Source organism: Janthinobacterium sp. GW456P, from assembly GCF_002127655.1.
In the GTDB taxonomy this organism is placed as follows: domain Bacteria; phylum Pseudomonadota; class Gammaproteobacteria; order Burkholderiales; family Burkholderiaceae_D; genus Janthinobacterium.
In genome coordinates this window covers 57672-170774 of sequence record NZ_NEHB01000008.1, presented here as the reverse complement: position 1 = coordinate 170774, position 113103 = coordinate 57672, and the positions used below count along the sequence as shown (strand labels likewise).

Here is a 113103-nt window from a genome sequence, read left to right as displayed (position 1 = left end):
AGCACGCCGGCCGCCACCAGCCGCGACAGCGGGTCATTGATGGCCGCCACGGCGCTGGCGGCGGCCGTGTCGGATGCGGCGCCGGCGGCCGCCCGCTGCGCTTCCGGCAGCAGGGCGACGTCGGCCCCTTGCGCCTTGCCGGCCAGGTAAGCCGCATACGCGCGGTCGGCGTCGTTCGCGTCCGCTTGCAGCGCATCGAAGCCCGCGCAATCTTCGAAGGCCAGGCTGGCCACGCGCGCGGCGCAGCGCAGCAGTTCGATGCGCGCCACCAGTTCGAGCTTGCCCGTGCCCGCCACCTGGCTGCGGGCGCGGCGGAATTCCGTCTGCTCGACCAGGGCGTTGCCGCTCAGGTAGGCGGCCTGGAAGCGCTCGACGGCGCTTTGCGCATTCATCTTCCAGTCGGGCACGGGCGGGCCGCTGGAGCAGGCGGCGAGCAAGGTCGACAGCAGAAGGGACGACAGGGTAGCGATGGCGGGGCGGGATATGGTCATGGCAGTTTGATCTCCGGATTGCGCTTGAACGGCCATTTGCGGTTGATTTCATTGACCAGCTGTTCGACCTTGCGCAGATTGCTTTCCACGTCCGCGCGCAACGGACCCAGGTCGGCCGTGGCCGCCCTGGCGTTGGCGCCCACGGCTTGCGCCTCGACCAGCACGGCGTCGACTTTTTTCAGGCTGGCGCGGGTGTCGGCCAGCAGCGCGTTCAGCTGCGCGATGGTCGCTTGCGCATCCGTCATGACGCCCTTGTCGCCAAAGACGCGCGTGTCGGCATTGGCCACCAGGCCATCCGTGCGGCGCGCCAGCTGGTCGGCCGTGACGAGCAGGGCGTTGGCCCGCTCGACGAGCAAACGCGACTGCTTGTCGTCGCCCGTCAGCAAGCCCATGGCGCCGCCAGGGCCGCTCAGCTTGCCCGTCACGGCCTGCACATTGCGCAAGGTGCCGTCGAGCGCGGAATCGCTGCCCGTCAGGGTCGCCACATTGTTCAGCAAATCCTTGGCGGCGGCCAGCAGGCGGGGGATTTCCGCCGCCATGTCGCCCACCAGCAAGTCGCGCGTGGCCTCGTCGGGCAGCGGCGGGTCCGTCAGGATGCCGCTGTAGGCGCGCAGCTTGGCGCCGCCCACGATGCCGCGTTCCAGGGTGAAGATGGAGCTGCTGCGCAGCCAGTGCGCGTCCTTGCGCGGCACGTCGACGATGACGCGCGCGCGGCCGTCCGGCGCCAGCTCGATGCGCTGCACGCGGCCGATGGGAAAGCCGGAAAAGGTCAGGTCGGCGCCCACGCCCACGCCGTCGGAATCGTCGGCCGTCAGCACCAGCGTCTGCGTGGCTTCGAAGGCGCCGCGCGCATACATCAGGTAGACGACGGAGCCGACCACCAGCGCGAACATGAAGATGAGCAGGATGGCCGCCTTCAGTTCGGCGTGGCGCACGGGCGGCGGCGCGGGCAGCACGGGATCTTGCGTGAGACCGGCGGGCGCCGTGACGTCGACCTGGTCGGGATTGGGGGGCTGGCTCATGGCTTCTGGCTCTCGTATGGATGGTTCGGGGATCGCTGGCGGTGGCGGGCGGGGCATCAGTAGTAATTGCCCATCAGCGAAGCCACTTCGACCAGCAGGATGACGGAAAACAGGCGCAGCATTTCGGACAGGCCGTGCGCGGCCCACAGACGGTTGCGCCGGCCGTGCGGCTCTTCCGGGTAGTACGAGGAGGCCAGCGGAATCAGGGCCACGGCAAAGCTGAAGAAGATCACCTTGAGCATCAGGATCAGGGCCACGGCCGGATTGAAGATTTGCCCCACCACGCGCGTGTAGCCTTGCAGCGCCCATGGCGTGAAACCATAGATGGTGAGGTAGGCGAGGATCAGCGAAGTGACGCAGCTGACGATGGCCAGCATCCACACGGCGAAGATGCCGGACATGACGCGTGGAAAGTATTCGCGGCGCAGCAGGTCGACGCCCTGGCGCTGCATGGTGTCGAGCATGCCGGACGAGCGCATTTGCGCAAATGCAATGCCGTCGGGCAAGGTCAGGCGCAGCGCGACGAACAGGGCGGCCGTCAGCGGTATCAGTTCCAGCACCAGCACGCGCACCACCATTTCCAGCGCATAGCGCGACAGGCCGTAGCTTTGCGCGCTGACGACGACGATGCGGATCAGCACCAGGCTGACCAGCGCGCAGGCCACGCTGAACCAGACGAGATTGGGCGCCGTGTTCGTCACCAGCCGGTGCGCGAGGATGGGGCGGTTGTCGCGGTTATAGCTCGACGGCGACAGGGCCAGCGAAAACACGAGGATGGCGAAATGCAGCATGCGCCACCAGCTGACCAGCCAGGCCATGGTGGCCCGGTGCAGGCGGCGCAGGCTGATGATGAGGGAGACGGAGGGGGTCATCATGGCATCTTAACATCTGCCCGCCCGCCGGGCACGTCAGGCGTGCGCGCCTATTCGAACAGGGCGAAGCCGGCCATCACGACCATCAGCACGGCGATGTATTGCATCGGAATCCAGAACAGGGTGTGGCGCTTGCGCAGGATCACGCGTTCCTGCGTGGCCGGGTCGATCAGTTCGCGTCCGGGCGCGCTGTTCAGGCGTACACCCGCATACCAGCTGGCGGCCGCTGCCAGCAGAAAGGCCAGCGCCAGGGGCCAGGCGTGGCTCTTCGTGTAGGCCTCGCCCAGGGTGGCGCCAAACAGCGCTTGTGCGGCCACGACGACGATCAGACAGATAAGGGGGGCGAGTATGCCCAAGCCTTGCCAGATAAGCATAAAAATTCTCCATGGGGTTGAGGGATCCCGCGGCGGGTGGCGGCGGGGGGCGAATTTTATCAGATTCGCAAGAAATATAGTTTCTTTTGGGAATGATTCTTTTGGGAATGATACTTGCGGCTAGACTGCCGGGCTGGCCACGCTGTCGATAATTGCGTCGGCCGCCGCGCGCACGCGGGCAGAACGGTTCAGGTCGGCATGCATGACCAGCCACACGTCGTAGCTTTCCGCCCGCTCGGGCCAGATGCGCACGAGCTGCGGATCGATGTCGCCCAGGTGGGTGGCCAGTTCGGCCACGCCCAGGCCCGCGCGCGTGGCTTCCTGCAGCATCGCCGCCGAATTGACTTCCATGGCGACCCGGGCGTTGGCGACGGGCTCGCCGGCGATTTTCTCCCCGTGGCGCGGCGTCACGGATTGGTGGTAGATGACGATGTCGTGGCCGGCCAGCGCCGTGCCGCGCACGGGCTCGCCACGTTCTGCCAGGTAGTTTTTTGAGGCATACAGGCCGAGGCTGCGCTTGACCAGGTGGCGCGAAATCAAGTCCGGGTCGGTGGGGCGCACGCCGCGCACGGCCAGGTCCGCTTCCCGCCGGGTCAGGCTGGCCAGCGCGGGCGCCACGTTGAGCACGATGCGGATGTCCGGGTGGGCCGCGTGCAGCCGCTGCATGGCGCGGATGACGAAATGGCTGGCCATGGTGTCCGTGGTGGCCACGCGCACCAGGCCGCTTAAACGGGTGTCGACGCCCTGCATGTCGCGCTGCAGCTTGTCGGCCGCCCGTTCCATCGCTTCGGCGGCCGTGAGCGCCAGCTCGCCCGCGGGTGTGGGCACGTAGCCCGATGGCGTGCGCAGGAACAGGGTCGCGCCCAGCGAGCTTTCCAGCGCCGCCAGGCGGCGCCCGCAAGTGGCCTGGTCGATGCACAGCAGGGCGGCCGCGCCGCGCAGGGTGCCGGCCCGGCCGATGGCCAGAAAGATGCGTGCGTTATCCCAATCCAAGCTGCTTCTCCTGTTTCATATGGTGATGCATTTTTGCATCAAGGTGCCGAGTTTATGCCTGTTTACTGCATCGTGCAACGCTCGCATAATGGCGGCCCCGCTGTCTCTGCAAGGAAATATCATGCCTGTCCCCACACCGCGCCGCGCCAGCGGCCTGATCCTCCTGACCCTGGCCTTCGGCTTCGTCATGGCCATGCTCGACGTCACGGCCGTCAACGTGGCGCTGTCCGATATCGCGCTGGACTTGCGTATCCCGCTGACGGGCCTGGTCTGGGTGGTCGATGGCTACACCTTGACGTTCGCCGCGCTGCTGCTGGCCGGCGGCGCGCTGGCCGACCGCTACGGGCCGAAAGCCGTGTACCAGGGCGGCCTCGGCGTCTTCATCCTCGGCTCGGTGTTGTGCGGCGCCGCGCCCGATGGGCATTTCCTGACGGCCGCGCGCCTGCTGCAGGGCGCGGGCGCGGCCCTGTTCATGCCCAGTTCGCTCAGCCTGCTGACGCACAGCTTTGACGACGAGCGCGAACGCACGCGCATGCTGGGCGCCTGGTCGGCACTGGTGGGCGTGGCCGGTGCGTCCGGCCCATTGATCGGCGGCATCCTCGTGCACCAGTTCGGCTGGCGCAGCGTGTTCTGGGTGAATGTGCCGCTGGGCCTGCTGGCCATCGTCATGGCGCAGCTGCTCTTGGTGGCGCCGGCGCGCCAGCCGCGCGATTTGTCGCTGTTCAGCCATGCGCTGGGCGTGGCGGCGCTGGCGGGCCTGAGTTTCGTGCTGATCGAAGGGCCAGTGCTGGGCTGGCTGTCGCCCGGCGTGCTGGCGGCGGGTGCATTGACCTTGCTGTCGTCCTGGCAATTGCTGCGGCGCGAGCGCAGCGGCAGCCATCCGCTGTTGCCGCGCGCACTGTTTCACAGCAGTAGTTTCGGCGCGGCCAATGGCGTGGGTTTTTTGATCAATTTCTGCGTGTTCGGCCAGCTGTTTTTATTGAGCCTGTTCCTGCAGCAGTCGGGCGGCGCCGATGCCCTGCAGTCAGGCTTGCGCCTGCTGCCCATGATGGCAGCCTATACCGTGGGGAACTTCTTGGCGGGAAGTATTGCGGCGCGCCATGGCACGCGCCGGCCTATGCTGGCGGGCTTGCTGGTGGGCGCCGTCATGGCCTTGCTGCTGATGGGTTTGCGCCCGGGCACCCCGTTCGCGCTGCTGGCGCTGGGCACGGCCGTGATGAACGTGGCCATCGGCATCGCCATTCCCGCCATGACGGCCACCGTGATGCGGGTGGCGGGCAAGCAGCATGCGAACAGCGCGGCGGCCGCCCTGAATGCGAACCGCCAGATCGGCGCGCTGGTGGGCGTGGCGCTGATCGGCAGCATCCTGCACATGCTGCCCGACTGGTCGCTGCGCTTGCCGCTGGCCTACGCGACGATTGCCGCCGCGTACGGCCTGGCGGCGGGCCTCGTCTACCGGCACGTGCATGTGCCGAAGGCCGTGGCCGCTGCCTGACGCTTTATTGCCCGCGCGTGCTGCGCCACTCCACCAGTTCTTCGATGGTGAGGATCGGCATGCCGTGCAGCTCGGCGAAGCGCTCGATATCGTCGCCGCGCATCATGGTGCCGTCCGGGTTCATCAGCTCGCACAGCACGGCGGCCGGGTTCAGGCCCGCCATGCGCGACAGGTCGACGGAGCCTTCCGTGTGGCCACGGCGCTCGAGCACGCCGCCGGGCGCGGCGCGCAGGGGGAAGACGTGGCCGGGGCGCACCAGGTCGGCGGGCTTGGCGTTCGGCGCGATGGCGGCGCGGATGGTGGTGACACGGTCGGCGGCCGACACGCCCGTCGTGACGCCGTCGCGCGCTTCGATGGAGACGGTAAACGGCGTGCCGTAGCGGCTGCCGTTGTCGGACGACATGGGCGGCAATTCCAGCTTGCTGACGACATCGGTCGGCAGGCACAGGCAGACGATGCCGCTGCATTCGCGGATCAGCAGGGCCATGGTTTCGTTGGTGAGTTTCTCGGCAGACAGGATCAGGTCGGCTTCGTTTTCACGGTCGAAATCGTCGAGCAGGATGACGGGAATGCCGGCGCGCATGGCGGCCAGGGCGGATTGAATGCGACCTTCCAGGTCATTGGAAAGCAGGGTATAGCTGTTGACTAACATGGTGGAACGCTCCTCGCATAGGCGAAAAACGCTGCAGGGCAAGCGAATAGACGCAACTGGCCGCATCGCCGTGGCGATGGGACATCACACTACTGCACATCTTCTTTCATCCGGACTATACCGTCGGCCCCGGATTCACACCGGATCTGCTGACCTCATCAGACAAAACCTGACAAGCGCTCGCGGGCTTGACCGTTGCCGGTCTTACCGCCGGTGGGGAATCGCACCCCGCCCCGAAGACGTCGTTATGCCGGTCCACATGACCGGCGGCAATACTTTAGCACAGATGCAAAAAGGCGGCAGAGCATTGCTGAGCTCGGTATTCGGTAAAGTTGCCTGGGAAAAGCGGTTTTTCCTAAGCTGTTTTTAATGGCGGAAACGCGATTTCAGTGTAAGGTATGCTTACTGAATCTTACCGTTGAGAATACATGAAGCTGAGTAAATTACGCCTGATCTCGGGCGCCGTCTTGCTGGCGTGCGCCTGCATGGCCCAGGCGGAAATCCGTTTGAGCGATCCCCTGCCGCTGGCACCAGAAGTTACCGTCGGAAAATTGCCGAACGGCTTGACCTATTACATCAAGAAAAATGCCCGTCCCGCGCAAAAAGTGGAATTGCGCCTGGTGGTGAAAGCCGGTTCCATCCTCGAAGACGACGACCAGCAAGGCCTGGCGCATTTCACGGAACACATGGCCTTCAATGGCTCCACGCATTTCAAGCGCAATGAGCTCATTTCCTATTTGCAATCGATCGGCGTGAAGTTCGGCGCCGACCTGAACGCCTACACGAGTTTCGATGAAACCGTCTACGTGCTGCCGATTCCGACGAACAAGAAGGAAAACCTGGATAAGGGTTTTCTCGTGCTGGAAGACTGGGCGCATGGCTTGAAATTCAATCCGGCCGACATCAACAGCGAGCGCGGCATCGTGCTGGAAGAGGCGCGCCTGGGCAAGGGCGCCAGCGACCGCATGAACAAGGTGCTGTATCCGAAGCTGCTGAACGGTTCGCGCTATGCGCAGCGCATGCCGATCGGCAAGGAATCCGTGCTGAAAACCTTCAAGCCGGAAGCCATCAAGCGCTTCTACAAGGATTGGTACCGGCCCGACCTGATGGCCGTGATGGTGGTCGGCGACGTGGAGCCGAAACAGGCTGAAAAGCTGATCCAGCAGCATTTCGGCAAGCTGAAAAACCCCGCGAAACCGCGTCCGCGCCTGTATGCGGAAGTGCCGCAGCGCTCGCAGACGGAAGCGCTGGTGATCACCGACAAGGAAGCGCCCGATGACAGCGTTTTCATCCGCTACCCGATCCGCGCCGCGCAGGAACCCGTCACGATTGCCGACTACCGCCGTCAGATGATCGAAAACCTGTACGGGCAAATGCTCAGCGCGCGCATGCAGGAATTGACGCAGCAGGCCAATCCTCCGTTCATCCAGGGCGGCAGCAGCGTGGGCAAACTGGTGCGCGGTTATGAATCGTTCAGTGCCTATGCCTTGCTGGGCAAGGGCGGCGTGCAGCCGGCCATCGACGCGCTGGTGCAGGAAGACGAGCGGGCGCGCCGCTTCGGTTTCAGCCAGGATGAGCTGGACCGCGCGCGCAAGGACATGCTGCGCAATTACGAGCGCGCGTACAGCGAACGCGACAAATCCGATTCGGCCGGCTTCGTGGCCGAGTATTCGCGCAACTTCCTGGAGCAGGAAGCCATTCCCGGCATCGCCAATGAATTGCTGTACGCGCAGGAACTCTTGCCGCAGGTAACCTTGCAGGAAATTAACGAGACGGTGGCCAAGGTGATTCCCGACCAGCAAAAGAAGCTGGTGGTTTTCATGGGCGCCGAACCGAAAGCGGGCGATGCGACGTCCAGCGTGCCGACGCAGCAGCAATTGCTCGACGCCGTGGCGAAGGCCGAGCAGCAGAAGGTCGAGCCGCGCACGGAAAAAGCGCTTGCCAGCAAGCTGATGGACGGTCCGCCGGCCGGCGGCAGCATCGTCTCGGAAAAGTTGAACAGCGCCGTCGGCGTGACGGAACTGATTCTGGGCAATGGCGTGCGCGTGCTGCTCAAACCGACAGACTTCAAGAATGACCAGGTATTGATGGGCTCGACCCGCTTCGGCGGCCAGTCGCTGTTTGGCGACGCCGACATCTACAACGCCCGCTACGCCAGCGCCGTGGTCGGCAGCATGGGTCTGAAGGATTTGGCGCCGCTGGACTTGCAAAAAGTATTGGCCGGCAAAACGGTCAATGTGGGCGCTTCGCTGGGCGAACTGAGCGAAGGCTTTGGCGGCTCGGCCAGCAGCGCCGACGTGGAAGCCATGCTGCAACTGGTATATCTGTATTTCCATGACGTGCGTAAGGATGCGGGCCTGTACCAGTCCTTCATCGGCAAGCAGCAAGACTTGGCGAAAAACAGCATGGCGCAGCCGGAAGCCGTGTTTTACGATGCCATCCAGCACGCCATGTATGGCGACAACCCGCGTGTCGATGGCGTGCCGCGCGCGGCCGATTTCGACAAGGTGGCCCTGGACCGTTCGCTGGACATCTTCCGCCAGCGCTTTTCCAGCGCGCGCGACATGACCTTCATCTTTGCGGGCAGCTTCGAACTCGACAAGATCAAGCCGCTGATCGCCAGTTACCTGGGCACCTTGCCCGTGGGCGAGGTGGCGCACGCCTACCGCGACGTGGGTATGCGCCCGGTGACCGGCGTCGTCAAGAAGGATGTCTACATGGGCAGCGAGCCCAAGAGTACGATTTCCATCACCTTCAATGGCGACGTCGCGTATTCGGACGAGCAAAAGCTGACCCTGCAGGCGCTGGGCGAGGTGCTGAACCTGAAAGTCATCGAAGTGCTGCGCGAAAAGATGAGCATGATCTATGGCGGCGGCTTCGAAACCTCGATGGGCCAGCATCCGTACGGCCATTATTCCGTGGCCTTGAACTTGCCGACGGGACCGGAAAACGTGGACAAGGTGATCGCCGCCGCCTTTGCCGAAATCAACAAGATGAAGGCGGACGGGCCGTCCGTGGCCGATCTGGAAAAGGTCAAGCTGAACTGGATCACGCGCCAGCAGAAATCCCTGCGCGAAAACAACTACTGGATGAACCAGCTGATGGGTTCGGTAACGCAGGGACGCGACCCCGCGCACATCCTGCGCTACGAGCAGCGCGTGCGGGCCATCACGCCGCAAGCGGTCAAACTGGCGGCGCAACGCTACCTGGACCTGCACAATTATGTGCAGGTAGTGCTGTATCCGGAACGTAAAAATGTTGCAGCCAAGTAATCCTCGTGTTTGATCTGCATGGGCGGCAGCGTGGCGAAGCTGTTAAACTGCCGCTTATTGATGTGATATCGCAATTTAACAAGCAAGGAAATACGATGGCTAAGAAAGAAGAGCTCGATCCGGAAACCCTGGAGTTGATCAACTGGTGTATCGAGGTCGAAGGCTTCCTCGTGGCCGGCGGCGCCACGGTGGCGCAGGCGCAGGATCACATCGAAGAGCAGGTCGAATGGTTTACCGACCAGTTCTACGACGGCTTGACGCCGGAAGAGGCGGCCAAGGAAGCCTTGGCCTGACCTTTCAGCAAGACTTCAGCAAGACATATGCGGGCGGTGCCTGCCGGGCATCAGCCTGGTAGCGCCGCCCGCTTTGCTTTTCTGAAAATATTTCCATGCAGAAATTGTTTATAATTCCACATTTCATTCTTTACCCAGGCTCCCATGACTCTCCGTTCGCGCATTCTCCTTTTGTGTTTCAGCACCTTGCTGGGCATCGTCCTCATCGCTTCATTCTCCCTGTATTCGTTGCGCCAGACCATGATGGCGGAAAGGGTCGAGCAATTGACGGTGCTGGTCGAATTGGCCAACGCATCCGTGGAAAAGGCGTACGCGCTGGAACAGTTGGGCAAGCTCACGCGGGAGCAGGCCCAGCAGCAGGCCAAGCTGGCCATCGGCAGCTTCGTCAAGGACGAAATGTATTACTTTGTGCGCGATTTCAGCACGGACTTGCTGTACGTACACCCGAATGCGTCGCGCATCGGCACGCCGCAAAAGAACATGAAGCAGTCGGGCGACCGCTACCGCGCCGCGCTGGCCAACAGCCGCATTGGCTTGGTGCAGGCGGACGGCACGCGTCCCGGCGTGCCCGACCCGGTGGCGAAGATGTATGCCGTGGTGAAGTTTGCGCCGTGGGACTGGCTGATCGGCACGGGCACGTATATCGATGACATCAACCACAAGTTCTGGGCCCAGGCGGGCGTGCTGCTGGCCATCGGCGGCGCGCTGATGCTGGTGGTGGGCGCCTTGGCGGCCCTGATGCTGCGCCGCATCCTGGGCCAGCTCGGCGGCGAACCCGACTATGCCGCGGCCATCGTGGCGCAAATCGCGCAGGGCGACCTGACCACGCAGATCGACACGCGTCCCGGCGATACGTCCAGTCTGTTGATGGCCATCAAGGCCATGCGCGACAACCTGGCGCACCTGGTGAGTCAGGTGCGCAGCGATGCGGAATCGATTTCCACGGCATCGGGCGAGATCGCTTCCGGCAACCACGACCTGTCGGCGCGCACGGAGCAGCAGGCGGGTTCCTTGGAAGAAACGGCATCGACCATGGAAGAAATGACCTCGACCGTGCGCCAGAATGCGGACAATGCGCGCCAGGCCAACCAGCTCGCCATTTCCGCCTCGCAAGTGGCGAGCCAGGCGGGCGGCGTGGTGGGCCAGGTGGTCGACACCATGGGCGCCATCAATGCCTCGTCGAAGAAGATCGGCGACATCATCGCCGTCATCGACGGCATCGCCTTCCAGACGAATATCCTGGCCCTGAACGCGGCCGTGGAAGCGGCGCGCGCGGGCGAGCAGGGCCGTGGTTTCGCCGTCGTCGCCAGCGAGGTGCGCAACCTGGCCCAGCGTTCGGCCGCGGCCGCCAAGGAGATCAAGCAATTGATCGACAGTTCCGCCGAACAAGTGGGCGCCGGTGAAAAACTGGTGGCGCTGGCCGGCGAGACGATGGAAAAAGTCGTCTCCAGCGTGCAGCACGTGACCGATATCGTGGCCGAGATTTCCTCCGCCAGCGCCGAGCAGAGCGCCGGCATCGAGCAGATCAACCAGGCCATCGTCGAGATGGATAACATGACGCAGCAAAACTCGGCCCTCGTCGAGCAGGCGTCGGCGGCGGCGCAAGCGATGAACGAGCAGGCGGCCGGGCTGGCGCAGATCGTCAGCGTGTTCAAGGTGGGCGCCGTGGCGCCGGCCGCGGCGCAGCGGCGCCTGGCGCGCTAGCCGCTTTTTTTCTGTCATGGGGGAACTTATCCCCGGCTCACCTGTCCAAACTTTTTCGTCCGCAATGGATGCACAGAAGAGGTGAGCATGACAGAGGGTTTTTCCTATCACGCGGCATTTGCCCGCAACCTGGGCTGGGTCACGCAGGCGGAGCAAAACAGCTTGCGCGGCAAGCGCGTGGCCATCGCGGGCATGGGGGGCGTGGGCGGCGTACACTTGCTGACCCTGGCGCGGCTGGGCATCGGCGCTTTTCACATCGCCGATTTCGATACCTTCGATATCGCCAACTTCAACCGCCAGGCCGGCGCCATGATGTCAACCCTGGGCCAGCCCAAGGTGGCCGTGCTGGCGCAGATGGCGATGGACATCAATCCCGAACTTGAGATTAAACAATTTCCCGACGGCATACACGACAGCAACCTGGCCGAGTTCTTTGCCGGTGTCGACCTGTACGTGGATGGCCTCGATTTCTTCGCCTTTCCCGCGCGCCAGGCCACCTTCGCCACTTGCGCCCGCCTGGGCATTCCCGCCATCACGGCCGCGCCGCTGGGCATGGGCACGGCCGTGCTCAGCTTCATGCCGGGCGGCATGACGTTCGAAGAGTATTTTGGCTGGGGCGACTTGCCCGAAGAAGAGAAGGCCCTGCGCTTCCTCGTCGGGCTGGCGCCGTCCGGCTTGCACGGGCCTTACCTTGTCGATCCGTCCGCCATCAACCTGAAGGAGCGGCGCGGGCCGTCGACCATCATGGGTTGCCAGTTGTGCGCGGGTGCGGCCGCCACGGAAGCCTTGAAAATTTTATTAAAACGCGGCAAGGTGATGGCGGCGCCGCACGGCGTGCATTTCGACGCCTACCGCAACAAGCTCGTGCATACCTGGCGTCCCGGCGGCAACCGTCATCCGCTGCAACGGCTGGCGATGGCCATCATCAAGCGGCGCCGCGCCGCGCAGGGGGCATAAATGGCGCAAGTACCGCAGATCGCGCACATCGATTCTGTGCTGGAAAACATCCTCGAGCAGGCGCGCTGGGCGCCCAGCGGCGACAACACGCAGCCGTGGCGCTTTGAAGTCGTGGACCAGCGGCACGTGGTCGTGCATGGCTTCGATACGCGCAGCCACTGCGTGTACGACCTCGACGGCCATCCCAGCCAGCTGTCGCTGGGCGCCTTGCTTGAAAGCATGGCACTGGCGGCCAGCGGTCACGGCTTGCGCATGGAAGCGCGCCGGCGCACGACCATGCCCGAGACCTTGCCCACCTTCGACGTACGGCTGGTCGACAGTCCCGGCATGCTGCCAGATCCGCTGGCGGCCTTTCTGCCGCAGCGCAGCGTGCAGCGGCGCCGGCTCAGCACGCGCAGCCTGCGCGCCAGCGAAAAGGCGGCGCTGGCGGCCAGCCTGCCGCCCGGCTACGGCGTGCAGTGGTTCGAAGGCGGGCGCGCGCGCCTGGCCTGCGCGCGCCTGATGTTCGACAATGCGAAGCTGCGCCTGACCATGCCCGAAGCGCACAAGGTGCACCGCGACGTGATCGAATGGGGCGCGCGCTTCAGTGCCGACCGCATCCCGGAGCAGGCGCTCGGCGTCGATGCCATGACGGCGCGGCTGATGCGCTGGGTCATGCAGAGCTGGCGCCGCGTGGATTTTTTCAATACCTGGCTGGGCGGCACCATTGCCCCGCGGCTGCAGATGGACTTGCTGCCCGGCCTGTATTGCGCCGCGCATTTCGTGCTGCTGGCCGACGCGCCGCCGCGCCATATCGACGATTACGTGGCGGCCGGCCGCGCCATGCAGCGCTTCTGGCTGACGGCCACGCAGCTGGGACTGCAATTGCAGCCGGAACTGACGCCGCTGATCTTTGCCCGCTACGTGCGCGAGCGGCGCACCTTTTCACGCACCGATGGCATGCAGGAAATGGCGCAGCAACTGGCCGTGCAATGCCAGGCCGTGCTGGGGGCGGCGGCGGTCGAGCGGGCCGTGTTCCTCGGGCGCATCGGCGCAGGGCCGGCGGCCAGTGCGCGCTCGCTGCGCCGTCCGCTGCAAGACTTGCTGGTGGCGCCCACGGCTGGGCCGTGAGACGTGGCTCCCTGCGCGTCAGCGGCGCCGCCGTGGTGCCAGAGCCAGCGCTGCCAGGCCCGCTGCCAGCAGCGGCAAGGTGCCCGGTAGCGGTATCGGCGTGTCCGTCGGCACATACGCCAGTTCGGAACTGTTCAGCATGTTCAATACCAGGGTATAGCTGCCCGCCACCAGGTTGTCCGTGACGGCGCCATACTGCCCGCCGCACGTCGTGCCGGTACCCGTGCCCGCGGGCGCGCCGCAGCCGCCGGGATCGTAGGTGAACACGCTGCCGCTGGTCAGCGGCGTTTGTGCGTATCCTGTGTTGAGGCTGGCGGCGTCGGCCAGTTCGGTGCCGCCCAGGATGCCGGAGCCCAGGTTGCCGTCGGGTGCCCAGTTGAAGACGATCTGGCCATGTTCATCGATGATGGTAAACGTCATCGCCATATTCGTGGTGGCCGCCGAGCCCGTGCCGGCCAGGGCATCGAGGTACAACTGCATGAAAGGCAGGGCCTGGAAGTCGAAGGCCAGGGTCGCGCCCGGTTGGCCGACGACGAAATTGACGGTCATGGCCGTGGTGGAACCGTTGCGTCCCGAGGCGTCGGCGCTGCCGCCGCCCGTCAGAAAGGTTTCCGACGCATTCACGGTATGCGTGCTGGTCGAGCCCGGCGGGAAAGGCGGGATTTGCGAGGAGATGATTTGCGCCTCGCCGCGCGCATATGTGGCATTGCCCATGCCTTGCTGGCTGAAATCATTTTCCCCCTTGGTGACGGCGCCGCGTGTCGCTTGCGGTGCGTCGATCTGGTTGCTGCCGCCGTGGATGACGCTGCTGCCGTTGAGCGTGGCGGTGGTGCGCGACAGGTCGATATTGCTGATCAAGGTAGTGGAGCCGGTGGGATTGCTGATGACCAGGCCAAAAACGCTGGTGTACGAATAGCCGTAGGCGGCGGCGCTGGCAGTGCCGCTGCCGGCGAGCAACAGCAAGGCCAGCACGGTCATCGGCAACCGGGTGCAAGAAAATGTAGTCATGAAAATCCTCGTCTCCTGATCGGTCCCGTTGTAAGGAAAACCGACAGGCTTGCCACATAATAAAAAAGGCGAGGAAACTCCCTCGCCTGTGAATCCCCCCTGTCGCCTGGTTCAGGCGGCAACTTTGCGGCGGCGGGCATAGCCCAGGCCAGCCAGACCCAGGCCCAGCAAGGCCAGGGTGCCCGGTTCGGGTGTCGCCGCCTGTTTCACCAGGTCCACGCTTTCCACCGCATTCAGGGTCAAGGTGTAGTTGCCGGCCGTCAAAGCATTGCTGACGGAGCTGAAGTTGCTGCCGCAGCCAGTACCCACGCCGGTGCCCGAGGGCGTGCCGCAGCCGGAGGGGTCGTAGGTGAACAGGTTGCCGCGCGTCAGGAAATTGGTCGCCAGGCTGGTGTTCAGGTTGGCGCCGTCGGTATTTTCCGTGCCGCCGAAGATGCCCGAGCCGACCACGCCATCGGGCGTCCAGTTGAACACCGTCAGGCCGGCCGCGTCCGTGATGGTGAAGGTGACGACCAGGTTGGCCGTGGCCGTGGACAGCTGGCCGACCGTGCTTTGCAGGAAGACCTGCATGAAGGGCGACGCCAGGAAGTCAAAGCTCAGCGTCGCCGTGGGCGAGCCGACGACGAAATCGACGGAAAAGCCGGTGGTCGAGCCGTTGCGCCCGGAAGCGTCGGCCGTGCCGGCGGGACCATCCAGGTGCGCTTCGGCCACGTTGACGGCCTGGGTGGAGGTGGAGCCGGGCGGGAACGAGGGGAACTGCGTGCTGACGATCTGCGCATCGCCGCGCGAAAAGTTGCCCGAGGGACCTTGCTGCGTGAAGTCGTTCTCGCCCTTGGTCACGGCACCGACGTTGGCGCGCGGCGCGTCGAGCGAGCCGGCGCCGCCATTGATGACGCTTACGCCGTTCAGGGTGGCCGTGCTGCGCGAGATGGTGGTGCTGTTGGCCACCGTGATCTGGCCCGTCGGCACGGCGATCACCAGGCCGAAGATATTGTTGTAGGAATAGCCGTAGGCGCCCGCTTGTGCGCCACCGGCCGCGCACAACATGGCCAGTGTCGCTACCGCCGGGAGCAGTTTCAGTTTAGAAAGTTTCATGTCAATCACCTCGTGGTTGAGTAAGTCTGGAAGTCTTGCCTGAGTCCTGTCGGCAGGTGCTCATGGCCAGTACCTAGCGACTTCCATGCCAACGCCTGAGGTTCTTTTGAAATCAATGGCTTGGCGTGCTTTTGTTGACGTGGTGCAGGTGTTGCCGGACGCGTTGTAAGAAAAACCGACGCCGCCCGTCACGGCTGGCTACCACGGGGCGACGAGCCCAGCAGGGCGTGCAGATGGGACAGCAAGCGTTGCCCTGGCACATACTCGTGCATCGCCGTGGCCAGTTGACGCGCCGCCAGCCTGGCCCGGCCATCGTCGAGCATGCGCGTGGCGGCATGGCGCAGTGTGGTTTCCTGAAAGCGGTCGGCGCGCAGCAGCAATCCTGCGCCGGCGCCCGCGATGCCGTGCATATTGAGGAATTGATCGAGGTTGCCGGCGATGCCGATGACGGGCACGCCTGCCGTCAGCGCCTGCTGGCTGGTGGGACTGCCGCCGTTGCAGATCACCAGGCTGGCGCGGCGGGCGGCCGCGTCGCCCGGTAAAAAGGGCGCGACATAGGCATTCGGCGGCACGGCATCGACGCGGATGGTGCCGGCTGTGGCCGCCAGCACGGTGACGGGCAGGGGCGCCAGCGCGCGCAGCACGCGCGGCAGCAATTGCCCTTGGCCCGAGCTGCCCAGGGTGACATAGATGATCGGTCGTCCGCTGCTCAATTCCGGGCGCTGCCACCAGTCCGGCAAGTCGAGCGGCGGCGCCCAGATGACGGGCCCCAGGTAGTCGTGCGTGGACGGCATGCCGTGCGGCGGGAACAGCTGGGCAATATCGGCGTACAAGGTGCGGTCGGCATCCGTATAGATGCGCCGCAGGTCGCTGCCCAGCGATGGCAGGCCATGGCGGCGGCGCACGCGGTTCAGGGGGACGGCATGCGAGGCGAAGGCCAGCGGGCGGATCAGGCGGAACAGGGGATCGGCCAGCCAGATGGGCAGCACGCCCGTCAGGGGCAGGCTGGGCACCGTGTAATGCTGGCGCACGTAGGGACTCCAGTAGGCGTTGCTGACGGTAATGTAGGGAATGTGCTGCAGGCGCGCGCTGACGGACAGCGACAGGCGGAAGTCGCCGACCACGAGATCGGGCTGGACGGCATTAAGCAGGCGCAAGTCGTCTTCCACGTACGCGTGCAGGGTGCTTTCCGTGTAGACGGGCTTGCCGTGGGCCAGCGCCTGCAGGAATTGCATCGACGAAATGCTGTCAATGCGCCAGCGCCGGAAGGAGGCTTGCTTGAAACAAAAATCATAGCCATCGGCGCAGGCAAAGTGCACTTCGTACTCTTCCTCGTCCAGACCCTGGGCCAGGCTCAGTGGGCGGCCAACATGGGCCAGGGTCACTGCCTCGGCCATAAAGAGGATTTTCTTGCGCGCCATAGGGTCGCTTGCACTCGTGCTGTAGGGGATGCCTGCAAGGTTGGAGTGGCGCCACGCCGTTTAGTTCCCCTGCAGCGCGCCACTGGCGGGCGCCAGGATTTGGCCGCATCGGCTAGAGTGGAGCAAAGGAGGCCACCATGCAGCCACAATTCCGTTTTGCCCCGCTGCGTGCACACAGCACGCCCGAACCCGATATGCCGCCACCGCCCGAAGGCGATCCCCTCACGCCGCCGCCGGAACCGCCGCCCCACATCGACCCCGTGCCGGTCGAGGAGCCAACGCCGCCGCCGCCGCCCGTGAAAATGCATTGAGCGGTTTTCGTGCCATGGCGCCACGCCAAGGCATGCGGAGAGCAGGCGCGCGCCGTGTTTATTTCCAGTCAGAAATGCAAGGCGCGGGCCTCGCCGGTGGTACGCCATTTAAACAACAAAAATGTCCACAAATGTTGCCGGGTGGATACAAATCAAGCTCCAGCTGTCGAGTGTCATGCGGCCGTCACGATTCTGTTCTTATAATGAGACATCATAAAAATTCTTGTACAGGAGACCATCGTGGGCAATTCCTTGCATAACAAAATTTACCTGGGCCGGCGGCCCGTGATTAGCAGCAAACACCTCGTGGCGCTGGCTCTGGCGGGTGCCGTTGCTGGTTGCGGCCTCGCATGGCTGCTGCTGCGCAGCTACAAATAACGGACATCACACGCGTGTTTCCGCCGCATGGCCGTATGGCGGGCGGCGGTAGATGCACGTTGCCTGTTGCCGATGCGCAGCGGGGCGCGTACCATGGGGGCCGAACACCTGGCCTTTTATGGAAAAGTAATGAAGAACGAGAAATTAACAACCGATGAATATGACGCGCTGGAGCAAGTTGCACGCGGCATCAAGACCGAGCGCCCCAGTGCTTGCGTGGCCCGCAATGCCAAGCGGCTGTCCGGCCTGAAGCTGCTCAGCTATGCACGCGACGGCCGTCTGTCCATCACCGAGAAAGCACAACAACTGCTGTTCCTGCGCCGCTGCATCATGGGTTTGCGCGCCGTCGCCGCCGATCCGCTGACCAAACTCGATACGGACGTTGCCTATTTCCTGGGCAAGAAAGCCCATATCGTGGCGCGCGCCGAAGGCGAGGGCCACGACATTTCCGACAAGGGCCGCGAGTCGCTGGCCGATATCGACACCCTGGGCCTGTAAGGTCTGCACCGGCCCCTGGGGCCGGTTTTTACATCCCCCTCACTTTTATTATTCCCCCTTTGGAGAACACTTTGGACAGCGCGATGAACTGGTCGGCCCACGAACTGACGATGACGGTCTTGATGACGCCTGATATGGCCAACTTTTCCGGCAACGTGCATGGCGGCACCATCCTGAAATACCTCGACAGCGTCGCCTACGCCTGCGCCAGCCGCTATTCGGGCAGCTATGTGGTGACCCTGTCGGTGGACCAGGTGATGTTCCTGCAGCCTATCCACGTAGGCGAGCTGGTGACCTTCCTCGCCTCGATCAATTACACGGGTACGACCTCGATGGAAGTCGGTATCCGCGTGGTGACGGAAAACATCCAGCAGCGCCTGGTGCGCCACGCCAACAGCTGCTATTTCACGATGGTGGCCGTGGACGCCAACCGCAAGCCCGTGGCCGTGCCGCCGCTGGTGCTCGAGACGCCGGAGCAGCATGCGCGCTTCGAGCAAGCCAAGCTGCGCAAGCTGTCGCGCCAAAAGGTGTCGAAGAAGTAGTTGTGTAGCGACATCGATGGCCACAGTTGGTTATTGGCCATGTGCGTAGCACATTTGCATTTCTGCGCAACGTGCGGGGCCTGGTAAATGCGTCCAGTCGCCCGGGTTGGGGAATGTGAAGGCGCATATTTGATGAATGGCTTGCAGCGGAAAAAATCCCTGATCTCTTCCCAGCTGTATTGCCCAACAATCGGCGGCCCTTTCGTTACTGCCTACGTATTGATGTGCACATTCATGTGTATAGACAAACCATTGTATAAAAGGCGGAAGGTAGAAAAAATCGGGGCGAAATAGTAATACGCCTGGCCGTGCCATTGCAATATCCGGGATGGCGGCGACATAGGAAACCGCGCCGCCGCATGTCAGGGTTTGTCCGGCAATGATGGGAGCGATCCCCATGGGTTGAAGGATGACTTGTGCAGCGGCTGGCGGGCCGAGGATGGCGACCAAAACAAGGAGCAACCGGGATACTGTTAAAGTTTTCATTTTCAGTAGCGATGCTTGAATTGTATGGCACGGATAGTTTTGGCGCAGTGTTTTGAAATCAGCTGCTAACTTGCCTCTTCCAGTTCTTTGGGGAAGGAGCATCTCTTTTTTCTTGACTGGATCTGCTCAAGCTGGCTTTTTAGGGTCGAAATCAATCCGGAACGGGAGAGCGGGAGAATTTCAGGATCCTGCAAGAGCTGAATGAATTGTCCGATCCGTTCGTTCCCGGAATTGCAGTCTCCCATGGCGAATTCGGAAATCGCCCAATCTGCGATAATATAGGCTCTGGCGCCATTGATGCCGAATGCAGATTCGCTGCGTAGTACATTCAGGGAATCCTGAAAAGCGGCCCGTCCTTCCTGTATTTTTCCGGTCGAAAACATCAGTCGCGCCTTGTATCGTCTCGCTTCCGATTGCATCGAGGGAACTGCATCCTTGATGGCAACGGCCCGTTCAACCAGGGTGGTGGCACTTTTCCAGTCATAAATATTCAGCGCTTCCGAGATCAATACCAATAGTTGGGGAATTCCCGCATGGTCCCCGAGGCGCGGCAGCAATGCTGTTGCGTATTGTATGTTTGCCAGCACCTGCGGAGAAACCATCGAGTTCATCGCCATCAGCATTTGGGGATTGTTTGACTGGTATTGAATCTGGATCATGTTCTGGCGCAGGTTTGCCACGGCATTCACAGATTTGTTGAATTCTTCCATATCCCTGAAAAGTTCATTGCGTGGCTGGCTCCAGAAAATATCAAACAGAGAAATTGCACTTAAAAGTATGCCAATGAGTAAAGCCAAGAAGCTTGTTCTTTTTTGAATTATTTCAAATCTTCGATGTTCAGGATTCTCGAGGTGATTCATCCGAAGATCCATTGCATGTATTCTCGACTCGATCGAGGATTTATCCTTCGGATCGGTGGTGTTGTTTTCCGGTACAGGATTGGAATTCATGGTGGAAATTTCCAGTCTCGGCTGCATTATTGAATCTAGCGTTATCTGCATTCGCTGATGTGACTATATTCTGAAAATTTCCGTGAAGTTTGATCTTGAGTAACGTATGTGATTATTCGATGCGTTTCATGTTTTTTATCTGAAAGTATCTTTATTTTTTATGATAGGAAATTTCTCCCGAGGCGGCAGTCAGCCGGTGTGGTGCTGCCAAATCGACGGGCAAAAAAAAGCCACCAGATCACTCCGGTGGCTTTTTCTCGCGCTGCAATTTGCAGCGGCTCATCGTGATTAACGGTCGCCGTAGCTGCGGCGTGCGCCGTCGGTGCTGCGCGGGTTGGAACCCTTGTAGCCGCCGCCGGTGCTCGGTGCGCCGTCCTTGCGGGGTGCGCCCGGCTTGCTGAACGTGCGTTGGCCCGGCTTTGCGCCGCCACGGTTGTCGCCTGGTTTCCAGCCGCCTGGACGGGCGCTCGAACGTGGTGCCGATGCCGTTTTCTTCGGCTCGAAACCTTCGATGACATTGACCGGGATCAATTGCTTGGTGAAGCGTTCGATGCGCTTGACGTTCATGCCTTCAGCGTGGTTCACCAGCGAGATGGCCAGGCCATTGCGGCCAGCACGGCCGGTACGACCGATGCGGTGGACGTAGTCTTCCGGGAACTTCGGCAGATCGTAGTTGAACACGTGGGTGATCGTCGGCACGTCGATGCCGCGGGCGGCAACGTCGGTGGCGACCAGCACCTTGACCTGGCCGCGGCGCATGCCGTCCAGGGTGCGGTTGCGCGCGCCCTGATGCATGTCGCCGTGCAAGGCGGCAGCCGAGAAGCCGGCGATGTTCAGGCGGTCGGCGATGGTGTCGGCGTCACGCTTGGTGGCGGTGAACACAACAGCCTGGTCCAGCGATTCGTCGCGCAGCAGGTGGTCCAGCAGGCGATTCTTGTGCGACAGATCGTCGACGAAGTGCACGCGCTGGGTGATGTTTTCATGCTTGTTGCTCGAGCTTGCCACCTGGATGACCAGCGGGTTTTTCGTGATGCGGCGGGCCATGTTGCCGACGACGCCGTCCAGGGTTGCCGAGAACAGCATGGTTTGACGGCCTTCCGGCGTCGCTTCCACGATTTTTTCGATGTCGTCGATGAAACCCATGTCCAGCATGCGGTCGGCTTCGTCCAGCACCAGGATTTCCAGTTGCGAGAAGTCGATCTTGCCCGAATCCATGTGGTCGATCAGACGGCCAGGCGTGGCGACCAGAATCTCGGGATTCTTGGCCAGCAATTGCATCTGTTTAGGGTAAGGCATGCCGCCCAGAATCGACACAGCCTTGATGCGGCGGATGCCGGTGCTGTATTTGTCGGTGTTGGTGGTCACTTGCAGGGCCAGTTCGCGCGTTGGCGTCAGTACCAGCATTTTTGGCTGGGCAGCCTTGAAACGTGGACGCTCGCCGCGGGCGCGCGATGCTTGCATTTCCTGGTTCGGCGTCTTGCCGGCGGCGCTTTGTTCGGCGCTGGCCAGTTTGTGCAGCGACGGCAGCATGAAAGCTGCGGTCTTGCCCGAACCGGTCTGCGACGAGACCAGCAGGTCACGGCCTTCGATCGCGGCTGGAATCGCTTGCGACTGTACCGCGGTTGGCGCGGTGTAGCCCGATTCGGTCAGAGCGGCGAGGATGGACGGATGCAGGCCTAAGGATTCAAATGTCATTCTTTTCTTTCGTAAAAATCAGCGTTCTTGCAAAAAGCAGAACGCAAAATAGCAACGCCAACCAAAACGAAATGACTCAACTAAAAAGAAATTTCGGCACAAAAGCTTTGCGCCGGGACGGTGTCAGGTGCGACACACAAGGCGGGAGGGCTTTATAAGCGGCATCCTGTGGATGCGCTAAGGCTTGCGAAGCTGCTAAGTTTGTAGTGCATGACTGCGGTGTTGCCATCGCTTCAAGGGAACATATTGCAGCGCACAACGACACTATACCGTATTTGCCGCCGTTTTGCACGGGCTAAATGGGAAGAAACAAAAAGTCCTAGCACGTTTTGAACATGTTTCCTACATGAAATCAGTAGGAATACGTAGTTTATGCCGTCGTTTATGCGTGGGTGTTGGCGGCAAGCGCTGGGCATGCTGGCAATGCTGGCGCACCAAGGTCGTGCTCGTGGCGGGGCTGGCGCCACTTGCGAGCAAGGATGTGATCCACGACGGCTATCGCCTGCGCCATGCGATGCCGCCTATGCCTGTCTTTATTTTTGGCGGCCCAGTGGCAGGCGTCCAGTATCGGCCGCCATCGCATTACTCTCCTTCCGGATTGACCGCCATCACTTGCGAAAAACCGCCGTCGACGTAGGTAATCTCGCCCGTGATGCCAGACGCCAGGTCGGACAGCAAAAAGGCGGCCGTGTTGCCTACCTCTTCGATGGTGACGTTGCGGCGCAGCGGGGCATGCTCGGCCACGAAGCCCAGGAGTTTACTGAAATCCTTGATGCCGGAGGCGGCCAGGGTCTTGATGGGGCCGGCGGAGATGCCGTTGGCGCGGATGCCGCGCGGGCCCAGCGACTCGGCCAGGTAGCGCACGGATGCTTCCAGCGACGCCTTGGCCAGGCCCATGGTGTTGTAGTAGGGCACGGCGCGCACGGCGCCCAGGTAAGTCAGGGTCAGGACCGACGCGCCCGGATGCAGCAGGGGCAGGGCGGCCTTGGTCATGGCGGGAAAACTGTAGGCGGAAATGTCGTGCGCGATGCGGAAGCTGTCGCGCGACAGGCCGTCGAGGAAGTCGCCCGCGATCGCCTCGCGCGGCGCGAAACCGATGGCGTGCACCAGGCCGTCCAATTGTTCCCAGTGCCGGGCCAGGCCGCTGAAGACGGCGGCGATCTGTTCATCGCTGGACACGTCGCAGTCGAACACCAGTTCGCTGCCGAATTCCGCGGCAAACTCCGTGATGCGCTCCTTGAAGCGCTCGCCCACATACGTGAAGGCGAGGGTCGCGCCTTCGCGGTGGCAAGCCTTGGCGATGCCGTAGGCGATGGAGCGGTTCGACAGCAAGCCCGTGATGAGGATTTTTTTGCCTTGCAAGAAAGCCATGACGACTCCTGTCTGGATAGGTGGGGCGGATGTGCAACCGGCCGCGACAGCAATGCTGTGGCGGCCGGTGGCGTGTATCGATACGGATCAGGCGGTCAGTGACGGGCCTTGGCGCGGTTGTTGCCGCCGCCGCGCTGGATGCGTGGTTTCACCAGGGAAATTGGCGCTGCCTGTACCTTGCCACCCTTGGCGGCGCGGCGCAATGCTTTGGCAGCCCGTTCAGGACGGTCCGCTTCCAGCAGCATGGTGGCGCTGTCGGCGATTTCCTGGGTGATGTCGTTGTTCATCGTGGCCGAGGTTTTCGGCACGAGGATGGTGGAGCCGGCGCGCAGGCTGGTGCGCTGGGGAATGTTGTTGGCCTGGCGCAGCACGTCGGCCGTGGTGCCGAATTTCGACGCCAGCGTTTCGATGCGTTCGCGCGCATTGGTGATCTTGTGCGTGGTCCAGCTCGACAAGGCATGGCCCCATTGCGCCAGGTTGGTGGTGAACTTGGCGGCGTTTTCCTGCGGCAACAGAATCTTGGTCTTTTCGCCGCCGATGATGACGGGGCGGTTAAACTGCGGATTCAAGGCCTTGAATTCATCCATCGACAGTTCGGCCAGCTGGGCGGCGACGGTGATGTCGATGTCGCTGGTCTTGTCGATGGCCGTGAAATACGGCTGGTTGTCGACCACGGGCAGGGTCAGGCCGAACTGGGCCGGATTGGCGATAATGTTTTTTACCGCTTGCAGTTTCGGCACGTAGTTGCGCGTTTCGGCCGGCATCAGGTCGGCCAGGCTTTCGAAGTCGGTCGGCTTGCCCAGCGCCTGGTTTTTCTTGATGGCGCGCTGTACCGAACCTTCGCCCCAGTTGTAGGCAGCCAGGGCCAGTTGCCAGTCGCCAAACATGTCATACAGGCGCTGCAGGTATGTCAGGGCCGCATCGGTCGAGGCCAGCACGCCGCGGCGCTCGTCCTTGAACATGTTCTGCTTGAGGTTGAAATCGCGCCCCGTGGCGGGCACGAATTGCCACATGCCGGCCGCATTGGCGCTGGAAAATGCCTGCGGGTTGAAGGCGGACTCGATGAACGGCAGCAAGGCCAGTTCCGTCGGCATGCCGCGTTTTTCCAGTTCCTGCACCACGTGGAAGATGTAGCGCGAGGCGCGCGCCGTGGTGCGGGCGATGTAGTCGGGGCGGGTGGCGTACCAGTTGACGTGGTTGGCCACCAGCTGGTTGTTGATGTCGGGAATCGCATAGCCGCTGCGGATACGGCCCCAGACGTCGGCTTCGCGCAGCGGATCGGAATTGTCGCTGAGGTTTTTCAGCAGACGGTCGGTCTTTTGCAGGCGGTTGTCGAGGGTGGGGAGTTTCGCCGTGACCTGGGCGGTCATCGGGATCAGGGCTGGTGCGGCGGCGGCGACTGGCGCGTTATCGCTCTCAACACCGGCTTCGTACGCCTGGCTGAGGGCGGGCGCAAGCGCCAGGGCCAACGCCGCCAAGACGGTAGATTTAAAGGAGTTTTCGTGCATAGTGTTCCATTGTTGTCGTCGGAGAAATATCGGACAGACCCATGATCAAGCTGCGAGTGTACGTATATCCACATGCCGGAGTCAAGAATTATGTCAGCATGATGACAGCACATAGGCGTCAATAGCGATGTTTCTAGTCGATAATAATGCAATTATTGCAAATTTAATTTGCCAGATGTGCGATTTGGCCGCTGTTATAGCATACATGGCGAGGAGGCTGGCGCAAGCTTGGCCGCCCTCCGGTATGAGACTGCGCAAAGAGTGCGTACAATTTGGCTTTGGCCGGCCATTCGGCTGCCGGCCGCCTTATTGATAGAGAGTTAAGTATATGAACACCCCGCCGCGCCACGACGACGACAACGCCGTCATCATCGCCAATACCGTTGCCTGGCTGGAAAAGGCCGTGATCGGCCTGAATCTGTGCCCGTTCGCCAAGGCCGTGCACGTCAAGAAGCAGATCCGTTATGTGGTGTGCGAATCGAGCAATCCCGAAGATCTGCTGGCGATGCTGATGGACGAACTGCAAACCCTGGCCGACACGGACCCGGAGCAGATCGACACGACCTTGCTGATCCACCCGTACACCCTCAACGATTTCCTCGACTATAACGAGTTTCTCGACGTGGCCGACGCGGCCGTGGAAGACATGCACCTGGCGGGCGAACTGCAAGTGGCCAGTTTCCACCCGAATTACCAGTTTGCCGAGACGTTCGAGGACGACATCAGCAACTACACCAACCGTTCGCCGTATCCGACCCTGCACCTGCTGCGCGAAGACAGCATCGAGCGCGCCGTCGAGGCCTTCCCGGAAGCGTCCGAAATTTTCGACAAGAATATTGCCACCTTGGAAGCGCTGGGTGTCGAAGGCTGGGAAAAGCTCGGCGTGCCGAAGGTTTCCTGATGGCTGACAAGGAATTGCCGCCGCGTCCAGACACGCCCTGCGTGGCCGTATGTTCGACGACGTTCGACGAAATCTGCCGCGGCTGCGGCCGCAGCGTGGTGGAAGTGGCCCACTGGGTATCGATGACGGATGAAGAGAAGGAAGTGGTGTGGGTGCGGATTCTTTCTCAAGGGTATCCGCGCCGGAATACGTAAATAGCTATGCACTAGAGCAATATCAGGCGATATCACTCCAGTGTGTCGACGCTTCAGCAAATCGTAGCGAGCGGCGATGATTTGTGGCTAAGAAGCGCAGCCGTACTCAAGTACGGCGAGCATCGCAGGCCGCAAAGCGCGCCGCGCAGCAGATTTGCTTATGCGTCTCAGAAACTGCCGATAAAGTCTTTTTTGCCGACTTCGATGCCATTGTGGCGCAGGATGTCGTACGCCGTCGTCGCGTGGAAGAAGAAGTGCGGCAGCGCGTAGTGGAACAGATAGGTCTGGCCCGTGAAGTGCTTGGTCTTTTCGCCGCTGCCGGTGGTGATGGCGCGCGTTTCGCTGCCGTCGATGTCCGCTTGCGGCAGGCTTTCCAGGAAGGCGATGGTTTTCACGATGCGCGCTTTCAGTTCCGCAAAGCTCTGTTCGCTGTCTTCATACGGCGGCACGGCCACGCCGGCCAGGCGCGCGCCGCAGCCCTTGGCGAAGTCGGTGGCGATCTGGATCTGGCGCACGAACGGCAGCATGTCCGGGAACAAGCGGAATTGCAGCAGGGCGTTCGGGTCGATTTTCTTGTCTTGCGCGTGCGTTTCCGCCTTGTCCAGGATGGCGGCCAGGCTGCCCAGGATCTGTTTGAAGACGGGGATCGAAGCGGAGTAGATGGAGAAGGTCATGGTGGTTCCTCTAGGTAAAGTGGCGCGATGATAGCAAGCCGCGCGCTTTTTTGCTGGCGCAGGCCAGACGGGGCATCGCGCGTGTGGTTTTTCAGCCCTGTCTATATGGCATGACGTCGCCGCTGGCGCGTGTTTATTGGTGACTTTTTCTACTTTTTCCATGCATAATTGCTCCTGAAAAAGTTTCTTCCCGCCCCGTCCACCCAGTTTCCCCCATAAAGCTCGATGATCGGCCGCCTGATCCCTGTTGCCCTGTTGCCGCATGTTTAATTCACCTTACCAGCGCCTGCGCGCCAGCCTGCGCGTGCTGTACGGCTCGTCGATCTATGGCGCCCTGCTGCTGGTGGTGTTCGGCGGCCTGGTCGTGCCCGCCATCTTCGGCAGCTATGTGCTGGTCGGCGTGCACGAACGCCAGTCGGCGCGCACCAGCCTGAACGAGGCCTTGCAGCGCAATGCCGACATCCTGGCGCTGGGCATGCAGGAGTCGCTGTGGAACATGAATGCGGAATCGGCCCATTCGCTGGTCGAGTCGGTGATGCGCGACCGCGCCGTGCTGCTGGTGCAGGTGCTGGGGCAGGGCGACACGGAATTCATCCGTCTGCAGGCGCCGCAGCGGCCCGTGGGCAATCTGTACCGCGCCGAACGCGATATCCTCGTGCGCGGCGAACGCATCGGCCATATCGTCGTCGAGATGGACGACGCGCGCAGCCAGCAGGAGTTGCGCGAAAAGCAGATCTCCTATATTTTCGTGCTGGGCGCGCAGCTGGCCGTGTCGATGGCGCTGATCGTGCTGTTCCTGAACCGCCGCCTGCTCAAACCCCTGCGCCGCCTGACGCGCTTTTCCGACCGCCTGTCGCACGGCGATTTCGACACGCCGCTGACGTCGCACAGCAATGATGAACTGGGTCGCCTGACGGCCCAGCTCGAGCAAATGCGCGCGGCCATCGGCCAGCTGTTCGAGGATGTGGGCCAGCGCGAAGAGCGTTTCCGCACCATCGTCACGCAGGTGCCGGGCGCCGTTTTTCGCTACCGGCCCGATGGGCCCATCGATTTCGTCAGCGACGCCATCGAAGAGATCGCCGGCTATTCCGCGCACCAGTTCATGCGCGGCACCACGCATGCCTGGGCCGACCTGATCTGTCCGGAAGACCGGCGCGAGCACCGCCGCGCCGTACGCCAGGCGGTGGCCGACAAACGGCCGTATGCGCTCGAATACCGCATCATCGACGCTTTCGGCATCGAGCGCTGGGTGGCCGAGAATGGCCAGCCGCAGGCGGGCGAGCAGGGCGTCATCTGGATCGACGGCATCATTGCCGACATCAGCCAGCGCAAGCACCACGAGATGCGCATCGAGGCGCTGCTCACGGAGCAGAGCGCGATCCTCGACAACGTGATGTTCGGCGTGATGTTCGTGCGCCACCGCCGCATCATTTCCGTCAACCGCCGCTGCGAGGAACTGTTTGGCTACGGCCATGCCGAGATGACGGGCAATTCCACCGCCATCGTGTTCATGACCTCATATGACTTCGAGGAGGCGGGCGAACGCCAGTATCCGGCAATGGCCGCGGGCGGCGATTTCAGCGAGGAGCGCCAGTACAAGCGCCGCGACGGCAGCCTGTTCTGGGCGCTGGTCAGCGGTTGCGCGCTCGATCCCCTGCGCCCCAACGAGGGCAGCATCTGGGTGTATGCCGATATCACGGCGCGCAAGGAAGCCGAGGAAAAGCTGCGTTTGTCGGCCACCGTGCTTGAACATATCGCCGACGGCGTGATGGTGGTCGATGCGGACGGCATCATCGTCACCGTCAATCCCGCCTTCACGCAGATCACCGGCTATACCGAAGCCGAGGCGGTGGGCCAGCATTCCTCGCTGACACGCTCGGCGCGCCACGACTCTGCGTTCTACCAGGCCATGTGGGACGAATTGAAGGCCAGCGGTTTCTGGCGCGGCGAGATATGGCACCAGCGCAAGAACGGCGAGCTGTATCTGGAGTGGCTGACCATCAGCGCCGTGCGCGACGCGCGCGCCGGCACCACGCATTACGTGGGCGTGTTCAGCGATATCACGCTGGTCAAGGAGTCGCAGGAAAAGCTCGACCACATGGCCCACCACGATCCGCTGACGGCGCTGCCGAACCGGCTGCTGTTCCACGACCGCCTGCAGCACGCGCTGCTGCGCGCCGCGCGCGACCAGGAGCAGCTGGCCGTGCTGTTCATCGACCTGGACCGCTTCAAGAACGTCAACGACACCCTGGGCCACCACGTGGGCGACGAATTGCTGCAGAAGGTGGCCGGCCAGCTGGCGGCCCGTCTGCGCGAAGGCGATACCCTGGCGCGCCTGGGCGGCGACGAGTTCATCGTGCTGCTCGAAGGTATCGACGGCGAGTATGGCGCGACGCAGGTGGCGGAAAAGCTGATGACCATGTTCGACCAGCCGTTCACGGTGGCCGGCCACGAGCTGTTCGTCACCTGCAGCGTGGGCATCAGCCTGTATCCGGACGATGCGCTGGACTTGAACATGCTGATCCGCAACGCCGACGTGGCCATGTACCAGGCCAAGGCGCGCGGGCGCAACGGCTACCGCTTCTATGCGCCGTCGATGACGGGCGAGGGCGTCGAGCGCCTGCGCCTGGAAACCTTCTTGCGCCGTTCAATCGAAAAGAACGAGATGTTCCTCAATTACCAGCCGCAGGTGGAAATCGACACGGGCCGCCTGGTCGGCGTCGAGGCGCTGGTGCGCTGGAACCACCCGGAACTGGGCCTGGTGCCGCCCGCGCGGTTCATCCCGCTGGCTGAAGACAGCGGTTTCATCAACCAGTTGGGAAAATGGGTGCTTGACGAAGCGTGCCGCCAGATGATGCGCTGGCAGGCGCAAGGCTTGCACGTGCCGAAGATGGCCGTCAACCTGTCCGTCAAGCAGTTCGAACGCGGCAGCATCGCCGGCATGGTGGCCGCCATCTTGCAGGAAACGGGTCTCGAGCCGCAGCGGCTGCAGCTGGAAGTGACGGAGTCCGTCATCATGAACACGGGCGACGCCCTCGGCTTCATCAATGACTTGCACGCCATCGGCGTGGGTCTGGCCATCGACGATTTCGGCACCGGCTATTCCTCGCTCGCGTATCTGAAACAGCTGCCCGTGCAGACCTTGAAGATCGACCGCTCCTTCATCAAGGATATCTCGACGGACGTCAATGACGAAGCGATTGCGATTGCCATCATCCAGCTGGGCAAGAGCATGCAATTGTCGGTGATCGCCGAAGGCGTGGAGACGGAAGAGCAGGCCGCCTTCCTGCTGCGTCATGGCTGCAAGTTGGCGCAAGGTTATTTTTATAGCCGTCCGGTGCTGGCACAGGATATGCTGGAGCGCTGGATCGATCACTCATTACTATAAAGGACAGTCCATGGCCGCACAATCCTCCCCGTCGCGCCGTCGTTTCCTGCTCGGCGGCCTTGGCCTCGGCGTGGCCGGCGTGGGCGCCCTGGTACTGGGATGGGGCGTGCTGCCGCCGCGCCAGCGCCTGCATGGCAGTTCGCCGCTGCCGCTCCACGATGGCGCCGTGGCCTTGAACGGCTGGCTGGCCATAGGCACGGATGGCATGGTGACCCTGGCCATGCCGCGCAGCGAGATGGGGCAGGGCGTACACACGGCCTTGCCGATGCTGGTGGCCGAGGAACTCGACGTGCCGCTGGCCAGCGTCAAGCTGATCCAGGCGCCGAACGATAAAATCTTCGGCAATGTCGCCATGCTCAAAGATAGCCTGCCTTTCCATCCCGATGACCAGGGCCGCGTCAAAGCGCTGGCCCAGTGGACGGTGGCCAAGGCGGCGCGCGAACTGGGCGTGATCGTCACGGGCGGCTCGTCGAGCGTGAAGGATGGCTGGGGCCCGATGCGCGAGGCGGGGGCATCCGCGCGCGCCATGCTGCTGCAAGCCGCCGCCGCGCAGTGGCAGGTGCCGGCCGCGCAATGTCGCACGGAAAATGGCGCCGTGATCCACCCGGACGGCCGCCGTGCCAGCTACGCCAGCCTGGCGCAGCGCGCCGCCGCCATCGATCCGGGCACGCCCGTGCTGAAACTGCCCAAGGATTTCAAACTGATCGGCCAGCCAGCGCCGCGCCGCGACACACCGTCCAAAGTCAACGGCAGCGCGCGTTTCGGCATCGATGCGCGTCCGCCCGGCATGCTGTACGCGGCCCTGCATCTGCCGCCGCGCCTGGGCGATACCCTGTCCGCGTTCGATGCGGCGCCCATCCTGGCCATGCCCGGCGTAAAGAAAGTGCTGGACCTGACGCCGCAGCTGGCCCAGCGCAGCGTGTCTTGCGCGGCCGTGGTGGCCGACACCTGGTGGCGCGCCAAACAGGCTGCGGCCGCCTTGCCGACGCAGTGGAAGGCTGGTCCGCAGGCGAACTTGTCCAGCGCCGGCGTGTATGCGCAGTTTGCCCGCCTGTTGGATAGCGAAGCCGGTTATGCCTACCACGCCAGCGGCGAGGTGGAGGGCAAGGCCGTGCAGGACATGCGGCGGGTCAGCGCCGAGTACCGCGCGCCGTTCCTCGCGCACGCCGCCATGGAACCCGTCAACTGCACTGCACAGGTGAAAAATGGCAAGGTGATGCTGTGGGTGTCGACGCAGGCGCCCGGCATCGCCGTCGACGTGGCGGCGAAAGTGGCCGGGGTCGACGCGCAGGATGTCAGCATCGAAGTGCTGCTGCTCGGTGGCGGTTTCGGCCGCCGTCTGGAAGTGGACATGGTGGCGCAGGCCGTGGCCATCGCGCTGCAGTGCGATGGCGCGCCCGTGCAGCTGGTGTGGACGCGCGAACAGGACACCAGGCACGATATGTACCGTCCCGCCGCGCTGGCCCGCTTTGTGGCCCGTCTCGACGAGCGGGGCCGTATCGCTTCCTGGGACAATCGCTCCGTCAGCGGCCCCATCACGCACCAGTACCTGCAGCGCAATTTCGGCTTGCCCGGTGCGGGGCCGGACAAGACCACGGCGGAAGGCGAATTCGACATGCCGTATGAAATCGCCAACCAGCGCATCGCTCACGTGATCGCCGACAGTGCCGTGCCGGTCGGCTACTGGCGCTCCGTCGGGCATTCGCATAATGCATTCTTCAAGGAAAGCTTCATCGACGAACTGGCGCATGCGGCGGGGGAGGACGGCATCGCCTTCCGCCGCGCCATGTTGACGAAGCATCCGCGCCACCTGGCCGTGCTCGATGCGGCCGTCGCCAGGGCGGGCAGTGCTCCGCCCGGCCATGCGCACGGCGTGGCCCTGCACCAGTCGTTCGGCAGCATCGTCGCGCAAGTGGCGCAGGTGTCCGTGGAAAACGGCGAGATCCGCGTGCGGCGCGTCGTGTGCGCCATCGATTGCGGTATCGCCGTCAATCCGAACATCATCGCCCAGCAGATGGAGTCGGCCGTGCTGTTCGGCCTGTCGGCGGCGCTGGGCGGCGAGATCACGTTCCAGGAAGGGAAGGTCGAGCAAGGCAACTTTCACGACTATCCCGTGCTGCGCATGGGGCAAACGCCGGAGGTGGAAACCATCATCATCGCCAGCGCCGAACATCCGGAAGGCGTGGGCGAACCGGGCACGCCGCCAATCGCGCCGGCCGTGGCCAACGCCATCTTCATCTTGACGGGGAAACGGCTGCGCAGCCTGCCGCTGCGCCTGGGGTAAAGTTTATTAAGAACACCTAACAAAACCGTAGCGAGCGGCAGTGAGTTGTGGCTGAGAAGCGGAGCTGTGCGGATGCACGGGGACGCCGAGTCAGTGAGCATCGCAGGCCGCAAATGGCGACGCGCGGCAGGTTTTGTCGGGTGTTCTAGGCCAGGGTGGCGGCCAGCAGGTGGCGCAGATTGCAGTCGCGCTGCCAGTCGCGCCGTTCCTGCGTGCTGCCGGCCAGCGCCGCCAGTTCGGCCGCGCTGAGCGCCTGCTGCGCCTGCACCATGCGGTGCGCCAGGCCGCCGTCGGGCAGCACGGTGCCGAAGAAGGCCACGTTGTCCTCGCGCTGGATCAGCAGGGTGGGAAAGTTGTCGATGTCGAGGTCGCCCACCACGTCGGCCTGGTCTTCGATGTCGATCCAGACGAAGACGGTATCCGGGTGGCGCGCGGCCAGTTCCTCGAACGTGGCGCGGTAGCTGCCGCAAGTGCCGCACCACAGCGCGCACAGGCAGGCCACCGTCCAGCGCGGGCCGGCCAGGGCTGCCGCGACGTCGGCGCGGTTATCGGTCGTGAGGGTCAGGCTGTGCATGGTCGTATCTGATCAGTAGGCGGATGGGCGCCGGGCGCCCGATGCGCGTATTCTACCGCGCCCGGCCCCCGCGGTCCCGAGAATGCATGAGCTTGTTTATGGGTGTTTTTTGATGCAATACACCTTTCTGGTGGATAATGCTGATAATTGCGCGCTGATTACGCTGGTCCATGCTGTTTCCTGGCCCCGCAGCCTGACCCCCTCCAGTCTGTTTTCATGCCCTGCCCGGTGTCAGCGCTCCCGCCTTTGTTTATTTTTATTATGGAATTAGCCAGCTTATGTTGAGTTACCGCCACGCCTTTCACGCGGGTAATCACGCCGATGTGTTGAAACATTATGTGCAGATTCAGTTATTGCAATATCTGAATCAAAAAGATACCGCCTATAGTTATATCGATACCCACTCCGGCGCGGGCGTGTATGCGCTCGACGGCGGTTATGCCTCGAAAAATGCCGAGTACGAAACGGGCATCGCGCCCCTGTGGGACCGTACGGACTGGCCGGCCTCGCTGGCCGAGTACATGAAGCTGATCAAGGAAATGAATCCGAGCGGCAAGATGCGCTACTACCCGGGTTCGCCGTACTGCGCCGACAAGGTCAGCCGCGAGCAAGACCGTCTGCGCCTTTTTGAGCTGCATCCTGCCGATGCCAAGATTCTGGCTGATAACTTCCGCAAGGTCGAGGCGCATGCGCTGGCCCAGGGCGAGCGTCCTACCGTGCGCGGCAAACGCGTGCTCATCACCAAGGCCGACGGCTTCCAGAGCCTGAAAGCCCTGCTGCCGCCGCCATCGCGCCGCGCGCTGGTGCTGATCGACCCTCCATACGAAGACAAGATGGATTACCGCAAGGTCAAGGACACCCTGGCCGACGCGCTCGTGCGCTTCCCGTCCGGCATGTACGCCGTCTGGTACCCGGTGCTGCAGCGCATGGAATCGCGCCAGTTCGCCGACAAGCTCAAGCAATTGCCCAGCGCGGACTGGCTGCACGTGACCCTGACCGTCAACACGCCGTCGCCGGACGGCTTCGGCTTGCACAGCAGCGGCATGTTCATTTTGAACCCGCCATACACGCTGGAGCCGATGCTGCGCGAAGTCATGCCGTATCTGGTCAAGGTACTGGGCCGCGACGACGGCGCGAAGTTTGTATTGGAAACGGGCAAGGGCGGGCAGAAAAATACGGGCACCAGAAGGGTGTAGTCATACTCGGCTTGGTAGCGTCGCAATAAAAAACGCCACGATCATTTGATCGTGGCGTTTTTTATGCGCGGGAGATTACTGTCCCAATAGCAAGAACACGGTCGGTTTCTTGTGGAGGTCCGGCGCCTTGCCGGCGGCCAGTTGTTTCTTCCACTGTCCGCCATTCCACGTCTGCACGTTTTCCGAGTCCAGGCTCAGGTCGGTGGCGACGCAGATCAGGGTCGATGGCGCGCATTGCGCCACGAGGGCTTCGAGCATGGCGGCGTTGCGGTATGGCGTTTCGATGAAGAGCTGAGTTTGCTTTTCATTGCGCGAACGGCTTTCCAGTTCCTTGATGCGCTTGGCGCGCAGGGCCGCATCGGTCGGCAGGTAGCCGTTGAAGGCGAAGCTCTGGCCGTTCAAGCCGCTGGCCATCACGGCCAGCAGGATCGATGACGGGCCCACGAGCGGGCGCACTTTAATGCCGTGCTGATGCGCCAGGCGCACCAGGTCGGCGCCGGGGTCGGCCACGGCGGGAACGCCCGCCTCCGACACGAGGCCCGCATCCCGTCCCGCCAGCAGCGGTGCCAGCAAGCCGGCCAGCGCTTGCGCCGGGGTATTGACGTTAAGTTCGGAAATCGTGATTTCCTGTAGCGGCTTGGCCAGCGGATGCTGGTTGCCGATCAATTTCAGGAAGGCGCGCGCCGTCTTGGCGTTTTCCGCGACGAAATAATCGAGTTGCGAGGTGATCTGCCGCACCTGCTCGGGAATGATGCGGGCCAGCGGGTCGATGCTGCCGTCGGACAGGCCGAGGTGGTTGGGGATCAGGTACAGGGTGCCGGTCATATTCTTCTTGTCGGTAATTTAAATGGTGAAAAACGTCACGCCCGCCTTGCGCAGCATGCCGGTGAGGGCGATCAGCGGTAGGCCGGTGAGGGCGGTCGGGTCGGTGCTGTCGATACGTTCGAGCAGGGCGATGCCCAGGCCTTCGTTCTTGGCGCTGCCGGCGCAGTCGTACGGCTGCTCGATGCGCAGGTAGGCGTCCAGTTCCGCGTCGGGCAAGTCGCGCACGGTGACGAGGGTCTGAATATCTTCCACCTGCGCCACGGCCGGAGTGTGGCGCCCATCGAGCAGGCAGAGTGCCGTGTGGAACACGGTCTGGCGCCCGCGCATGGTTTGCAGTTGCAGCAATGCATTGGCGTGGCTGCCGGGCTTGCCGATCTGCGCGCCGTCCAGGGTGGCGACCTGGTCGGAGCCGATGACGAGGCTGCCAGGATAGCGGTCGAGCACGGCCTGTGCCTTGGCCTGGGCCAGGCGCAGGGCCGTGGCGCTGGGGCTTTCGCCATGCAGGGGGCTTTCGTCGAGATCGGGCACGGCCACCTCGAAAGGCAGGCGCAGGCGTTGCAGCAATTCCTTGCGGTAGGTCGAACTCGATGCAAGAATCAAGCGCAATGGGACGGAAGTTGGTATCATTCGGTAATGGATGGCGGCCGGCATGGCCGCGCAGGTCGATGTCAGCGGGATTTCACGCAAATCCCAGGGCGCAGAGCCCATAACTGAGGCTCCATGCGGCATGACGGTGTTGATGAATATGTCATGTTGATGGCAGTGATTGCGTCAAAAAAGATGCTTAGCCTTTGACTCCGTGCTAAAAACCCTGTTATTATCGCAGGTTTTCCGGGGAAATTTTCTACCAATGAATGCTTTTGTGATCGACGCCTTTGATTTTTGTCGTATCAGCGGGAGCCGCGAGGGTGTAACTCCTGTCGCTGAAATGACCCGGTTGACCAAGGATTGTGCAGATAGTTCCGGCGAGATCGCCTGGAAGATCGTCGGCGGCACCAGCAAGCTGGGCTACCCGCAACTGACCTTGTCGGTCAACGGCACCGTTCAGCTGGTTTGCCAGCGCTGCCTGACTCCGTATGCTTACGTAATCGATTCTTCGACTGTTCTGATGCTGGGCAAGGATGACGAGCACGCGGACGAGATCGAAGAAATCATCAACGATGAAACGATCGACGTGATCGTCGGCAGCCGCAGCATGGATGCCGCGGCCCTGATCGAAGATGAAGCCTTGCTGGCCCTGCCGCAGGTACCCAAACACGACGTCTGCCCCGATACGGCGCAGCTCGATGCTCTCAAGTCTGAAAAGAAGTCGCCGTTCGCGGCACTGAAAGACTTGAAGCCAGAATAAAGTAGGGCAAGAAAGGAAGCTTTAAAAAACCGTAGCGAGCGGCCCGATATCGTCTTGAGTAGCGCAAGCGTACGAATGTACGCTGAGCAACGCCGAGGCGATAGCGGGACGCGCAGTAGGTTTTTTATGCTTCATGTAAAGAACGTGTCAAACGCGTGTAGTAATCGAGTATGGCAAGTGTAGTGAAATGTAGTTGTAATAAACGATGTCGGTCCGGGCTATTTTCGGGTAGTCTTTGCCGCTGGGATACTCGATTCGCATGTATTTGCCAATCGATTGTGCTAAAATTTTAGAACTTATGTATTAGGAGTCATCATGGCAGTTCAACAGAACAAGAAAACCCCTTCCAAGCGCGGCATGCACCGTTCGCACGACTTCCTGGTCGCGCCGCAATTGAGCGTCGAGCCAGTTACCGGCGAAACACACATGCGTCACCATATCAGCCCTAACGGCTTCTATCGTGGCCGTAAAGTGTTGAAGACCAAAAACGACGAGTAATCGACGTTTTTGTTGGGTAAGATGAAAGCGGTGTTGCGTGGTTATTCGGCGTGGCGCCGCTTCTTCTTTTTTATCGGCTGCAATTCATCTTGCGCACCCGTCATTTTGAATCAAGCTTGCTCAGGCGGTGCATGACATGCTGCGCCCTGCATATGCTCCAGTCCGATTCACATCTTGCCGCACGCCCGCAGCGGTATTGAATCAACACAAATGACAATCAAAATTTCTATCGACTGCATGGGCGGAGATCACGGTCCCTCAGTCACTATCCCTGCAGCAATTTCCTTCGTAAAACATGAGCCTGAAGCCGAACTGATCCTTGTTGGATTGGAAGACGTGATTCGTGCCGAACTGAAAAAACATAAAGCCGACACGCATCCGCGCCTGTCGGTATTGCATGCCTCCGAACAAGTTACCATGGACGATCCCCTGGAAGTGGCCTTGCGCCGCAAGAAGGATTCCTCCATGCGCGTGGCCATCGAACAGGTCAAGAACGGCGTGGCGCAAGCCTCCGTCTCCGCCGGTAATACGGCAGCCCTGATGGCCGTGTCGCGCTATGTCTTGAAAACCATGTCCGGCGTCGACCGCCCGGCCATCTGCAGCATCTTGCCGAATCAAAAGAACGGCCCGACCTACATGCTGGACCTGGGCGCCAACGTCGATTGCGAACCGCATCACTTGCACCAGTTCGCCATCATGGGTTCCGTGCTCGTGTCCGCCATGGAAGGCATCGCCCGCCCCACGATCGGCTTGCTGAACGTGGGCACGGAAGATATCAAGGGCAATGAAGTGGTGAAACTCACCTCGAAGCTGCTGCAGGCCGACCACGAGCGTGGCGCGCTGAACTTCCACGGCAACGTGGAAGGCAACGATATCTTCAAGGGCACGACCGATATCGTCGTCTGCGACGGTTTTGTCGGCAACGTGACCCTGAAGGCCATCGAAGGCCTGGCGCGCTTCATGAAAGACGTGCTCACTTCCGAATTCAAGCGCAATCCGATTACCATGCTGGGCGCGCTGATCGCCCGCGGGGCCCTGAAAGCCATCGGCAACCGTTTGAATCCATCGCGTTACAACGGCGCCAGCCTGCTGGGCTTGCGTGGCCTCGTCTTCAAGAGCCATGGCAGCGCCGATGCCTATTCCTTCGAATGGGCCTTGCGCCGCGCCTTTGATGCGGCAAAAAATGACGTGCAAGCACACTTGGCCAGCCTGATCGCCGAGCTGATGCCGCGCACGCCAGTTCCGGATGAACCTACATCAACAAGCTCTACCATTTAGTGGACGGGTATTTGCATGACTGTTTTTAGCAAAACTTACAGCAAAATTATCGGTACCGGCAGCTACCTGCCGGAGAAGCGCGTCACCAACCAGGATTTGACCGAACAGCTCGCCGCCAAGGGCATCGAGACGTCGGATGAATGGATCGTCTCGCGCAGCGGCATCTCGGCGCGTCACTACGCGGCGCCAACGCAAAATTCCTCTGATCTGGGCGTGGAAGCGGCCAAAAAGGCCCTGGACATGGCGGGCCTGAACGGCAACGACCTGGACCTGATCATCGTCGCCAGCTCGACCCCCGATTTCTTCGGCAGCTTCCCCAGCACCGCCTGCATCGTGCAAAACAAGCTGGGCATCACGAATAACTGCGCCGCCGTCGACGTGCAAGCCGTGTGCAGCGGCTTCGTGTATGCGGTGGCCACGGCCGACAGCTTCATCCAGTCGGGCATGCATAAAAACGTGCTGGTGATCGGCGCCGAAGTGTTTTCGCGCATCCTCAATTTCGACGACCGCGGCACTTGCGTGCTGTTCGGCGACGGCGCCGGCGCCATCGTCATGACGGCCTCGAAAGACCCCGGCATCCTGGCCACCAAGCTGCATGCGGACGGCCGCCACTCGGACATCCTCAGCGTGCCGGGCAGCCTGGCCGGTGGCGCGCTGGACGGCAGCGCCTTCCTGTACATGGATGGTCCGGCCGTATTCAAGCTGGCCGTGTCCGTGCTGGAAAAGGTCGCGCACGAAGCCCTCGAGCACGCCAATATGACGTCGGACCAGATCGACTGGCTGATCCCGCATCAGGCGAACATCCGCATCATGAACAGCACGGCCAAGAAACTGGGCTTGCCGCTGGACAAGATGGTCGTCACCGTCGACCAGCATGGCAACACCTCGGCCGCTTCGATCCCGCTGGCGCTCGACATCGCCGTGCGCGACGGCCGCGTCAAGAAGGGCGACAACGTCATGATGGAAGGCGTGGGCGGCGGCTTTACCTGGGGCGCCGTGCTGGCGCGCATGTAATCCCGCAACACTATTAAAAAAACGGAGTCAACATGACACAATTTGCATTTGTTTTTCCCGGCCAAGGCTCGCAAGCGATTGCGATGCTCGACGGTTTCGCCGGCAATCCCGTGGTGGCGCAGACCGTCGCCGAAGCGTCGGACGCCCTGCAATGCGACCTGGGCAAGCTGATCGCCGAAGGTCCGAAGGAAGAGCTGGACCTGACCACCAATACGCAGCCGGTGATGCTGACGGCGGCCGTGGCCTTCTACCGCGCCTGGCTGGCGGCCGGCGGCCCCGTGCCGACGGTTGTGGCCGGTCACAGTCTCGGTGAATATTCGGCGCTGGTCGCCGCCGGCGTCATTGCGTTCAAGGATGCCGTGCCGCTCGTGCGTTTCCGCGCGCAAGCCATGCAGGAAGCCGTACCGGTAGGGCAGGGCACGATGGCTGTCGTGCTGGGCCTGTCGGATGACGACGTGCGCGCCGCCTGTGTGGAAGCGGCGGCGGAAAACCCGGCCCTGGTGGTCGAGCCCGTCAATTTCAATGCGCCTGCGCAAGTGGTCATCGCCGGTCACACGGCGGCCGTTGAGCGTGCCTGCGAACTGGCCAAGGCCAAGGGCGCCAAGCGCGCCATGAAGCTGCCCGTCTCCGCGCCATTCCACTCGTCGCTGCTCAAACCCGCATCGGACCGCTTGCGCGAGTACATGGCCGGCCTGACGTTCGCCGCGCCGCAGATCGCCCTGATCAACAACGTCGACGTGGCCGTCGTCAACGATGTCGCCGGCATCAAGGATGCGCTGGTGCGCCAGGCAGCCAGCCCCGTGCGCTGGGTGGAAACGATGCAAAAGGTAGCGGCCGACGGCATCACACAAGTGATCGAGTGCGGTCCGGGCAAGGTCCTGATGGGCCTGGCAAAGCGCATCGATCCCGTGCTGGTGGGCGACGCCATCGTCGACCAGACCTCGCTGGAACGCATTTTGACGCAGCTCAAATAAACATCAGATCGCGGCAGCCTGCCTGCCGCGCTTGCTTTTAAGGATACTCATGAATTTAGCAAATCAAGTCGTGCTGGTCACGGGCGCCTCGCGCGGCATTGGCCGCGCCATCGCCACCGAACTGGGCAAACAGGGCGCCATCGTGGTTGGCACCGCCACCTCGGAAAGCGGTGCGCAAGCGATCACCGATTACCTGGCCGCCGAAGGCGTGACGGGCAAGGGCCTGGTCCTGAACGTGACCGATGCGGCGCGCTGTGCGGCCGTGGTCGATGAAGTACAGAAAACCTACGGCAGCCTGTCGATCCTCGTCAACAACGCGGGCATCACGCAAGATCAGCTGGCCATGCGCATGAAGGATGAGGAGTGGGACAGCGTGATTTCGACGAACCTGTCGGCCGTCGGCCGCCTGTCGCGCGCCGTACTGCGTGGCATGATGAAAGCCAAAACTGGGCGTATCATCAACATCACGTCGGTGGTGGCTTCGTCGGGCAATCCGGGGCAAATGAATTACGCGGCGGCCAAGGCCGGCGTGGAAGGCATGAGCCGCGCCCTGGCGCGTGAAATCGGCAGCCGCAACATTACCGTGAACTGCATCGCCCCTGGCTTCATCGATACCGACATGACCAAGGCCCTGAGCGAAGAGCAGCACGCGGCCCTGTTGACGCAAATTCCCCTGTCCCGCCTGGGCAAGCCGGAAGACGTGGCGGCGGCGGTGGCCTTTTTGGCCTCGCCGCAAGCGGCGTATATCACGGGCACGACCCTGCACGTGAACGGCGGAATGTACATGAATTGATGTGAACGGTAGACGGGGCGGGCGTTTGTGGCAAGATTCAACGGCCGTTTTTGTCTATAATCGCATCTTTTAGCAGCAGCTTCGGTTGAATTAGCAGCAGACACCGAAATTAGTATTCGGACGCGCAAACCTGATAAAATGCGCGCACTTTCCGTAACACACACTTTGGAGCCATAACATGTCGGATATCGAACAACGCGTTAAGAAAATCGTCGCTGAGCAACTGGGCGTTGCAGAAGCAGACATCAAAATCGAATCCTCCTTCGTCGACGATCTCGGCGCCGATTCCCTGGACACCGTGGAACTGGTCATGGCCCTGGAAGACGAATTCGAAATGGAAATCCCTGACGAACAAGCTGAAAAAATCACCACCGTGCAACAGGCGATCGACTACGCCACCGCACACGTCAAGGCCTAAGCCTGTCTGACCGACTTCAGGAGAATCGCTTGAGCCGTTCTAAAAACCGTCGTGTTGTTGTCACCGGCCTGGGCTGCGTTTCACCTGTCGGCAATACTATTGCCGAGGCGTGGGGCGCAATCGTCGAAGGTAAATCCGGCATTGCCACGATTACCAAGTTCGATGCACAGCCATTCACCACGCATTTTGCCGGTGAAGTCAAAGGCTTCAATATCGAAGATTACATCTCCGGTAAGGAAGCCCGCCACATGGATACCTTTATCCATTACGGCATGGCTGCCGGCATCCAGGCGATGCAGGACTCCGGCCTGGAAGTGACCGAAGAAAACGCCGAGCGCATCGGCGTGATCATCGGTTCCGGTATCGGCGGCTTGCCGCTGATCGAGGAAACCAAGTCCGAGTACGAAAAGCGCGGTCCGCGCCGTATCTCGCCATTTTTCGTGCCTGCCTCGATCATTAACATGATCTCTGGCAACCTTTCGATCAAATATGGTCTGAAAGGCCCGAACCTGGCGATCGTCACGGCGTGTACCACCGGTTTGCACAGCATCGGTGCCGCAGCGCGCATGATCGAGTACGGCGATGCCGACGTCATGATCGCCGGTGGCGCTGAATCGACCGTGTCGCCGCTGGGCCTGGGCGGTTTCGCCTCGGCACGCGCCTTGTCGACCCGCAACGACGATCCGGCAACGGCATCGCGTCCGTGGGATACCGACCGCGACGGCTTCGTGCTGGGCGAGGGCGCGGGCGTCATGGTGCTGGAAGACTACGAGCACGCGGTGGCCCGTGGTGCCAAGATCTATGCCGAAGTGCATGGTTTCGGGATGAGCGCAGATGCTTATCACATGACCTCACCGCTGGAAGATGGCAGCGGTGGCAGCAAATCGGTGATCGCGGCCCTCAACAACGCCGGCTTGAACGCGGATCAGATTCAGTACCTGAACGCGCACGGCACGTCGACCCCGCAAGGCGACGTGGCGGAAGTGATGGGCATCAAACGCACCTTCGGCGAGCACGCCAAGAATTTGGTTGTCAACTCGACCAAGTCGATGACGGGCCATTTGCTGGGCGGCGCGGGCGGTCTGGAAGCGGTGTTTACGGTCCTGGCATTGCATCATCAGGTGTCGCCACCGACCATCAACATCTTCAACCAGGATCCGGCTTGCGATCTCGATTTCTGTGCCAACACGGCGCGGGATATGAAGATCGATTATGCGGTGAAGAATTCGTTCGGCTTCGGCGGCACGAATGGCACACTGATTTTCGGTAAAGCGAAATAAGCAGGAACTTTCAAGCGCTCGCTACGGTCAAATCGTAGTGAGCGCTGATTCGGCGCCAACGTTCGTTGGCGCCTGAATTTGCCCGGCATGTCGCCGGCGCGCCTTTTTTTTCCCATGAAGTATGTCAATCGCGGTAGCGGCTGTCATTCGCACGCCTGTCTGTTTGCGTCTGTTGCAAGCAGCGCTGGGACTGTGCGCCTTGCTGGCCGCCTGGCCCCTGAGCGGCGCATGGCGCGCTGCGGCGGTGCCTGACCAACTGGTGGGCGGCTATGCGCTGGGCTGGTCCGGTGCGTTGCTGAGCACGGCTGGCGGCGTGTTGTTGCTCGCTTTGCTGCGCAGGCGCAGAAAGCCGCAGACGCTTGATATTTCGCCGGTCGGCCAGTTGCGGCTGGCGGTATATCTGGAGCATGGCGGAGCGCCAGGGGCGGATGCCGGCGGGGTGGCGGAGCCGCCCGGTCCGGGGCTGTCGCAGCCGTCAGGACTGCGCCTTTTGCCGGGCTCGACTCTGTGGCCGTCGCTGCTGGTGCTGTGCCTGGCCGATGCCGCCGGGCGGCGCACGCAGTTGCTGGTGCAGCGCGGCGATGGCTGCGCCGCCTTCCGCCCGCTGGCCGTGGCGTGTAGGGCCATTGCGGCGCGGAGCGGGGGTGAATAAAAGTGGGGCGAACACTGAACTTCTTGCAGCGGGCCAACTCTATATCCATACAGACGCCCACGCTGCATGACTACAGGGACATGGGGCGTGAGGACAGAGCGCGAGTATGATCAGTTACTGGTCGAGCGGGTGCAGGCTGGCGACAAACGGGCATTCGATGTGCTGGTATCGAAATACCAGCGCCGCTTGATGCGCCTCGTGTCGCGCCTGGTGCATGACCCGGCGGAGGCCGAAGATGTGGTGCAGGAAACCTTTATCAAGGCATACCGGGCGCTGCGCCATTTTCGCGGCGACGCCGCCTTTTATACCTGGCTGTACCGCATCGGCATCAATACGGCCAAGAATTATCTCGTCACGCAAGGTCGCCGTGCCGCCACGTCCAGCGATGCCGACGCCGAGCAGGCCGAGTCCTTCGATGATGGCAATAAATTGCGTGACAACAATACACCCGAATCGGTGCTGGCCAGCAAACAGATTGCGGCCACCGTCAATGCGGCCATGGATGTGCTGCCCATCGAATTGCGCACGGCCATCGTGCTGCGCGAGATCGAGGGCCTGAGCTATGAAGAAATATCGGAGATCATGGCGTGCCCCATCGGCACCGTGCGCAGCCGGATTTTTCGCGCGCGCGAAGTGATTGCGGAAAAATTGAAACCGTTGCTGGACATGCCGATTGACAAGCGCTGGTAATCTGAAGAGTATGAGGTTGGCATGGCTGCGTCCGGTTTTCGCACCGATCCTCTTGAAATGGCAGGACCCATCATGGATACGCACACACGATTGCACGAGACTATTTCCGCCCTGGCCGATGGCGAGCTGGCGGCGAGCGAACTCGAACTGGCTTTTGCCGCCCTCGACACGGATGAGGGGAGGCAAGCCTGGAATGCCTATCGCCATATCGGTGACGTGCTGCGCTCGGAGCAGTGCGGCCATGCACTGAGCGCCCAGTTCGATGCACGCCTGGCCAGCCGCTTGGCCGCCGAGGCGGCGCCTGCGCATGCGGAACCGTTGCTGCCCCTGTCCGCCCCCATCGTGCCGCCGGGCGCAGCCGAGCCGCTGGAGGCGGGGCCGCTGGCGCAGCGCTAGGACGTTTGCCATCTTATGCCAGGCTTAACGTTCCTGTCGCCCCCTTGACACTGGCCTTCGCTACGATTGACACTGTGTGCAGGCAATATCTTGCTTTTGCGATATATTGTTGCTGCCATGCGCGCTACCGGATGGGTTTGCCACAGGGGTGCCGTCATGATGGCCAATCGTGCACGCAGGCAATCGCCTGATCCGCGTGTTGATCCGTTTATATATTCGAAGAGATCCTTTCCATGAAAAAAAACATGTGTGCTGCCAGCAAGTCGTTTTCAGTAAAGACGCTTTCCGCCTTATTGTTCGGTACCGCTGGCGTGTTTCTGGCTCCCACCATGCTGGGCCTGGCGCCACAGGCGCAGGCCGCCGTGCCGGCAGTGAAACTGCCTGATTTCTCGGACCTGGTCGACGCCGTGGGCCCGGCCGTGGTGAATATCCGCACCACCGAACGCCTGAGAATGGGCGGCGCCGGCGCCGGCAGTCAGGACGAGCAGGAAATGCAGGAATTCCTGCGCCGCTTCTTCGGCGGCGCCATGCCGACGCCGCGCCAGCAGGCGCCGCGTGGCGGCCGCCGCGCCGCGCCGCAGGAACAGGAAGTGCAGCGCGGCGTCGGCTCCGGCTTCATCATCTCGGCCGATGGCTACGTGCTGAGCAATGCCCACGTGGTCGATGGCGCCGACGAGGTCTACGTGACGCTGACGGACAAGCGCGAATTCAAGGCCAAGGTGATCGGCGCCGATGCGCGCACCGACGTGGCCCTGCTGAAAATCGAGGGCGGCAACCTGCCGCGCCTGACCATCGGCGACTCGAACAAGATCCGCGTGGGCGAGTGGGTCATCGCCATCGGCTCGCCGTTCAACCTGGAAAACACGGTGACGGCCGGCATTATTTCCGCCAAGTCGCGCGACACGGGCGACTACCTGCCGCTGATTCAGAGCGACGTGGCCGTCAATCCCGGCAACTCGGGCGGTCCCCTGATCAATATGCGCGGCGAAGTGATCGGCATCAATTCGCAGATCGCCACCCTGTCCGGCGCCTATAACGGCATTTCGTTTGCCGTGCCCATCGATGAAGCCATGCGCGTGGGCGAGCAGCTGAAAAAGACGGGCAAGGTCGTGCGCGGCCGCATCGGTGTGCAGATCGGCGAAGTGAGCAAGGACGTGGCGGCATCGCTGGGCTTGCCGAATGCCAAGGGCGCGCAAGTGTCGATGGTGGAGCCGGGCGGTCCGGCCGACAAGGCGGGCATCAAGCCGGGCGACATCATCCTGAAATTCAACGGCGCGCCGATCGAGCGTTCGTCTGACCTGCCGCGTCTGGTGGGCGGCGCTCCCGTCAACGGCAAGTCCACGCTCACCGTCTGGCGCAAGGGCGCACAGCAGGACATTCCCGTCACTGTCGTCGAGCTGGAAGGCGAGAAAACGGCGAAGAAGGGTGTCAAGGAGCCGGAAGCGCAAGCCGTCAATGCACTGGGGCTGAAGGTCAGCGACGTGCCGGCCGCGAAGAAACAGGAATTGAAGATCGATGCCGGCGTGCTGGTCGAGGATGCCGATGGCGTGGCGGCCCTGGCCGGCCTGCAGCCTGGCGACGTCATCTTGCAACTGAATAATGTTGCCGTGAAAGATGCCAAGCAGTTCAATGCCCTGGTGGCCAAGCTTGATCCGAAAAAGACATCGGCCGTGCTGGTGCGCCGTGGCGACGTAGCGCAATTCGTTTCGCTGCGCCCGTCGGCGAAGTAAGATTCTGATTCACCTGCGTCCCGGCTGTGGCCGGGATGCATTTTTCTCCTTTCCATGCATTTCACCCTCTATTCCCGCAGTTATTGCCATCTTTGCCAGGACATGCTCGATGCCTTGCTGCTGCTGCAGCCGCCCGGCAAACCGTTCACGGTGGACGTGATCGACATCGACGCCTCGCCCGATGCCACGCTGCTGGCGCGTTTCGACGAGCTGGTGCCGGTGCTGTTCGGCGACCTGGCGCAGCCCGAGCTGTGCCATTATTTCCTCGACGAGGCGGCCGTGCGGCGCAGCCTGATGTAGCTTAACTGTCAATATTGACACTGCATTGCACCATTCTGGTGCTGAAAACAGCCGAAAATGTCGGCTTGCCCCGGTGCCGGCCTCATAAGACGGGCTTTCTACTCTGAAATCCGGTAAAATGGGGAGGTCGAAAAAGCTACTGTCCGAGGCAGCAGCTTCTGTCGCTTCAAAAGCGCTCGCCTGGGCATGCAGATGTCCTGCTCGGAGCGCTTTTTTCATCATGAGTGGGGTGCCCGGTTTTGGCCCGGTTTGGCCCGGACATGATCCCCATGATTCTGTTAAAGCAGTGTCGTCAACTTCGCACTTATATTAGTTAATGAACAACATACGCAATTTCTCCATCATCGCCCATATTGACCACGGTAAATCGACCCTGGCTGACCGCATCATTCAATTGTGCGGCGGCTTGTCCGACCGCGAGATGGAGGCGCAGGTGCTCGATTCGATGGATCTGGAGCGCGAGCGCGGCATTACCATCAAGGCGCAAACGGCGGCCCTGCACTACAAGGCGCGCGATGGCCAGATCTACAACCTGAACCTGATCGATACGCCGGGCCACGTCGACTTCAGCTATGAAGTGTCGCGCTCGCTGTCGGCGTGCGAAGGCGCGCTGCTGGTGGTCGACGCATCGCAAGGCGTGGAAGCGCAAACCGTGGCCAACTGCTACACGGCGCTGGACCTGGGCGTGGAAGTGGTGCCCGTGCTGAACAAGATCGACTTGCCGAACGCCGATCCTCCGACCGCCATTGCCGAGATCGAAGACGTGATCGGCATCGACGCGGGCGACGCCGTGCATTGCTCGGCCAAGACGGGCCTGGGCGTGCAGGACGTGCTCGAATCGCTGATCGCCAAGGTGCCGCCGCCGAAGGGCGACCCGGACGCGCCGTTGCAGGCGCTGATCGTCGATTCCTGGTACGACTCCTACGTGGGCGTGGTGATGCTGGTGCGCGTGATCAACGGCACCCTGAAGCCGAAAGACAAGATCCGCCTGATGGCCACCGACTCGGTGCAGCTGGTGGAAGACATCGGCGTATTCTCACCCCGTTCGCAATCCTTGCCGCAATTGTCGGCCGGCCAGGTGGGCTTCATCATCGCCGGCATCAAGGAACTCAAGGCGGCGAAAGTGGGCGACACCGTCACCCTGGCCAGCCGTCCTGCCGCCGAGCCATTGCCCGGCTTCAAGGAAGTGCAGCCTCAGGTGTTCGCCGGCCTGTTCCCGGTGGAAGCGAACCAGTACGATGCGCTGCGCGACTCGCTGGAAAAGCTGAAGCTGAACGACGCCGCCCTGATGTACGAGCCGGAAGTGTCGCAGGCGCTGGGCTTCGGCTTCCGCTGCGGCTTCCTGGGCCTGCTGCACATGGAAATCGTGCAGGAGCGCCTGGAGCGCGAATTCGACATGGACCTGATCACGACGGCGCCGACCGTGGTGTACGAGGTGATCCAGCGCGACGGCACCCTGATCAACGTCGACAATCCGTCGAAGATGCCCGATCCGTCGCGGATCGAGGAAGTGCGCGAGCCTATCGTCACCGTCAMCCTGTACATGCCGCAAGAATACGTGGGCTCCGTGATCACGCTGTGCATCGCCAAGCGCGGCATCCAGCTGGACATGAGCTACCACGGCCGCCAGGTCAAGCTCGTGTATGAAATGCCGATGGCCGAGATCGTGCTGGACTTCTTCGACCGCCTGAAATCGACGTCGCGCGGCTATGCCTCGATGGATTACGAGTTCAAGGAATACCGCGCGGCCGACGTGGTCAAGGTCGACATGCTGATCAACAGCGAAAAAGTCGATGCGCTGGCCATCATCGTCCACCGTTCGAACAGCCAGTACCGCGGCCGCCAGGTGGCTGCCAAGATGCGCGAACTGATCCCGCGCCAGATGTTCGACGTGGCCATCCAGGCGACCATCGGCGCCAACATCATTTCGCGCGAGAACGTCAAAGCCTTGCGCAAGAACGTGCTGGCGAAGTGCTATGGCGGCGACATCAGCCGCAAGAAGAAATTGCTGGAAAAACAAAAGGCGGGCAAGAAGCGCATGAAGCAAGTGGGTTCCGTGGAGATCCCGCAAGAAGCATTCCTGGCAATTTTACAAGTGGACGATAAATGAACCTGCAAGTGATCTTAGGAAATTTCGCTTTAATCCTGTTCGTGCTGATGGTGTTGACGGGCCTGGTCTGGTGCCTGGATGTGTTTTATCTGTCCAAGCAGCGCCGCAAGGCGGCCGACCGTGCCCTGGCCGAGTTCGATGAGCGTCAAGCGAAGTCGTTGGCTGAAGGCATCAAGTCCGATGGTAGCAGTAGCAGCCGCCGCGCCGCCATCGAGGCAGATCTGTTGCGCCAGCCGACCTGGGTCGAGTATTCGGGCAGCTTCTTTCCCGTCATCGCCCTCGTGTTCTGCCTGCGTTCGTTCCTGTACGAGCCGTTCAAGATCCCGTCGAGCTCCATGGTGCCGACCTTGCTGGTCGGTGATTTGATCCTGGTAAACAAGTTCACCTATGGTATTCGTTTGCCGATCGTCAACAAGCGCATCATTGAAGTCAATGATCCGCAGCGCGGCGACGTGATGGTGTTCAAGTATCCGAAAGATATGTCGCAAGACTATATCAAGCGCGTGATCGGGGTGCCCGGTGATAAAATCACCTATGAAAACAAGCGCTTGACGGTCAACGGCAAGGAAGTGGCGTACACCCCGCTGGACGACTACCTCGATGACGAAAGCACGGTCTACCACAAGCAGCTGGAAGAAAACCTGACGGGCGTGAGCCACCGCATCCTCAACGACGAGCCCGCTCCCACGTTGAACTTGCGCGAAGTGAAGGATTTCCCGCACAAGGAGGCGTGCAACTATAACGAAGACGGCTTCACTTGCGTGGTGCCAGCAGGCAACTATTTCATGATGGGCGATAACCGCGACAATAGCGCGGACAGCCGCTACTGGGGTTTCGTGCCGAACGAGAATATCGTCGGCAAGGCTTTCCTGGTGTGGATGAACTTCAGCAATCCGAAACGCGTGGGCGGCATACACTAAGCCGGCCTGGTCTGTAATGGACCAACCATGGCTGCCGCGCCGACTCCCCGCGCGGCGGCCAGCCGAATTACTCAGATGACACAGAAACAACAATGAATCTTCAGCTATTGCAAACCCGTTTAGGCTATACGTTCCAGGATGCTGGCCTGTTGCAGCAAGCCTTGACGCACCGTAGCCACAGCAGTTTGCATAACGAGCGGCTGGAATTCCTCGGCGACTCCATCCTCAACTGCGTGGTCGCGTCCATCCTGTACGAACGTTTCAAGACCATCGACGAGGGCGACCTGTCACGCCTGCGCGCCAACCTGGTCAAGCAGCAGTCGCTGTATGAGATTGCGCAAAAGCTGGAATTGTCGCAATTTTTGCGCCTGGGCGAAGGCGAGCTCAAATCGGGCGGTTTCCGCCGTCCATCGATCCTCGCCGACACCTTGGAAGCTTTGCTGGGCGCCATCTTCCTCGACACGGGTTTTGACGCCGCCAGCACGGTGATCCGCGCTTTCTACATCCCGATACTCGACTCGGTCGATCCGCAAACGCTGGGCAAGGATGCCAAGACCCTGCTGCAGGAGTTTTTGCAAAGCAAGAAAATTTCGCTGCCACAGTACAACGTGGTGGCTACCCACGGCGCCGCCCACAGCCAGGAATTCGAGATCGAATGCCTGGTGCCGAAATTGAACATCCAGGTTTACGGCCGTGGCGGAAGCCGCCGCGCCGGTGAGCAAGCCGCCGCCAAACTGGCGCTGGACGTGGCCGAGCAGGCGCTGTTGAAGTCGCCAGCCGCCAGCCGCAAGCCCAAACCGCGCGCCGCCCAGCTCAAGCTGGCCGGCATTGCCACCATCCAGAGCGACGACGCGCAAGCCCCGGCTGCCCCGGCGATCGCCGCTCACACTAAACAGAATCGACACTAGCATGACAGCCACCAAAATGCCCGACAACTTCCGCTGCGGCTATATCGCCATCGTGGGCCGCCCCAACGTGGGCAAATCGACCCTGATGAACGTGCTGATCGGCGCGAAGGTCAGCATCACTTCGCGCAAGGCGCAAACCACGCGTCACCGCATCACGGGCATCCAGACCTTGCCGGACGCGCAGTTCATCTACGTCGACACGCCTGGCTTCCAGACACGCCACTCGAATGCGCTGAACAAGACGCTCAACAAGACCGTCACGAACACGCTGATTTCCTCGGACGTGATTCTGTACGTGATCGAGGCGGGCACGTTCGGCCCGGCCGACCAGCAAGTGATGGACCTGCTGCCGAAGGAAGTGCCGTGCATCCTCGTCATCAATAAATCCGACCGCGTGAAGGACAAGGCCGTGTTGCTGCCGTTCGCGCAAAAGGTCGCCGCCATGCGCGACTTCGCCGCCATCGTGCCTGTGTCCGCCAAGCTGCATTTCCAGCTGGAAGGCTTGCAGAACGAGATCAAGCGTTTCTTGCCGGAAAACCAACCGATCTTTGGCCCGGACGACATCACCGACCGCAGCGAGAAATTCCTCGCCTCGGAAATCGTGCGCGAAAAGCTGTTCCGCTTCGTCGGCGATGAATTGCCGTACACGAGCACCGTGCTGATCGAGAAATTCGAGCAGGAGGGTGATTTGCGCCGCGTGTTCGCCGCCATCCTGGTCGAGCGCGATACGCACAAGTCCATGATCATTGGCAACAAAGGCGCGCGCCTGAAGGAAGTCTCCACCCAGGCCCGCCTGGATATGGAAAAGCTGTTCGGCGGCCCCGTGTACCTGGAAATCTGGGTCAAGGTCAAGTCGGGCTGGGCCGACAACGAGGCGGGCTTGCGCGCCTACGGCTACGAGTAATCCACAACCCGGGGGCGACACCACACGCATGAGCACCACCACGCCAGCGCTGCACGATCCTGCGCCAGCTTCACCCGTTGTCCCCGCGCCGGCGGCCACCGCGCCGCCGGCCGCACCTTCCGCACCGCCTCCACGGCGCAGCCGTCCGCCCGCGCGCGACGGCCGCGTCGCGGGCCAGCCAGCCTTCGTGCTGCACAGCTATCCGCATAAAGAGACCAGCCTTATCGTCGACGTGTTTACACGCGAATACGGCCGCATCGCGCTCGTCGCCAAGGGGGCCAAGCGGCCCCATTCGCAGTTGCGCGGCGTGCTGCAGACCTTCCAGCCCCTGCAGGCGGGCTGGACGGGCAAATCCGAGCTGCGCATCCTGACGGGCGCGGAATGGGTGGGCGGCATGTTGCCGCTTGAAAAGACCGCCTTGCTGTGCGGCTTTTATTTGAACGAATTGCTGGTGAAATTGCTGGCGCGCGACGATCCGCATCCCGTCCTGTTCGACCACTACGTTGCCACCTTGAATCAACTGGCGCACAATGAGCCGCCGCCCATCGTGCTGCGCAAGTTCGAGCGCGCCCTGCTCAAGGAAACGGGCGTGGCGGCCGACCTGACGCGCTGCACGGGCACGCGCCAGGCCGTCGATGCGGGACAGGTGTACGTGGTCGACCCGGAGCGGGGGCCGCGTCCGGCGCGCGCCGCCGATGCCTGGCCCAAGATCACGGGCAAGACCCTGCTCGACATGGAGCGCGAAGATTATGGTGACGTGGCCACGCAGGCGCAAAGCAAGCTGCTGATGCGCTTTTTGCTGGCGCATCAACTGGGGGGCGCCACCTTGAACACGCGCCAGATACTGATCGATTTAATGCAGCTATAGCGCTTGCGCTACGGCACTTTACGGATACCATCACTATGAGCTTTTTGCAGCCTTCCGGCCCCGTCATCGACCTGGGCGTCAATATCGACCACGTGGCCACCTTGCGCAACGCGCGCGGCACCGCGTATCCGGACCCGATCCGCGCGGCCCTGCTGGCCGAACAGGCGGGCGCCGACGCCATCACCCTGCACCTGCGCGAAGACCGCCGCCACATCAAGGATGCGGACGTGATCGCCATCGCGCCGCAACTGCTCACGCGCATGAACCTGGAAGCGGCCGTGACGCAGGAAATGATCGACTTCGCCTGCCGCATCCGTCCCGCCGACGTCTGCCTGGTGCCGGAAAAACGCACGGAAGTGACCACCGAAGGGGGCCTGGACGTGGTGCGCTACTTCAAGGAAGTACAGGCGGCGGTGCAGCAGCTGCAAGGCGAGGGCATCCGCGTGAGCCTGTTCATCGACGCGGACGAACAGCAGATCGCCGCCGCCGCCGAACTGGGTGCGCCCGTGATCGAACTGCACACGGGGCGCTATGCCGATACGGAAGGCGCGGCACAGCAGGGGGAACTGGAACGCATCCAGGCGGGCGTGCTGTTCGGCGTGGGCCGCGGCTTGAAGGTCAACGCGGGCCATGGCTTGCATTACACCAATGTGCAGGCCATCGCCGCGATTCCCGATATTGCCGAACTTAACATCGGCCACGCCATCGTCGCGCATGCCGTGTTTGTCGGCTGGGAAAACGCCGTGCGCGAAATGAAGGCCATCATGGTGGCCACGCGCCTGGGTCACAGGGCCTGACCAGGGAGCGCAGCATGATCTATGGCATCGGCACCGATATCTGCAAGATTCCCCGCATCGAGGCGGCCCTGGCGCGCCACGGCGAGCGTTTCGCCAAAAAGATACTGGGACCGCAGGAGCTGGAAAAGTTCCGCGCCCGCAGCGCCAAGAATGCCGTGCGCGGCGTGCGTTTCCTCGCCACGCGCTTCGCGGCCAAGGAGGCGTTTTCCAAGGCCATCGGCCTGGGCTTGCGCATGCCGATGACGTGGCCCGCCGCGCAGATGCTGAACCACCCCAGCGGCAAGCCGATGATCGTCTGCAGCGGCGTGCTGGCGGACTTCATGGAGCAGCACCGCCTGAGCGCGCAAGTGACGATCAGCGATGAAGAAGAATATGCGGTCGCGTTCGTGATCGTGGAGCAAGCAGTGTAATAATGAGCCAGCAATGACCGAAGCAAGCCCCGAACCGATCCCAGCATCGACCTTGGCGGAAACGCCGACCGACCCGCGCGCGCAGGTGCTGGCCACCGTCGCCAAGCTGCCGAACCTGCCCGGCGTGTACCGCTATTTCGATGCCGCCGACAAGGTGTTGTATGTCGGCAAGGCGCGCGACTTGAAAAAGCGCGTGTCCAGCTATTTCCAGAAAAACCTGGCCAGCCCCCGCATCGCCATGATGGTCGAGCGCATCGCGCGCCTGGAAACGACGGTCACGCACAGCGAGGCGGAAGCCTTGATCCTGGAAAACAACCTGATCAAGGCGCTGCAGCCGCGCTACAACATCCTGTTTCGTGACGACAAGTCGTATCCGTATCTGAAAATCACCAACGGCGATGCGCCGCGCATGGTGTATTACCGGGGCGCGGTGGACAAGAAAAACCAGTATTTCGGGCCGTTCCCCAGTTCCTGGGCCGTCAAGGAATCGATGCAGATCCTGCAAAAGGTTTTTCTCATCCGCACCTGCGAGGACAGCGTGTACGCGAACCGCACGCGGCCCTGTCTGCTGCACCAGATCGGCCGCTGCAGCGCGCCCTGCGTGGACTTGATCAGCAAGGAAGACTACAAGAACGACGTGGAAAACGCGGCGCGCTTCTTGCGCGGGCGCCAGAGCGAAGTTCTGGCCGACCTGGAAAAGAAGATGCACGCGTTTGCCGCCGAACTGAAATTCGAGCAGGCCGTGGTGGTGCGCAACCAGATCGCCTCGCTGTCGCGCGTGCTGCACCAGCAGAGCATGGAAACGACGGGCGACGCCGACGTCGATATCATCGCCGTGCTGGTGCAGGGCGGGCGCGCCTGCGTCAACCTGGCGATGGTACGGGGCGGGCGCCACCTGGGCGACCGCGCGTATTTCCCCAGCCAGTTCAGCGATGCGGCGGCGATTGCCGAAGAAGCCATCGAGGTGGAAGTACTGGCCGCCTTCCTGGCCCAGCACTACACGGAGAAATTCATCCCCGGCACCCTGATCCTGAACATCGAATTCGACCAGCCGGCCCTGATGGTGGCCCTGATGGAGCAGTGCGGCCACCGCATCAACCTGATCTTCCAGCCGCAGGGGCAGCGCCGCCAGTGGCTGGAGCTGGCGCAGAAGGGCGCCGAGATTTCGCTGGCGCGGCTGCTGTCCGAGCAGGGCTCGCAGCAGTCGCGCACGCGGGCGCTGGCGGAAGCCTTGCGCCTGGAAACGGAAGATCTCGACAGCCTGCGCGTCGAGTGTTTCGATATCAGCCACACGCAGGGCGAGGCGACGCAGGCCTCGTGCGTCGTGTTCCACCACCACGCCATGCAGAACGGCGAATACCGGCGTTACAACATCAACGACATCACGCCCGGCGACGATTACGCGGCCATGCGCCAGGTCCTGATGCGCCGCTATGAAAAGGTCGCCAATGGCGACGGCGTGATGCCCGACGTGGTGCTGATCGACGGCGGCAAGGGCCAGATTGAAATGGCACGCCAGGTGTTCGCCGAGCTGGGACTCGATATCAGCTTGATTGTCGGCGTGGCCAAGGGGGAAGGGCGCAAGGTGGGCCTGGAAACCCTGCTGTTCGTCGATGGCCGCGCGGCGCAGGAACTGGGCAAGGAATCGGCGGCCCTGATGCTGATCGCGCAGATCCGCGACGAGGCGCACCGCTTTGCGATTACCGGCATGCGCGCCAAGCGGGCCAAGACGCGTCAGACCTCGCGCCTGGAAGAAATCGAGGGCATCGGCGCCAAGCGCCGCCAGAAACTGTTGTCGCGCTTTGGCGGCCTGCGCGGCGTGGTCGATGCCAGCGTCGAGGATCTGATGTCGGTGGAGGGGATTTCCACGCAACTGGCGGAAGAAATCTACAGGCAACTACATTGATGGATGATGGCCTGCTGCGGCGCTGTCGCAACCGGACTAGGCTAATACCCCGGGGCCATGTAGACTAGTGGCGCTTTCTTCATGCTTTCTTCATGCTCAATTTACCCGTCGGCCGATTGCTCTCTTATGCCTTTTAATATTCCCATCCTTTTGACTTGGCTGCGCGTGGCCCTGATACCGCTCGTCGTCGGCGTGTTTTACCTGCCGCCGTCGATGCTGCTGCATGGCGACCAGAACCTGGTTGCCACCCTGGTCTTTATCGTTGCGGCCGTGACCGACTGGTTCGATGGCTTCCTCGCGCGGCGCTGGAACCAGACCTCGGCCTTCGGCGCCTTCCTCGACCCCGTGGCCGACAAACTGATGGTGGCTGGGGCTTTGCTGGTGCTGGTGCAGCTGGACCGTGTCAATGCCGTGCTGGCCTTCATCATCATCGGCCGTGAAATCACGATTTCCGCCTTGCGCGAATGGATGGCGCAGATCGGCGCCTCGAAATCGGTGGCCGTCAGCTCGATCGGCAAGATCAAGACGGCTGCGCAAATGACGGCGATTCCCTTGTTGCTGTACCACGAAGTGATCTTCGGCGCGATCGACACCCATGTGTGGGGCGAGAAGCTGCTGTGGATCGCCTGCGTGCTGACCGTGTGGTCGATGTTCTATTACTTGCGCCTGGCCTGGCCGCTCATCAAGGAAAAAGCGGGCAATTTGCACTAAGAACAGGCAGGCGGCTGCTTTATGCGGAATATTTTGCAAAAGACCAGATATTGCCCGTTGACAGCCCCTGTAATCCCTCTATAATGCTGGCCTGTTGTTGATGACGCGGGAGTAGCTCAGTTGGTAGAGCGCAACCTTGCCAAGGTTGAGGTCGAGAGTTCGAGACTCTTCTCCCGCTCCAGTTTTCTGGATCGTGTCATAGGTAAAAACAGCGAATGCAGTAAAAAGTAGTACTGGCGATGTAGTAGAGCTTCTGATACAATGTTGTCCACTGCGGGAGTAGCTCAGTTGGTAGAGCGCAACCTTGCCAAGGTTGAGGTCGAGAGTTCGAGACTCTTCTCCCGCTCCAGTGAATACTGGATCAGCAGTAAAGCAGCACTGGTAAACGGTAGTAAAAAGCAGTAAAATGGCGGTTCGTATGCGGGAGTAGCTCAGTTGGTAGAGCGCAACCTTGCCAAGGTTGAGGTCGAGAGTTCGAGACTCTTCTCCCGCTCCAGCGAAAGCTGAAGCAGTACAGCAAGATGGCAGTAGCAGAAAATAGAAGCTCCATGCGGGAGTAGCTCAGTTGGTAGAGCGCAACCTTGCCAAGGTTGAGGTCGAGAGTTCGAGACTCTTCTCCCGCTCCAGAATTCTAAAGGGAAGCTAAGCTGGCTTCCTTTTTTTATCCGCCGCAACGCAGTCATGCGGCGTGATGAGGCGGTAACCAAGCTCCAATGCGGGAGTAGCTCAGTTGGTAGAGCGCAACCTTGCCAAGGTTGAGGTCGAGAGTTCGAGACTCTTCTCCCGCTCCAGTTTTCAAGGTGGGCCGCAAGGCGCATCCAAGCAGTTCCTCTGGCGAGGTAGCAAAGAGGTTATGCAGCGGCCTGCAAAGCCGTTTAGACGGGTTCGATTCCCGTCCTCGCCTCCAGATGCAGCGCAGTGATTGATGCGCAGATAAAAAAGCCCACTTCGGTGGGCTTTTTTTTTGCCTGTGTGGCTGAACGGCGTCGGCTGCAATTAAATACACGGCTTAAGTTTATTTGATTTCCGGGAAATGACTAACCGACAGTAATCTGTGGATCCCAATAAAAATAACCATACAGGCTTTGCGTCTGGCCATCGTCATTCAGGCTATATACGGCAATATAGACATAGAAATTTTCCGTGCCGGATTTAGATACCTGCGCCGTGAAATTAGAAAAATTGCGCGATTGCTGTATTGCTGGCAAACCATTCGAGGAATCCGAATTCGGCATGGCCGCATTTCTGCGGGTAATGGTATTGGAGACAAAGGTATTGAAGACTTTGTCGCCATTCCAGTAATTGATGCCATACACAATGACGGCCGAATCGGCGTTGTCATAGATGGAAGCGCCGGTGAAGGAGACATAGTCGCCCACGTTGGCCCTGAAACTCAGGTCGGCAGAGCCTTGTCCGCTATTGATGCCGCGCGGATCGGTGGCAATCATGTACTGGCTGGTGTGTGCCAGCCCCACGGGTTTGCTCTGATCAGGGGCGGTCTGACGCGGATGCTGAGCCATGATCAGATCGGTGTCTATTACAACGAGAATGTTGATTGTAATATTGCTGGCATATAATTGCGCGTCGGTCATGATTCCTCCTCGGTTTTCCTACTCGTCTGGCTTTTCGGATGCGCCCCGTTTTTTAATGTGGTAAACAGTCTCCACCGCTGCTGTGTAGAATAATGGAGAAAATTGCATAGATACTATCCAATTGAAACAGCAGTCTTATTTAAAAATATTCCATTTAAATTATTTTTATTTTATAAATACATCTGCTGGAAACATTATTTTCCTGCCCGCATCTGCGTGGCCTAGTCCCGCCCATCCGGCCCGGCCGCATCTTGTATAATGTCTGCAGGTTCAGCCGCACCCCATGGTGCGCTGATGAATCTTTCCTTTTTCGCCAACCCCATGTAGTCGCTGACGATTTTCCTCTCCGTTAAAGCTAGTCGCGGCTCCCCCGCGAAGCCTGCCTGCATGGTTGCGCTCGATGGCTGTCCATTGGACGCGCATTTCCCTGTCCCGACCCTGGATGTGAATCAATGATCAACGCAAGTTTTCGGGAAGAGTGGTTCCCGAACATACAAAAAAACATCCTGGCTGGCCTGACCACCTCGTTTGCCCTGGTGCCTGAATGCATCGCCTTTGCCCTGGTGGCACAGTTGAATCCCCTGATGGGCCTGTATGGCGCCTTCATCATCTGTGCGCTGACGGCCATCTTTGGCGGGCGCCCCGCGATGATTTCGGGCGCCGCCGGTTCCATGGCCGTCGTCATCGTGGCGCTGGTGGCCCAGCATGGCGTGCAATACCTGCTGGCGACCGTGGTGCTGAGCGGCATCATCATGGCGCTGTTCGGCCTCTTGCGCCTGGGTAAGCTGATCCGCATGGTGCCGCATCCCGTGATGCTGGGCTTTGTAAACGGCCTGGCCATCGTCATCGCCCTGTCCCAGCTCGAACATTTTCGTCTGGCCACGCCACACGGTGAAACCTGGCTGCAGGGCACGCCCTTGTATGTGATGGGCGCGCTGGTGCTGCTCACCATGGTCATCGTCTACGTGTTGCCGCGCCTGACAAAAGCTGTGCCGCCGGCGCTGGTGGCCATCCTGGGCGTGGGCGTACTCAGCCATTTCCTGCATCTGCCCACGCGCACCCTGGGCGACCTCGCGCATATCGCCGGCGGCTTGCCGGTCCTGCATTGGCCCGCCGTGCCGCTGGACATGGCCACCTTGCACATCATCTTCCCATATGCGGCGCTGATGGCCATGGTGGGGCTGCTGGAAACCTTGCTCACCTTTAATCTCACCGATGAGATGACGGAAACGCGGGGCCAGCCGAACCGCGAATGCATCGCGCTCGGCGCCTCGAACGTGGTCTCGGGCCTGTTTGGCGGCATGGGCGGCTGCGCCATGATCGGGCAGACGATGATCAACCTGAGCTCGGGCGGCCGCTCGCGCCTGTCGGGCGTGACGGCCGGCGTGATGATTTTATTGTTCATCCTGTTCCTGTCGCCGCTGATCGAGCGCATCCCGTTGGCCGCGCTGGTCGGCGTGATGTTCGTCGTGGCGCAGCAGACGTTTGCCTGGGGTTCCTTGCGCGTGCTGGGCAAGGTGCCGCCGCAGGATGCGCTGGTGATCGTCGCCGTGACGGTGATCACGGTGTTTACGGACCTGGCGATGGCCGTGCTGTGCGGCATCGTGATTGCCGCCTTGAATTTTGCCTGGCAACATGCGCGCGAGATGCGCGCCGACATCGATGATGGCAGCTCGGGCGTGCGCGTGTACCTACCGCACGGCACCTTGTTTTTTGCTTCGACCACGCATTTCCTGGAACTGTTCCAGGCGGCGACCGATCCTGCCCGCGTCATCCTCGATTGCCGCCACCTGCACATGGCCGACCATTCGGCCATCGTCGCCATCGAAGCCTTGTATGAGCGCTACGACAAGGCGGGCAAGCATCTGCAGGTGACGCATCTGTCCGCCCGTAACCAGGCCTTGCTGCAGCGCGCGGGCGTCGATGTGAGCGTGGCGTAAAATAGGGGAAAGTCTGCTCCGCCCGATTTCTCGGGATGGGCGGAATTGTTGAATGTCTGTGGAGTGTGAATGCTGTCGTACGAACAAGAACAATTATTGCAGCAAAGCCAGACGGCTTTTGATGCCTACTATGACGCGCTGGGCACGTCGCTGGTGAATTTTGTCGAGCGCCTGGGCATCCAGCCCGCGCACGAAGTGCTAACCAATGCGGCCGAGTACCTGCCGTACATCGATGCGGCCATGCGCACCATCACCATCCGCGACGAGAGCTGGCAATGGGTGAAAACCATGCTTGGCTACTTTATCGGCGAATACTTCGTGCAGGGTCATGCGGGTTGCTGGTATGTGGAAACGCGGGCCGAATCGCCGCATTTCTGCCGCACCATGGTGGGCGGCTTCGAGCATGGCTTGCCGATGGACGCCGCCATCGATCCGGAGGCGCTGGCGCTGGAATTTCTGGGGCAATCCGTGCCGCGCGAACTGGCGGCACTGATCGCCACAGCGCAAGCCAGCGCGGCTTGATGCCGCGCGGCTTGCCGCAGCAGATTTAAAACTCTTCCCACTCGCCTTCGGCAGGTGCCGTTGCCTTGCTGCTGGCGCGCGTCGCGGGCAGGCGCAGGGCAGGGGCCGATGCCTTGCGGACTGGCGCTGCTGGGGTTGCCGGCGCGCTGCGCTGCGCCGCCTTGGTGGTGAAACGGTCGGTGGCCGCCGCGTTCGCATCGAGGCGGAAGACGCTGACCACCTGTGCCAGTTCGCTCGCCTGTTCCTGCATCGCTTCGGCTGCGGCCGACGCTTCTTCCACCAGGGCCGCATTTTGCTGGGTCACCTGGTCCATTTCGGAAATGGCCTGGTTGACTTGCTCGATGCCGGCGCTCTGTTCTTCGCTGGCGTTGCTGATCTCGCTCATGATGGACGTGACGAAGCCGATGCTTTGCACGATTTCTTCCATCGTTTTGCCCGCCTTGTCGACCAGGTCCGTGCCCACGTCGACCTTTTGCACGGAGTCGTCGATCAAGCCCTTGATCTCTTTCGCCGCCGCTGCCGAGCGCTGCGCCAGGTTGCGCACCTCGGTTGCCACGACGGCGAAGCCGCGTCCCTGTTCGCCGGCGCGTGCCGCTTCCACGGCCGCGTTCAAGGCCAGGATGTTGGTCTGGAAGGCGATGCCGTCGATGACGGAGATGATGTCGACGATTTTCTTCGACGAGGTATTGATCTCGCCCATGGTGGCGACCACTTCGGCCACCACGGCGCCGCCGCGGCTGGCGATGCCGGCCGCGTCGCCGGCCAGTTTATTCGCCTGGCGCGCGTTGTCGGCATTCTGTTTCACGGTCGAGGTCAGTTCTTCCATCGACGAGGCCGTTTCTTCCAGCGAACTGGCTTGCTGTTCCGTGCGCGAGGACAGGTCCTGGTTGCCGGCGGCGATTTCCGCGGAGGCCGTGGCGATGGTGTCGGTGCCGCTGCGCACCTGGCCGACGATGCCCACCAGGCTGTCGTTCATGGTTTTCAGGGCATGCATCAGCTGGCCCGTTTCATCGCGGCCCTGCGCCGTGATGGTGCTGCTCAGGTCGCCTGCTGCCACGGTTTCCGCCACTTTCACGGCGTCGCGGATGGGGCCGGTGATCGAACGCGTAATCCACCAGGCAAAGCCGATACCCATCAGCACGGCCAGCACGCCCATGGTGATCAGGAAGATGCGCGTGCCGCTGTAGGCTTCGATGATGCTGGCGCCGACGCCGTCCGCCGCCTTGATCTGCATGTTGGCGAAGCGCTTCACTTCGGCCAGATAGGCCACGGTGATCGGCGCGACTTCCTTGTCGAACACGACCTTGGCGCCTGCCATGTCGCCGTCGGCCTTCATCTTGAAGGCGCGCGCGCGCGTCGTCACGTAGTCGGTGCGCACCTTGCGCACGACCTTGAATTGCTCGATCACGGCAGGGTTGAGCAAGGACGCGACGATGTCGTCCTGCAGTTTGCTGGAACGCTCCGCATCGACTTTCAAGTCGTCCTCGATCTTGGCGCGCACGACAGGATCGGTGATTTCGAACGAGGCGACGCCGCGCACGCTGTTGAGTTCAATGATCTTCGACCATTCGGCCACCATGCGCTGGTTCTTGATGCTGGTATTGATCAGGCGGTAAGTCAGGTCGCTGGCCGTTTGCATGCGCACGAGGGCGGTGATGGTCAAGGCGGCAAGCAACAGCAATACGACAGCAAAGCCGACGCCAAGGCGGCTGCCGATGTTCAGGTTTTTCATGTAATTCCTAACAGTTTAATAGTCATGATCGCCGCCGCCAGCAGGGGCGGACAGGCGCCGCGAGGCGCAGGGGATCGGGGTCTTCGGGTGCCGCGTGATGGCTGTGCGGCGCGCCGCGCTGAGCGTGGCGTTGGAGGTGAAGCAAGGGGCATGCCGGTCAGGCTGACCGTTGCCCAGCAAGCCGCAAGTATAGCATTGACGCAGGGAAATAGTTTTTTACGGCAATTTTAATTATTTTTTGATATTGATTTCCTGTTGTGTTTTTACATCAAGTACCTAGTCCATAAGTACTATCACTTACAGAAATGCTTACTTTATGCATGTTCGCCTGATAAAATACTAATGATAATCATTCGTATTAAAACATCGACCAGGGAATTGTATGCAGCAACGTCGCAAGCCAGGATTCAAACCGATCACCATCGCCGTACTGGGCGCCCTGACCTTGGGCGCCACCCCATTGGCAGCCTGGGCACAGGAAAGTTTGCCTGCCGTCACCGTGACGGCGGCCAAGGACAAAGACGGCTATGTCGCCGCCACCTCCGCCAGCGGCACCAAGACGGAAATGGCCTTGCGCGACGTGCCGCAGACGATCAACGTGGTGCCGGCCGCCGTCATCCGCGACCAGAACGCCATGTCGATCCAGGACATCATGAAGAACATCCCCGGCGTGGGCTTGTCCACGGGCGACGGCCAGCGCGACCAGGTATTCATCCGCGGCTTCACGGCCATCGGCGACCAGTTCGTCGACGGCTTCCGCGATGACGCGCTGTATTTCCGCGACCTGTCGAACGTCGAGCGCCTGGAAGTGATCAAGGGACCGGCCGCCGTGCTGTACGGCCGCGGTTCCTCGGGCGGCCTGGTGAACCGCATCACCAAGAAGCCCGGCATCGATATCACGGACGTGGCCCTGAGCTTGACGAATACGGCAGGGCGCCGCGGCGAAGTCGACGTGGGCCGCGTCGGCGAGACGGTGGACTGGCGCTTCACGGGTGCGCGCGAATTGTCGGACAGCTACCGCGACCAGCAATTCATCAACCGCACGGCGCTGGCGCCATCGGTCGCCATCCGCCTGTCGGGCGCGACGAAACTGCTGCTGCAGGGCGACTACCTGGAAGACCGCCGCCTGACGGATTTCGGCATCCCGTCCTGGCACGGCCGTCCCGTCGCCGTCGATGCGGGCACCTATTATGGCGCCGCGAATGCCCGCGATGCGGACTTCAGCCAGTCGCGCGTGGTCTCCACGGCCGCCACCCTGACGCACAAGTTCAGCGATAGTTTGTCGCTGCGCAATGCCTTCCGTTATTACGACTACCACCTGGACCGCAACAACACTAACATTTCCGGCAACGTCAACGAAGTCAAGGGCACGATGAGCCTCGGTCACGCCAAGCTCAACCGCGATGAGAGCGGCTGGTTCAACCAGACGGAACTGACGCAAAAGCTGGTCACGGGCGGCCTGCGCCACGAAGTGCTGTACGGCGCCGAGTTCGGCAAGCAAAACAAGGATGCGTCCAGCTGGGCCTCGACCGTGGTGGCGACCAATGTGTCGATCTTCAATCCCGTCCTGCCGCAGGTCAACCGCAGCAAGCTGGGCGCGCGCAGCGATACCTTCGGCACCTATGACACGGCCGCCGCCTATGTGCAGGACGCCATCAGCTTCAGCGACGAGTGGAAGGCGCTGGCCGGCTTGCGCTACGACCGCTACAAGCAGCAGTCGCGCCTGGCCAATGCGCTGGGCGTCACGACGGCGGATTTGTCGCGCACGGATTCGGCCTACAGCCCCCGCGCCGGCCTCGTCTGGCAACCGAGCGCCGTGCAATCGTACTACGCGTCGTGGAGCCGCTCGTTCCAGCCCAGCGGCGAAAACTTCGCCCTGGCCGCCAATAATGCCGACCTGGCGCCGGAAACCACGCGCAACACGGAAGTGGGCGCCAAGTACGACTTGTGGGGCGGCCGCGCCAACGCCACCGTGTCCTTGTTCCGCCTGGAACGCGACAATATCAAGACCAGCGACCCCATCACGAACCGCATCGTGCCCGTCGGCACGCAGCGCACGGACGGCCTGGAGCTGACCTTCAACGCGGACTTGCATGACGGCTGGAAGATGATGGCCGGCTATGCGTATCTGGACGCCACCATTACCGATTCCATCGCGGTCGACAAGAGCGTCAATGCGCCGGGCACGACGACGGCCAGCTCGGTGGCCATCAAGGGCAAGCGCGCCACCCTGACGGCGCGTAACACGGCCAACCTGTGGCTGACGAAGGACCTGGGCCATGGCTTCACGGTGGGCGGCGGCGCGAATGCCGTGGGCAGCCGTTTCGCCAATCCGGGCAACACGGTGGTGCTGTCGGGCTACGTGACGGCCGACGCCATGGCTGTCTACCGCACGGGCCGCTACGAAGTGCAGCTGAACGTCAACAATATCGGCGACACGCGCTACATCGTGTCAGGCCACGGTTCCAGCCCGAACCTGAGCTTGCCGGGCGCGCCGCGCAACGTGGCGCTGACCTTGCGCTACAGTCTGTAATTTTTTGTCGCTCCCCCAAAACCCGCTCGCGAGCGGGTTTTTTTCATGGGGGGCCAGCGATATGCAAGTGCGCCGGGCAGACGGGCATTGTTTAGAGGAACTATTCAGTACCGATAAAATAATGTTGACTATGTGAAACTTTTTCCGGCGGACTGAGCCTTGTTGCAGTTTGGGGGGTAAAATACGCTTATACGGCACAGGCATGGTGCTTATATCTTGGCGATATGACACTACCACGACGCCGTATGACTTTTATTTACTCACATCATAGAGGCCTGAATATGGTTCAGATGTCCAGGCGCCAATTCCTTCGGGTTACTGGCGCGACCATTGCTGGTTCCAGCCTCGCCCTGCTCGGTTTCGCACCGGGCCAGGCGATGGCGGAAGTGCGGCAATACAAGCTGTCTCGCACAACCGAGACGCGCAATACCTGTCCCTACTGTTCGGTAGGATGTGGCGTCCTGCTGTATGGACTGGGCGATGGCGCGAAAAATGCCGTCTCCAGCATCATCCACGTGGAAGGCGATGCCGATCACCCGGTCAACCGCGGCACGCTGTGCCCGAAAGGCGCCAGCCTGGTCGACTTCATCCACAGCCCGAACCGCCTGAAAGTGCCCGAATACCGCGCACCGGGCGGCACGGAATGGCAACCGATCTCCTGGGATGTGGCGCTCGACAAGATCGCGCGCCTGATGAAGGATGACCGCGATGCCAACCTGATCGAAAAGAATGCCGACGGCAAGACCGTCAACCGCTGGCTCTCCACCGGCATGCTGGCCGCGTCCGCCGGCAGCAACGAGGTCGGGTATCTGACCCACAAGACAGTGCGCAGCATGGGGATGCTGACCTTTGATAATCAGGCGCGTGTATGACACGGACCGACGGTGGCAGGTCTTGCCCCGACGTTTGGCCGTGGCGCGATGACGAATCATTGGGTCGATATCAAGAATGCCGACGTGATCCTGGTCATGGGCGGCAATGCAGCAGAAGCACATCCTTGCGGATTCAAATGGGTAACGGAAGCAAAGGCGCATAACAAGGCCAAGCTGATCGTTGTCGATCCGCGCTTTACCCGTACCGCATCCGTGGCAGATTACTACTGCGCCACGCGGACCGGCACGGACATCGTCTTCCTCGGCGCGATCATCAATTATCTGCTGACGAACGACAAGATCCAGCATGAGTACGTGCGCAACTACACGGACATGCCTTTCATCGTGCGCGAAGACTATGCGTTCGAGGACGGCCTGTTCTCGGGTTTCGACAAGGAAAAAGGCAAGTACACCAACAAGGCCACCTGGGATTACGAGATCGGCGACGATGGCTACGCCAAGGTCGACCCGACCCTGGAACACCCGCGCTGCGTCTACCAGATGATGAAGAAGCACTACGCGCGCTACACGACCGAGATGGTCGAGCGCACGTGCGGCGTGTCGGCCGACAAGTTCCACAAGGTGGCGGAAGCATTGGCTTCGACCGCCGTGCCGGGACGCGCCGGTACCATCCTGTACGCGCTGGGCTGGACGCACCACTCGACGGGCGCGCAGACCATCCGCACGGGCGCCATGGTGCAGCTGCTGCTGGGCAATATGGGTATCGCCGGCGGCGGCATGAACGCCTTGCGCGGCCACTCGAACATCCAGGGTCTGACCGACCTGGGCCTGATGTCGAACCTGTTGCCAGGCTATATGACCTTGCCGAACGAGGCCGAGCAGGACTTCGATGGCTATATCGCCGCGCGCGCCACCAAGCCGCTGCGGCCGAACCAGCTCAGCTACTGGAGCAATTACCGCAAATTCCACGTCAGCTTCATGAAGACGTGGTGGGGTGATTTCGCCACGGCCGAGAACAACTACGCCTACGACTACCTGCCGAAACTCGACAAGCCGTATGACTTGATGCAAGCTATCGAGAACATGCACCAAGGCAAGATGACGGGCTATATCTGCCAGGGCTTCAATGTGCTGGCGTCCGCGCCGAACAAGCAGAAGGTCACGGAAGCGCTGTCGAAGCTGAAGTTCCTCGTCATCATGGATCCGCTGGCCGTGGAAACGGGCGAATTCTGGAAGGCGCACGGCCAATACCACGAAGTCGATCCCACCAAGATCATGACGGAAGTATTCCGTTTGCCGACCAGCTGCTTCGCCGAGGAGCGCGGTTCGCTGGTCAGTTCCTCGCGCGTGCTGCAGTGGCACTGGCAGGCGGCCGAACCGCCGGGCCAGGCGCGCAGCGACCTCGAGATCATGTCGGGCCTGTTCTTGCGCATGCGTAGCATGTACAAGAAAGAGGGCGGCAAGTTCCCAGATCCTATCGTCAACCTGACGTGGAATTATGCGCAGCCGCATAACCCGCAGCCGGAAGAAATCGCCCGCGAATTCAACGGCAAGGCGCTGGCCGACTTGTACGATCCGAAAGATCCGACCAAGCTGCTGGTGAAGAAGGGCGAGCAGCTGGCCTCGTTTGCGCAGTTGCGCGACGACGGCACCACCACCAGCGGTTGCTGGATCTTCGCCGGCAGCTGGACGCAGGCGGGCAACCAGATGGGACGGCGCGACAATAGCGACCCGACCGGCATCGGCCAGACCCTGGGCTGGGCCTGGGCGTGGCCGGCGAACCGCCGCGTGCTGTACAACCGCGCCTCGTGCGACTTGAAGGGCAAAGCCTTCGACCCGACCCGCAAGTTGATCGAGTGGAATGGCACGAACTGGAGCGGGGCCGATATTCCCGACTTCAAGGCCGACGAACCGCCGGAAAACGGCATGGGTCCGTTCATCATGCTGGGCGAGGGCGTGGCGCGCTTCTTTGCGCGCGGGGCCATGGCCGAAGGGCCGTTCCCCGAGCATTACGAGCCGTTCGAAAATCCGCTCGGCTACAACCCGATGCATCCGAAAAACCCGCAAGCGACCAGCAATCCGGGCGCGCGCGTGTTCGCCGATGACCGCAAGCTGTTCGGCACGCATGAGGAATATCCGCATGTGGCGACCAGCTACCGCCTGACCGAGCATTTCCATTACTGGACCAAGCATGCGCGCCTGAATGCCATCATCCAGCCGCAGCAATTCGTCGAAATCGGCGAAGAGCTGGCCAAGAGCATCGGCGTCGTGGCTGGCGGCGAAGTGCGCGTCAGTTCCAAGCGCGGGCACATCATCGCCAAGGCCGTCGTCACCAAGCGCATCAAGGCGTTGATGATCGAAGGCAAGCCGGTGCATACCGTGGGCCTGCCGCTGCACTGGGGCTTTACGGGCGTGGCCAAGCCGGGGTATCTGATCAATACCCTGACGCCGGGCGTGGGGGATGCGAATTCGCAAACGCCGGAATTCAAGTCCTTCCTCGTGAAGGTGGAAAAAGCATGATGGGAGCTCAATAATGGCACTGCAATCCTTAGATATCCGGCGCCTGTCGGCGACCACGGTCACGCCGACGCAAGCGCGCAGCCCGGTGACGGGTACCGTGGCCAAGCTGATCGATGTGTCGAAATGCATCGGCTGCAAGGCTTGCCAGACGGCGTGCATGGAATGGAACGACTTGCGTGACGAAGTCGGCGAAAACCATGGCACCTATGACAATCCGACGGACCTGACGCCGCAATCGTGGACGGTGATGCGTTTTGCCGAACACGAAAACAACGACGGCAACCTCGAGTGGCTGATCCGCAAGGATGGCTGCATGCACTGCGAGGACCCGGGCTGCTTGAAAGCCTGTCCGGCGCCGGGCGCCATCGTGCAATACACGAACGGCATCGTGGATTTCCACCAGGAAAACTGCATCGGCTGCGGCTACTGCGTGGCCGGCTGTCCTTTCGACGTGCCCCGCATTTCGAAAAAGGACGACCGCGCCTACAAGTGCACCTTGTGTTCGGACCGCGTGGCGGTGGGCCAGGAACCGGCCTGCGTGAAAACCTGCCCGACGGGCGCCATCGTGTTCGGCACCAAGGAAGACATGAAGGTGCATGCGGAAGAGCGCATCGTCGACCTGAAGTCGCGCGGTTTCGAGAACGCGGGCCTGTACGATCCGCTGGGCGTGGGCGGCACGCACGTGATGTACGTGCTGCACCATGCCGACAAGCCGAAGCTGTATTCGAACTTGCCGGAACGCCCTCGCATCAGTCCGATGGTGGGCTTCTGGAAGGGCTGGTCCAAGCCGCTGGCGGTGGCCGGCATGGCCGCCACGGCCCTGGCAGGCTTCTTCCATTACACGCGTGTCGGTCCGAACGAAGTGAGCAGGGACGAAGAGCGCGAAGCGCTGGAAGAGGCCAAGCGCCTGCGGGAGGAACACCATGAAGCATAGTGAACTTCACGATGGCAAGCTGTACGACAAGGATGGCAACCCGCTGATCCAGCGCTACGACCCGAACGAGCGCACGAATCACTGGGTGACGGCCATCACCTTCGTCATGCTGGCGCTGTCCGGCCTGGCCATGTTCCATCCCTCGATGGCGTGGCTGGCGAACCTGTTCGGCGGCGGGCAATGGACGCGCATTTTGCATCCGTTTGCCGGCCTGGTGATGTTCGTCTCGTTCGCCATCCTCGTGGTGCGCTTCTGGCACCACAACAAGTTCGAGGACGGCGACAGGCAGTGGCTGAAACAGATGGGCGACGTGCTGCACAACCGCGAAGACAAGCTGCCGAAGATCGGCAAATACAATGCCGGCCAGAAGATCCTGTTCTTCGTGCTGCTGTTCTGCATGGTGGGCTTGCTGTTGTCGGGCATCGTGATCTGGCGCGCGTACTTCGCGTTCTATTTCCCGATCGACGTGGTGCGCTTTGCCGCCTTGCTGCATGCCGGTTGCGCCTTCGCCATCATCTGCGCCATCATCGTGCACATCTACGCAGCCCTGTGGGTCAAGGGCTCGATCGGCGCCATGGTGCGCGGCACCGTCACCTACGGCTGGGCGCGCAAGCACCATCCGAAGTGGTTTGAGGCGGTGATGCGCAACAGCAAGGATTAAGCTGCCGTAAGCGATACCCTGCTGCAAGAGCCGGGGCCGGTCCCACAGGATCGGCCCCTTTCTCTTTATCGATTAAAATACTTTTTCAGCACAGCCAACTCCGCTGGCGCTGCCTTGCTTTTTTTGATGGGAACTCCATTGGTACAACGTATTCTTCAGCCAGGCGAAATCGAAGGCCTGGACCATAACGCGATTCCGCGCCTGCTGCTGCCGCAGCCAGCGAGCCTGTTTACGGCGCGCGCCTTGCGCTTGCGCGAACTGGCGCAGGGCAATATCAAGGGCATCCCCGTCGATGCGGGCATGCAGGGCTACCTGGTGCTGATGGCCGCGCTGGCCGATGCGCAGGCCGCCGTGGTGGGAAAACTGGCGCCCGGCGCCGTGCCTGCCGCCGACCCCGATGCGCTGCGCCGCGCGATCGCCCACCGTATGCCGGTGCTGCCCGTCAGCGGCGCCCGTCCGCCCGTCTGGCGCGACATCTTTGCCAGCCTGCTCGATGAACTGGCCGCCACGGCGGCACGCCAGCCGGCCCTGTCCGGCGGCCTGACGCAGGTGCTGGCGCAATTGCGCGCGCTCGACGCGGCGGCGCTCGATGCCTGCGCCGATGCCGTGCTCGATGAAAACGGCGACAACCTCAATCCCATGCACGCGCCGTTCGTCGCGGCCGCGCTGCAAATTTTATGGTCGGTGTCGGCCAGCGAACTGCGCGCCGCGCGCGTGCCGGACCTGGAAACGGGTGCCTTGTGTCCCGTCTGCGGTTCGCATCCCGTCGCCAGCGTGATCCGCATCGGCGGCGGTTCGCAAGGCTACCGCTACCTGCACTGCGGCATTTGCGAAAGCGAATGGCATATGGTGCGCGTGAAGTGCTCGACCTGCGAACAGAATGGCAAGATCGCCTACCAGGGGCTCGATGCGGCGGACGCCGCGCCGTTCGACCCGGTGACGGCGAAGGACGACAAACTGCCGAACAAGGCGAATGATCCGAAAAAGGTGGCGCGCGCGGAAACCTGCGACGATTGCCATACTTATCGAAAAGTCTTCAACCAGGAACACGATTACAACGTCGAGCCCCTGGCCGACGACCTGGCCAGTCTGATGCTCGACCTGCTGGTGGGCGAAGCGGGCTACCAGCGCGCCAGCGGCAATCCGCTGCTGTGGCTGGGGAAAAGCGAACCGCAGGACGCAGCCTGATGAAGACGGAGCAGACCGTGCGCCTGCCGTCGGTGGACCGCATCCTCGCCGACGCGGCTTGCCTTGATCTGATTGCGCACTACGGCCGCGTGCAGACCCTGGCCTGCGCGCGCGCCGTGCTGGCCGAACTGCGCACCGCCATGCTGGCCGGCGCGGGTCTTGCTCAATGCGGCGAAGAGGGCGCATCGATCGCCGCCATCGCCGCGCACATGGGCGAACGGCTGCAGGCGCAAGCGCGCTCGCGGCTGCGCGCCGTGTTCAACCTGACGGGCACCGTGCTGCACACGAACCTGGGCCGCGCCTTGCTGCCCGACGCCGCCGTGCACGCCGTGGTGGAAGCGCTGCAGTGGCCGATGAACCTGGAATTCGACCTGGAAACGGGCAAGCGCGGCGACCGCGACGACCTGGTCGAGGAACTGCTGCGCGAACTGACGGGGGCCGAAGCGGCCACCATCGTCAACAACAATGCGGCCGCCGTGCTGCTGATGCTCAATACCCTGGCGCAGAATAAAGAGGTCATCGTCTCGCGCGGGGAACTGGTGGAAATCGGCGGCGCCTTCCGCATCCCCGACGTGATGACGCGTGCCGGTGCCGTGCTGCGCGAAGTGGGCAGCACCAACCGCACGCACCTGGCCGATTACGCCAATGGCATCAACGAGCACACCAGCCTGCTGATGAAGGTCCATTGCAGCAATTACGCGATCACCGGTTTCACGAAAAGCGTGGAGCTCGGCGAACTGGTGCCGCTGGCGGCGCAACACGCGATTCCCACGGCCGTGGACCTGGGCAGCGGTACCCTGGTCGACCTGGCCCAGTATGGCTTGCCGCATGAAACGACGGTGCGCGAGACGATAGCGGCGGGCGCCGACCTGGTGACCTTCAGCGGCGACAAATTGCTGGGCGGCCCGCAATGCGGCGTCATCGTCGGGCGCGCCGACCTGATCGCGAAGATCAAGCGCAACCCCTTGAAACGCGCGCTGCGGGTCGGCAAGCTGACCCTGGCGGCCCTGGCCCCCGTGCTGCAGCTGTACCGCGCGCCGGACTTGCTGGCCGAGCGCCTGACCACCTTGCGCCTGCTGACGCGTCCCGCGGCCGCCATGCGCGCACAAGCCGAGCAATTGCTGCCGCAGTTGCAGCAGGTGCTGGGAAAATCGTACGCCGTCACGGCAGAATCCATGACAAGCCAGATCGGCAGCGGCGCCTTGCCCGTCGACCAGCTGCCCAGCTTTGGCCTGGCCATCCGCAGCGCCCCCGGCTCGCGCCTGAGCAATCCGCTGGGCGTGCTGGAACAGCGTTTGCGCGCCTTGCCGTGCCCCGTGATCGGCCGCATCGGCCAGGATACCTTATGGCTCGATTTGCGCTGCCTGGAAGCGGCGCACGAGACGGCTTTCATCGCGCAGCTCGACGAGTTGTCCGCATGATCGTCGGCACCGCAGGCCATATCGACCATGGCAAGACGACCCTCACGCGCGCGCTGACGGGCGTGCACACGGACCGCCTGAAGGAAGAACAGGCGCGCGGCATCTCGATTGAACTCGGTTACGCCTATCTGCCGCTGGCGGACGGCACGGTGCTGGGCGTGATCGACGTGCCGGGCCACGAAAAATTCATCCGCACCATGGCGTCCGGCGTGACGGGCATCGACTTTGCCCTGCTGGTGGTGGCGGCCGACGATGGCGTCATGCCGCAGACGCACGAGCACCTGGCCATCTTGCAGCTGCTGGGCGTGACGCGCGGCGCCGTGGCATTGACCAAGATCGACCGCGCAGACGGCGCCCGCGTGGCCCAGGTGGAAGCGGACATCGAAGCGCTGCTGGCCGGCACGCCGCTGGCGGGCAGCCCGGTCTTCCCCACCGCCGCCCATCGCGACGGCGATGCCGGCGTGGCCGCCTTGCTGGCGCACCTGACGCAGGTGGCGCGCAGCCTGCCGCAACGCGACGAGCGCCGGCTGTTCCGCCTGGGCGTGGACCGCGTGTTCACCTTGCCGGGGCAGGGCACCATCGTCACCGGCACGGCGCTGGCGGGACGCGCGCAGGTGGGCGACGTGCTGCAGCTGGCGCCTGGCGGCGCGCCGGCGCGCGTGCGCAGCATCCATGCGCAGAACCGCGCGGCCGAGACGGGCATGGCGGGCCAGCGCCTGGCGCTGAACCTGGCCGGCATCGACCGCGAGCGCATCGAGCGCGGCAACTGGATCGTCGCGCCCGAGCTGGCGCACTGCTCCGAGCGTATCGACGTGGAACTGACCCTGCTGCCCGACGCCGGCGTGCAGCTGAAAGCCTGGTCGCCGCTGCACGTGCACCTGGGGGCGGCGCACCAGCTGGCGCGCGCCGTCATGCTCGATGGCGAGACCCTGTCGCCGGGACAGACGGGCAGGGTGCAACTGGTGTTCGAGGCGCCCATGCACGGCGTGCCGGGCGACCGCTTCGTCGTGCGCAATGCGCAAGCGACGCAGACGGTGGGCGGCGGCATGGTGCTCGACCCGTTCGGCCCCGCGCGCAAACGGCGCAGCCCGGCACGGCTGGCCTGGCTCGATGCGCTGGCCGGGTTTGTCGCGCACGGCGACTATGCGGCCCTGCTGGCGCAAAGCCCGCTGGGGCTGCGCGAATCCTTGCTGGTGCGCCTGTCGCTGCTGCCGGCGCATGCCCTGGCGCTGCCGCCCGACACGCGGCGCATCGCCCTGCGCGGCGACGACGCCCTGCTGCTGGCGCCGGCGGCGTTGCTGGCGCTGCAAGAGCGGGTGCTGGCCGCCCTGGCCATCTTCCATGCGCGCGCGCCCGACGAGGCGGGGCCGGAACTGTGGCGCCTGAAACGCATCGTCGACGCGGAGATGGAAGACGCCTTGTGGAGCCACCTGGTCGAAGGCTTGCTGGCGCAGGGCGGCATCCTGGCGTGCGGCGCCAGCCTGCACTTGCCGACGCACAGCGTGGAACTGACGCCGCAGGAACAGGCGATGGCCGAGCCCTTGCTGGCCGCGCTGGAGCAGGGGCGTGCCGATCCTCCCTGGACGCGCGACCTGGCGCGCGGCTTCGGCCTGGCCGAGGACGAGACGCGTCGGCTGTTGCGCAAGCTTGCCAAGGCAGGCCAGATCAGCCAGGTCGTGCATGACCTGTTCTATCATCAGGCGGCGCTGGCCGAGCTGGCGCAACTGGTGCGCACCCTGGCCGGAAAAGCGGAGCTGGACGAAAGTCTGGCGCCCGGTTCCGGCGCTGTGGGCGCGGCCACTTTCCGCGACGCCAGCGGCTTGGGCCGCAAGCGGGCGATCCAGGTCTTGGAATTCTTCGACCGCGTCGGTTATACTCGCCGTGTTGGCAATGGGCATCTATTGCGCCCGCAGGCGTTGTGGTCCTACACCGCAGCCCCAACAGCTAGCTCAGGCACCGCGGAAAGCACACTCATCCGGTGATGTGGCCGGGCTTCAAACCCGGTGGAGGGCGTCAGACGTTCTCCCGTAGGTTCGACTCCTACTGTTTTCCGCCACTTGTTTTTCTCGCCATCTTCCCCTCGCATGATGATCCCGGCGTTGGCCCTGAGCCACGTTACGGAAAAACAATGGTTTAAATGATAACATTTAACCATGGCCGGCGGGGGCCGATGGTACCATCCTGCAGGTGCAGGGCTGCGTATCCCCTGTGGTAGAAGAAGGCAAGCATGAAACAAGCAAGCATGGCATGGCTGCTGGCGGCGCTGTTGCTGCCGGCGGCGGCCGGGGCGGCGGGCCTGCGCATCGTCGGCGAGCATTTGCCGCCGTCGAGCATGATGGAAGGCAATGTCGTCGTGGGACGCGAAACGCTGAAGGTGCGCGACATCATGGCGCGTGCCGGCATCGGCTATACGATGGAACTGCTGCCGTGGAAACGCGCGTATGCGCAGGCGCTGCGCGAGCCTGACACCTGCATTTTTTCCACCACCCGCACGCAAGAGCGCGAAGCGCAATTTCGCTGGATCGGCCCCCTCAACGAAGCGGAATGGATACTGTATGGCCTGGCCGAGCGGCATCTGGCGCTGCGCACCCTGGCCGATGCGCGCGGCCTGGTGATCGGCACGGTGCTGGGCGACGCGCGCGACGACTATCTGCGCCAGCACGGCATGAACGTGGCGCCTGTCACGCAGGAGTGGATCAATCCGCAAAAGCTGCTGCTCGGGCGCATCGATCTGTGGGCCGTCGGCCTGGCCGTGGGCAGCAAGCCTTTCGTCGGCAAGGAATGGGAAGGCAAGGTGGTGCCCCTTCTGACTTTTAATCGCGTGCAGACTTACCTGGCCTGCAACCTCAAGGTGCCCGAGGCGCAGGTGGCGGCCATGCAGCGCGCGGCAGCGGCCATGCGCCGCGACGGCAGCATGGCGCGTGAACAGCTGCGCTGATTCAGCGCATCGACTTAACTCTCCAGCCACTGGCGCACGCAGTTGCGTCCTTCGCGCTTGGCCTGGTACAGGGCCTGGTCGGCATGGCTGTAGGCCGTGTCGAACGGCGTGCCGGCGCGGTTCCAGCTCAGGCCCACGCTGATGGTGATGGCGCGCGTGATGGGCGCCGCATGGCGCTGGCGGCCGACCGTCTCGCAGATGCGCTGCGCCACCTGCGCCGCCTCGTCGCGGGAGGAGGTGGGCCAGACCACGGAAAACTCTTCACCGCCGACCCGGCCGATGGCCGTTTCCTGTCCCAACAACCCTTTTAAGCAGTCGACCACGGCCTGGATCACGCCGTCTCCGGCCGGGTGGCCGAAGTCGTCGTTGACTTGCTTGAACAGGTCGATATCGAGCACGATCAGCGCCATGTCGCCCTGCGCCAGGCAGCGCGAAGCGTGGTCGATCACGGCGCCGCGGTTCAGGGCCCCCGTCAGCGGGTCGTGCGTGGCGCGGTATTCGAGCTGGCCGGCCAGGGTTTGCAATTGGCGGTTCAGCATATGCATGTCGCGCTCGGCGCGGTCGCTGCGGCCGATCAGCCGGCGCGTCTCGCGCATCAGGCGCTCGTAGTGAACGATCAGCTCACCGAGCACGCGGCGCTGTTCCGCGCCCGACGCGCTGGCGTCGGCGTGCATGCGGCGCGCGGCGGCCAGCGCCGCCGCTTCCACGGTGAACAGGTCGGGCTCCAGACCGGACTCGGAGAGGGCGGCGCGCATGCCCTAGCTGCCCTGCACGGGATGGTCGCGGAAGTCCAGCGCCGTAAAGTCCTGCTGCAGCTCCTGGCCGAATTCCAGGATGGTGTCGTCATCCTCGTCGTGATACCAGTTCAGGCGCACCTGGTTGCCATCCACGGCCGCCTGGTTCAGGGTGTCGAACAGGGTAAACAGCATCTTCGTGCTGGAGCTGTTGAAGTAGGCCAGCGAGACGTTGACGGTGATGGCTGCTGCGCGGCAGTTTTCCAGGTAGGCGCGCACGGCGGCGATCAGCGGGCCATAGAAGGCGGCCGCGTTTTCCGGGTACGACTCGCCCTTGATCGACAGGGTGTGCTGCTCGAAACGGAAGTCGATTTCGGGCGAACTCGGAGTCGCGGCGATGAACAGTGGTGACGGTAATTGCATATGCTTTCCTGAGTCGGCTCTTTCAAATGATGGCTTTGATGCAGAAGATGGTATGGCCAGGTTCCTGTGGATCCTGGACGAATTCGAATTCCAGCGGTTCGCTGGCGTCGCGCGCCATGGTGAGAAAACCCAGGCCCGCGCCCTTGCTGTCGGACGGCGCTTCTTCGCGCAGCGCCTTTTTATACGCGAGGCGGATTTCTTCCATCGTCATGGTGTGCAGCGGCTCCAGGCGGGCGCGGATCTGCGCCACGTTGTCGGTCGAGACGGGATTGGCGCACAGCAGGAAAAAGCTGTCGCCGCGCGTGCCGATGCAAAACGAGCCGCGCCGCATCTGCTGGTCCAGCTGCGCGTCGGGCGTCAGGCTGTCGGCCGAATAATGCATGATGTTTTGCGACATCTCGATGAACGAGGAAAAGATGCGCCGCCGCGTGGGCCCGGCCGCGCCGGCCGTATCGAGGCGTGCCTTGATGGTTTCGGAAATGGCGCTCACCACGTGCTGCGAGAAATAGCCCACGTAAAAAAAGATGATGTTGCGCTTGCGCGCCACGTCCCAAAACTCGTTGAATTCTTCGTACAGCACGCTCGTGCTCCTGGCTAGCCGGTGACCCGGTGTCTTGTTGATAAGGTGGCTCGATGGCGCCCAAACTACAGGCGGAAACAGAAAAAAGTCAGGTCGTCGCGGCGCGGTTGCGCTCCCTGCCAGGCGGCGCTGTCCTGCAGCAGGGCCGCCGCCACGTCGCCGGCCGGCGCGTCGCGCCGCGCCAGCAGCTGCTCGCGCATGCGCCGCTTGCCATAGGCGATGTCGCGCGCGCCGCCGATCTGGTCGAGCAAGCCGTCGGTGGTGATAAACAGCAGGCTGCCGGCGGGAATGTCGGGCGTCTCGTTGTGCCAGCAGTAGCCGGCCGGCGTGTCGACATAACCGACGCCCATGCGCGCGCCGTCGATGGCGCGCACGGTGTCTTCGCCCGGCGCCACCACGTGCAGCGCCAGTTTCGCCCCCGCGAAACGCAGGCTGGCGCTGGCCGTGTCGTAGCACAAAAAGGCGCAGTCCATGCCGTCGTTCGAGCCGGCGTGGCCGGTGGCCGCGCCGCTTCCGGCGCCGTCCTGGCCCAGCAGGGTCTTGATGGCGCGGCTGACGGCGCCGATCAGGGCGGCCGGATCGCGCGGCCCCCGTTCGCGCAAGGCCTGGCTCAGGGCCGACGAGGCGATCAGGGTCATGAAGGCGCCCGGCACGCCGTGGCCGGTGCAGTCGGCAATGGCGGCGAACCAGCCGCCCGCGTGGCGCTCGAAAAAGTAGAAGTCGCCGCCGACCACGTCGCGCGGCTGCCATTCCAGGTGGGCATCGGGCAGGGTGGCGCGCAGTTCCGCATCGGAGGTGCGCAGCAGCGCGCGCTGGATCACGCTGGCGTAATCGATGCTGTGCATGATCTGGCGGTTCTTTTCCGCCTGCATGGTGGCCACCACGTTCATCAGCTGCAAGCCGAAGCCCACGCCGGCCAGCGCGCCATCCTCGGTGATGATGAAGCCGTCGGCCAGCGCCTTCTCTCCCGCTTCCACGGCGCGGAAGGTGAGGTCTTCGATGCTCATGGCGCCATCGACGATCAGCGGTTCCTTGTCCATGAAGGCGATGCAGCTCTTCTTGCCGTACACCTCGTGATAAAAGGGCTTGGACATCTGCGACATGAAGATATTGCGGCTGATTAAGCCGATGGGCTTCTGCTGCTCCGTGACGGGCAGGCTCATCATGTCGCGCCGTTCCGTGAACAGTTCCAGCACGGCGAAATTGCTGGCGTCGGCCTGCACCGATTCCGTGGCGATGCACAGGTCAAGCGCCACGGACGTGCGATAACGGGGAAGATGCAATCGAGAAGCGTTGAACTCCACAGCGGCTACCTTTACATGACGATCGGAACCTTGTTGCCGCCAGAGCAAGGCGACTGACAAACAGGCAATATCATCATGGTAGTCGGTGAATATGACGGCTTGATTACCAGCTTGTCAAAACCGTATGCAAGATGGCTGCATGGCAAGCCGATGACCATCCGTTTTCGGGCTTACAGACGCTGGGCCAGCGCTTGCGCCTGTTCCAGCCAGCGTGTGCGCTGGGCATCGGTGGAATCGAGGATGGGACCGAAACTGGCCACCTTGACGGGCTTGACGCCGCAAAATTCCAGGGTCGTCTTGCGCAGCTGGTGGATGCCGGGCATGTGGTAGACCCAGCGGTAGTACCACGGCGGCGTATCCATCGTCACCAAGAGCTGCGCCGTGCGGCCCAGCAGCAGCTGGGCCGGGAAAGCCTTGCCCGGACGGTATTTGAAGGCGAAGCCGGGCAGGAAGACGCGGTCGACGAAGCCCTTCAGCAGGGCCGGTGCGCCGCCCCACCAGATCGGGTAGGCGAATACCAGGTGTTCGGCCCAGAGAATGGCTTCCTGGGCCGCCAGCAGGTCTGGCTCCAGCGGCTGCACCTGGCGGTAGCCTTCATGCAGGTTCTGGTCGAAGTCCAGCTGGCCCAGGCGCAGTTCGCGCACGGTATGGCCTGCGTTGCGGGCCGTGGCGGCGTAGGCGTCGGCCAGGGCGGCGCAGAAGCTGTCGCTGGACGGGTGGCCGAGGAGAATGAGAATGCGCTTGGGTGTCGTCTGGGTCATGATGCAGGCTGTCCGTTAAAGAAGAGCTTGCATGCTAAAGCCTGCCCCTGGGGGCAGAGTCAAGCGGGGTATGTCACGCTGCCTGCGGTTGCTGGCGCGCCAGGCAGTCGCGGATTTCCGTGTCGATGTCGGCCAATTGCGCGTCGAGCTGGCGCAGGCGGGCGATATCCTGCCGTACCTGGGCGCGCTTGGCGGCGATGTGCCGCGACAGGGCTGCCCAGTCCGTATCGTCGCCGGCCAGGACGGGCAGCAGTTCGGCCAGGCGGAAGCCCAGGACCTGCGCCTGGCGTATCAGTTTGACCTGCGCCAGGTCTTGCTGCGTGTAGACGCGATAGGCGCCGGAACGGCGCACGTCGCCCAGCAAGCCCAGCGCTTCATAGTGGCGCAAAGCCTTGGGCGAGGTGCCCGCCAGGCGGGCGATTTCTCCGATGTACATGCTTGTCCCTTGTTGAACTGCGGCGCACGCAGTGTAGCGCAGGTGGCTTGCCAGGCGCTACCTTCCGCGCTGCATCAGGAGGCTTTGCGCGGCGGCACTTTCTTCGCCGTGCACTCGGCGCAGGTGCCGTACAGCGACAGCGCGTGCTCGTGCAGCACGAAGCCCCGTTCGGCGGCGATCTCGTTCTGGCGCAGTTCGATGCCTTCGTCGACGAATTCATCGACCTTGCCGCAACCCGTGCAGACCAGGTGGTCGTGGTGCTGGCCTTCATTCAGTTCGAAGACGGCGTGGCCCGATTCGAAGTGCCGGCGAAACAGAATGCCGGCCTCGGCAAACTGCATCAGCACGCGGTAGATGGTGGCCAGGCCCACGTCGATCTTTTCGGCCAGCAAGAGTTTGTAGACATCGTCCGCACTCAGGTGCTTGATCGTGCCTTCCTGGAACAGCTGCAGAATCCGCAAGCGGGGGATGGTCACCTTCAAGCCCGATTCACGCAGTTCCCTCAATATATCCATGTCTCCCATTCCTTTTTGTAGTCGCTGAGCGAGGTAAGCCATTATATCGCAAATGATAATCATTACGATTCTCATGTGTGCACTGGAAATAGTATGCTGCAAGGGCAGGCGGCAATCCAGTGAGATCGGCGCAAGTCACCATTGCGCGGCGCGCAATTTGTCCAGCATTGTGCGGCTGGCTGGCCGCTGAAATGGGGGCATGCAAGCGTTCACGCTGCATTGCCGCATTTTCTTGACCTGGGCAAAGGAAAAAATCCCTTAAGTGATGCCATCTAGCACTATTTGATGTGGATCAAAGTTTTTGTTGCACTGCACTCTTAGACTTCGCAGCGTTACTTAACGACAAAAAGAGGGAACTAGAATGAAAAAGTCCGCAACTGCAGCAGCAATCGTCCTGGCCGCCATCGGCGCCTTCGCCGGCAACGCAATGGCACAGGAAAGCCCATGGCTGGTCCGTGCCCGCGCCGTGCACATCGATCCGGCCAACAAATCTGCTCCTGTTGGTGGCGTCGGCGCATCCGACCTTATTCACGTCAGCAGCAAGACGATTCCTGAAATCGATATTTCGTATTTCTTCACGCCGAACATCGCTGCCGAGCTGATCCTGACGTATCCGCAAAAGCATGACGTTACCTTGTCCGGCACGAAGATCGGTACTTTCAAGCATTTGCCGCCGACCCTGTCGCTGCAATACCACTTCATGCCTGAAAAACAGTTCAGCCCATACGTGGGTGCCGGCATCAACTACACGAATATCTCGGACGTGAAATTGCTGAACGGCGCAGGCCGCCTGGAGCATGACAGCTGGGGCTACTCGCTGCAAGCCGGTGTCGATTACAAACTGGACAAAAACTGGTCCTTGAACTTCGACATCAAGAAAGTACAGATCCGCAGCGACGTGCTGGCCGGCGGCGCCAAGATCAGCGAAGTCAAAGTCGATCCTATCCTGATCGGCGTTGGTGTGGGTTACCGTTTCTAAGCATTGCACGACAGCGCCAGCAAGGCGCGGACAATAAAAAAGGACGGCTTAGCCGTCCTTTTTGCATTGCATGCGCCGCTTTACTTTTTCAGCGTCTTTTCCAGCGCCAGCTGGTAGTCCGTCTTTTCGTAGCCGGCCAGGTATTTGTTTGTCGCGTCGAGGAAGGCGCGCGAGCGGTAGGCCGCTTCCAGGTCCTTGACCCAGGGCTTGGCTTTGTCGGCCGTGCGGATGGCGACCAGGTTGATGTAGCTGTCCGAGATCTTTTCCACAGACAGGGCCGAGGTCAGCTTCATGCCGGCGGCCAGCGCAAAATTGCCGTTGACGAAAGCGTAGTCGGCATCGGCCAGCGAGCGTGGCAGCTGCGCCGCTTCCAGCGGCACCAGTTTGAGCTTCTTCGTATTTTCCAGCACGTCGCGCTCGGAAGCGCGCAGCGGGTCGACGTTCGGTTTCAGCTTGATCCAGCCCATCTTGGCCAGCATCACCAGCGCGCGCGCCTGGTTGGTTGGATCGTTCGGCATGGTGATGGTGGCGCCGGGCTTCACGTCCGCCAGGGTCTTTTGCTTGCCGCCGTACAGGCCGATCGGCATGGTCGGCACGGTGATCAATGGGCTCAATGGCAGCTTGTTATCGGTGGCGAACTTGGTCAGATACACGATGTGCTGGAACACGTTGGCGTCGAGCGAGCCTTCGGCCAGCGCGTAGTTCGGCTGCACGTAGTCGTTGAATTCGACGATCTTGACCTTGTAACCCTGTTTTTCCAGGATGGGCTTGATGCCCAGCTTCAGCTGGTCCGAATACGGGCCGGAGCTGGTGCCGATGATGATTTCTTTCGGGTCCTTGGCGTGGGCGGCGGTGGCGAAGGCCAGGCTGGCGGCGGCCAGGAGCAGGGTGCGGCGAATGTGGTTCATGCTTTTCCTTGAACTGAAATAACTGAAGATGAATTAACGTTTGTCGAGGCGTTTGGCGACGCGCGTGCCGGCGAACTGGATGGTTTGCACCAGCACGATCAGGATGGCCACGGTGGCGACCATGATGTCGGTTTCGAAGCGGTAGTAGCCGTAGCGGATGGCCAGGTCGCCGATGCCGCCGCCGCCCACCACGCCGGCCACGGCCGAATACGACAGGAAGCTGATCGACAGCACGGTCAGCGCCAGCACCAGGCCGGAACGCGCTTCGACCAGCAGCACGCGGAAGATGATCTGCATTTCCGACGCGCCCATGGCGTGCGCCGCCTCGATCACGCCGCGCGGCACTTCGCGCAGGTTCTGTTCCACCAGGCGCGCCAGGTAGGGAATGGCGGCGAACGACAGCGGCACGCTGGCCGCCAGCGGGCCGATCGAGGTGCCCGCGATGATGCGCGTAAACGGCGTCAGGGCGACCAGCAGGATGATGAAGGGGAAGCTGCGCACGGTATTCACCAGCCAGCCGAGAATGGTCGACAGCGGACGATTTTCCAGCGACTGGCCTTCCGAGACGAGGAACAGCAGGATGCCCAGCGGGCCGCCGATCAGGATGGCGGCCGTCAGGCCGATGCCCAGCATGGTCATGGTCTGGCCCAGCGCCACCCAGATTTCGGGCAGCAGCTTGATGACGTTATTGATCGATTCTTCAAACATGTGTTGCATCCTTCCATGCGGTGGCTTCAAACGCCTCGGTGCCGTAATACGCCAGCTCGCGTCCCAGCGCCGTCTTGCGCGGGGTGGCCGTGTCGCTCAAGTCGAATTGTTCGGCGATGGCGCCGCTTTCCACGACGGCCACGCGGTTGCAGATGGCGCCCAGCACCGACAGCTCATGGCTGACGATGACGATGGTCACGCCGAGGCGCGCATTGATGTCGCGCAGGGTGTCGAGCAGGGCGCGCGTCGTTTCCGCGTCCAGCGCGGACGTCGGCTCGTCGCACAGCAGCACGTCGGGGTGGCTGGCCAGGGCGCGGGCGATCGCCACGCGCTGCTTCTGCCCGCCCGACAATTGCGCCGGATAGCTGTGCAGCTTGTCGGACAGGCCGACGAGCGCCAGGCATTCCTCGACGCGGGCGGCGATCTGCTCGCCCTTGGCCGTGCCGTGGATTTTCAGGGGGAAGGCGACATTGTCGAAGACGCTGGCGTTTTGCAGCAGGTTGAATTGCTGGAAAATCATGCCGATATTCTGGCGCGCGTCGCGCAGTTCGCTCTTGCCCAGGCGCGTCAGTTCGCGTCCGGCCACGGTAATGGTGCCGCTGTCGGGACGCTCAAGCAGGTTAATCAGGCGCAGCAAGGTCGATTTGCCGGCGCCGCTCTTGCCGATCAGGCCGAAAATATCACCGGGATAGACTTCCAGCGTGACCGATTTGACCGCGTGGAATTGTTCGCCCTTGGGCAGCGCGAAGGTCTTGTTCGCGCCATCGATGCGAATCACCGGCGTGCGGTGTGATGTGGTCATGCAGTGTTTCCTTTTTTATTGGACCGTCACAGGCGTGCTTGCAGGGGCCAAATCGCCCAGCCTGTTACGTCGGTTGCGTAGTATACCTCCGATCGTGTTATTACTCCTACGACAGAATCTTGCTTTGAATATGCAAATAATGTCTATGCGACGGTTTTCAAGTTAAAAAAGCGGGAAAGCGGCATTCTTGCCGAATTTAATCGCGCCGATGGGCGTGGCGTAGCCGCATCTTGGTGAAAAGTTCGACGCGCCGTGTGCCGGCATCGCGGTGATTTTGTGTGCGGTTCGGCTCAGTTGCCGTTTTTTCGACGCGGGCAGGGCCGCTTACTGCCTGCGATTGTCCTCTTGACGGGCAGATTCTGCTCCGCCGGCCGCAGGACCTTCTGGCCGCCGCAGCAGGTAGAAGAGGACGGCGAGCTCCATGGCGCCCACCATGGCGATGACCCACCACGGCGGATGGCCGAGGCACATGGCGACGAAGCCGATGGCCATGCCCAGGCAAGCCATGGCCTTGCCGCGCCGCGACACGGCGCGGTGTTCGCGCCACTGGCGCAGCGGCGGGCCGAAGCGGGGGTGGTGCAGCAGCCAGTGCTCGAGGCGCGGCGAGGCGCGGCTGAAGCAGGCCAGGGCGAGGATCAGGAAAATCGTCGTCGGCATGACGGGCAGCATGGCGCCGATGATCCCCAGCAGCACCATCAGGGCGCCAGCGGCGGTCCAGGCCCAGCGGCGCAGGCGCGCGCCGTGCGCTTCGCGCAGGGAAACCTGGGCGTGCGGCTCCCGCATCAGGCGGGGGCGCCGGCGGTCAGGCCCTGGCTGCGGAGCGGGGAAACGATAGGCTGTGCGTTCAAGGTGTGCGTGTCGTGGCGGGTGGCCGTCATGTTTTTCTGCCGTATGTGCTGCGCTATTATGGATGAATCAAGGCGAAGCTGCAGGCTTGCCGGGGCCGCGATGATAACAATCCCGCGGAACAATAACAAGAATCATTCTCATTGGTCGCATGGTCCGAGGCGCCGGATAACGCTGGATATTTTTTGCAATGCAGACAATAATCGGCAGCAGAAGGCGCTGTGGCGGAGCTGATCTAGTCTATTATCGATTTTATCGATGCTAACTAGGTATATTTTCCGTTTTACATCGATCTTCATGCCATGCATAATCTGTTGCAACTGAAGCCAGACAATCAGCCGCAGCGCTTCCCGCCTGCAGCCGGTTGCGGTTTTGACATCCTCCACTCCAAACAGGAATTTACAATGAAAAAACTGCTCGCTTTTATCGCCGCCGCCGGCTTCTCGCTGTCCGCCTTTGCCGCTCCGGAAGTCTATGTCATCGATGGCAGCCACACTTTCCCCCGTTTCGAATACACCCACATGGGTTTCTCGACGCAGCAAAGCCGTTTCAATAACACCACCGGCAAGGTCACGCTGGACCGCGCCGCCAAGACGGGCGCCGTCGAAGTGCTGATCGACACCAAGTCCGTCGACACAGGTTCGACCCTGTTCAACTCGCACATCCAGGGCGAAGACTTCCTCGACACGGCCAAATATCCGGTCGCCACGTACAAGTCGACCAAGTTCAATTTCGACGGCGACAAGCTGGCGTCCGTGGAAGGCAACCTGACCCTGAAAGGCGTGACCAAGCCAGTCACCCTGACCGTCACCTCGTTCACCTGCGCACCGCATCCGATGCTGAAGAAAGACGCGTGCGGCGCCAACGCCACGGCCAAGATCAAGCGCTCGGAATTCAACGCCGGCAAATATGCGCCGGCCGTCAGCGATGACGTCACCCTGACGTTTGCGATCGAAGCGATCAAACAATAATACTGTTTGGTGCGTGATAAAAAATGGCGGCGGACTTCGGTCCGCCGCCATTTTTTTTGAGTGGCAGTAGGTCGGATTAGCGCGGCAAAGCCGCGCGTCATCCGACATGAGCCGCCTGCAATGTGTCGGATTACGCGCTTCCCGCGCTAATCCGACCTACACGGCTTGCTTGCTACGATCACGCCAGGTGATGCACCTCCTGCTGCCCATACACGGGGGTAGGCAACCCCTCCATGCGCGCCTTCAGCTGCAGCGACAGGTACTGGGAATAGTGGCGCGACTGGTGCAGGTTACCGCCGTGGAACCACAGCGCTTGCTGCTGCGTGGGTTTCCACATATTGCGCTGCTCGCCCTCCCATGGGCCCGGGTCCTTCGTCGTGGCCGAACCGAGGCCCCACACCTTGCCCACCTTGTTGGCCACCTCGGGGGAGATCAGGTCGGCCGCCCAGCCGTTCATGGAGCCGTAGCCGGTGGCGTACACCACCAGGTCGGCGGGCAGCTCCGTGCCGTCGGACAGCACGATGGAATGGGCTTTCAGTTCCTGCACGCCGACGCCGCTCTTCAGCTTGATCTTGCCGTCGGCGACCAGCTCCGAGGCGCCCACGTCGATGTAGTAGCCGGAGCCGCGGCGCAGGTATTTCATGAACAGGCCCGAATCGTCGTCGCCGAAATCGAGCATGAAGCCGCGTTCTTGCAGGCGCTGATAAAAGTCCGCGTCGCGCTCGCGGATGGCCTGGAAGACGGGCTTCTGGAAGTCGGCCAGGAGCTTGTACGGGATCGAGGCAAACGTCAGGTCGGCCTTGGCCGTCGTCATGCCGGCCGCCAGCGCCCGTTCCGAATACAGGTCGCCCAGCGCCAGGTCCATCAGGGAGTCGGACTTGACGATGTGCGTCGACGAGCGCTGCACCATGGTCACGTCCACGCCCGCTTCCCACAGGGCGGCGCAGATGTCATGCGCGGAATTGTTCGCGCCGATGACCACCACCTTCTTGCCGGCATACGCGTCCGGCCCCGGATGCTGCGACGAGTGCTGCTGCTCGCCCTGGAACACGTCCATGCCCTTGAACTTCGGCATGTTCGCCTTGCCCGACATGCCCGTGGCCAGCACCAGCTGCTGCGGTTTCAAGGTGACGGGCTGGCCGTCGCGCAGCACCCGCACCGTCCACTCGCCGCTGGCTTCGTCGAAGCTGGCCGATTCGCATGACGTCGAACCCCAGTAGTTCAGTTCCATCACCTTGGTGTACATTTCCAGCCAGTCGCCGACCTTGTCCTTGGGCGTGAAGACGGGCCAGTTGTCCGGGAAAGGGATGTACGGCATGTGGTCGTACCAGACGGGGTCGTGCAGGCACAGCGATTTGTAGCGCTTGCGCCAGCTGTCGCCGGGACGGGCGTTTTTCTCGATGATGATGGTGGGGACGTTCAATTGGCGCAGGCGCGCGCCCAGTGCGATGCCGCCCTGGCCGCCGCCGATGATGACGCAGTAGGGCTGGCGCGCGTAACCGAGTTCTTTGGCTTCCTGTTCGCGGTTTTCCAGCCAGCTGCTGCGGTTGGCGCGTGCGCCGTGTTCGGCGCCCATCGGCCGCCGGCCGCCCTTGGCTTCCTCGAAACCCTTCAACTCGCTCATGGTGGTGAGCAGGGTCCAGATCTTGCCGTCGCGGATGCGGATGAAACCCACGCCGCGCGCCGCGTTCGTTTCCACCGTGATCCAGCTTTGCAGCACGCCGCCCGCTTCCACCGCATGCTCGCCGTCGGCGATGCGGATGGAGACGGGCTGCACGGCGCCCAGCTGGGCGGCCAGCATGGCGGCGATCTGCCCGCGGCCTTCCAGGGTTTTCAGGTTCCAGGTAAACAGCACCAGGTCGCGCCAGTAGCCATCCTGTTCGAACAGTTGCGCGGCGCCCGTGCCGTCGCTGGCGCGAAGCAGCCCTTCGAGCTGCTCCAGGATGCCGGCCACGGCCAGGTCGTGCGGGTTGATTTCGGTTTGCATCGTGTCTCCTCCAAGTCTGCTGACTGTATGATGGGATGCGGCTGTGTTGCCGCTGACGATGTTGTAACACTGGCGTTTTGCAGCCGCATCCCGCAGCGCAGCATGGCGGAATCTGAGACGGAAATCTCAGCTTGCCGGATGCCTTACTGGCGGTGCGGCGGCACGATATGCAGCTGCTTGAGGCGCCGGTACAGGGTGGCACGCGAGATGCCCAGCATGGCGGCCGCCTGCAGCGGGCGCCACTTGGCGGTGTTCATGGCGTTGACGATGCGCGTGCGCTCGGCCAGCTCCGGCGGCGTGCAGGCTGGCGCGTCCTGCGTCACGGGAGCGGCGTTCTTGACGCGTGCCCGCGCGCTGGTCTGGCGCAGCGGCGCGCGCACGCGCGCGTGCAGCCAGGTGCTGCCGCCGGCCAGGCGCAGCGACAGCAGATTGTGTCCCGTACGCGCATCGAACAGCCGTTCGGCGCGTACTTCCAGCACTTCGGCGACGGGGCGGGGAAGGGCGTCCAGCCCCCCGATGACGTCGCGCGCGCAGCGGTTGGCGGCGACGATGGCGCCATGCTCGTCGATGGCGAGCAGCATTTCCGGCTGCACTTCCACGAAGTGGCGGTTGCGGTGCGCCAGCAGGATGCAGCAATGGCCGTAGGAGGTGAGAAAAAAGCCGTCCTCGATCAGCGTCGCGCCCTGGCGCACCAGCTGTTTCACCAGGCGCTGGCTGTCGCGCGCATCGGGCGAATTCAAGGCCGACGCATCGAGCACGCCGATCAAGTCGCCGCGCGGCGAAAAAATCGGTGCGGCGCTGCAGGTCAGGCCCGTGAAGGCGGCGCGAAAATGGTCGGTCTTGTGTACGGTGATGGCTTCCTGGTCGAGCAGCACGGAGGCGATGCCGCACGTGCCTTCCTCCTCCTCCGACCAGCATGAGCCCGGGTACAGGCCCGCCTTCTTGAAATCCTTGCGCTGCTCCGTGTCGACCGCGTAGTCGATCGTCACGCCGCGCGCGTTGGCGAGGATGACGCAGTAGCCGGCTTCGCGCACCATGGCGTGCAGGCGCGGCAGGCACTGGCCGGTGGAGCGCAGAAAATTTTCCTCGGATTGCTGGATGGCGCGCAGTTCCGCGCCCGTCAGGATGCGTGGCCCCGTGGTGGAGGCGGGGTCGAGCCGGTAGTCGTCCAGCGAGCGCCGGTACGACGACGCCAGCCTGGCCGTATCGGCCCCTGGATTGACGACGCGACCGGCGATCAGGTCGCGCACGCGTTCGATATGGCTGGTCTGGCGGACGTAGGGCATGGCGCTCTCCGGTATCTCGGTATTTTTTATGGCATTCCCGTTTGTAGCATGAAGGCCGGGATGGCGCATTCTGCGCTGCAGCATGGCGCGCGCGTGAGACGCTTGTCTCAGCGACTGGCCCGCACGATACGATGCCGTAGAACAAGATAAAAAGTTTCTCTGTTAGCATGCATCGCATGAAGCGAACGCCGTTGCCGGCGCCAGCCACAACGGGAGAACTGCATGAAAATACCTTCACCAATCCGCCGCCTGGCCCTGGCCGCCGCCTGCCTGGCGCTGTCCGCCGGCACTCACGCGGCCGAGGCGACGCCGCCGCTGTCGGCCACCGCCAGCGATCCGGCCGCATTGCAATGGATGGTGGGCGCGCCGCCGCCGGCCGATAAAATCATCCGCTTCGACGATGGCAGCTATTTCAATTTCCCGCAGCTGCGCTGGAGCGTGTCGCACTTCCGCCAGCTGATGCCGACGGTGGACGTCTCGCGCGGCTTGAACGCCCCCGTGCCCTTGAAACGCGCGCTGCGCCAGGATATCGACAGCCTGCGCTTCACGCCTTTGGGGGCGAAGGAAACGATGACCTGGGAACAGTCGCTGGGCGCCAACTACACGGACGGCATCGTGGTGCTGCACCGGGGCCGCATCGTCTATGAACGCTACTTTGGCGTATTGATGGAAAGCGGCCAGCATGGCGCCATGTCGGTGACGAAGTCCGTCATGGGCACCATCGGTGCGGCGCTGGTGGCCGAAGGCAAGCTCGATCCGGACAAGAAAGTGGCCGAGTATGTGCCGGAACTGGCCAGATCCGCGTTTGGCGACGCCACGGTGCGCCAGGTGCTCGACATGACCACGGGCCTGAAATTCAGCGAAGATTACGCCGACCCGAAAGCGGAAGTGTGGCAGCACGCGGCAGCCGGCAACCCGCTGCCCAAGCCGAAGGACTATACGGGGCCGCGCAGCTATGTCGAGTACCTGCAAACGGTGCGGCACGAGGGCCGGCATGGCGAGGCGTTCGGTTACCGCACGGTCAACTCCGACGTGCTGGGCTGGATCATCGCCCGCGTCACGGGACAGAACGTCAACGACTACCTGTCCCAGCGTATCTGGCAAAAGCTGGGCGCCGAGCAGGACGCCTACATGAGCGTCGATTCGACCGGCACGCCGTTTGCCGGTGGCGGTTTGAGCACGGGCTTGCGCGACCTGGCCCGTTTCGGCGAAATGCTGCGCAACGATGGCCGCTACAACGGCCAGCAAATCATCCCCAAGGCGGTGGTCGACGATATCCGCCGTGGCGGCGACAAGCAGCTGTTCGCCAAGGCTGGTTATGAGTTGCTCAAGGGCTGGAGCTACCGCGACATGTGGTGGGTCACGCATAACGAGCATGGCGCCTATACGGCGCGTGGCGTGTATGGCCAGCGCATCTACGTCGACCCGAAGGCGGAAATGGTGATCGTGCGCTTCGCCTCGACGCCGACGGCGGCCAATGCGGCCAACGATCCGACCACCACGCCGGCCTTTGAAGCGCTGGGCAAGCTGCTGCTGGCCAAGCCGAAATAAGCGCTGCCGCGCAGTTGCGTGGCCAGCCGTGCGGCCGAACGGACACAACTGCAATACACTATCCTTTTGTTATTATTTGTTGCTTGAGTTGCAATTCAAGCATCGCACGCAAGGGGAGCCGCCGTGGAAACCAGCCAGCCGGAACAACTGCGCCCCCCGCTGTGGCGGCGCCTGCTGTGGCCGGTTGCCCAGCTGGGCTCGGCTTTCAAGCTGACGGGCACGCATCTGCTGCACCACGTGATCGGCGCCAGCCTGATCGCCGCGCTGATGCTGGCGCTGGAAGGTTTTCACGTGCTCGAATGGCTCGACGCGGCCATGCTGCGCGCCAGCGCGGAACAGGGGCAACTGCTGAAGCGGGGCAAGGACCCGGGCGCCGCCTACCGGCCCGGCATCATCGAAATCGACCAGCCCGCGTTCGAACAGGTGTTCGACGAGCGCGAACCGCTGGAACGCACGCGCCTGGAGCAAGTGATCGCCAGCGCCGCCGCGCGTGGCAGCAAGGTGCTGGCCATCGACCTGGACCTGGCACCGGCCGTGTATGAGCAGCACAAGGCGGGCGAACGGCCGCTCGACAGCCTGCTCGACCGGCTGGCCGCCCATGGCAAGAAACTGGTGCTGATCCTGCCCGAGCAATCGGACCGCAACGCGAACCTGGCATGGATACGCGCGCGCTGCGCGGCCGGCATCCACTTTGCCAGCCCGCAGATCCGCGAACGCATGGGCGCCGTCACGCGCATCGAGCTGAAAAGTCCCGTGCTGGCGGCCGTGGCCTTCGAGCTGGCGCATGGCGCCGATGAACAGGAGCAGAAACAGCCGATGCCGGCCATCCTGTCCGAGCAAAAGGAAGGGCTGACGCTGGCCGGCCGCGTGTGCCGGCTGGCCCGGCGCACGGGCAGCGAAAAGGAATTGGCGCGCTGGGCCTTCGAGCCCGTCATCCACGGCGACGCGAAGGATGCGGCGGAACAGAACGCCGTCACCGCGCCGTTTCACCCGGCCGCCGTGGCGCCGGCCTTCCTGAACCCCACGCGCACGCGTGTCAAACTGGTCGATGGATTGGCCGGCGTGGACGCCGGGGCGCCCCGCAAGCACGTCGTGTACATCGGCAGCACGTATGACGTGCGCGACCGTTATACGACGGCCGAAGGCGAGCAGGCGGGCCTGCACCTGCACGCGGCCGCCCACACGTCGCTGGGCATCGGCACGGCCGACGTCAATAAATATGCGGTGTTCGCGGCCGACATCGTCATCGGCGTGCTGCTGGGCTGCCTGTTCGGCGGCCTGTGGACCCTGTATGGCCGCGCCGAACTGGCCATCGACAAGCGCATGGAAGACCACGATTTCAGCCGTCTGCACCGCATGGGCACCCTGGCGGAATTCTATGGCATCCGCCTGATGCTGGCGCTGGTGTGGGCCTCGCCCCTTGCCATCGGCGCGCTGGCCATCTACCTGTCGCGCGGCTTGCTCGAGCAGGGCTGGTGGGTCAATCCCGGGCCCCTGATCGCCGGCATGTTCCTGCACGCGATGTCGCTGCGCGACGAAGCGCACCACCCGCACGAGGAAGTGCCGGGGCTGTCCGTGTGGGCCCAGCTGCGCCGCACGCATCCGGGCATCGTGCTGGTGCAGGCGCCGCTGGCGCTGCTGCTGTTGATCGTTGCCGTGATCTGACGCAAACCGTGGCGCCGCGGCGGCGCTAAACTGGGCGCCTTTTTCATATTGCAGGAGGATGCCATGCTGACGGGAGGATGTTTATGCGGCGAGGTCCGCTATGACGCTGGCGCGGACAGTTTCCATCAAAGCGCCTGCCACTGTTCCATGTGCCGCCGCGCGTCGGGCGCGCCGTTTGTCGCCTGGTTCAGCGTGCCACGGGCGAACTTTCGCTGGCTGCAGGGGCAAGCCATGCCGTATGCGTCCAGCGTCCATGGCACGCGCAGCTTTTGTCCCCGCTGCGGCACGCAGCTGACCTTTGAAGACAGTGCCTATCCCGATGAAGTCGACGTGACCACCTGCAGCCTGGACAATCCCGATCAGCTGCCGCCGCACCGCCATATCTATACGGGCACGCAGCTGGAGTGGATGAAGATCAATGATGGCCTGCCGCGCTATCGCGGCTCGCGCAGCGAAGAGGCGCCGTCTGGAAGGTCGGATTAGCCCGGCGGGCGTAATCCGACATGCCGTTGCCGCTCAAGGAAGCGGCATTCTGTCGGCAAGCGCACTGCCGCGCTATTGCCCCATTTTTGGATGATAGTGGCATTGTCGGATTACGCTACGCTAATCCGAGCTACGTGACCCGTGGTTTCAGCCGATCAGCTTCAAGCCCGGCGGCAGCGCCTCGCCCAGTATGCGCTTGGTAGCTGTTTCATCGAGCTGTGTCACTTCGCTGACCATCGTTTGCCACAGGGGCGGGGCGCCCACGGCTTTCAGGCGGGCGAGGATGGTGGCGCGCAGGTCGTCGCCGATGTCGCGCGAGCGGTCGCCCGTCATGCGCGCCAGGTGGGCGGCGGCAAACGCCGCCGGTTCCACCTTTTTCCAGTCCAGCGCCAGCAGCACGGTCAGCCAGTCGGCCACGCTGGCGCTGTCGACCACTTCGTGCGCGCTGCCGTGGAAGGGCTGGCGCGCGCCGACCCTGGCCAGCGCCCACAGGGTGTTCGTGTCGGCCGCTTCGTCCTTCCTGCCGGCTTTCTCCAGCCGTTTCAGCAGCCAGGCGCCCACTTCGGCCTTGTAGGCGCCGGGGATGCACTCGAGCGATGCGCCCAGGCGCAGCATGTCGTCGTCGCTGCCATTGACCAGGGTGACGGGGCGGCTGCCGCGCTGGGCCGCATCGGCTTGCAGGTTGAAGGCGAAGTCGTCGAGCAGGCGCAGCTGCTGCTCCGAACTCAAGCCGCCGGCGACCCGGCGCCACAGGGTCCACCATTCGGCGCACACCTGGTTGTCCTTGTGATGCTGCACTCCTGTATCGAACAGGGCCCACAGCTGCTCGATGCGCCACGGGTCGAGCGCGTCGCCATAGCCGGGCCGCAAACAGTAGCCGGTCAGGTTCAGCCACACCCGCTCATGTTCGGCGGAGCGGCGCCGGCCGCGCGCGCGCAGCAGGAGGGCGTCGAACAGTTGGCGCAGCAGCGGCGTCTCCCAGCTCTCGCGCCCGCCCAGTCCCCGTTCCAGATGCTGGCGCAGCTGGCGCACTTCTTTGGTCTCGACCTTTTGCGCCTTGCCGCCGAAGATGCGCTCGATCTTCTCGATGGCTTCTTTTACGCGGGGCGAGACGCTGACCGTTTCGGCGGGCGTTTCCTCTTCGCCGCGCAACTGGAATTCCAGCAGCCAGCGCATGCTGGCATCGGCTTCGGCCACGCAGTGCACTTCCAAAGTCCCTACCTCGGTCATGACGGTAGCCAGCTGTACGGCGATCTCGCGCTTGTCATTGCCTGCGTCGCCGGCGTGCAGCACGCTGGCCAGCGGCGGCAGGCGCAGATACTCGCCCGCGTCCAGATCGACGATCTCGCCCAGCTTGGGCGGCGTGCCCGCCTCATAGAGGGACGTGGCCAGGTGGAAGCGCACGGGCCGACCCAGGCGCAGCGCGAACAGGCGCTGCGTCAGGCGGATTTCTTCGCCGCTGGCGCTGCCACGGGGCAGGATGCAGACGGCGCGCTGGTCCTTGCCCGCCTCGCCCAGCACGAGGAAATAGCTGCGCGGCGAGCCGCCGCCGATGCGCGGCGCCTGGCCGCGCCGCGCCAGCGCGTAGGCGACGGCGCCACGGGCCACGGCCACGTCGGGGTTATCGTTGTGCAGGATGGTCAGGGGCTGGCCCCGCCAGTGCGCCAGCGTCTCGGCCAGGCGGCGCGCCAGCGCGTCGGCGCGGAACACGCCGCCATTGAGCAGCAGGGTGTCGGGCAGCTCGCCCTGATGCTGGTGCAAAAAGCTGGCCAGGTGGCGCGTGATGGCCGCGTCCTGCGCATACGGCAGGCCGAATTCGACGATGCCGGCACGGCCTTTTTTTGCCGTGTCGCCCAGTTCCACCTTCGGGAAGAAGCCGTCGACCACCATGGCCGCCACTTCCGCGCGCGTGACGTCGGCCGAACGGCTGCCACCGATCAAACGCGATCCCGCCCCCAGCAGGGTGACGGTGGTGCTCTCGGGCGCGTCGTTCGACAGCAGCAGTTCCTTGGCGGCGCGGCAGCGCTCCATCAGCTGCGACAGGCGCGCGGCGGACAGCTTCATGCCGCCTTCGACGCCTGCCGCCATGCGCGTTTCCACCAGGTGGGCCAGCGCCAGGTCCATATTGTCGCCGCCGAGGATCAGGTGGTTGCCCACGCTGCTGCGCGTGAGCTGCGGTGCGCCATCGTCGTCGAAGGCCACGTCAATCAGGCTGAAATCGGTGGTGCCGCCGCCCACGTCGCAGACCAGAATGCGGCGTGTAGCGGCCAGGTCTTCGCGCAAGGTGGCACGCCGGCGGTGCAGGTAATCATAAAAGGCAGCCTGCGGTTCTTCCACCAGGCGCAGCGCGGGCAAGCCCGCCAGGCGCGCCGCTGCCAATGTGAGTGCGCGCGCACCCTCGTCGAACGAGGCGGGGATGGTCAGCACCAGTTCCTGCTCTTCGAGCGGAGCGTGCGGGAAGCGGTGATTCCACGCGGCGCGCACGTAGGCGAGGTAGCTGGCGCTGGCCGCCACGGGCGACACCTTGGCCACATCGGCATCGGCGCCCCACGGCAAAATCGGCGCCTGGCGGTCCACGTTCGCGTGCGACAGCCAGCTCTTCGCGCTGGACACAAGCCGGCCCGGCACTTGCGCGCCGAGCTGGCGCGCCAGGGCGCCCAGCACGGCATGCTCCAGCTCCAGTTCCTGCTGCGGCCACGGCAGCGTCAAGTCGCCGGCCGCCAGTTCGCCGGCGGCGGGGTGGTAGCGCAAGGACGGCAGCAGGGGGCGTGCGCCCACTTCGCCGGGCGCGACCAGCTGCTCGATGGCGAACAGCTTGATTCCCGCCTGCGCGTCGCTGGTATCCGCATACGCCACCACCGTATTGGTGGTGCCCAGGTCGATGCCGACCAGGAAGGCCGGCTTGCCCACTGCGCTGCCCATGGCGCTTATTGCGGCGTGCCGCGCACGTCGAATTCCACCTTCCAGCGCTCGGCGCCGTCAAGGGACACGGCCAGCAGCTCCAGGGTGCCCGCTTCCGTCACTCGGGCGTGCAGTTTGACTTGCACCACGTCGCCGGCCTGGCGGCCTTCGGCGGACAGGGTCGCCTGGATTTCGCTCAGCTCCTGCAATTCATCGGGACCCCAGAAGTCGAGCAAATCGCCGATCTGGTCGTTGCGGCGCGTGGACGAGGCGAAGAAGCGGAAGTGCACGGGTTCGCCCACGACGAGGCCGAATTGCTGGCCCGGCAGTTCCAGCTCGCTGCCTTCTTCCATGCCGAACGGCGCCACGCACAGGGCCTGGATCGGCGGTTCCATGCCGGGGATGGCGGGCATGGCCGATTCGATGGCCACATAAAAGGCGCTGGCCGTGCCGCCGCGGATGCGCACGCCATGGCCGCGCCGCACGTAGCTGTAATAGGCGGCGCCGCGCGCCACGGCCAGGTCCAGGTCGGCCCCGGCCAGCATGCGCGCCGGTTCCGCGCCTTCCATGTACAGCCAGTCGTTGACGGTGCTCATGATGCGCTGCACCAGCAAGTCCGACTTGAAGACGCCGCCGTTGAACAGCACGGCCGTCGGATGCAGGAAGCTGGCGCCTTCCGCCTGGCGGCCCGCGAAGCCTTCCAGTTCGCTGGTCGCCGCCACTTGGCGGCTCAGGAAGGCGGCCAGGTGGCGCGTGATGGCTGCGTCCTGCGCGTAGGGCAAGCCCAGTTGCGTCAGTCCGGCGCGCGTGCGCACGGCAGGGCGGCTCGATGCCTCCACCTGCGGGAAGAAGCCGTCGAGAATGAAGGTGGATACTTCCGCGCGCGTCAGTTCCGTGCGGATGGAGCCGCCGATCAGCTTCGAGCCGCGGCTGGGCACGACGATCGGTGCCACATCGAGGCCGCTGTCGGCCAGCAGGCTTTCCTTGGCGCTGCGGCAGCCGTAGGTCAGCGCGCGCATTTGCCAGGCGTCCAGCTGGGTGCCGTTGGCGGCGAGTTTACGCGCCACCAGGTGGGCCAGGGCCAGGTCCATATTGTCGCCGCCCAGCAGGATATGTTCGCCGACGGCCACGCGGTGCGGTTCCAGCACGCCGTCGCGCTCGAGCACGGCGATCAGTGAAAAGTCGCTGGTGCCGCCGCCCACGTCGACGACCAGGATGATGTCGCCGGGCTTGACTTCCTTGCGCCAGCGTCCTTCGCTGGTCTGGATCCAGCTGTACAGGGCCGCCTGCGGCTCTTCGAGCAGGGTCAATGCGGTGTAGCCGGCCGCCTGCGCCGCTTCCATCGTCAGCTCGCGCGCGGCCGGGTCGAACGAGGCGGGTATCGTCACCGTGATTTCCTGCTCGGCGAACGGCGCTTGCGGGTGGGCGTGGTCCCAGGCCTGGCGCAAGTGCGTCAGGTAGCGCGTGGCGGCCGTGATCGGCGAGATGCGCGGCACTTCCGCCGGCGCGTCGTTCGGCAGGATCGCTGCGCGGCGGTCCACGCCCGGGTGGCACAGCCAGCTTTTCGCGCTCGACACCAGACGGATCGGCGTGGTGGCGCCGCGGCTGCGGGCCATTTCGCCCACGACGAACGGCGCTTCCGCTTCCTCGGTGACCCAGGGCAGGGCCAGGTCGCCCGCCGCCACTTCATCAAGGTGCGGCAGGTAAACGAAGGACGGCAGCAGTGCAAGGTCTTCGACGGTGCCCGGCGCCGACAGCTGCGGCACCTTCAGCACGCCGTGGCTGGACTTTTCGCCGTCGCTTTCGACCAGGTTCACATATGACAGGGCGCTGTGGGTGGTGCCCAGGTCGATGCCGATGGCGTAGCGCGGGGTGTTGTTCGTTGCGTCGTTCACAGTTCCACCTCGGCCGGTGCCAGGATGGCGGCGTCGTGCTGTCCGCTCAGTTTCGGCAGGCGCACGCTGGAGGCGCGCCAGCCGCGGTGGCTCAGGGTACCCGTGAACGGCGCGGAACCGACGACGTTGCCCGTCAGGCGTACTTGCGCGGAATCAAAACCTTCCTGCAGCACGATGCGGCTGCCCTCGGCTTCCTGGCGCACGGCGTCGATGGTGAAGTATTCGCGCATGACCTTGGCGCAGCCTTCATGCACGACGCGGGCGGCCGCGCCGATGTCGGCATCGGCATGGCTGCCCAGGTTTTCCTGGGTGAAATCGATCAGGCGCGCTTCGCGTTGCAGCAGGGCCAGCAATTGCAGGGCCGCATCCGGCGTTGCCTCTTTTAATATGACGGGCGCGGCGGCCGGCGCCGACACGGGGGCCGGAGCGGGCGCCACCGGCGCCACAGGGGCGGCCTCGGGCAGGGACAGCTTTTCCACGCGGGCCGCATAGGCGGCGTCCGACAGGGTGCTGAAGAAGGCGCCGAAAGCCAGCGGGACACGGCGCCAGAACGATGGGTGGGACGATGAGGTGCTCATAGGGAACTCGTTTCTCTGATCTGTAGGGAGGCGTCGGCGGCGCGCCCGGTGGCGGGTCCGCTTCGCAGGATAGTGCATGTGCCGGGCCAACAGGGCCGGCAGCGTTTGCCCGCATGATACCAGCTACCGGGCCGGCGCCAAAGTCGCCGGCCCTCGCGCAGCCAGCCTGACGCGTGGATTTTCTTTGTTCCTGCGCAAAGAAACGGTGAATCTTGCGCCGCTTCGACTAAAATCGCGCATTATCTTTTCGCATTGCCTTTATGTTATGTCTACCGATTTCTCCCTCTATCTAGCCAGCAGCACTCATATCGACAGCGACCATCCTGCCGTGCGCGCCAAGGCGGCCGAACTGGCGGCCGATGCCGTGGGCGACGCCGCCATCGCGGCCCGCTGCTTTGCCTTTGTGCGCGACGATATCGCCCACAGCTGGGACTACCAGCGCAATCCCGTCACTTGCCGCGCGTCCGACGTCTTGCAGCATGGTACGGGCTATTGCTATGCGAAGAGCCATCTGCTGGCCGCGCTGCTGCGCGCCAATGGCATTCCTGCCGGCCTGTGCTACCAGCGCCTGGCCGTCGGCGAAGTGGGGCCGCCATTTTGCCTGCATGGCTTGAACGCCGTGTATCTGCAGGAGTATGGCTGGTACCGTATCGATGCGCGCGGCAACAAGCCCGGCGTCGCGGCCGCCTTCACGCCGCCGCGCGAGCAGCTGGCCTTTCCCGTGCTGGCGCCCGAGGAACGCGACTTGCCGGAAATCTGGGCGGAGCCCTTGCCCCAGATGATCGCATCGCTGACCGGTCATGCGACCGTGCAGGACGTGGCCGCGCACTTGCCCGATATCGAACTGCTGCCGCAGTCCAAATAACTCGAAGAAAGACATCATGAAAAAAGTGTATCTTGGTCTGATCGGCCTGTTGCTGCTGGCCGGTTGCGGCGGCAAGGGCGAGAGCGGCGGGCAAGCGAGCGCCGTGCGTCTCGACGGCAAGGAAAAAGGCAGCGAGTTTCTTGCCTATGAACATAATGTCAGCGTCGATACGAACGAGGCGCAAGTGCGGCCCCTGTATGAAAAAGTGCTCGCCGCCTGCAAGGCCGACACGGACAATGGCTGTTTGCTGCTTGATTCCAGCATCGACGGCGGCCGTTACGTGCACGCGCGCATCAGCATGCGCGCCAAGCCGGCCGGCATCAAGAAGCTCGTTGCGCTGGTCGCGTCCGAAGGCGACGTCACCAGCCAGGGCACCAAGGTGGAAGACCTGGGCCGGCCCGTACTCGACAGCAAGAAGCGCCTGGACATGCTCAAGCAGTATCAGGCGCAGCTGCAAGGCCTGGAAAAGCGCTCGGGCACGAACGTCGATGCGCTGATCAAGGTGAGCAAGGAGCTGGCCGCCGTGCAGGTGGAACTGGAGCAGGCGACGGCGGCCGATGCGCTATTGATGCAGCGCATCGACACGGACTTGCTGAACGTGGCCATCAGCGCCGAAGGCAAGCAATCGTTCTGGCGCCCCGTCAAGCGCGCGTTGGGCAATTTCACGGAAAACCTGTCGGAAGGCGTGGCCAACGCCATCACGGCCATGGCCTACATCCTGCCGTGGCTGCTCGCTTTCGTGCTGCTGTTCCCGCTGGGCCGCAAGGGCTGGCGCCGCTTGCGAGGTATCAAGGGCTAGGCGCGCCCCAGACATGAACAGGGCCTGCGCGTGGCAGGCCCTGGAACGACGTCACGTGCTTGTCGCAGCTTGATCAGGCGCTGCGGTTCGTCGTGCTGACAGACACGACTTCAGCCGCTTTTTTCGGACGTTTCTTGATATTGCTGCCCGTACTGCCTTCGTCGTCGACCTTGAGTTGGCTCGTGCTCGTGCCACCTGCCGGGGCCGTCGTAGGTGCGGCGCATGCGCTCAACATCAACAGGGCGCACACGCCCGCGATCATATTTTTCATGAGTGAACTACCTAAGTGAGTTAAGTAACGGGGAAAGAAGCAAGTACCACGCTGATTTCATGTTTACTCACGCCGCCAGGCAATGCGACATAAGAGTGTCATATCTTAGTGTGCTTATCAAGAAAGCTCAATTGGTTTTTGGTTAATTGCATTATTAATATCGTCCGGCCGTTTTTTCTGTCGAGGACATGGCGCTGTATTCCCCAGAAAGTGGCGCTGCCGCACCAAAACGGTGGGTCGCGCGCCTGATCTTGCCATCGTTGTCTCCCACTCCCCGCAACTGCCGGGAAATGTGCCTGGCATGCATTCTGCTTTAACAACATCGCAGGCCCAGCTCGATCCCCACGAACCCATCACAGGAGTCACCATGTCACGACGCATCATCCTGAAAGCGGCCGCCGCCGGCGCATTCGCCCTGGCCACGTCCACCTGCATGCAGGCTGCCCTGGCCGCCGATACGATCAAGGTCGGCATCTTGCACTCCCTGTCGGGCACCATGGCCATCTCCGAAACCTCGCTCAAGGATGTGGCGCTTATGACGATTGCTGAAATCAATGCCAAGGGTGGCGTGCTGGGCAAGAAGCTGGAAGCCGTCGTCGTCGACCCGGCGTCGAACTGGCCTTTGTTCGCGGAAAAAGCGCGGCAACTGGTGGCGCAGGATAAGGTCGCCGTGGTGTTCGGCTGCTGGACCTCCGTGTCGCGCAAGTCGGTGTTGCCCGTGTTCAAGGAACTCAACAGCCTGCTGTTTTACCCCGTGCAATACGAGGGCGAGGAATTGGAAAAGAATGTGTTTTATACGGGCGCCGCGCCGAACCAGCAGGCGATTCCCGCCGTCGAATACCTGATGAGCACAGATGGCGGCGGCGCCAAGCGCTTCGTGTTGCTGGGCACGGATTATGTCTATCCGCGCACCACCAACAAGATATTGCGCGCCTTCCTGAAAAGCCGTGGCGTCAAGGATAGCGATATCAGCGAGGTCTACACGCCGTTCGGCCATGCCGACTATCAAACCATCGTCGCCAACATCAAGAAGTTTTCCACCGGCGGCAAGACGGCCGTCATTTCCACCATCAATGGCGATTCGAACGTGCCGTTCTACAAGGAGCTGGGCAATGCCGGCCTGAAAGCCACGGACGTGCCCGTCGTCGCGTTTTCCGTGGGCGAGGAAGAGCTGCGCGGCATCGATACCAAACCCTTGCTTGGTCATCTGGCGGCGTGGAATTATTTCGAATCCGTCAAGAACCCCGTGAACGCGGCCTTCATCAAGCAGTGGAAAGCGTACGCCGTGGCGCAAAAGCTGCCGAACGCGGCTTCGGTGGTGACGAACGATCCGATGGAAGCGACCTATGTCGGCATCCATATGTGGGCGCAAGCCGTGGAAAAGGCGAAATCGACGGACACGGACAAGGTCATCGCCGCCATGGCGGGCCAGAGCGTCAAGGCGCCATCGGGCTTCACCCTGACCATGGATGCCACGAACCACCACTTGCACAAGCCCGTGATGATCGGCGAGATCAAGGCCGATGGGCAATTCAATGTCGTGTGGAAAACCAAGGAAGCGATACGCGCCCAGCCGTGGAGCCCGTATATCAAGGGTAATGAGGGCAAGCAAAAGCTGTAAAAGCCACGCCAGCGCCAGCGGACACGCGTCCGGTGGCGCCGACCATCAACGCTTTCCCGGGAACTCAATGAGGCTATTCACATCGCTGCTGGTCTTCGCCTGCCTGTGCCTGTCGTCCATGGCGCAGGCCGCCATCCCTCCCGACCTGCTCAAACCGCTGGCCGGCGACGATCCCGACGCCAGGGTCGCCGCCGTGGCCCGGATCGCCGCCCTGGCCACGCCCGAGGCCGCCAAGGTGCTGCACGCCTTGCAGAACGACAGCCTGTACGCCGCGCCCGACGGCAAGGCGTACATCGTCGACGGCGAGCAGGCGCTTGACCCTGCCATCGGCCAGAACGTGCCGCTGCCGGAAGGCATCGATGGCGTGATGGTCAACAACCGCTTGCGCGCGGCCGTGGCAGGCGCCTTGTCGGGCTTGCAGCTGCTGGCGCCGGAACGCAGCGCCCGGCTGGCGGCCGCGCAAGCCTTGCAAAAGGCGGTCGACCCGGCGCAGCTTCCGTTGATCCGCACGGCGCTGGCGCGGGAAAACGATGGCGAGATCCGGCAGATATTGCAGGTGCTGATCGCCAGCGCCAACCTGCATGCGCCCGATGCGGCCACGCGCAAGCAAGCCGTGCAGGCGCTGGCCGGCAGCAGCGATGCGCGTTTGCTGCCGGTGCTGCAAGCCATGCTGGAGAAGGGCGGTGAACCCGACGAAGCCGTGCAGCTGGCCGCCATCGACACCCTGCGCCAGATCAAGGGCAGAGTGGCGCGCATGGAATTGGCCGGCAATGTGTTTTATGGTGTTTCGCTGGGCAGCGTGTTGCTGCTGGCCGCGCTGGGGCTGGCCATCACCTTCGGCTTGATGGGTATCATCAATATGGCGCACGGCGAATTGCTGATGATAGGCGCGTACACGACCTATTTGTGCCAGCTGTTTTTCCGCGCCTACCTGCCGGGCCTGCAGGATGCGTATCTGCTGGCCGCCTTGCCGGCCGCCTTTTTTGTTGCCAGTTTGGTCGGCGTGGCGCTCGAACGCACGGTGATCCGCTGGCTGTACGGGCGGCCGCTGGAAACCCTGCTGGCCACCTGGGGCATCAGCCTGATCCTCATGCAGACGGTGCGCACGATCTTCGGTGCGCAAAACGTGGAAGTGGCCAATCCGGCCTGGATGTCGGGCGGCATCAGCGTGCTGGGCGGCCTCGTGTTGCCGTACAACCGCCTGGCCATCATCGTCTTCGCCATCGTCGTCGTCGTGGCCGTGTGGCTGATCCTCAACAAGACGCGGCTGGGCCTGTTCGTGCGGGCCGTCACGCAAAACCGCCGCATGGCCGATTGCGTGGGCGTGGCCACGGGCAAGGTCGACATGCTGACCTTCGGCCTCGGTTCCGGTATCGCGGGACTCGGTGGCGTGGCCTTGTCGCAGCTGGGCAATGTGGGGCCGGACTTGGGCCAAAGCTATATCGTCGACTCCTTCATGGTGGTGGTGCTGGGCGGCGTGGGGCAGCTGGCCGGCACCGTGATCGCCGCGTTGGGCCTGGGCGAAGTGAACAAATTCCTCGAACCGGTGGCGGGCGCCGTGCTGGCGAAGATCGCCATCCTGGTGTTCATCATCATTTTCATCCAGCGCCGGCCGCAGGGCCTGTTTGCCATGAAGGGACGCAGCGTCGAATGACTATCTCCTACCCGATCAAACAGGGCCTGTTTTCGCGGCCCGTCTGGCTGGCGATTGCCGCCTGCAGCGTGCTGGCGGCGCTGTTGCCGATTTTTAACCTGATGTTTGCCGAAGGCCATGCCTTGCACGTGTCCGCCTACACGGTGGCGCTGGTGGGCAAGTTCATGTGCTATGCGCTGGCCGCGCTGGCGCTGGACCTCGTCTGGGGCTACACGGGTATCCTGTCGCTCGGCCATGGCGTGTTTTTTGCCTTGGGCGCGTATGCGCACGGCATGTATCTGATGCGCGCCATCGGCGACCAGGGCCAGTATCGCAGCAGCCTGCCTGATTTCATGGTCTTTCTCGACTGGAAAACCTATCCGTGGTACTGGGCCTTCACGGAACACTTCTGGTACTGCATGGCCCTCGTAGTACTGGTGCCGGGCGTGCTCGCCTTTGTCTTCGGTTATTTTGCCTTTCGCTCGCGCATCAAAGGCGTGTATTTTTCCATCATCACGCAAGCGATGACGTATGCCTTCATGCTGCTGTTTTTCCGCAACGACACGGGCTTTGGCGGCAACAACGGTTTCACGGATTTCAAGACGATATTGGGTCATGACATCACGGCGCCCGCCACCCGGGCCGTGCTGTTCCTGCTGACCCTGGCCTTCCTGCTGGCGGCCTTGATCGGCGCGCGCGCCATCGTCCGCTCGAAGCTGGGCCGGGTGCTGCAGGGCGTGCGCGACAGCGAGGCGCGGCTGATGTTTCTCGGCTACAACCCGCTGTGGTTCAAGCTGTTCGTCTGGACCTTGTCGGCCGTGCTGTGCGGCATCGCCGGCGCCCTGTACGTGCCGCAAGTGGGCATCATCAATCCGTCCGAAATGTCGCCGGCGAACTCCATCGAGATGGTCGTGTGGGTGGCCGTGGGCGGGCGCGGCACCTTGCTCGGCCCGATTGTGGGCGCCTTTACCGTGAACGGCTTGAAAAGCTGGTTCACGGCCGCCTTGCCGGAACTGTGGCTGTTCGCGCTGGGCTTGCTGTTCATCGGCGTCACCCTGTTCATGCAGCAGGGCATGCTCGGTGTGTTGAACAAGCTCAAAAGCAAGAAAACGGCCGTCTCGGCCGAGGAGGCCGCATGAGCATCCGCATGTTGCCCGGCATGGCCAGCGCCGAGGCTGGCCCCACGTATTCGCGCGTAAAAGGCGAGGGCGTCGATACGACGCATGGCGCGATTTTGTATCTGGAAGATATCAGCGTGTCGTTCGACGGCTTCAAGGCCATCAACAAGTTGAGCCTCGACATTTCCGTGGGCGAGTTGCGCTGCATCATCGGCCCGAACGGCGCGGGCAAGACGACGATGATGGATGTCATCACGGGCAAGACGCGTCCCACGTCCGGTACGGCCTGGTTCGGCCAGACCATGAATCTGGCCAGCATGACGGAAGCGCAGATCGCCCACGCGGGCATCGGCCGCAAGTTCCAGCGCCCCACCGTGTTCGAGCAGCACACGGTATTCGACAACCTGGAACTGGCGATGAAGATGGACAAGCGCGTGGCGCCCACCCTGTTTGCGCGCTTGTCTTCCGAGCAGGCGGGCAGGATTGAATCGGTCTTGCGCCTGATACGCCTGAATGGCCACGAAGCGCGGCCGGCCGGACTGCTGTCGCATGGGCAAAAGCAGTGGCTGGAAATCGGCATGCTCTTGATGCAGGAACCGCAGCTGATTTTATTGGACGAACCGGTGGCCGGCATGTCCGACGCGGAAACGGCGCGCACGGCGGAGCTCCTCAATGAATTGCGCGGCAAGCATTCGATCATGGTGGTCGAGCACGACATGGGTTTCGTGACGGACATTGCCCAGCAAGGCATCGTCACCGTGCTGCATGAAGGGGCCGTGCTGGCGCAGGGGCGCATGGATGAAGTGCAAGCCGACGAGCGCGTGATCGAAGTCTATCTGGGAAGGTAACCATGCTCGAAGTGCAAGAATTAAATCAATACTATGGCTCCTCGCACACCTTGCGCGGCATCGACCTGTCGGCGCGCAAGGGCGAGTGTTTGGCCCTGCTGGGACGTAACGGCGTGGGCAAGACGACCTTGCTGAAATGCCTGATGGGCGTGCTGCCTGTGGCGCAGGGCAAGGTGGTATTCCATGGGCGCGACATCACCGGGCTGGCGCCGCATGCGCGCGCCAAGCTGGGCATCGCCTACGTGCCGCAGGGGCGCGACATCTTTGCGCGCCTGACGGTCGAGGAAAACTTGCTGATGGGCATGGCGGTGAAGCGGGGCAGGCTGGCCACGCGCATCGATCCCCACGTGTACGAACTGTTTCCAGTATTAAAAGAGATGCTGCAGCGGCGCGGCGGCGATTTGTCCGGTGGGCAGCAACAGCAACTGGCCATCGCCCGCGCCCTGCTGGCCGAGCCGCAGCTGATCATCTTTGACGAGCCGACAGAGGGCATCCAGCCCTCCGTCATCAAGGATATAGGCAGGGTCATTTCCTTGTTGAAACAGCGGGGCGACATGGCCATCGTGCTGTGCGAACAGTATTTCGATTTCGCCCGCGAACTGGCCGACGACTTTATCGTGTTGTCGCGCGGCAGCGTGGTGGCCAGCGGCAAGGCGGAACAGATGGATGGCGAGGACGTGAAGCGGCATCTGGCAGTATAAGGAGCAAGGCCTGGCAACACCGTAACGAACGGAAGGAAGGCTCGGCGCCCCCGTTGGCTCGAGAAGCGCAACGGTACGAAGGTACAGTGAGCATCGCAGGCCGCAAATGACGACGCGCAGCAGGTTTTGATAGGCGTTTTAAACGAACTGGAGCCAGCCCAGTACAGCGCCTGCCGCCAGCAGCCACAATAAATGGATCTTCGTGCGCCAGATGATCAGGCCGGCCACGATGGACAGGCTCCACAGGGGCCAGTCGGTGCGGATGTCATGGTTGGCGCCGCCCAGGATCATGCCCGTGGAAATCAGGAGGGCGACGACGATGGGTGCCATGCCCTGCTTGAAGGCGCGCACGGGGCGCAGGTCGCGGTTGCGGTAGCCCCACTGGGCCGCCACATAGGTCAGGGTGGTGCTGGGCAGCATGATGCCCACCATCGTGATGAACACGCCGAGATAGGCGGCCGTGTAGCTGCCCGCATTCATGCCCACATTCCAGCCCATCAGGGCGACGAACAGCACATTGGGGCCGGGGGCGGCTTGGGCGATCGCGATCGACTCGTTGAATTGCGCCTGCGTCAGCCAGCCATGCTGTTCGACGAGGAAGCGGTGCATTTCGGAGGTGGTGGAAATGGCGCCGCCGATCGACATCAGCGACAGCATCAGGTAGTGGCCGAACAGGTTCAGCCAGTCGCCCGCGCTTAACACCAGTTGCAGGGGCGGATTCATGTGGACAGCTTTCGATAGGTGAGCAGGCAGCCGATGCCGCCCAGGCCCAGCAGGATGTACAGCAGCGGCCAGCGCAGCACGGCCACCATCAGCACGCCCAGCACGGTGATGGACAAGGTCAGCCACAGGGGCAGCGGATGCTTGGCCAGCGCAGTCGCCAGCTTCACGCCCGTGGCGGCGATCATGCCGGCCGAGACAGCCGCCATGCCGCGCAGTGCGCCCGCCATCTGCGGATTGTCGCCAAAGCGCGTGTACAGTACACCCAGCACGAGCACGATGACGAGCGGGGCGGTCAGCATGCCGGCCAGCGCCGTCAGCGCGCCTTTCAAACCGAAATAGCGCCCGCCCACCATCAGCGATAGGTTGACGACATTCGGCCCGGGCATGATCTGCGCCACGGCCCAGTCTTCCAGGAATTCCTCCTGCGTCAGCCAGCGCTTGCGCTCCACCATTTCGCGCTGGATCACGGCCAGCACGCCGCCAAAGCCTTGCAGGGCCAGCCAGGTGAACGAGAAGAACAGGTCGGCAAGGGAGGCCGGTTGCGGGCGGGGCAGGTCGGGCGGAGGCGTGGAAGGCGAGGGCATGGCTGATTATCGCCGTGGCCGATCGCGCTTGTCCATCGCTTTCGACTCTGCTTGTGCCTGCAAGAAAAAAACCGTGGCTCATGTTTCCCTGCCATTGACATCGAGAGTTTATCGGCAATACTTTTAGCGGAAACATGACCGCTGTCCCTGTCCGCGCTGACGTGGCTCGTCCCCGCTACGCCCACTCATCCCTCCGTCCCCTTCGCAGGAGTTGCTTATCATGCCTCATTCCACAGAAACGCTGCATATGCCCGCCAAAACCGTGGTGCTGCATGCCCGCATCGACCAGAAGATGTCCGATATCGTCAATCTGGGCATCGCCGTGCAGGCAGCCTTCAGCACCTTGTGCGCGCTGGAATACCTGAAGTCGTACAATGTCGCCCCCGACCTGATCGAGCGCGTGCTGCTGCATCCGGAGCAGCGCCGCCAGGCCGTGCACTGAGTGTCCTCGCGGCAACTGTGTTGCCGGCAGCGTCGGCCCGGTGTTGTCGGATTGATCATTACGGCTCAGTTATGCACAAATGATGGGCTAACGAAATTGGCGAAATAATTTTCTTGTGATTATGCGTGACTTTCTAAGTGTTTGATTTTAATGGATTTTATTTTTGCTGTTTGATTGAGCAGTTTATTGAAAGCCGCACGGGCTGTGGCTTTGAAGGCTGTCAATAGGCCCTTATCCACAAAGATATCCACAGTCCGTGTGGATATCTGAAAAAGCGCTTAACAATCCGCCACTTAGGAAAAAGGGATGGGCCAGCGCCTGCTTTCGGCGCGCGGGATGGGCCAAAACGGGGCATGCCACAAGCCTGTATGCCTATCCAGTGCTCTTGTTTTTATGACTGAAAGTAGCGGCTGTGTTCAGGGCGTGCCGCCGGCCGGCGCCGCTGGCGTGTCGCCGCACTGGGCCAGGGCGGCAGCCAGTTCGGCGACTTGCTGCTCCGCTTCGCGCAAGGTGGCATAGGTGCGCAGCGAGGCGATCACGGTGGTAAACAGCTTGCGCGTGGTGAGGTCGGTCTTGCACCAGAAATCGTTGATGTCGTAATCGATGATGATGCGGTGTTCCAGCGCCTGGCCGGGCTGGCCCGTGCGCAGGATGATGCGCACGGCGCTGTTGTGTAGCTCTTCGCGGATCTGGCGCGCCACTTGCAGCCCGGCATCCTGGGTTTCCATGATCACATCGAGCAGCACCACGGCGATATCGGAAGTGCCGCGCAGCAAGGTGAGCGCCTCGGCGCCCGAGTAGGCGTGCAAAAAGCTCAGCCTGCGGCCCTGGAAGCTGGCCTGGCTGAGGGCGAACTTGGTCACCACGTGCACGTCGACATCGTCATCGACGATCAGCACGCGCCATGGCGCCGCGGTGGCAGGCTCTGCCGCCGCGTCTGCCCGTTCCAGCGGTTCGTCGACCAGCCAGTCCGGTTCGTCCGCTCCCTTGGCGGCGTTGTCGCTATCCATGTTCATGCGTTTATCCACCGTTGATCGTGCTTGCTACTCCACACTATGCCAGTCTACGGGGTTTGTCAAAACAATGCTGTTCAAGCAAGACGGCCAGCCGCCTGAATTGCTTATGCACAGAAAAATATATTTTCATGGCGGCGAAGTAACTTTGCTTGAGCACAAATTCGTGATTGCAAGTCATTGATTTCATTGGGGTAAAAAAATGCCTGTGAAATCAGCAAATTGTTGAAACCCGCATCAATACTGGTGTTGCGGCTTGTCAAGAGGGGCTTATCAACAACTTTATCCACAGTTGCTGTGGATATCTAAAAAAGCTGTGCAAAAACCGGGGCTTAGCGCCCGTTCATGCGGCAAGCTGGCAGCATTTCATGCGGCCAGCCCAAGCCCGCCCAACTGGGCAAAGGCGTGTAGGAAGCGCTGCTTGGCTTCGGCCGGGCCCATGGCGTCGATTATACCGGGCAAGGGGGCGATGCCGTCAAGGTAAGCCCAGCGTTCGGCCGAGTGCGGCATCAGGTCGCGCTTTTCCGTGGCCAGTGCGATCAGGTCGGCCCGCTTGATCGGTGCGTAATCGGAAAAATCCAGGCCATACGTGGCGGCGATGATGGCGCTGACCTTGTCTTCCAGCATGGCAAATTCCGGCAGCAGCACTTTCAAGGGTTTCACCATGTCGCCCAGGTAGGCTTCGGCCGCGTCGTGCAGCAGGGCGGCCAGGCGCAAATGGGGCGGCACCAGTTCGGCGACGATCAGGCTGTGCTGGGCGACCGAGTAAAACACTTGCGTCTGTCCATTGAAGCGGCACTGGTAGGCGAGGCCGTGGGCAATGTCTTCGATGGCGACCTTGTCGATATGCGGGCGCAAGGGATAAAAACGGTTGCCTGAATAGGTGGAAACGTAGTCAGTGGTAATCATTGCCATGGCAGGGTGCTCGGAACGCTCAAGAGGCTTCATCGTACACCCGATGGCAGGCGCTTGCCCCGGCTGCCGTGCGCCAGCCGCTTGCAGCTGAGCCTATGCATCTTGGCAAAGCCTTTAATTTATTTCATATCATGCATTGTTCTTTCTCAAATACACTATAGCAATCTTGTTTGTCTGAAACTTCATTTAGGGGCAGGGCAATGACGGCGATACCTTCGGCAAGACCTTCGTATATCTATCAGGGCGGTTCGGTGATGATGCACTCGCCGCTGCAATTGAAACAGTCGGAAATGTACGGCTATTTCGTCAGGGGCGACCTGGCCAAGCTGCAGGCCACCGTGAACACCACCCTGAACCAGGTGGCGGGCAGCAGGATGACCCTGAAAGCCCTGTCGCCGTATGTGATGCTGACGTTTACGCGCGTCAATCATGCCGATTCCGCCAACCCCGTCGACCAGGCCAAGGGCTGGATCACGGAAGTCGACATCGTCACCTGGATCATGGTCGGCCAGATGGATGAACACGGCAAGCTCGCGCATATCTACTGGTATCCGTGCCATATCTTCGTCGATGATGCGATGGCCCTGATCAACGGCCGCGAACTGTTCGGCTATCCGAAATACTTGTGCGACTACGAGATTCCCGCCGCCGGCAGCGAGCCGCTGCGCTGCGCCGTCGCCGCCAAGGGTTTCCAGCATTTTTCGCCGGAAACGAAGCTGGCCCTGCATCCGCTGCTGGAAGTCAATGCCACCGTGCAGACGGGACAGCACAAACCCGTCAACAGTTTCCTCGAGCTCATCGAGCAGGCATTCCAGATTTTTCTCTCCATCCCCGATTTCTTCGACATGGACCAGGCCGGCTGGGCCGACATCCTGTCGCTGCTGCGCAACCCGCGCATCGACCAGATATTCCTCAAGCAATTCCCCGACAGCGCGGGCGTGAAAGCCGTGTACCAGGCCCTGGTGGCCGCGCCGGCCGAGATCAACCGCCTGCACAGCGCGCGCCTGCTCGGCTATGAGTACGAATGCACGCTGCACGCCTTCGACAGCTTCCCGCTGGACCAGACCCTGGGCTTGCAGCTGGGACCGCAGGCGGCCATTTTGCCCTTCAATGTGAATTTCGATTTCACGGCCATGCCGGGCGAGGAACTGGTCGACAATTCCCGCATCGCGCCGGAAAAGATCGCCATCCTGGGCGGCGGCGTGGCGGCCATGACCACCGCGTATTATTTGACGAACCAGCCGGGCTGGCAAAACCGGCATGCCATCACCGTCTACCAGCTGGGCTGGCGCCTGGGCGGCAAGGGCGCCAGCGGGCGCAATGCGCAGCTCGGCCAGCGCATCGAGGAACACGGCCTGCACATCTGGTTCGGTTTTTATGCGAACGCCTTCAGGATGATCAAGGAAGCCTACGCCAGCCTGGAACGCCCTCCCGGCGCGCCGCTGGCCACCTGGCGCGACGCTTTTAAACAACACGATTACGTGGCCCTGTCGGAAGACGTCAAGGGGCAATGGCGCAACTGGTCCATCGTCTTTCCCACCTTGCCGGGCGAGCCGGGCGAGGGCGGCGAAGACGTCACCCTGTGGCAGATGGCCATCGCCATGGTGGGCTGGATCGAGCAGTGGATACGCCAGATCCGGCAAGTGGCGGACGCCGACGCGCGCATTGAGCGTGCCATTGCCGGCGCCAGCGCCCAAGGTGAGGGCGAAGGCGTGTGGCCGGGCTGGCTGCGCCGCCTGGCCGACGAAGTGGTGGGACAGGCCGATGAACTGGGGCTCGACGTGGGCTTGTCCGTCGGCGCCCTGGCCGCGCTGGTGGCCGACCTGGCGCCGGACTCCACGCGCCATGACCGGGCCCGCCACCAGCTGCTGGCCAGTACCCTGAACGGCATCCGCGCCTGGCTGCGCCTGCGCTACCGTGCGCTGATCGATGGCGACGATGAATTGCGCCGCCTGTTCACCTGCCTGGACCTGGGCATCACGGTCATGAAGGGCATGTTCGAGGATGGCGTCTTCAAGAACGGCTTTGACGTCATCAACGACATCGATTTCCGCGCCTGGCTGCGCAAGCATGGCGGCGACGAGCAGTTCAGCGTCAACTCGGCGCCCGTGCGCGGCTTTTACGACCTGGTGTTCGCCTACGAGGGCGGCGATTTTTCCAAGCCGAACATCGAGGCGGGCACCTTGCTGCGCTCGATGGCGCGCATCGGCCTGGCCTACAAGGGCGGCATCATGTTCAAGATGCAGGCCGGCATGGGCGACACCATCTTCACGCCGCTGTACGAAGTGCTGCGCAAGCGCGGCGTGGAATTCAAGTTCTTCCAGCGCGTGGAAGAACTGGTGCCGGGTGCGGGCGACATCGACAGCATCCGCATCACGCAGCAGGTGCAATTGAAGGACCCGGCCGCCGACTATGCGCCGCTGGTGGACGTGAAAGGCATGGCTTGCTGGCCCAGCGCGCCCGATTATGCGCAGATCGAACCGGCCCAGGCGGCGCTGCTGCAAGCGCAGGAAGTCAACCTGGAATCGTACTGGAGCGACTGGCCGCAGCAGTATCGGCAGGCGTTCGGCCGCGCGCTGCCCGCCACGGTGTTGAAGAAGGGCGTCGATTTCGACAAGGTGGTGTTCGGCATTTCCATCGGCTCGCTGCAAGCCCTGTGCCCGCAACTGCTGGCGCAAAGCCCGGCCCTGCAACTGGCGGCCGACAAGGTGAAAACGGTGGCCACGCAGGCGTACCAGGTGTGGCTGAACAAGGATTTGTCCCAGATGGGCTGGACCACGCAGCCGAAGGGCCAGCAACCGGTGCTGTCGGCCTTCACGGAGCCGTACGACACGTGGGCGCCGATGGATCAATTATTGGCGCGCGAGGATTGGCCGGCGGGGCTGGAACCGAAGAACGTCTCGTATTTTTGCAGCGCCTTCCCCGTCGACAGCTATCCGCCCGTCACCGACACGGCTTTTCCCGCCCGCTGCGCGGCCAGGGCGAAACAGGGCGCGCTGCACCAGCTGGAACGCGAGATCGGCGCGCTGTGGCCCGAGGCCGGCGCACCGGGCGCGTTCCCGTGGCAATGGCTGGTCGACGCGAAGGAGGGCAGTGGCCCGGCGCGCTTCGACAGCCAGTACTGGCGCGCCAACGTCGATCCGTCCGAGCGCTACGTGATGTCGGTGGTGGGCAGCACGCAGTACCGGCTGGCGACCGACCAGTCGGGCTTCAGCAACCTGTTCCTGACGGGCGACTGGATCAGGACGGGCTTGAACGCGGGCTGCGTGGAGGCGGCCGTGATGGCCGGCATGCAGACCTCGCGCGCCATGACGGGCTATCCCGCCGTGATCCAGGGCGAGACGGATTTCTAGGCATGCGGCGCCTGATGCTGTTGTGTTTTGTCCTTGCCCACCTGCACGCGGGCGCCGCGCCGCCGGGCGCGGTGTTGCTATGGCCCGGCGCCCCGCCCGGTGGCGCGGCACAGGGTCCGCAGCGCGACAGCGCCAGGGGTTCCATCACGCAGGTGGCGCAGCCTTACCTGCTCGTGCACCGCCCGGCGCGGCCGAACGGCACGGCCATCGTGCTGGTCAGCGGCGGCGGCTATGCGCATATCGAGGCGGGCAAGGAGAGCGGCCCCGTCGCCGCCTGGCTGCAAGCGCAGGGCGTCACGGCGTTTGAACTCGTGTACCGCTTGCCGCAGGAAGGCGGCGGGGTGGCCGCGCCGTTCCAGGACGGCCAGCGCGCCATGCGCGTGATCCGCGCGCGTGCGGCCGAGTGGGGCATCGACCCGGCGCGCATCGGCATGCTCGGTTTTTCCGCCGGCGCGCACCTGGCCGGCATGACGGCCGTCCAGCCGGACGCCGCCCTGTATGCGCGCGTCGATGCGGTCGATGGCGTCTCCGCGCGGCCTGATTTCGTCGTGCTGCTGTACCCCGTGCTGACCATGCAGCCGCCGTTCGACACGACGCATGCGAAGAGGCAGCTGCTGGGCAATCACCCCACGCAGGCGGCGCGCGATGCGCTGTCGGTGGAGCTCCACGTCGATGCGCGCACGCCGCCGATGTTCATCGCGCAGGCGCTGGACGATCCGATTTCACCGCCCGAGAACAGTACATTGATGGCGGCGGCCTTGCGACGCGCGGGCGTGCCCGTGGAACAGCACCAGTTCCGGCACGGCGGCCATGGCTGGGGCCTGGGCAAGCCGGGCAGCGAGCCGGCCGCGTGGCCGCAGCAGCTGCTGGCGTGGCTGCAATCGCATGGCTGGCTGCCTCAGCCTGCGGGCTGATCTTCCAGGTCCCGCCGCGCCACGTCCAGCGCCGCCCGTAGCTGCGGCAGGAACTGTTCCACGTTATCGAGCTGGCCATTCGAGGCCAGGGTTTCCATCTGGTGGCATAGGCCGTGCAGGGTGGGGCGGCTCAGGTAGCCGGCGCTGCCCTTCAAGGCGTGGAAGGCGGCCGCCGCCGCGCTGGCATTGCCATCGCGCACGGCGTGGCAAGCCAGGTCCAGGCGCCGCGGCGCTTCCGTCAAAAACGCTTGCGCGATGCGCTGCAAGTGCTGCTGCGACAACCCTGCCAGCGGCAGGATGTGCACGGGCGCCGTCATGGGATCGGGCGGCGCCGGCGTTTGCGCCTGCGCGTCGTCGGCATCGTCCAGGCCGAACTGGCGCGCCAGGGTGTCGTCGTCGGCCTGTATGGCCTGCGGCAGCGCGTGGCCGCGCGCCAGCAGCAGGTCGATGATGGCGTCGATTTTCTCGAACAGCAGCGCTTCGTCGACGGGCTTGCTGAGGAAGTCGTCCATGCCGGCGGCCAGGTAGCGTTGCCGGTCATGTTCGCTGGCGTTGGCCGTCAGCGCGAGGATGGGAATCCGCGCGTCGGGAATGGGGAACTGGGCATTGCCGCCGGCGCGGATCAGGCGCGCGGCCTGTTCCCCATCCATTTCCGGCATGCGGCCATCCATCAGCACGCAGTCGTAGGGGCCGGATCCCAGCGCTTGCAGCGCCTGCTCGCCGTTTTCCACGATGGT

Annotated in this window: 103 protein-coding genes, 7 tRNA genes and 1 riboswitch (1 of these 111 cut by a window edge); of the genes, 68 read left to right on the top strand and 42 right to left on the bottom strand. The window is 62.8% G+C overall.

Annotated features, from left to right (window positions below):
- From CBW66_RS10100 to CBW66_RS10080, 5 genes are all read right to left on the bottom strand, one after another.
- On the bottom strand, positions 1-491 hold a 491-nt coding region (locus CBW66_RS10100; RefSeq protein WP_086153628.1), incomplete at its 3' end, for a hypothetical protein.
- Complete coding sequence (locus CBW66_RS10095) at positions 488-1513, bottom strand: MlaD family protein (protein WP_230491962.1); 1026 nt, start codon at positions 1511-1513, stop codon at positions 488-490. The genes CBW66_RS10095 and CBW66_RS10100, both read right to left, overlap by 4 nt.
- 56 nt (positions 1514-1569) lie before the next feature.
- A complete protein-coding gene (locus CBW66_RS10090; RefSeq protein WP_086140368.1) occupies positions 1570-2385 on the bottom strand; it encodes an ABC transporter permease in 816 nt (271 codons plus the stop codon).
- A 50-nt stretch (positions 2386-2435) separates the two neighbouring features.
- Positions 2436-2759 carry a hypothetical protein gene (locus CBW66_RS10085; protein ID WP_086140363.1) on the bottom strand — a complete coding sequence of 108 codons (324 nt, stop codon included), beginning with the start codon at positions 2757-2759 and terminating at the stop codon, positions 2436-2438.
- Positions 2760-2879: 120 nt separating this feature from the next.
- Entirely contained in the window at positions 2880-3752 is an 873-nt protein-coding gene (locus tag CBW66_RS10080) for a LysR family transcriptional regulator (protein WP_086140362.1), read from the bottom strand.
- A 121-nt stretch (positions 3753-3873) separates the two neighbouring features.
- Here CBW66_RS10080 and CBW66_RS10075 point away from each other — a divergent pair, with 121 nt between their 5' ends.
- Positions 3874-5247 (top strand): MFS transporter, encoded by a 1374-nt coding sequence (locus CBW66_RS10075; protein WP_086140361.1) that lies wholly within the window; start codon positions 3874-3876, stop codon positions 5245-5247.
- 4 nt (positions 5248-5251) lie between these two features.
- On the opposite strand, the gene ribB is transcribed toward CBW66_RS10075, so the two are convergent.
- Positions 5252-5899, bottom strand: a complete 648-nt coding sequence (gene ribB, locus CBW66_RS10070; protein WP_086140360.1) for a 3,4-dihydroxy-2-butanone-4-phosphate synthase — start codon at positions 5897-5899, stop codon at positions 5252-5254.
- Between the two features lie 94 nt (positions 5900-5993).
- A riboswitch (FMN riboswitch) is annotated at positions 5994-6144 on the bottom strand.
- Between the two features lie 183 nt (positions 6145-6327).
- On the opposite strand from ribB, the gene CBW66_RS10065 reads away from it, so the two are divergent.
- The 5 genes from CBW66_RS10065 (at position 6328) to CBW66_RS10045 (ending at position 13235) form a co-directional block, all read left to right on the top strand.
- The gene (locus CBW66_RS10065; RefSeq protein ID WP_086140359.1) at positions 6328-9171 is read left to right on the top strand and encodes a pitrilysin family protein; all 2844 of its coding nucleotides are present in this window, start codon (positions 6328-6330) and stop codon (positions 9169-9171) included.
- A 95-nt stretch (positions 9172-9266) separates the two neighbouring features.
- The gene (locus CBW66_RS10060; RefSeq protein ID WP_010399555.1) at positions 9267-9464 is read left to right on the top strand and encodes a hypothetical protein; all 198 of its coding nucleotides are present in this window, start codon (positions 9267-9269) and stop codon (positions 9462-9464) included.
- 144 nt (positions 9465-9608) lie between these two features.
- The gene (locus tag CBW66_RS10055; protein WP_086140358.1) at positions 9609-11168 is read left to right on the top strand and encodes a methyl-accepting chemotaxis protein; all 1560 of its coding nucleotides are present in this window, start codon (positions 9609-9611) and stop codon (positions 11166-11168) included.
- A gap of 87 nt (positions 11169-11255) precedes the next feature.
- Positions 11256-12125 carry a ThiF family adenylyltransferase gene (locus CBW66_RS10050; RefSeq protein WP_086140357.1) on the top strand — a complete coding sequence of 290 codons (870 nt, stop codon included), beginning with the start codon at positions 11256-11258 and terminating at the stop codon, positions 12123-12125.
- Positions 12126-13235, top strand: a complete 1110-nt coding sequence (locus tag CBW66_RS10045) for a nitroreductase family protein (RefSeq protein ID WP_086140356.1) — start codon at positions 12126-12128, stop codon at positions 13233-13235. It abuts the gene before it with no gap.
- 18 nt (positions 13236-13253) lie between these two features.
- On the opposite strand, the gene CBW66_RS10040 is transcribed toward CBW66_RS10045, so the two are convergent.
- The 3 genes from CBW66_RS10040 to CBW66_RS10030 all read right to left on the bottom strand — a co-directional run bounded on the left by CBW66_RS10040 (position 13254) and on the right by CBW66_RS10030 (position 16759).
- Complete coding sequence (locus CBW66_RS10040) at positions 13254-14243, bottom strand: EDSAP-1 family PEP-CTERM protein (RefSeq protein ID WP_086140355.1); 990 nt, start codon at positions 14241-14243, stop codon at positions 13254-13256.
- Positions 14244-14354: 111 nt separating this feature from the next.
- Positions 14355-15338, bottom strand: a complete 984-nt coding sequence (locus CBW66_RS10035) for an EDSAP-1 family PEP-CTERM protein (RefSeq protein ID WP_086140367.1) — start codon at positions 15336-15338, stop codon at positions 14355-14357.
- 188 nt (positions 15339-15526) lie between these two features.
- Positions 15527-16759 (bottom strand): glycosyltransferase, encoded by a 1233-nt coding sequence (locus CBW66_RS10030; RefSeq protein ID WP_086140354.1) that lies wholly within the window; start codon positions 16757-16759, stop codon positions 15527-15529.
- Between the two features lie 137 nt (positions 16760-16896).
- On the opposite strand from CBW66_RS10030, the gene CBW66_RS28955 reads away from it, so the two are divergent.
- The 3 genes from CBW66_RS28955 (at position 16897) to CBW66_RS10020 (ending at position 18488) form a co-directional block, all read left to right on the top strand.
- Entirely contained in the window at positions 16897-17070 is a 174-nt protein-coding gene (locus tag CBW66_RS28955) for a hypothetical protein (RefSeq protein WP_170933054.1), read from the top strand.
- Between the two features lie 507 nt (positions 17071-17577).
- Positions 17578-17946, top strand: a complete 369-nt coding sequence (locus CBW66_RS10025) for a hypothetical protein (RefSeq protein WP_086140353.1) — start codon at positions 17578-17580, stop codon at positions 17944-17946.
- 83 nt (positions 17947-18029) lie between these two features.
- Complete coding sequence (locus tag CBW66_RS10020) at positions 18030-18488, top strand: acyl-CoA thioesterase (RefSeq protein ID WP_034750191.1); 459 nt, start codon at positions 18030-18032, stop codon at positions 18486-18488.
- A gap of 30 nt (positions 18489-18518) precedes the next feature.
- Here the strand turns inward: CBW66_RS10020 and CBW66_RS28415 are convergent, their stop codons facing one another.
- The 5 genes from CBW66_RS28415 to CBW66_RS10000 form a co-directional block, all read right to left on the bottom strand.
- Positions 18519-19076, bottom strand: coding sequence for a hypothetical protein (locus CBW66_RS28415; protein WP_139841761.1), 558 nt, complete (start codon positions 19074-19076; stop codon positions 18519-18521).
- Positions 19040-19924 carry a hypothetical protein gene (locus CBW66_RS10015; protein ID WP_139841760.1) on the bottom strand — a complete coding sequence of 295 codons (885 nt, stop codon included), beginning with the start codon at positions 19922-19924 and terminating at the stop codon, positions 19040-19042. The genes CBW66_RS28415 and CBW66_RS10015 overlap by 37 nt, the downstream gene beginning before the upstream one ends.
- 288 nt (positions 19925-20212) lie before the next feature.
- Positions 20213-21619: a DEAD/DEAH box helicase gene (locus CBW66_RS10010; RefSeq protein WP_076566600.1), complete on the bottom strand. Its 1407-nt coding sequence runs from the start codon at positions 21617-21619 to the stop codon at positions 20213-20215.
- 582 nt (positions 21620-22201) lie between these two features.
- Positions 22202-22990 (bottom strand): enoyl-ACP reductase FabI, encoded by a 789-nt coding sequence (gene fabI / locus CBW66_RS10005; RefSeq protein ID WP_086140351.1) that lies wholly within the window; start codon positions 22988-22990, stop codon positions 22202-22204.
- Between the two features lie 95 nt (positions 22991-23085).
- Positions 23086-24498 carry a transglycosylase SLT domain-containing protein gene (locus tag CBW66_RS10000; protein WP_086140350.1) on the bottom strand — a complete coding sequence of 471 codons (1413 nt, stop codon included), beginning with the start codon at positions 24496-24498 and terminating at the stop codon, positions 23086-23088.
- Between the two features lie 328 nt (positions 24499-24826).
- Between CBW66_RS10000 and CBW66_RS09995 the strand changes: the two genes are divergently transcribed.
- The gene (locus CBW66_RS09995) at positions 24827-25399 is read left to right on the top strand and encodes a DUF1415 domain-containing protein (RefSeq protein WP_086140349.1); all 573 of its coding nucleotides are present in this window, start codon (positions 24827-24829) and stop codon (positions 25397-25399) included.
- A complete protein-coding gene (locus CBW66_RS09990) occupies positions 25399-25593 on the top strand; it encodes a DUF1289 domain-containing protein (RefSeq protein ID WP_070255368.1) in 195 nt (64 codons plus the stop codon). Before CBW66_RS09995 ends, CBW66_RS09990 begins: the two co-directional genes overlap by 1 nt.
- A gap of 167 nt (positions 25594-25760) precedes the next feature.
- Here the strand turns inward: CBW66_RS09990 and CBW66_RS09985 are convergent, their stop codons facing one another.
- On the bottom strand, positions 25761-26267 hold the full coding sequence (locus CBW66_RS09985; RefSeq protein ID WP_071322895.1) for a DUF1993 family protein: 507 nt from the start codon (positions 26265-26267) through the stop codon (positions 25761-25763).
- A gap of 262 nt (positions 26268-26529) precedes the next feature.
- Between CBW66_RS09985 and CBW66_RS09980 the strand changes: the two genes are divergently transcribed.
- Entirely contained in the window at positions 26530-29655 is a 3126-nt protein-coding gene (locus CBW66_RS09980) for an EAL domain-containing protein (RefSeq protein WP_086140348.1), read from the top strand.
- A 10-nt stretch (positions 29656-29665) separates the two neighbouring features.
- Positions 29666-31939, top strand: coding sequence for a xanthine dehydrogenase family protein molybdopterin-binding subunit (locus tag CBW66_RS09975; RefSeq protein ID WP_170933052.1), 2274 nt, complete (start codon positions 29666-29668; stop codon positions 31937-31939).
- Positions 31940-32084: 145 nt separating this feature from the next.
- On the opposite strand, the gene CBW66_RS09970 is transcribed toward CBW66_RS09975, so the two are convergent.
- The gene (locus CBW66_RS09970) at positions 32085-32513 is read right to left on the bottom strand and encodes a thioredoxin family protein (RefSeq protein WP_086140347.1); all 429 of its coding nucleotides are present in this window, start codon (positions 32511-32513) and stop codon (positions 32085-32087) included.
- Between the two features lie 278 nt (positions 32514-32791).
- Between CBW66_RS09970 and CBW66_RS09965 the strand changes: the two genes are divergently transcribed.
- A complete protein-coding gene (locus CBW66_RS09965) occupies positions 32792-33709 on the top strand; it encodes a 23S rRNA (adenine(2030)-N(6))-methyltransferase RlmJ (RefSeq protein ID WP_086140346.1) in 918 nt (305 codons plus the stop codon).
- Positions 33710-33784: 75 nt separating this feature from the next.
- Here CBW66_RS09965 and CBW66_RS09960 read toward each other — a convergent pair whose 3' ends face one another.
- Together CBW66_RS09960 and CBW66_RS09955 are read right to left on the bottom strand one after the other, a co-directional pair.
- A complete protein-coding gene (locus tag CBW66_RS09960) occupies positions 33785-34534 on the bottom strand; it encodes an SAM-dependent methyltransferase (protein ID WP_086140345.1) in 750 nt (249 codons plus the stop codon).
- Positions 34535-34552: 18 nt separating this feature from the next.
- Positions 34553-35161 carry a Maf-like protein gene (locus tag CBW66_RS09955; RefSeq protein WP_086140365.1) on the bottom strand — a complete coding sequence of 203 codons (609 nt, stop codon included), beginning with the start codon at positions 35159-35161 and terminating at the stop codon, positions 34553-34555.
- 223 nt (positions 35162-35384) lie between these two features.
- On the opposite strand from CBW66_RS09955, the gene CBW66_RS09950 reads away from it, so the two are divergent.
- From CBW66_RS09950 to CBW66_RS09815, 28 genes are all read left to right on the top strand, one after another.
- Positions 35385-35882 (top strand): DUF177 domain-containing protein, encoded by a 498-nt coding sequence (locus tag CBW66_RS09950; protein ID WP_086140344.1) that lies wholly within the window; start codon positions 35385-35387, stop codon positions 35880-35882.
- Between the two features lie 315 nt (positions 35883-36197).
- Positions 36198-36380, top strand: coding sequence for a 50S ribosomal protein L32 (rpmF, locus tag CBW66_RS09945; protein ID WP_034749653.1), 183 nt, complete (start codon positions 36198-36200; stop codon positions 36378-36380).
- A 210-nt stretch (positions 36381-36590) separates the two neighbouring features.
- Positions 36591-37658 carry a phosphate acyltransferase PlsX gene (plsX, locus tag CBW66_RS09940; protein ID WP_086140343.1) on the top strand — a complete coding sequence of 356 codons (1068 nt, stop codon included), beginning with the start codon at positions 36591-36593 and terminating at the stop codon, positions 37656-37658.
- Positions 37659-37673: 15 nt separating this feature from the next.
- Complete coding sequence (locus CBW66_RS09935; protein WP_086140342.1) at positions 37674-38672, top strand: beta-ketoacyl-ACP synthase III; 999 nt, start codon at positions 37674-37676, stop codon at positions 38670-38672.
- A 32-nt stretch (positions 38673-38704) separates the two neighbouring features.
- Positions 38705-39646, top strand: a complete 942-nt coding sequence (gene fabD, locus CBW66_RS09930; RefSeq protein WP_086140341.1) for an ACP S-malonyltransferase — start codon at positions 38705-38707, stop codon at positions 39644-39646.
- Positions 39647-39695: 49 nt separating this feature from the next.
- Positions 39696-40439, top strand: a complete 744-nt coding sequence (gene fabG, locus CBW66_RS09925) for a 3-oxoacyl-ACP reductase FabG (RefSeq protein WP_086140340.1) — start codon at positions 39696-39698, stop codon at positions 40437-40439.
- Between the two features lie 178 nt (positions 40440-40617).
- A complete protein-coding gene (gene acpP / locus CBW66_RS09920; protein WP_008449912.1) occupies positions 40618-40857 on the top strand; it encodes an acyl carrier protein in 240 nt (79 codons plus the stop codon).
- A 29-nt stretch (positions 40858-40886) separates the two neighbouring features.
- The gene (fabF, locus tag CBW66_RS09915; RefSeq protein WP_086140339.1) at positions 40887-42137 is read left to right on the top strand and encodes a beta-ketoacyl-ACP synthase II; all 1251 of its coding nucleotides are present in this window, start codon (positions 40887-40889) and stop codon (positions 42135-42137) included.
- Between the two features lie 121 nt (positions 42138-42258).
- Positions 42259-42789: a hypothetical protein gene (locus CBW66_RS09910; protein ID WP_139841759.1), complete on the top strand. Its 531-nt coding sequence runs from the start codon at positions 42259-42261 to the stop codon at positions 42787-42789.
- 66 nt (positions 42790-42855) lie between these two features.
- A complete protein-coding gene (gene rpoE, locus CBW66_RS09905; RefSeq protein ID WP_170933051.1) occupies positions 42856-43479 on the top strand; it encodes an RNA polymerase sigma factor RpoE in 624 nt (207 codons plus the stop codon).
- Between the two features lie 72 nt (positions 43480-43551).
- Complete coding sequence (locus CBW66_RS09900) at positions 43552-43875, top strand: sigma-E factor negative regulatory protein (RefSeq protein ID WP_086140337.1); 324 nt, start codon at positions 43552-43554, stop codon at positions 43873-43875.
- 233 nt (positions 43876-44108) lie between these two features.
- The gene (locus tag CBW66_RS09895; RefSeq protein ID WP_086140336.1) at positions 44109-45605 is read left to right on the top strand and encodes a DegQ family serine endoprotease; all 1497 of its coding nucleotides are present in this window, start codon (positions 44109-44111) and stop codon (positions 45603-45605) included.
- Between the two features lie 54 nt (positions 45606-45659).
- Positions 45660-45905 (top strand): glutaredoxin family protein, encoded by a 246-nt coding sequence (locus tag CBW66_RS09890; protein ID WP_086140335.1) that lies wholly within the window; start codon positions 45660-45662, stop codon positions 45903-45905.
- 316 nt (positions 45906-46221) lie between these two features.
- A complete protein-coding gene (gene lepA / locus CBW66_RS09885; RefSeq protein WP_086153627.1) occupies positions 46222-48015 on the top strand; it encodes a translation elongation factor 4 in 1794 nt (597 codons plus the stop codon).
- Positions 48012-48935, top strand: a complete 924-nt coding sequence (gene lepB, locus CBW66_RS09880; RefSeq protein WP_086140333.1) for a signal peptidase I — start codon at positions 48012-48014, stop codon at positions 48933-48935. The genes lepA and lepB overlap by 4 nt, the downstream gene beginning before the upstream one ends.
- Before the next feature lie 92 nt (positions 48936-49027).
- Positions 49028-49843, top strand: a complete 816-nt coding sequence (gene rnc / locus CBW66_RS09875; RefSeq protein ID WP_086140332.1) for a ribonuclease III — start codon at positions 49028-49030, stop codon at positions 49841-49843.
- Between the two features lies 1 nt (position 49844).
- The gene (gene era, locus CBW66_RS09870; RefSeq protein ID WP_086140331.1) at positions 49845-50747 is read left to right on the top strand and encodes a GTPase Era; all 903 of its coding nucleotides are present in this window, start codon (positions 49845-49847) and stop codon (positions 50745-50747) included.
- Between the two features lie 28 nt (positions 50748-50775).
- Positions 50776-51615, top strand: a complete 840-nt coding sequence (gene recO / locus CBW66_RS09865) for a DNA repair protein RecO (RefSeq protein WP_086153626.1) — start codon at positions 50776-50778, stop codon at positions 51613-51615.
- Positions 51616-51650: 35 nt separating this feature from the next.
- Entirely contained in the window at positions 51651-52412 is a 762-nt protein-coding gene (gene pdxJ / locus CBW66_RS09860; protein ID WP_086136457.1) for a pyridoxine 5'-phosphate synthase, read from the top strand.
- Positions 52413-52426: 14 nt separating this feature from the next.
- A complete protein-coding gene (gene acpS / locus CBW66_RS09855) occupies positions 52427-52822 on the top strand; it encodes a holo-ACP synthase (RefSeq protein WP_086136458.1) in 396 nt (131 codons plus the stop codon).
- A 13-nt stretch (positions 52823-52835) separates the two neighbouring features.
- The gene (uvrC, locus tag CBW66_RS09850) at positions 52836-54728 is read left to right on the top strand and encodes an excinuclease ABC subunit UvrC (protein WP_086136459.1); all 1893 of its coding nucleotides are present in this window, start codon (positions 52836-52838) and stop codon (positions 54726-54728) included.
- A gap of 126 nt (positions 54729-54854) precedes the next feature.
- Positions 54855-55439: a CDP-diacylglycerol--glycerol-3-phosphate 3-phosphatidyltransferase gene (gene pgsA / locus CBW66_RS09845; RefSeq protein WP_034749601.1), complete on the top strand. Its 585-nt coding sequence runs from the start codon at positions 54855-54857 to the stop codon at positions 55437-55439.
- 105 nt (positions 55440-55544) lie between these two features.
- A tRNA-Gly gene (locus CBW66_RS09840) sits at positions 55545-55620 on the top strand.
- Between the two features lie 92 nt (positions 55621-55712).
- Positions 55713-55788: transfer RNA gene (locus CBW66_RS09835), tRNA-Gly, on the top strand.
- A gap of 71 nt (positions 55789-55859) precedes the next feature.
- Positions 55860-55935 (top strand) — tRNA-Gly (locus tag CBW66_RS09830).
- Positions 55936-55989: 54 nt separating this feature from the next.
- A tRNA-Gly gene (locus CBW66_RS09825) sits at positions 55990-56065 on the top strand.
- 89 nt (positions 56066-56154) lie between these two features.
- Positions 56155-56230 (top strand) — tRNA-Gly (locus CBW66_RS09820).
- A gap of 42 nt (positions 56231-56272) precedes the next feature.
- Positions 56273-56346, top strand: a tRNA-Cys gene (locus CBW66_RS09815).
- A gap of 130 nt (positions 56347-56476) precedes the next feature.
- On the opposite strand, the gene CBW66_RS09810 is transcribed toward CBW66_RS09815, so the two are convergent.
- Entirely contained in the window at positions 56477-57031 is a 555-nt protein-coding gene (locus CBW66_RS09810; protein ID WP_086136460.1) for an inclusion body family protein, read from the bottom strand.
- 452 nt (positions 57032-57483) lie between these two features.
- On the opposite strand from CBW66_RS09810, the gene CBW66_RS09805 reads away from it, so the two are divergent.
- Both CBW66_RS09805 and CBW66_RS09800 read left to right on the top strand, forming a co-directional pair.
- On the top strand, positions 57484-58971 hold the full coding sequence (locus tag CBW66_RS09805; protein ID WP_086136461.1) for a SulP family inorganic anion transporter: 1488 nt from the start codon (positions 57484-57486) through the stop codon (positions 58969-58971).
- 69 nt (positions 58972-59040) lie between these two features.
- On the top strand, positions 59041-59493 hold the full coding sequence (locus tag CBW66_RS09800) for a hypothetical protein (protein WP_086136462.1): 453 nt from the start codon (positions 59041-59043) through the stop codon (positions 59491-59493).
- A gap of 25 nt (positions 59494-59518) precedes the next feature.
- Here the strand turns inward: CBW66_RS09800 and CBW66_RS09795 are convergent, their stop codons facing one another.
- On the bottom strand, positions 59519-61225 hold the full coding sequence (locus CBW66_RS09795; RefSeq protein WP_086136463.1) for a methyl-accepting chemotaxis protein: 1707 nt from the start codon (positions 61223-61225) through the stop codon (positions 59519-59521).
- A 382-nt stretch (positions 61226-61607) separates the two neighbouring features.
- Here CBW66_RS09795 and CBW66_RS09790 point away from each other — a divergent pair, with 382 nt between their 5' ends.
- From CBW66_RS09790 to CBW66_RS09750, 9 genes are all read left to right on the top strand, one after another.
- On the top strand, positions 61608-63758 hold the full coding sequence (locus tag CBW66_RS09790; protein WP_086136464.1) for a TonB-dependent siderophore receptor: 2151 nt from the start codon (positions 61608-61610) through the stop codon (positions 63756-63758).
- A 281-nt stretch (positions 63759-64039) separates the two neighbouring features.
- Positions 64040-67111: a formate dehydrogenase-N subunit alpha gene (gene fdnG / locus CBW66_RS09785; RefSeq protein WP_086142903.1), complete on the top strand. Its 3072-nt coding sequence runs from the start codon at positions 64040-64042 to the stop codon at positions 67109-67111.
- Between the two features lie 13 nt (positions 67112-67124).
- Complete coding sequence (gene fdxH / locus CBW66_RS09780) at positions 67125-68045, top strand: formate dehydrogenase subunit beta (RefSeq protein WP_086136466.1); 921 nt, start codon at positions 67125-67127, stop codon at positions 68043-68045.
- Complete coding sequence (locus CBW66_RS09775; protein ID WP_086136467.1) at positions 68035-68706, top strand: formate dehydrogenase subunit gamma; 672 nt, start codon at positions 68035-68037, stop codon at positions 68704-68706. The genes fdxH and CBW66_RS09775 overlap by 11 nt, the downstream gene beginning before the upstream one ends.
- Positions 68707-68832: 126 nt before the next feature.
- Entirely contained in the window at positions 68833-69894 is a 1062-nt protein-coding gene (gene fdhE, locus CBW66_RS09770; RefSeq protein WP_170933125.1) for a formate dehydrogenase accessory protein FdhE, read from the top strand.
- Positions 69894-71315 carry an L-seryl-tRNA(Sec) selenium transferase gene (selA, locus tag CBW66_RS09765; RefSeq protein WP_086136469.1) on the top strand — a complete coding sequence of 474 codons (1422 nt, stop codon included), beginning with the start codon at positions 69894-69896 and terminating at the stop codon, positions 71313-71315. Before fdhE ends, selA begins: the two co-directional genes overlap by 1 nt.
- On the top strand, positions 71312-73297 hold the full coding sequence (selB, locus tag CBW66_RS09760; protein ID WP_086136470.1) for a selenocysteine-specific translation elongation factor: 1986 nt from the start codon (positions 71312-71314) through the stop codon (positions 73295-73297). Before selA ends, selB begins: the two co-directional genes overlap by 4 nt.
- Positions 73276-73371, top strand: a tRNA-Sec gene (locus CBW66_RS09755). The genes selB and CBW66_RS09755 overlap by 22 nt, the downstream gene beginning before the upstream one ends.
- A 171-nt stretch (positions 73372-73542) precedes the next feature.
- Entirely contained in the window at positions 73543-74253 is a 711-nt protein-coding gene (locus CBW66_RS09750; RefSeq protein WP_230491961.1) for an ABC transporter substrate-binding protein, read from the top strand.
- 14 nt (positions 74254-74267) lie between these two features.
- Here CBW66_RS09750 and CBW66_RS09745 read toward each other — a convergent pair whose 3' ends face one another.
- The 7 genes from CBW66_RS09745 to fur form a co-directional block, all read right to left on the bottom strand.
- Entirely contained in the window at positions 74268-75008 is a 741-nt protein-coding gene (locus CBW66_RS09745) for a GGDEF domain-containing protein (RefSeq protein WP_086136471.1), read from the bottom strand.
- Positions 75009-75011: 3 nt separating this feature from the next.
- Positions 75012-75410, bottom strand: coding sequence for a DUF1987 domain-containing protein (locus tag CBW66_RS09740; RefSeq protein WP_086136472.1), 399 nt, complete (start codon positions 75408-75410; stop codon positions 75012-75014).
- Between the two features lie 22 nt (positions 75411-75432).
- Positions 75433-75990, bottom strand: a complete 558-nt coding sequence (locus CBW66_RS09735; protein ID WP_070222302.1) for a SiaB family protein kinase — start codon at positions 75988-75990, stop codon at positions 75433-75435.
- Between the two features lie 65 nt (positions 75991-76055).
- On the bottom strand, positions 76056-77273 hold the full coding sequence (locus CBW66_RS09730) for a SpoIIE family protein phosphatase (RefSeq protein ID WP_205701151.1): 1218 nt from the start codon (positions 77271-77273) through the stop codon (positions 76056-76058).
- 191 nt (positions 77274-77464) lie between these two features.
- On the bottom strand, positions 77465-78055 hold the full coding sequence (locus CBW66_RS09725) for an NAD(P)H-dependent oxidoreductase (RefSeq protein WP_086136473.1): 591 nt from the start codon (positions 78053-78055) through the stop codon (positions 77465-77467).
- Between the two features lie 73 nt (positions 78056-78128).
- Positions 78129-78491: a MerR family transcriptional regulator gene (locus CBW66_RS09720; protein ID WP_086136474.1), complete on the bottom strand. Its 363-nt coding sequence runs from the start codon at positions 78489-78491 to the stop codon at positions 78129-78131.
- Between the two features lie 74 nt (positions 78492-78565).
- Positions 78566-79006, bottom strand: a complete 441-nt coding sequence (gene fur / locus CBW66_RS09715; RefSeq protein WP_034756687.1) for a ferric iron uptake transcriptional regulator — start codon at positions 79004-79006, stop codon at positions 78566-78568.
- Positions 79007-79367: 361 nt separating this feature from the next.
- On the opposite strand from fur, the gene CBW66_RS09710 reads away from it, so the two are divergent.
- The gene (locus CBW66_RS09710; protein WP_086136475.1) at positions 79368-79985 is read left to right on the top strand and encodes an OmpW family protein; all 618 of its coding nucleotides are present in this window, start codon (positions 79368-79370) and stop codon (positions 79983-79985) included.
- Positions 79986-80065: 80 nt separating this feature from the next.
- Here CBW66_RS09710 and CBW66_RS09705 read toward each other — a convergent pair whose 3' ends face one another.
- The 4 genes from CBW66_RS09705 to CBW66_RS09690 form a co-directional block, all read right to left on the bottom strand.
- Entirely contained in the window at positions 80066-80893 is an 828-nt protein-coding gene (locus CBW66_RS09705; protein ID WP_086136476.1) for a MetQ/NlpA family ABC transporter substrate-binding protein, read from the bottom strand.
- A 33-nt stretch (positions 80894-80926) separates the two neighbouring features.
- A complete protein-coding gene (locus CBW66_RS09700; protein WP_086136477.1) occupies positions 80927-81601 on the bottom strand; it encodes a methionine ABC transporter permease in 675 nt (224 codons plus the stop codon).
- On the bottom strand, positions 81594-82403 hold the full coding sequence (locus CBW66_RS09695; protein ID WP_086136478.1) for a methionine ABC transporter ATP-binding protein: 810 nt from the start codon (positions 82401-82403) through the stop codon (positions 81594-81596). The genes CBW66_RS09700 and CBW66_RS09695 overlap by 8 nt, the downstream gene beginning before the upstream one ends.
- A 324-nt stretch (positions 82404-82727) precedes the next feature.
- The gene (locus tag CBW66_RS09690) at positions 82728-83186 is read right to left on the bottom strand and encodes a YbaN family protein (RefSeq protein ID WP_086136479.1); all 459 of its coding nucleotides are present in this window, start codon (positions 83184-83186) and stop codon (positions 82728-82730) included.
- Between the two features lie 467 nt (positions 83187-83653).
- On the opposite strand from CBW66_RS09690, the gene CBW66_RS09680 reads away from it, so the two are divergent.
- Complete coding sequence (locus CBW66_RS09680; RefSeq protein WP_086136481.1) at positions 83654-84220, top strand: YceI family protein; 567 nt, start codon at positions 83654-83656, stop codon at positions 84218-84220.
- Between the two features lie 178 nt (positions 84221-84398).
- Here CBW66_RS09680 and CBW66_RS09675 read toward each other — a convergent pair whose 3' ends face one another.
- Both CBW66_RS09675 and CBW66_RS09670 read right to left on the bottom strand, forming a co-directional pair.
- The gene (locus CBW66_RS09675; RefSeq protein ID WP_086136482.1) at positions 84399-86207 is read right to left on the bottom strand and encodes an NAD(P)/FAD-dependent oxidoreductase; all 1809 of its coding nucleotides are present in this window, start codon (positions 86205-86207) and stop codon (positions 84399-84401) included.
- Positions 86208-86350: 143 nt separating this feature from the next.
- Complete coding sequence (locus CBW66_RS09670) at positions 86351-87493, bottom strand: sigma-54-dependent Fis family transcriptional regulator (protein WP_086136483.1); 1143 nt, start codon at positions 87491-87493, stop codon at positions 86351-86353.
- A 354-nt stretch (positions 87494-87847) separates the two neighbouring features.
- On the opposite strand from CBW66_RS09670, the gene CBW66_RS09665 reads away from it, so the two are divergent.
- From CBW66_RS09665 to CBW66_RS09655, 3 genes are all read left to right on the top strand, one after another.
- Positions 87848-89044, top strand: a complete 1197-nt coding sequence (locus CBW66_RS09665; RefSeq protein ID WP_230491989.1) for a serine hydrolase — start codon at positions 87848-87850, stop codon at positions 89042-89044.
- Positions 89045-89167: 123 nt separating this feature from the next.
- Positions 89168-90709 carry a CHASE2 domain-containing protein gene (locus CBW66_RS09660; RefSeq protein ID WP_086136485.1) on the top strand — a complete coding sequence of 514 codons (1542 nt, stop codon included), beginning with the start codon at positions 89168-89170 and terminating at the stop codon, positions 90707-90709.
- A 63-nt stretch (positions 90710-90772) separates the two neighbouring features.
- Complete coding sequence (locus tag CBW66_RS09655; protein WP_230491960.1) at positions 90773-91192, top strand: GFA family protein; 420 nt, start codon at positions 90773-90775, stop codon at positions 91190-91192.
- A 147-nt stretch (positions 91193-91339) separates the two neighbouring features.
- On the opposite strand, the gene CBW66_RS09650 is transcribed toward CBW66_RS09655, so the two are convergent.
- From CBW66_RS09650 to CBW66_RS09640, 3 genes are read right to left on the bottom strand one after another with little or no spacing between them, the layout of a single operon-like run.
- The gene (locus CBW66_RS09650) at positions 91340-94114 is read right to left on the bottom strand and encodes an Hsp70 family protein (RefSeq protein ID WP_086136487.1); all 2775 of its coding nucleotides are present in this window, start codon (positions 94112-94114) and stop codon (positions 91340-91342) included.
- A 5-nt stretch (positions 94115-94119) separates the two neighbouring features.
- Positions 94120-95988 carry an Hsp70 family protein gene (locus CBW66_RS09645; protein ID WP_086136488.1) on the bottom strand — a complete coding sequence of 623 codons (1869 nt, stop codon included), beginning with the start codon at positions 95986-95988 and terminating at the stop codon, positions 94120-94122.
- Positions 95985-96566, bottom strand: a complete 582-nt coding sequence (locus tag CBW66_RS09640; protein WP_086136489.1) for a DUF2760 domain-containing protein — start codon at positions 96564-96566, stop codon at positions 95985-95987. The genes CBW66_RS09645 and CBW66_RS09640 overlap by 4 nt, the downstream gene beginning before the upstream one ends.
- A 265-nt stretch (positions 96567-96831) precedes the next feature.
- On the opposite strand from CBW66_RS09640, the gene CBW66_RS09635 reads away from it, so the two are divergent.
- Entirely contained in the window at positions 96832-97431 is a 600-nt protein-coding gene (locus CBW66_RS09635; RefSeq protein WP_086136490.1) for a transglutaminase family protein, read from the top strand.
- 16 nt (positions 97432-97447) lie between these two features.
- Positions 97448-98230 carry a DUF4349 domain-containing protein gene (locus tag CBW66_RS09630; RefSeq protein WP_086136491.1) on the top strand — a complete coding sequence of 261 codons (783 nt, stop codon included), beginning with the start codon at positions 97448-97450 and terminating at the stop codon, positions 98228-98230.
- Between the two features lie 73 nt (positions 98231-98303).
- Here the strand turns inward: CBW66_RS09630 and CBW66_RS09625 are convergent, their stop codons facing one another.
- Positions 98304-98501: a hypothetical protein gene (locus CBW66_RS09625; RefSeq protein WP_139841537.1), complete on the bottom strand. Its 198-nt coding sequence runs from the start codon at positions 98499-98501 to the stop codon at positions 98304-98306.
- Positions 98502-98868: 367 nt separating this feature from the next.
- On the opposite strand from CBW66_RS09625, the gene urtA reads away from it, so the two are divergent.
- The 5 genes from urtA to urtE all read left to right on the top strand — a co-directional run bounded on the left by urtA (position 98869) and on the right by urtE (position 104422).
- Positions 98869-100122 carry an urea ABC transporter substrate-binding protein gene (gene urtA, locus CBW66_RS09620; protein ID WP_086136493.1) on the top strand — a complete coding sequence of 418 codons (1254 nt, stop codon included), beginning with the start codon at positions 98869-98871 and terminating at the stop codon, positions 100120-100122.
- Positions 100123-100189: 67 nt separating this feature from the next.
- Positions 100190-101776 carry an urea ABC transporter permease subunit UrtB gene (gene urtB, locus CBW66_RS09615; protein WP_086136494.1) on the top strand — a complete coding sequence of 529 codons (1587 nt, stop codon included), beginning with the start codon at positions 100190-100192 and terminating at the stop codon, positions 101774-101776.
- Entirely contained in the window at positions 101773-102894 is a 1122-nt protein-coding gene (urtC, locus tag CBW66_RS09610) for an urea ABC transporter permease subunit UrtC (RefSeq protein WP_086136495.1), read from the top strand. The genes urtB and urtC overlap by 4 nt, the downstream gene beginning before the upstream one ends.
- 8 nt (positions 102895-102902) lie before the next feature.
- Entirely contained in the window at positions 102903-103721 is an 819-nt protein-coding gene (gene urtD / locus CBW66_RS09605; RefSeq protein ID WP_230491988.1) for an urea ABC transporter ATP-binding protein UrtD, read from the top strand.
- A gap of 2 nt (positions 103722-103723) precedes the next feature.
- Entirely contained in the window at positions 103724-104422 is a 699-nt protein-coding gene (urtE, locus tag CBW66_RS09600; protein ID WP_086136497.1) for an urea ABC transporter ATP-binding subunit UrtE, read from the top strand.
- A gap of 138 nt (positions 104423-104560) precedes the next feature.
- Here urtE and CBW66_RS09595 read toward each other — a convergent pair whose 3' ends face one another.
- Both CBW66_RS09595 and CBW66_RS09590 read right to left on the bottom strand, forming a co-directional pair.
- A complete protein-coding gene (locus CBW66_RS09595; protein ID WP_086136498.1) occupies positions 104561-105145 on the bottom strand; it encodes a chromate transporter in 585 nt (194 codons plus the stop codon).
- Entirely contained in the window at positions 105142-105729 is a 588-nt protein-coding gene (locus CBW66_RS09590) for a chromate transporter (RefSeq protein WP_086136499.1), read from the bottom strand. The genes CBW66_RS09595 and CBW66_RS09590 overlap by 4 nt, the downstream gene beginning before the upstream one ends.
- 220 nt (positions 105730-105949) lie before the next feature.
- Here CBW66_RS09590 and CBW66_RS09585 point away from each other — a divergent pair, with 220 nt between their 5' ends.
- Positions 105950-106171 (top strand): hypothetical protein, encoded by a 222-nt coding sequence (locus tag CBW66_RS09585; RefSeq protein ID WP_086136500.1) that lies wholly within the window; start codon positions 105950-105952, stop codon positions 106169-106171.
- 416 nt (positions 106172-106587) lie between these two features.
- Here the strand turns inward: CBW66_RS09585 and CBW66_RS09580 are convergent, their stop codons facing one another.
- Positions 106588-107187: a two-component system response regulator gene (locus tag CBW66_RS09580; RefSeq protein ID WP_227742005.1), complete on the bottom strand. Its 600-nt coding sequence runs from the start codon at positions 107185-107187 to the stop codon at positions 106588-106590.
- A gap of 363 nt (positions 107188-107550) precedes the next feature.
- A complete protein-coding gene (locus CBW66_RS09575; RefSeq protein ID WP_086136501.1) occupies positions 107551-108099 on the bottom strand; it encodes a phosphohydrolase in 549 nt (182 codons plus the stop codon).
- A 254-nt stretch (positions 108100-108353) separates the two neighbouring features.
- Here CBW66_RS09575 and CBW66_RS09570 point away from each other — a divergent pair, with 254 nt between their 5' ends.
- Both CBW66_RS09570 and CBW66_RS09565 read left to right on the top strand, forming a co-directional pair.
- The gene (locus CBW66_RS09570) at positions 108354-111452 is read left to right on the top strand and encodes an NAD(P)-binding protein (protein WP_086136502.1); all 3099 of its coding nucleotides are present in this window, start codon (positions 108354-108356) and stop codon (positions 111450-111452) included.
- Between the two features lie 14 nt (positions 111453-111466).
- Entirely contained in the window at positions 111467-112366 is a 900-nt protein-coding gene (locus CBW66_RS09565) for an alpha/beta hydrolase (RefSeq protein WP_329957600.1), read from the top strand.
- Here the strand turns inward: CBW66_RS09565 and CBW66_RS09560 are convergent.
- Positions 112351-113103, bottom strand: partial view of a hybrid sensor histidine kinase/response regulator gene (locus CBW66_RS09560; RefSeq protein WP_086136504.1) — the 3' portion only. It continues 2070 nt past the right edge of the window; 753 of the gene's 2823 nt are visible here — the last part of the coding sequence; its start codon lies off the right edge, out of view; the stop codon is at positions 112351-112353. The genes CBW66_RS09565 and CBW66_RS09560 overlap by 16 nt on opposite strands.

Coding starts and splice junctions, on each gene's coding strand:
- CBW66_RS10035 (WP_086140367.1), bottom strand. CDS start 15,338: ATGAAACTTTCTAAACTGAAACTGCTCCCGGCGGTAGCGACACTGGCC.
- CBW66_RS09705 (WP_086136476.1), bottom strand. CDS start 80,893: ATGAACCACATTCGCCGCACCCTGCTCCTGGCCGCCGCCAGCCTGGCC.
- CBW66_RS10085 (WP_086140363.1), bottom strand. CDS start 2,759: ATGCTTATCTGGCAAGGCTTGGGCATACTCGCCCCCCTTATCTGTCTG.
- CBW66_RS10050 (WP_086140357.1), top strand. CDS start 11,256: ATGACAGAGGGTTTTTCCTATCACGCGGCATTTGCCCGCAACCTGGGC.
- CBW66_RS09960 (WP_086140345.1), bottom strand. CDS start 34,534: ATGACCGGCACCCTGTACCTGATCCCCAACCACCTCGGCCTGTCCGAC.
- CBW66_RS09775 (WP_086136467.1), top strand. CDS start 68,035: ATGAAGCATAGTGAACTTCACGATGGCAAGCTGTACGACAAGGATGGC.
- CBW66_RS09720 (WP_086136474.1), bottom strand. CDS start 78,491: ATGTACATCGGAGAAATCGCCCGCCTGGCGGGCACCTCGCCCAAGGCT.
- lepB (WP_086140333.1), top strand. CDS start 48,012: ATGAACCTGCAAGTGATCTTAGGAAATTTCGCTTTAATCCTGTTCGTG.
- CBW66_RS10065 (WP_086140359.1), top strand. CDS start 6,328: ATGAAGCTGAGTAAATTACGCCTGATCTCGGGCGCCGTCTTGCTGGCG.
- CBW66_RS09690 (WP_086136479.1), bottom strand. CDS start 83,186: ATGCGGGAGCCGCACGCCCAGGTTTCCCTGCGCGAAGCGCACGGCGCG.
- CBW66_RS09675 (WP_086136482.1), bottom strand. CDS start 86,207: ATGCAAACCGAAATCAACCCGCACGACCTGGCCGTGGCCGGCATCCTG.
- CBW66_RS09810 (WP_086136460.1), bottom strand. CDS start 57,031: ATGACCGACGCGCAATTATATGCCAGCAATATTACAATCAACATTCTC.
- CBW66_RS09790 (WP_086136464.1), top strand. CDS start 61,608: ATGCAGCAACGTCGCAAGCCAGGATTCAAACCGATCACCATCGCCGTA.
- CBW66_RS09635 (WP_086136490.1), top strand. CDS start 96,832: ATGTCTACCGATTTCTCCCTCTATCTAGCCAGCAGCACTCATATCGAC.
- urtE (WP_086136497.1), top strand. CDS start 103,724: ATGCTCGAAGTGCAAGAATTAAATCAATACTATGGCTCCTCGCACACC.
- CBW66_RS10075 (WP_086140361.1), top strand. CDS start 3,874: ATGCCTGTCCCCACACCGCGCCGCGCCAGCGGCCTGATCCTCCTGACC.
- rnc (WP_086140332.1), top strand. CDS start 49,028: ATGAATCTTCAGCTATTGCAAACCCGTTTAGGCTATACGTTCCAGGAT.
- CBW66_RS09695 (WP_086136478.1), bottom strand. CDS start 82,403: ATGACCACATCACACCGCACGCCGGTGATTCGCATCGATGGCGCGAAC.
- urtC (WP_086136495.1), top strand. CDS start 101,773: ATGACTATCTCCTACCCGATCAAACAGGGCCTGTTTTCGCGGCCCGTC.
- CBW66_RS09625 (WP_139841537.1), bottom strand. CDS start 98,501: ATGAAAAATATGATCGCGGGCGTGTGCGCCCTGTTGATGTTGAGCGCA.
- CBW66_RS09655 (WP_230491960.1), top strand. CDS start 90,773: ATGCTGACGGGAGGATGTTTATGCGGCGAGGTCCGCTATGACGCTGGC.
- CBW66_RS10060 (WP_010399555.1), top strand. CDS start 9,267: ATGGCTAAGAAAGAAGAGCTCGATCCGGAAACCCTGGAGTTGATCAAC.
- CBW66_RS09665 (WP_230491989.1), top strand. CDS start 87,848: ATGGTGGGCGCGCCGCCGCCGGCCGATAAAATCATCCGCTTCGACGAT.
- CBW66_RS10055 (WP_086140358.1), top strand. CDS start 9,609: ATGACTCTCCGTTCGCGCATTCTCCTTTTGTGTTTCAGCACCTTGCTG.
- CBW66_RS09575 (WP_086136501.1), bottom strand. CDS start 108,099: ATGGCAATGATTACCACTGACTACGTTTCCACCTATTCAGGCAACCGT.
- CBW66_RS10010 (WP_076566600.1), bottom strand. CDS start 21,619: ATGACATTTGAATCCTTAGGCCTGCATCCGTCCATCCTCGCCGCTCTG.
- plsX (WP_086140343.1), top strand. CDS start 36,591: ATGACAATCAAAATTTCTATCGACTGCATGGGCGGAGATCACGGTCCC.
- CBW66_RS28415 (WP_139841761.1), bottom strand. CDS start 19,076: ATGCTCCTTCCCCAAAGAACTGGAAGAGGCAAGTTAGCAGCTGATTTC.
- CBW66_RS09630 (WP_086136491.1), top strand. CDS start 97,448: ATGAAAAAAGTGTATCTTGGTCTGATCGGCCTGTTGCTGCTGGCCGGT.
- urtB (WP_086136494.1), top strand. CDS start 100,190: ATGAGGCTATTCACATCGCTGCTGGTCTTCGCCTGCCTGTGCCTGTCG.
- CBW66_RS09895 (WP_086140336.1), top strand. CDS start 44,109: ATGAAAAAAAACATGTGTGCTGCCAGCAAGTCGTTTTCAGTAAAGACG.
- rpoE (WP_170933051.1), top strand. CDS start 42,856: ATGACTACAGGGACATGGGGCGTGAGGACAGAGCGCGAGTATGATCAG.
- pdxJ (WP_086136457.1), top strand. CDS start 51,651: ATGAGCTTTTTGCAGCCTTCCGGCCCCGTCATCGACCTGGGCGTCAAT.
- fdhE (WP_170933125.1), top strand. CDS start 68,833: ATGGGAACTCCATTGGTACAACGTATTCTTCAGCCAGGCGAAATCGAA.
- CBW66_RS09975 (WP_170933052.1), top strand. CDS start 29,666: ATGGCCGCACAATCCTCCCCGTCGCGCCGTCGTTTCCTGCTCGGCGGC.
- fabD (WP_086140341.1), top strand. CDS start 38,705: ATGACACAATTTGCATTTGTTTTTCCCGGCCAAGGCTCGCAAGCGATT.
- CBW66_RS09710 (WP_086136475.1), top strand. CDS start 79,368: ATGAAAAAGTCCGCAACTGCAGCAGCAATCGTCCTGGCCGCCATCGGC.
- CBW66_RS09565 (WP_329957600.1), top strand. CDS start 111,467: ATGCTGTTGTGTTTTGTCCTTGCCCACCTGCACGCGGGCGCCGCGCCG.
- CBW66_RS10040 (WP_086140355.1), bottom strand. CDS start 14,243: ATGACTACATTTTCTTGCACCCGGTTGCCGATGACCGTGCTGGCCTTG.
- urtA (WP_086136493.1), top strand. CDS start 98,869: ATGTCACGACGCATCATCCTGAAAGCGGCCGCCGCCGGCGCATTCGCC.
- CBW66_RS10095 (WP_230491962.1), bottom strand. CDS start 1,513: ATGAGCCAGCCCCCCAATCCCGACCAGGTCGACGTCACGGCGCCCGCC.
- CBW66_RS09750 (WP_230491961.1), top strand. CDS start 73,543: ATGAAACAAGCAAGCATGGCATGGCTGCTGGCGGCGCTGTTGCTGCCG.
- CBW66_RS09740 (WP_086136472.1), bottom strand. CDS start 75,410: ATGCAATTACCGTCACCACTGTTCATCGCCGCGACTCCGAGTTCGCCC.
- CBW66_RS09970 (WP_086140347.1), bottom strand. CDS start 32,513: ATGCACAGCCTGACCCTCACGACCGATAACCGCGCCGACGTCGCGGCA.
- CBW66_RS10090 (WP_086140368.1), bottom strand. CDS start 2,385: ATGACCCCCTCCGTCTCCCTCATCATCAGCCTGCGCCGCCTGCACCGG.
- CBW66_RS09580 (WP_227742005.1), bottom strand. CDS start 107,187: ATGAACATGGATAGCGACAACGCCGCCAAGGGAGCGGACGAACCGGAC.
- CBW66_RS09805 (WP_086136461.1), top strand. CDS start 57,484: ATGATCAACGCAAGTTTTCGGGAAGAGTGGTTCCCGAACATACAAAAA.
- CBW66_RS10000 (WP_086140350.1), bottom strand. CDS start 24,498: ATGCACGAAAACTCCTTTAAATCTACCGTCTTGGCGGCGTTGGCCCTG.
- CBW66_RS10045 (WP_086140356.1), top strand. CDS start 12,126: ATGGCGCAAGTACCGCAGATCGCGCACATCGATTCTGTGCTGGAAAAC.
- ribB (WP_086140360.1), bottom strand. CDS start 5,899: ATGTTAGTCAACAGCTATACCCTGCTTTCCAATGACCTGGAAGGTCGC.
- CBW66_RS09995 (WP_086140349.1), top strand. CDS start 24,827: ATGAACACCCCGCCGCGCCACGACGACGACAACGCCGTCATCATCGCC.
- CBW66_RS09570 (WP_086136502.1), top strand. CDS start 108,354: ATGATGCACTCGCCGCTGCAATTGAAACAGTCGGAAATGTACGGCTAT.
- CBW66_RS09985 (WP_071322895.1), bottom strand. CDS start 26,267: ATGACCTTCTCCATCTACTCCGCTTCGATCCCCGTCTTCAAACAGATC.
- CBW66_RS09910 (WP_139841759.1), top strand. CDS start 42,259: ATGTCAATCGCGGTAGCGGCTGTCATTCGCACGCCTGTCTGTTTGCGT.
- CBW66_RS09595 (WP_086136498.1), bottom strand. CDS start 105,145: ATGAATCCGCCCCTGCAACTGGTGTTAAGCGCGGGCGACTGGCTGAAC.
- rpmF (WP_034749653.1), top strand. CDS start 36,198: ATGGCAGTTCAACAGAACAAGAAAACCCCTTCCAAGCGCGGCATGCAC.
- fur (WP_034756687.1), bottom strand. CDS start 79,006: ATGGATATATTGAGGGAACTGCGTGAATCGGGCTTGAAGGTGACCATC.
- selB (WP_086136470.1), top strand. CDS start 71,312: ATGATCGTCGGCACCGCAGGCCATATCGACCATGGCAAGACGACCCTC.
- CBW66_RS09670 (WP_086136483.1), bottom strand. CDS start 87,493: ATGCCCTACGTCCGCCAGACCAGCCATATCGAACGCGTGCGCGACCTG.
- era (WP_086140331.1), top strand. CDS start 49,845: ATGACAGCCACCAAAATGCCCGACAACTTCCGCTGCGGCTATATCGCC.
- urtD (WP_230491988.1), top strand. CDS start 102,903: ATGTTGCCCGGCATGGCCAGCGCCGAGGCTGGCCCCACGTATTCGCGC.
- CBW66_RS09950 (WP_086140344.1), top strand. CDS start 35,385: ATGAATGCTTTTGTGATCGACGCCTTTGATTTTTGTCGTATCAGCGGG.
- uvrC (WP_086136459.1), top strand. CDS start 52,836: ATGACCGAAGCAAGCCCCGAACCGATCCCAGCATCGACCTTGGCGGAA.
- CBW66_RS09725 (WP_086136473.1), bottom strand. CDS start 78,055: ATGACCCAGACGACACCCAAGCGCATTCTCATTCTCCTCGGCCACCCG.
- pgsA (WP_034749601.1), top strand. CDS start 54,855: ATGCCTTTTAATATTCCCATCCTTTTGACTTGGCTGCGCGTGGCCCTG.
- acpS (WP_086136458.1), top strand. CDS start 52,427: ATGATCTATGGCATCGGCACCGATATCTGCAAGATTCCCCGCATCGAG.
- CBW66_RS09980 (WP_086140348.1), top strand. CDS start 26,530: ATGTTTAATTCACCTTACCAGCGCCTGCGCGCCAGCCTGCGCGTGCTG.
- CBW66_RS09800 (WP_086136462.1), top strand. CDS start 59,041: ATGCTGTCGTACGAACAAGAACAATTATTGCAGCAAAGCCAGACGGCT.
- fabG (WP_086140340.1), top strand. CDS start 39,696: ATGAATTTAGCAAATCAAGTCGTGCTGGTCACGGGCGCCTCGCGCGGC.
- CBW66_RS09590 (WP_086136499.1), bottom strand. CDS start 105,729: ATGCCCTCGCCTTCCACGCCTCCGCCCGACCTGCCCCGCCCGCAACCG.
- selA (WP_086136469.1), top strand. CDS start 69,894: ATGAAGACGGAGCAGACCGTGCGCCTGCCGTCGGTGGACCGCATCCTC.
- CBW66_RS10020 (WP_034750191.1), top strand. CDS start 18,030: ATGAACTGGTCGGCCCACGAACTGACGATGACGGTCTTGATGACGCCT.
- CBW66_RS09680 (WP_086136481.1), top strand. CDS start 83,654: ATGAAAAAACTGCTCGCTTTTATCGCCGCCGCCGGCTTCTCGCTGTCC.
- CBW66_RS28955 (WP_170933054.1), top strand. CDS start 16,897: ATGCAGCCACAATTCCGTTTTGCCCCGCTGCGTGCACACAGCACGCCC.
- recO (WP_086153626.1), top strand. CDS start 50,776: ATGAGCACCACCACGCCAGCGCTGCACGATCCTGCGCCAGCTTCACCC.
- CBW66_RS09795 (WP_086136463.1), bottom strand. CDS start 61,225: ATGAAAAACCTGAACATCGGCAGCCGCCTTGGCGTCGGCTTTGCTGTC.
- CBW66_RS09745 (WP_086136471.1), bottom strand. CDS start 75,008: ATGCGCGCCGCCCTCTCCGAGTCCGGTCTGGAGCCCGACCTGTTCACC.
- CBW66_RS09585 (WP_086136500.1), top strand. CDS start 105,950: ATGCCTCATTCCACAGAAACGCTGCATATGCCCGCCAAAACCGTGGTG.
- acpP (WP_008449912.1), top strand. CDS start 40,618: ATGTCGGATATCGAACAACGCGTTAAGAAAATCGTCGCTGAGCAACTG.
- CBW66_RS09650 (WP_086136487.1), bottom strand. CDS start 94,114: ATGGGCAGCGCAGTGGGCAAGCCGGCCTTCCTGGTCGGCATCGACCTG.
- CBW66_RS09700 (WP_086136477.1), bottom strand. CDS start 81,601: ATGTTTGAAGAATCGATCAATAACGTCATCAAGCTGCTGCCCGAAATC.
- CBW66_RS10030 (WP_086140354.1), bottom strand. CDS start 16,759: ATGGCGCGCAAGAAAATCCTCTTTATGGCCGAGGCAGTGACCCTGGCC.
- CBW66_RS09900 (WP_086140337.1), top strand. CDS start 43,552: ATGGATACGCACACACGATTGCACGAGACTATTTCCGCCCTGGCCGAT.
- CBW66_RS09990 (WP_070255368.1), top strand. CDS start 25,399: ATGGCTGACAAGGAATTGCCGCCGCGTCCAGACACGCCCTGCGTGGCC.
- CBW66_RS09965 (WP_086140346.1), top strand. CDS start 32,792: ATGTTGAGTTACCGCCACGCCTTTCACGCGGGTAATCACGCCGATGTG.
- CBW66_RS10015 (WP_139841760.1), bottom strand. CDS start 19,924: ATGAATTCCAATCCTGTACCGGAAAACAACACCACCGATCCGAAGGAT.
- CBW66_RS10025 (WP_086140353.1), top strand. CDS start 17,578: ATGAAGAACGAGAAATTAACAACCGATGAATATGACGCGCTGGAGCAA.
- CBW66_RS09640 (WP_086136489.1), bottom strand. CDS start 96,566: ATGAGCACCTCATCGTCCCACCCATCGTTCTGGCGCCGTGTCCCGCTG.
- CBW66_RS09955 (WP_086140365.1), bottom strand. CDS start 35,161: ATGATACCAACTTCCGTCCCATTGCGCTTGATTCTTGCATCGAGTTCG.
- fabI (WP_086140351.1), bottom strand. CDS start 22,990: ATGGCTTTCTTGCAAGGCAAAAAAATCCTCATCACGGGCTTGCTGTCG.
- fdxH (WP_086136466.1), top strand. CDS start 67,125: ATGGCACTGCAATCCTTAGATATCCGGCGCCTGTCGGCGACCACGGTC.
- CBW66_RS09935 (WP_086140342.1), top strand. CDS start 37,674: ATGACTGTTTTTAGCAAAACTTACAGCAAAATTATCGGTACCGGCAGC.
- CBW66_RS09890 (WP_086140335.1), top strand. CDS start 45,660: ATGCATTTCACCCTCTATTCCCGCAGTTATTGCCATCTTTGCCAGGAC.